Origin of the sequence: Actinokineospora bangkokensis (assembly GCF_001940455.1) — a bacterium.
GTDB classification, from domain to species: domain Bacteria; phylum Actinomycetota; class Actinomycetes; order Mycobacteriales; family Pseudonocardiaceae; genus Actinokineospora; species Actinokineospora bangkokensis.
The window spans coordinates 158,439-273,781 of record NZ_MKQR01000018.1; the positions used below are offsets into that span (position 1 = coordinate 158,439).

The following is a 115,343-nucleotide window of genomic DNA, read 5'->3' on the forward strand; positions in this document are numbered from 1 at the left end:
CTTACCCGGACGCAGCGTCCGGGTAGGCGCGTCTGACTGGCCCTACGGTCTGTTTCAGGGCCGAAACGGCACGCACTCACGAGACTGGCTGACGACGCGACCAAGTCGCTCACTCGTGCGCGTGTCCTCAGGGTTGTGCCGCTTCGTCCTGAAACAGATCTCCTACTTCAGGCGAGGTGACAGCGATGCGCGCCAACGACCCAACACCGAGCTCCGACATCGGAAACGTCGCTTGCAGCCGCGTATTTCACGGCGGATGCACGTTCCGTCTCGCGAAGGGCGACGACTTCGTTGCTGTCTTCCGCGGCACTTGTGTCGAGCAGCGCCGCTTCCTGGTCTTGCGTGATCGCCCTTTCCCCGGACCGGTGAAGGAGGGACCGCAGCGAGCGATCGCCACGATCCGTCGCCCGGGCTGGCTGTGCTGGTCGGACCACAGGGGACTGGCCCAGGTCGCGACGGCGTGGACGCGTCAGCGTGCCAACCCCGTGGGGAGTGGCAGTCAGGGCTAAGCGGGACCAAGTTCCTTTGCCTCTCAGCTGGGCGCCACCCACGCCCCGGTGACCAGCACCCACCTCATCGGCCGCTAGGCCGATACCCACGCCGGCACCTGACCACCTCCCGGCGGGCCAGCCGTCCACACCCGACATTCAACCGCGTTCTACGAGCAGGAAGCACGATTCGCCATGGGCCATGACGAGATCCGCCCCGTGACCTTGCGGGCGGCCATCATCGCCAACCGCCTCAACACCGCACGCAACCACCTCGGCCTGACCACCCGCGCCCTCGCCGAACTGATGAACATGACCGTCGCGATGGCCAACCGGATGATGACCGGCCGCCGCATCCCCACCAGCCTGCAGATCGGCGCCCTCTGCGCCCTGCTGGACATCGACCCCGCCCAACGCCCCCTGCTCTACGACCTGACCCGCACGGCCACCGACACCACCTGGCTACTACCCCACCACAACACCGACAGCCCCCACCTAATAGCCGAAATCGAGGCCACCGCCAACACCGCCGTCCACTACCACCCCCATCACATCCCCCTCCCCGCCCGCACCCCGGAATACCACCACGCCATCACCGGCCACCCCCGACCAGCGACACCACCAGCCACACCCGACCCGCACCGCACCCTCCTGATCCCGGAGACCGCCCTCACCCGCACACCGACACCACCACAAGTGCTGCGCGACCAGCTCGACGCCCTACTCCACGGGCCATGGTCAGTGCGGGTGCTGCCCGCCACCGAACCACCGACCGAAGCCTTCACCCAGCTGCACATCCCCCACTTCCACCCCGTCATCGCACTCGACCTGCTCACCACCCACCTCATCCTCGAACACCCCGACACCACCACCCCCTACCAACAACGAACCCAGGACCTGCTCGACCACAGCCTCACCGACACCGACTCCCTCGACACCCTGCGCGCCCACCGCACCCGCCTGGACACCTGACCCGTGACCCACCCACCCCACGACATCTCCGCCCCGGCATTGGCCGCCCACGCCATCGCACTACGCGCCGGAGTCCTGACCCTCGCCCGCCACCTCGACCTGGCACCCGAAGAAGCCGTCCTCACTATCACCAGCCACGACCGCCACACCCCCACAGGCGCCGCGGCCAACCTCATCCTCGACCACCTCTGCGACCTCTGGGCCATCCCCACCCGCGACCGCACCGCAGCCGGAGACCTTATCGACCACTGGGTCCGCGCCACCCTCACCCACCACCCGCAAGCACCCGATGACCACCACAACACCTGACCCACCCCGCACCCGCCGCTTATCCAGTGTCCCGGCACGGCGGGTGCGGGCATCGCCCCTTACCTCAGATGAGTTTCCGCACGCCTAGCCGGTCGCCATCGCCCCCGCTCGGTGGCGTGCCGCCGACACCCCGTTGTTGGCGCTCGGCGCGGACTTCGTCACCGCCGCGATGTCGGCCCTGCTCACGCGGCTGTCGGTGTTGTCACCGAGCACCGCGATCTGCTCGGCCAGCGGCAGCTTCTGCCACTGCGGCGACACCGGTCCGACGTGCCCGGGAAGGGCCGGCTCGTCCTTCATCACCGCCAGGGTGTCAGCGATCGAGCCGCGCGCCGCGATGGTGCCGTACATGTTGCCCGTCCACTGGCGGACGCCGTAGTACTGGGACCCGATCCACTGCGACAACAGGATGTGGGAGTTGGCCAGCGTCGAGTACGGGTGCACGATCGGCGCGTAGATGTTCTGGGCCTGGGCGTAGGTCACGTGGGTCTTCGGGGCGCTCCACAGACCTGTCGGGTACGGCGCCGTCTGGGTGACCGCGCCGCGACCGCCGTTGAGGAACGACAGCACGACCCGCCCCTCGATGACCTGTGCCGACAACTCGCCGATGGCCTCGTAGCGACTCGGCGCGTTGATGATCGGCGTGATCGGCCCGTACTGGCGCCAGTCCCAGCGACCGGAGCCGTCGACGCCCCAGAAGCGGTACTGGCTGTAGTTCCACATCTTGTCCCACGGCACCCGCATGAGGTGGATGCCGCCGCCGTTCCAGCGGCCCTCGTTGGTCCCGTAGATGTAGACGAAGTTCTCCCCCGGCCACATGATCATGGTGTTGTTCTGGAACAGGCTCATGTCGCCGCTGTTCCAGTAGTCCATGTTCTCCCGGTTGGTCTCCAGGTTCCACGTGGTGGTCCAGTACTCGGCGTTGGTGTCGGTCGACGTCCACAGCCGGGAGTACCAGGTGCGCCAGCTGCCACCGGCGCTCGGGATGCCCCCCTGCTCGGGGATCGCCCAGTCCCGCACGCCGAACGTGGACATCATGTAGCGGCCGTCGGGCAGGTGGATCAGGTCGTTGGGGATCTCGGTGACGACCTGCCCCGGCGTGTTCCTGGCGTAGTTGGGGTCGTTGTGCCGGTACGGGATCAGCTCCTTGGCCCGCGCACCACCGATGGCGTTGTCCCAGCGGATGCCGTTCTGCAGGTCGGTGTTCGACTGGCGCAGCCCAACGGGCGAACGCCACCCGGTGACGTTGACCGGCACCGCCTGGTCGAAGGTGTCACCGAAGATCGAGATGCAGTAGCCGTGGTTGGTCCGCGCCGTGTACCCCAGGTCGGTGCCCAGGAAGCCGAACCGGGCCGTCTCGCTGCCCGTGAGGTCCTTGAGGTACCCGGCACGCGGCGTGACATCCGCGCTGGCCGTCGCGGCACCGAGCCCACCGCTGGCTCCGAGCAGTGCGCCCGCGGCCCCCTTGAGGAACGTCGCACGGGTGATGCCGCGCCCCGTCCCCGCTGTCGGACCGGTGCCGTCGCCGCTGGTGGGGAGGTCGCGTCGCATTCCGCTCCTTCAGGAGTGACCGCTGGTGACCACGACGCTACCCACTGTTCTGAGAATCCGGAATGGCCAGTTGTGGCCATTCCGGTGGCGCTAAAGTCCTCTTGCAGGGCCGTCGAGGCTGCCCGTCGCGTCGTTCATGATCACGCCCGGCGTCGCCTTGGCAGGGCGCCGTTGGCCATGAGCGGTCGCCCGCCGGCCGCTCGGCACGACGTCGGCAAGACCACCGAACGCGACCTCACCACGACCCGGCGCCAACCCCACGCGGGTTGAAGAACCAGGTGAGAACTCGGCCTGTCCCTGGTTGCGCGCCGCCCGCCTGTGGGCCCGGCTCGACGGACCGGAAGTCCGTCAGAGAGACTGGGGGCCAGTGCCCACCCTCTCGACCTGGAGCTTGTGATGCCGCAAGGGACCGTCCGCTGGTTCGACGTCGAACGGGGTTTCGGCTTCCTCGCGCCCGAGGACGGCTCGCCGGACGTGTTCGTGCACGCCTCCGAGATCGTCGAGGACGGCGGCGCGAAGGTGCTCCGCGAGGGTCAGGCCGTCGTGTTCGAGGTCGGCGAGAACGACCGCGGGCCCCAAGCGCTGCGCGTTCGCGTCACCGCCGACGCCGCCACCGGCAGCACCGTGGGCCTGCTCGGCACCGTCAACTGGTACGAACCGGCCAAGGGGTACGGCTTCGCGTCGCCGGACGGCGGCGGCGTCGACATCTTCGTGCACAGCTCCGCCATCGTGACCGGCGGCGTGGTCACCGAGGGGCAGCGGGTGGCCTTCCTGGTCGTCGAAGGCGAGCGCGGCCCGCAGGCCGCGCACGTGATCCCGCTGGAACCAGGCGCAGGCGCACCCGCCCCGGCTGGTGCCGCGGACGGCGCCGACGGCACGGTGGCCTGGTACGACGAGGACAAGGGCTTCGGCTTCATCAACCCCGACTCCGGCGCCGGGGACATCTTCGTCCACGCCCGGTCCCTGGCCGAGGGGCTGACCTGGCTCGCAGAGGGCGACCGCGTCGCCTACGAGGTGGCCAGTGGGGACAAGGGCCCACAAGCCCGCGACGTGCACCTGGTCCGGGGCGCCGAGCCCCAGAAGCCACCACGGCGACCGGCACCTGCCGCCCCCGCGCGGGACGTACCCGCACGAGCCGGCGAGGGCGTCGTCGCACGCTACGACAGCGACCGCGGCTTCGGCTTCATCACCCCGGACGCAGGCGGCGACGACCTCTTCGCCCACGTGTCCGTGATCATGGGCTCGGAGCCGCTGCAGAAGGGCGACCGCGTCCGGTACGCGGTGCGCCAGAGCGACCGGGGCCCCCAGGCCGACCGCGTCGAACGCCTCTGAAGAGGCGGCCCACCGCGTCGATACGGGCCGTGGAAGACCGTCTACACCCGGTTCTGGCGTTGGTCGCGTGATGGCACCCTGGCCACGCTGGCCTCTCGGGTGACGGTGATCGACGAGGCGGTCGACGAACTCGACCAGGAGGTCTCGGTCGATTCCTCCCTCGTGCGCGCCCACCAGCACGCCGCCGGTTCCCCGCCGCGCCCCCGCATCCCACGCGGGGGGCGGGCGGGCCCCGTAGTGGGCAGGGCGAGCCAGGTGATCATGCCATCGGCCGGTCCCGCGGCGGGCCCACCACCAAGATGCATCTGGCGTGTGACGGGCACGGGCGGCCGTTGTCGGTGGTGTTGACCGGCGGCAATGTCAACGACTGCACGATGTTCACCCAGGTGGTGACCGGGATCGAGTTCCGGCCGTGGGGCGGTGGGCGGCGGGCGACCCGGCCGAGCCGGTCCTGGCCGACAAGGACTACTCCTTCCGTGCCATCCGCACCTGGCTACGGGCCCGCCACATCACCGCCACCATCCCCGAACGCCGCGACCAGCAGGCCAACCGGCTGCGCCGCGGCCGGGCCGGTGGCCGCCCGCCGGCCTTCGACACGGTCGCCTATCCGCGCCGCAACGTCGTCAAGCGCTGCTCCAACCGGCTCAGGCAGTTCCGGGCCATCGCTTTTGCTCCTTGCCGCAGTCGCGGTAAGCGGTGCAGGCGTTGCGCTTGACCGGCCATCTGACGTGGAGGCCGGCAACCCTCTCGCCACGCCGCGACAGGGCCTCCCGCCGGGATGGCCCTGTCGCGGTGCGCTGCGGTGCCGATGCTCGCGGTGGGCTCGTTAGTAGGGGTGGGGTGCGTAGATGGTCTGCACGGTCGTGGTGGAGTAGGTGATGTTGTTGTAGGTGGCCTGGTGGGTGCAGGTCACGGTGACCGGCGCCCCGGGCGGGATTCCAGGGGTGCTGTAGGTGACGGTGGTCTTGGTGGCCGTGCCCTCGCCGTCGGATCCGGAGCCGTTGTAGCTGTCGCGGCAGGACACGCTGGTGTTGCGGGCGTCGAGGCCGTCACCATTGGTGCGTTCGAACCGCACATAGCTCTGCATGCGGGCGGACTTGACCGGGCTGCCGCCGGAGTAGGAGTCCCAGCGCAGCCGGGTGGTGTAGGCGTGCACGCGGAAGCCGGTGCCGCAGTCGGGGCTGTAGGAGGTGACCGAGTCCGCGTAAACCTGGGTGCCCTGGTTGGTGCAGGTGCTCGGGGCGGGAGGCGGCGGGGGCGGTGTGCCCGGATCCCCCGGGTCAGGTTCGCCGCAGTCGGGGTCACAGGGAACCGGGTACTCGATGATCGCCTGCGCGGCCGACATCGAGACAGCCGCAGTCGCCCCGCTGCACGCCAGCGTCGCCGCGAGGATCGTGAGCAGTCGTGTACTGAGTGTGTTCACGGAGACCTCGTCGCCACCCACGGACGCCGTGTTACCGGTCACACCCGCGTTCACCGGTACGGCCCAGGGCCCTCTAGCCAGAGCCGCTTGCTCCCACTCTGAGTTCTCGGAAGTGGTAGGGACAAGTGTCGGGCGGTCAAGGCGGGCAGGCGGGCGAAAACGATGCGGGCGCGGCCGAAACGTGGACGCTGAAGGCTCCTTGCCGGTTGCGTGACTGTGACCGCCGGTCCGGGGTTGCAGTGGTCACCGCAGCAGATCTCGACACGACTGAGGGCGGAGTTCCCGGTGGACGAGGACATGCGCGTGTCCCACGAGACGATGTTCGTCCAAGGACGGCAACCACAACGACGTCACCGAGTTGATGCCGCTGGTCGATGCGATCCGCCGATTCGGGGTGTCATCGGCCAGCCATCGACCGTACGGCTCCAGCGATCGGGAGATCGCGCATCCCCGCGCAGTCACCCGATCGGGCTCAGGCCGCGACGCACCCGACGTAGTCGATGACCTCGGTGGGGCCACCGGTCGCGCCGTGGACGTCGATGTCGGCGAACCGGGTCTCCCAACCCTCCCACCACTCCCGCACCTCCTCATCCACCGCACCACGCAGCGGCGCAGCCTCCCACGCCGCCCTCTCGGAAAAGCCACGAAGAGAAATCAGCTAATTGCACATTCGCCAACTCGTAGTTGTACCGGGTCGATTTCGGTTTGTTGTCGAACCGCAGGTGGCGGTCCTAGGAGATCACGAAGCGTGACCACGTCAGGTCGATGAACAGAGGCGGCACGGACTCGCAGGACCTGCGCTCAACCTCAAGGCAGAGAGGGCATCGAGCGCTTTGCTCGGCGTGGGAGTGTCCCCCGAGCGCAAGAAGACGAAGCCTGCGGAGGCTCTTACCTCCCAGACTCCTCTGCGGTCGAGCTCACAGGGTGTGAACCTGCGCCCCCTCGGCGCAGACCGCACCGCCCCTGGCAGGAAATGGGAGAAATCGGTGCGCGAAAGGCTTCGGGGTGCGATGCTCGGGGCAGAGCTGAGAGTGCTTCACCGAGCATGGGGGTCGGCTTGGACATCGAGGTTCGGCACGCCAGGGTCGTCGTCGCCTTGGCCGAGACGGGGAGCATCACGCGGGCTTCGGTGCGGTTGGCACTGCCCCAGCCCAGTGTCAGCGCGCAGCTGCGGCGGATCGAGCGGACCGTGGGCGGGGCGCTGTTCGTGCGCTCGCGGACGGGGATCGAGCCCACCGCCCTGGGGGAGCGGTTGATCCCGATGATGGCGGAGCTGGCGGCGCACGCCGACGCCATCGTCGAGCGCATCGATGACGCCGCGGCGGGTGCGGTGGCGGGCGCCGTCGTGCGGGTGGGAAACGTGGAGTGGACGCCGTTCGGACTGCAGCAGTCGATCGTGGCCGCGCTGCCCGGGGTGGGGGTGCGCACCGAGACCCTGGACTCGCCGTCGGGGGCGATCGCGGCCATCGCCCGCGGTCAGCTCGATGCCGCGCTGGTGTGCGGCGGCCGCGTCGACCTGGGCGCGTGGGGCGAGCGGGTGGACCTGGTGGCGGCGACGGTGATCAGCGAACCGGTGTGGGTGGCGGTGCCGCCCTCGTCGCCAGCGCCGGTGGACGCGGCTGCCCTGCGGGCGATGAGGTGGGTGCGCCGGGTGCGCGACCACGGGTTCCACCCGATCGAGGAGGACTTCTTCAGCGGGCCGCTGGGGTTCGAACCCGAGGTGGTGCACCGGGTGGCGGGCCACGCGGAGGCGATGAGCTGGGTGCGGGAGGCCGGTGTCGCGGCCTTGGCCACGCCCACCGCGGCCAGCCCTGACGTGGAACTCGTGGCCCCGGCGTTGGGACAGGCCCACGAGGACCTGGTGCTGGTCTCGCGGCGGGGCGCGCTGGGGCGGAAGCCACTGACGCGGTTGGTGCGGGCCGTGCGCGACTACTACTGCGAGTACGCCCGGCTGTTCCCGGGGTACTGGGCCTGGCTCACCCACCACCTCGGCCAGGTGCTGCCCGCCGGGTCCTGAGGCAGCCTCACCGGTCAAGGGCGTGATCACCGTCCGTGGTTGACGACTGAGCCGACACCTGTCAGTCTGGTCTTACATGAGTCAGACCGAGACCCGATCAGGTCGGGCGTTGGGGGATGGGGCGATGGGCGAGGAACGGCGGGGACCCGCAGTCCGGGTGGCGCGGTGGAGCGCGCGCAACCCCTGGAAGGCAATCATCGGCTGGTTGGTGCTGGTGGTGGTCTGCGTCGGGGCGGGCGCGGTCGTCGGCACGAACCAGGCGGGCGGGTCCGATTTCTGGGTCGGCGAGGCGGGGCGGGCCGAGGCCATCGCCACCGAGGGCGGCCTGGTGCAGCCGCCGACGGAACGGGTGCTGATCACCCAGCGTGGTGGTGGGCAGGTCGGTGAGTCGGCGGCGCGGGCGGCGGACGACGTGGCGCGGCGGCTCGGGGGGCTGCCCTCGGTCGACCAGGTGCAGGCGCCGCGGACGGCGCAGGACGGGACCGCCGTGCTGGTCACCTTCACCATGGTGGGCACGGCCAAGGACGCGACCGCGGCGCTGCCGGACGTCAACGCGCAGGTCGAGCAGGCACGCGGCGGGTACGGCGACGTCCAGCTCGAGCAGACCGGCACGGTGTCGACGTCCCAGGGCAACAGCGCGCAACTCGGTTCCGACCTGCTGCGCGCCGAGCTGATCACCTTCCCGGTCACCCTGGTGATCCTGCTGCTGGTCTTCGGCGCGCTGCTGGCCGCCGCGGTGCCGCTGCTGCTGGCCATCTCGTCGGTGGGGACCGCGCTCGGGCTCTACGGCCTGGCGTCCTACGCCTTCCCGGACGCCGGTGGGGCGGTGGCGAACGTCGTGCTGCTCATGGGGATGGCCGTCGGCGTCGACTACTCGCTGTTCTACCTCAAGCGGGTGCGCGAGGAGCGGGCCCGCGCGGGTGGGCGGATCGACCACCGGACCGCCGTGGAACTGGCGGCGGTGACCTCCGGGCACGCCATCGTGGTCTCCGGGGTCGCCGTGCTGGTCTCACTCGTCGGGCTGTACCTGGCCGACGACGTCATCTTCTCCTCCATCACCACCGGGTCGATCATCGTCGTGCTGGTCGCCGTGCTCAGCTCGCTGACGGTCCTGCCCGCGCTGCTGGCCAAGCTCGGCGGCCGCGTCGACCGGCGCAGCGTGCGCAAGAACGGCGCGCGGCCGGAGAGCGAGCAGCCCAGCCGCGTCTGGCAAGGCCTGCTGCGCCCCGCGACCCGCCACCCGGTGGTCACCCTGGTCGTCGCGACCGGCGCCATGCTGCTGCTGGCGCTGCCCGCGCTGGGCATCACGCTGCGGGTCGAGGGCAACGACACCTTCCCCAAGACGATCCCGGCCATCGCCACCTACGACCGGATGACCCAGTCCTTCCCCGCGGAAGGCGTCGCGCACTTCGTCGCCGTCCAGGCCGACGCAGGCCAGGCCGACGCCGTCCGGCGGGCGTTGACCTCGCTGGACCAGCGCGCCCAAGCCGACCCCCTGTTCGCCGACACCACCGAGCCGCGCCTGCGCTCCTCGGCGGACGGCCGGATCACCACGCTGGAGCTGCCGGTCCCGACGGGTGCCAACGCCGAGGCCTCGATCCGCTCGCTCGACGTCCTGCGCTCGACGCTCCTGCCTGCGACCGTGGGCGCGGTGCCGGGCGCGCGGTACGCCGTCTCCGGGCAGGTCGCGCGGTCGGTGGACTACGTGGAGCACCAGGGCGAGCGGACGCCGCTGATCGTGGGGTTCGTGCTGCTGGCCACCTTCGTGATGATGAGCACCTCGTTCCGCTCAGTGGTCATCGGCCTGGTCGGCATCGCGCTCAACGTGCTCTCCGCGGCGGCCGCGTTCGGCGCCCTCGTCGCGGTCTTCCAGGGGACGTGGGCGCAGGACCTGCTCGGGTTCGCCTCCGGCGGGTTCGTCAGCTCGCGGATACCGCTGATCCTCTTCGTGATCCTGTTCGGCCTGTCGATGGACTACCAGGTGTTCGTCGTCAGCCGGATCCGCGAGGGCGTGCTGGCGGGCCTGCCAACCCGGCGCGCGGTCGCCGAAGGCGTCACCCGGTCCGCAGGCGTGGTGACCAGCGCGGCCGTGGTCATGGTGTCGGTGTTCGTCAGCTTCCTGTTCGTGGGCCTGCTGGAGCTCAAGCAGATCGGCTTCGGCCTCGCCGTCGCGGTCATCCTCGACGCCGTGGTCATCCGCATCCTGGTGCTGCCCTCGCTGCTGACGCTGCTGGGCCACCGCAGCTGGTGGCCGGGCAAGGTGCCCGTCCCCGCCGCGCCGGGAGTGGCCGCGCGGCGGGCTGAGCACACCCTCCGGTAACCACCGGACGCGCCCGCGGCGGGTTCCCCCACCCCCTGCGGGCGCCCGGCCCGTCCGCCCTTCCCCCGGCGGGCGGGCCGACCCGCGGATACAGGTTTTCCATCGGAGCCACCCCTAGTGTCCGCGCGGTCGGGACGGCCGGACTGGGAGGCGACCATGCGGGTGAGCGCGGGCGGGACGACGGTGGCGGTGCTCGACGGGGACGGGCACACCCCGGACGAGGTGGAGCGCCACCTGGCGGAAACCGGCGCGGTGGTGGTGCGCAGCACCGGTTTCACCGACATCCCCGGATTCCACGAGCGAGTCGAGCGGTTCAGCGCTCCGCTCATCGGCAGCTACCGCGGCGGCAACACGCCCCGCACTCCGGTCGGCGGCGCGGTGTTCACCTCCACCGAGTACCCGGCCCGCTATCCCATCTCGTTGCACAACGAGCTCTCCTATGCAGGCACCTGGCCCGACCGCCTCTACTTCGGCTGCCTCGTCGCGGCGCGGACCGGAGGGGCCACCCCGCTGTGCGACGGCCGCGCGCTTCTCGAGCACCTGCCCGACCCGGTGCGCGAGCGGTTCACCTCCCGCGGCGTCACCTACCACCAGAACCTGCACAGCGGCCACGGCCTGGGCAGGTCCTGGCAGGACACGTTCGAGACGGCCGACCGCGGCGAGGTCGAGGAGTTCCTCGCCGGGGCCGGTGCCGAGCACTCCTGGACGCGGTCGGGCGGGTTGCGGGTGACCCACCGCCGACCCGCCACCCGCGAGCACGCCCGCGGCCACGAGGTGTGGTTCAACCAGGCCGACCAGTGGCACCCGTCGAACCTGCCCGGCGAGGGCGCCGCGGACCTGCTCGACCTCGTCGACGACCCGGCGGACCTGCCGCACTGGGTCACCTACGGCGACGGGGCGCCGATCCCCGGATCCGATCTCGACGCGGTGCGCGCGGCGGCGGACCGCAACCGGGTGGTCGTGCCGTGGCGTCCGGGCGACCTCGTCGTGGTGGACAACATGGCCGTGCTGCACGGCCGCGAGGCCTACACGGGGCCGCGCAGGGTGGTGGTCGCCATGGGCCGAGCGGGCCATAGCACGGCGGTATGAGGCAGTCGCGAAGCTGGTAGTGGTCGCACCCGGCAGCGCTGGGCAGAGTGGGGTCATCTGCCGAACCTGGGGGAGGTACCGCGGTGAACACCCGCTCGGGCTTCGACACCGGGTCTGGCCCAGCCCTGGATCCGCGGGCTGAGGCGGTCCGGTCCACCCGCCACACGGGTCACGGCGCGCCGCCCGTCGCGCAGTACCGGATCCTGGGGCCGGTCGAGGTGCACCGGGGCGGCGGGGAGATCCCCGTCGACGGCGCCAAGCCCAAGACCGTGCTAGCCGCCCTGCTGTTGGCCGGTGAGCGCACGGTGCCCGTGCACCAGCTCACCGACCACCTGTGGGGCGAGTCCCCGCCCGCCACCCACCGCGCCCAGGTGCACACCTACGTCTCCCGGCTGCGCCGGGCGTTCGGCGCGCGCGTCGAGCGCTCCGCGCCGGGGTACCGCCTGATGCTCGACGGCGCGCGGCTCGACCTCGCCGAGTTCGACGCGCTCGCCGCCGCCGGGCGCGCGGCGGCGGACGCCGGGCGGGCCGACGAGGCGTCCACGCTGCTGGGCCGGGCGCTGGCGCAGTGGCGCGGGCCCGCGCTGTCCGGGGTCACCGACCACTTGGCCGCGGTCGCGGGGCCACGGCTGGAGGAGACCAGGCTCGCGGTGCTGGAGCAGCGGATAGCGCTGGACCTCGACTTGGGCAGGCACGCGCTGGCGCTGCCCGAGCTGACCGCGCTGGTGCGCGCGCACCCCCTCCGGGAGGGTTTCCGCGCCCAGCTCATGACCACCCACTACCGGTGCGACCGGCAGGCAGACGCCCTCGCCGCCTACCACGAGGGCAGGCAGCTGCTGGTCGAGGAGCTCGGCGTCGAGCCAGGTGCGGAGCTGCGGCGCGTGCACGAGGCCATCCTCGCCGCCGATCCCGCCCTGCGCACCGGCTCCCGCACGATCCACCCGACTCCCGTCTGAGGGGCACCCCATGACCACTCCCGCCCGATCCCACCGACCAGACCACCACTCGCCGGCAACCGGGACACACGTGTTGGACGCGGCGGATCGCACCGCCGTCGGGGCGATCGCCGAGCGGTTGGCCGCCGACGGCGGGGAGATCTCCTCCGCCGAGTGGCTCGACCGGGTGCGCGACGCCGCGCTGGCGCTGCCCGTCGGGTTGCGCCGCAGCCTGCGCGCGCTGCAGCGGCACTCCGGCGCAGCGGGTTCGCTGCTGGTGCGCGGTCTGCCGATCGGGGACGCCGCCGCGCTGCCGCCAACCCCCGCCGTCGGCGGCAGCGCCCAGCACACGCCCACTCCCCCCTCCGCCGCGCTGATGCTCGCCGTCCTCGCCCTGGGCGAGCCGGTGGCGTTCCGCGCGGAGAAGAAGGGGCTGCTCGTGCACGACGTGGTCCCGGTGCCGGGCAGCGAGGAGATGCAGGGCAACGAGGGGTCGGTGGACCTGGAGTTCCACGTGGAGAACGCCTTCCACCCGCACCGCCCCGACCACGTGCTGCTGCTGTGCCTGCGCTCGGACCACGAGGGGACGGCCGGGCTGCGGCTCGCGTGCGCGCGGCGGGCGCTGCCCCTGCTGGACGACCGGGTGCGTGAGGCGTTGGCGCGCCCGGAGTTCGTGACGGCGCCGCCACCGTCGTTCGGCGGCGTCGGCGACGAGACCCAGCCGCACGCGGTGCTCGGCGGTGACCCGGATGATCCGGACGTGGTCGTCGACTTCGGCGTCACCCGGGCGGTGACCGCCGAGGGCGAGGCGGCGCTACCCGCCCTGCACGGGGCGTTGGCGGCCACTTCGCGGACGCTGGTGCTGCGTCCTGGCGATCTCGCGATCGTGGACAACCGGGTCACGCTGCACGGGCGGACGGCGTTCCGGCCGCGCTACGACGGCCGGGACCGCTGGCTGCAGCGCGCCTTCGCGGTGTCAGACCTGCGGCGCTCGCGCGACCACCGGCCCGCTGACGGCCACGTGCTGGTCCGGTGAGCACCGCGACGCGGGAGGCCGTCGGGGCGGCGCCGCGCCGGTCCACCGAGGGCTGGCACCGGCCGCTGCTCGTGCTGGCGGCGGCGATGGCGGTCGCGGCGGTGCTCACCTTCGCCGGGGTGCTGCTCGACCCGCGCGTGCTGGTGGGGGAACCGGTCTGGGTCAAGCCGTTCAAGTTCGCGCTGTCCATCGGCACGTTCGCGATCACGTGGTCGTGGCTCCGGGCGGTGCTGACCGCCGGGCGCAGGACCGCGGACGTGATCGGCTGGTTCCTCGTGCTGCTGCTGTCGGTGGAGTACCTAGGCTTGGTCGTCCAGGCCTTCCGCGGGCGGCGCAGCCACTTCAACAAGCAGAGCGCGTTCGACACCGTGCTCGGCAACGTCATGGGCATCTCGGCGGCGCTCATCATGGTCAGCTCGCTCGTGCTCGCCGTCCTGTTCCTGTTCGCCAGGTCGAGGGACAGGGCGGCGGTCTGGGCCATCCGCGCGGGCGCCCTCCTGTCCGTGGTCGGCATGGGCTTCGGCCCGCTGATGGGCGCGGAGACCGAGGTCCAGCGCGCCGCCCGGCTGGCGGGGCACGGTGAGGGGATCTTCGGCGGCCACAGCGTCGGCGTACCGGACGGCGGGCCATCGATGCCGCTGACCGGGTGGAGCACAGTGGGCGGTGACCTGCGCATCCCGCACCTGGTTGGCATCCATGCGCTGCAGGTGATCCCGCTCGTGCTGGTGCTGGTCGACCTCCTCGCCCGCCGCTGGGCGGCGCTGAGCCCGCAGGCCGTGCGGATCGGGTTGGTGGCTGTGGTCTCGGTGTCCTACGCTGGACTGCTCGCCACCGTCGCGTGGCAGGCGTTGCGCGGCCAGTCGCTGGTCCACCCGGACACCGCGACGCTGACCGCGCTCGGTGCCGTCGCGGGGTTCGCGCTGATCGGTTCGGCCGCCGTCGTGGGGGTGGGCGCGTTGCGCGGGAAATATAGGAAACCAATAGCCGCGTAGGCGACGGTTCACCCAGGAAGTCCTCTTGCCGCGGCACGGCCGCGCACATCCCGGAACAGAGCTAAGGGGAGAGCCATGTCTTCTGCCGTCACCGACCGCCCCGCCCGGATCAAGGAGATCGTCTGCGACATCCTCGAGATCGAGCCGTCGGAGTTGGGTGGGGCCGACCTGCTCAAGGAGGACCACGACGCGGACTCGATGGGCGCCATCGAGATCCTCGCCGCGCTCGAGCGCACCTTCGGCGTGCACATCGACCAGGCCGAACTGGCCCGCATGGTCAGCCTGGACGCGATCGTCGCCGTGGTCGACGAAGCCTCGGCGCGCTGAGGCCCGCCGTGCGCGACGACAACGGGCGGCCCCGGGTGGTGATCACCGGCCTCGGCGTGGTGACCAGCATCGGTGTGGGCGTCGCGGAGTTCACCGAGGGGTTGCGCGCGGGCCGCAGCGGCGCCAAGCCGATCACCGCGTTCCCCACGGAGGGCTACGACAGCGCCATCGGGACCGAGGTGACCGGGTTCGACCCGGCGCGCTGGCTGCACCGGACCGACCCGGCGGCGCTGGGCAGGGCCGCGCAGTTCTCCGCCGCAGCGGCCAGGATGGCCGCGGCCGACGCGGGACTGTCCGATGACCGGTTGCGCGCGGCGCGGTCGCTGGTGTCCATCGGCACCACCGATGGGGAGTCCCGCGACCTCGACGAGCTGACCGTCCAGCAGCGGGCGGGCGGCCCGGGGCGGCTCGACCGCGCGCTGGCGGGCCGGGTGCAGGCGGGCAAGCTGGCCACCAGCGCGGTGCGCGAGCTGGGGCTGGTGGACGTGGAGGCGGTCACCATCCCCACCGCGTGCGCGGCGGGCAACTACGCCATCGGGCACGGGGTCGACGCGCTGCGCGCGGGGGACGTCGACTTGGTGCTCGCCGGTGGTGTGGACGCCCTGTGCCGCAAGACTTTCGCCGGGTTCTACCGGCTCGGGGCGATGGCAGCGCGGGTGTGCAGCCCGTTCGACGCCGACCGCACCGGCATCCTGACCGGCGAGGGCGCGGGTGTGCTGGTGCTCGAGACAGCCGAGCGCGCGGCCGAGCGCGGGGCCCGGGTGTACGCCGAGGTTCTCGGCTACGGCTTGACCTGCGACGCGCTCAGCCCCGTCGCGCCGGACGAGGCCAGCCTCGCCCGGTGCATGACCCTCGCGCACGAGGACGCGGGCGTGGAACCCGAGGAGGTCGACTTCATCTCCGCGCACGGCACCGGCACCCGGGCGAACGACTCGACCGAGGCGGCCGCCATCCGGCGGGCCTTCAACGGGCCACCGCCGCCCACCGTGTCGATCAAGGGGATGCTCGGGCACACGATGGGCGCGGCCAGCGCGCTGGCCACCGCGGCGTGCGCGCTGTCGATCACCGAGGGGTTCATCCCGCCGACGATCAACCACACCAGGACCGACCCGGAGTGCGGGGTGGACTGCGTGCCCAACGTGGCCCGACCCGCGACGGTGCACGTGGCGCAGAACAACTCGCTCGCCTTCGGCGGCAACAACGCCGTGGTCGTCGTCGGCAGGCACCGGGAGTCGCCGTGACCGGGCGCGTGCGCGTGCTGTACCTGCACGGGCTCGCGTCCTCCCGCTCGATCTGGCGTGCGGCGGTGGCCGTGGCAGGGCCCGCCGTCGAGGCCGAGGCCGTGCAGCTGCCGTGGCACAACCTCGGCACGGGCGACTGGGCGCACACCCGCGACCCGGTGGACCAGCTCGTGGAGGTGCTCGACCGGCACCCCGTCGACGCCGTCGTGGCCCACTCGTTCACCGCCGGGCTGCTGCTGGAGGCAGTGTCGCGGCGGTTGCTGGCGCCGCTGCCCGCGGTGCTGGTCGGTCCGTTCTACCGAGCGGACCCGGCGGAGTTCGACTGGGCGACGCTGGCGCACCACGCAGGCGGGTTCCACCGGATCTTCGCCGAGGCGCTGCACCTGGACCGCCCCGGCGCGGACCCCGGGCGGGTCGCCGCGGCCGCCGAGGTGCTGCGCGACCGGGCAGGTCCCTACGGCTGGTTCCGGTTCTTCGACACCTACCTGCGCACGCCGTTCCTGGACCTGGCGGCGGTGACCGCCCCGCAGCTGGTCCTGGTCGGCGATGAGGACATCGCCACCCGGCCCGCGGAGGCGCGAGCGCTGGCCGCGGCGCTGCCCCTGGCGCGCGCCGAGGTGATCGAGGGTTGTGGGCACTTCCCGATGCTGCAGCGCCCCGCCCGCTTCTCCGCCGAGGTCGACGCCTTCCTCGCCGCCGTGACCACCACCCGACACCCGCACCTGGAGCCGACATGACCGCCACCACTGGACCCGCAGCGGGCGCCGGGGAAGCGCTGGCCGCTGCGACCTCGCCGACCACGCTCACCACGACCCCGCGCTACGAGGGCGCCAACATCTGCACCTGGATCGGCTTCAAGCACGTCAACTACCTGGTGGAGGAGGCCGTGCTCGACCACCTGCGCAAGAACGGCGCGCCCGCGGGCCTGCTCTACGAGCGGCACGGGCTGTGCGTGGACTTGGTCGACGTGGACACCAAGATGTTCACCGCCTTCCACGTCGACGACGTGGTGGTGGCCACCGTGCGCAGGCTCCCGGACGCGGGCGGGCAGCTGCGCCTGTCCGTGCTGCTGACCACCCGGGCCGACCCGGACACCAAGGTCGCCAGGGCCACGGTCGGCGTGGTGCTGCGCGCAGACCCGCGCGGCCTGCCCGCCGAGCCCGCTCCCGCCGCGCTCCTGCCGCACGTGGTCGGCGAGCTGGGCGAGCCCGCCACCGTGCCGCTGACCGGGGACCCCGTCGCGCAGCTCACCAGGGACCGCAACGCCTTCGCGTGGTCGTGGCGGGTGCCCTACCCGTACTGCCACTTCACCGAGCGCGTCCAGCTCAGCGGCTACCTGCGGCTGATGGAGGAGGCGGTCGACCTGTTCCTCGCCGACCGCGGGGTGTCGATCAAGACGCTGCTCGACGAGGACGACCTCATCCCGGTCGTGCCACGCTCGCACGTGCGGATCGTCGGCGAGGCGAAGATGGAGGAGCGGGTGCACACCGCCTTCACCGTGACCGAGGTCTTCAAGGACCTCACCTACACCGCGGCCATGGACTGCTACGTCACCCGCGGCGGCGCGCTGGTCCCGGTGGCGACCGGCACGATCACCCACGGCTACGCGATCATCGACAGCCGCCGCGACTGGAGCGTGGTGCCGTTCCCGGAGCGGCTCGCCGCGGCGCTGGGCGGTGCCCGGTGAGCACCGCAGTGGCGGCGCCGGAGTTGGTCGTCACCGCCTGGTCGGCGCTCTCGCCGTACGGCGTGGGCGCGGAGGCGTTCGGCGCGGGCGTGCTCGCGGGCCGATCGGCGCTGGCGGACCCGGCGGGGGCGGCGGGACCGTACCCGCGGGCCGGGATGGTGCCCGGCTTCACGCCCAAGGACCACCTGGGGCGCAGGGGGACCAGGGCGATGGACAGGTTGACCGGGCTCGCGGTCAGCGCGGTCGGACTGCTGGTGACCGAGGGCGGTCCGGGCCTGACCGACGACCTCGAGCGGGTCGGGCTGGTGTTGGGGACCGGGTCCGGCTCCGCGCAGTCCATCATGGACTTCACCACCGAGTCGCTGGTGGGCGACCGCCCCTACCTGGTGGACCCCGCGCAGTTCCCGAACACGGTGATGAACAAGGCGGCCGGGCAGAGCGCGATCTGGCACGGCCTGCGCGGCCCGAACACCACCATCACCGGTGATTGGCTCACCGGGCTGCTCGCGCTGAGCTACGCCTCCCGGCTGCTGCGCAACCGCCGCTGCGACCGGGTGCTGGTCGGCGCGGTTGAGGAGTGCACGCCGCAGCGCGGCTGGCTCGAGTGGCACGCAGGCGGTGACGGCGAGGCGCGGCCCGCCCTCGGCGAGGGCGGCGCGGCGTTCCTGCTGGAACCCGCGGGCGACACCGGCGGTCGCACCCCGCTCGCGGTGCTGCGCTCCACCCGCTTCCGCGCCGCGGGGGACGACCTGGCGGGGGCGCTGGCCGTGTGCGTCGACTCGGCGCTGGCCGACGCGGGGGTCGGCGCGGACCAGGTCCGGGTCGCCGCGCCGCTGCTGGCCGTGGACGGCGCCGAGCGCGCCGCGCTGCGGGCGGCACTGGGCGACCCGGGGCCGCGCGTGCTGGACACCCGCGCGCTGATCGGCGACACGACAGCCGCGGCGGCGGGCTTCCAGGTCGCCGCCGTGCTCGCGGCCCTGGCCGAGGACGGCGGCACCGGGCTGGTCACCTCGGTGGGCCGCGACCGCATGGTCGGCGCGGCGGTGCTGGAGGCGGTCCGATGAGCACCACCGCCCCACCCGGTCTGGTGGTGCCGCTGACCGCCGACCCGGCCGACCCGGTGTTCACCGGGCACTACCCGGGGTTCCCCATCCTGCCCGGCCTGTTCCTGGTGCAGCACGTGCACCGGGCCGCCACCGCGCACCCGGCGGTGGCCGGGCTGCGGCTGGTCGAGCTGGAGCGGGTCAGGTTCCGGCGGCCGGTGTACCCGGGCGACACCGCCGAGGCGGCGCTGGTCTTCGAGGCCGCGGGCGGTGGCGACCTGGTGTGCACGGCCGAGGTGGCTGTGCGCGGGCAGCGCGTCGCCGGGATCCGGCTGCGCTACGGGAACGGGGGGACGACGTGATCGGCGTCGAGGAGATCAAGCGGGTGATCCCGCACCGGTACCCGATCCTGCTGGTGGACCGGGTGGACGAGGTGGTGCCAGGTCAGCGGCTGGTCGCCCGCAAGGCGGTGACGGCGGCCGAGAGCTGCTACAGCGGCACCGGCGGTGACCAGGACCCGGCGTACCCGTTGAGCCACCTGCTGGAGTCGTGGGCGCAGGCCGCGGTGCTGCTGGCCTGCTGGGAGGCGCCGAACCCGGACGTGCTGGCAGGCAAGGTGGAGCTGGCGACCGGCATCTCCGGCGTGCGCCTGGGCGGTCCGGTGCTGCCGGGCGACGTGCTGGTGCACCGGGTGTCCCTGGTGCGGGCCGTGGACGACGCGGTGGTGCTGGCGGGCACGAGCGAGGTCGACGGCCGCGAGGTGCTGTCGGTGGCGTCGTTCTCCGCCGCGCTGCGCGACTCCTCGGTGCTGACCGAGGGGGTGGCGCGGTGAGCGCCCGCCCGGTCGCCCTGGTCACCGGCGGCTCGCGCGGCATCGGCCGCGCCGTGGTGACCCGGCTCGCCCGCGATGGCCACGACGTCGCGTTCTGCTACCGGGCCGATGACGACGCCGCGGCCGTGGTCGCGGCGGAGGCGGCCGCCGCGGGGGCGGCGGTGCTGGCCCGCCGGGTCGACGTCGCCGACGCCGACCAGGTCACCCGGTTCGTGCGGGCGGCGGAGGACGAGCTCGGCCCGCTCGCCGCCGCGGTCACCAGCGCGGGCATCGTGCGCGACCGGCCGATGGTGCTGCTCGACGAGGGCGACTGGCAGTCGGTGCTGCGCACCAACCTCGACGGCACCTTCCACGCCTGCCGCTCGGCGGTGTTCGGCATGGTCAAGCGCAAGGCGGGGGCGGTCGTGGTCCTGTCGTCCGTCAGCGGCGTGCACGGCAACGCGGGCCAGTCCAACTACTCCGCGTCCAAGGCCGGGGTCATCGGCTTCGCCAAGTCGCTGGCGAAGGAAGTGGGCCGCTACGGGGTCCGGGTCAACGCGGTGGCGCCGGGCTTCATCGAGACGGACATGACCGCGCCACTGGGCGCCGAGGTGGTCAGCGGGCTCGGCGAACGCATAGCGCTGCGGCGCTTCGGCACCGCCGCCGAGGTGGCCGACCTGGTGTCGTTCCTGGTGTCGGACCGCGCGTCCTACATCACCGCCCAGGTGCTCGGGGTCGATGGTGGCCTTGTCGTCTGAGCCGCGGTTCTACTTCTCGCTGCGCAGCCCGTACTCCTGGCTGGCGTTGCACGACCTGGTGACCCGGTTCCCCGACATCGCCCTGACCGCGCGGTGGCGCCCGTTCTGGGAGCCGGACGCGCGGTCGGCCGCGGCCCTGCGTGACCGCGGCGGCGACTTCCCGTACGCGCCGATGTCACGGGCCAAGCACCTCTACGTCCTCCAGGACGTCAAACGGCTGGCCGCCGAGCGCGGGCTGGTGCCCGCCTGGCCGGTGGACCGGGACCCGGTGTGGGAGGTGCCGCACCTGGCGTACCTGGTCGCCGAGCGGGCCGGGGCGAGCCGGGAGTTCGTGGCCGCGGTGACCGCCGCGCGCTGGGAGCGCGGGCTGGACATCTGCGACCCGGCCGTCGTCGGGGCGGCGGCGGCGGAGGTGGGCGTGGACCCGACGGCGGCCGCGGGCGCGGGCGAGGACCCGGACCTGCGCGCTGAGGGGGTCGAGCGGTTGCTGGACGTGTGCTCCGACGGCGTGTTCGGGGTGCCGTACTTCCGCCGGGGGCGGGCGCGGTTCTGGGGCGTCGACCGCCTGCCCGCGTTCGCCGCGCACGTCCGGGCCCGCTCCCCGCAGCCGGGGCCGGACCCCGGGCAACCGCTGGCGGGCGGACTGGTTGACGGGGGGCACGCCGGTGGGTGCGGGTGAACCGATGAGCGCTGGGGAGCAGGAGGATCCGGTGAACGGGTGGCGCACCGCGGTGCGGGAGTTCTGCGAGCGCGAGCTGCGCCCGCACGCCGTCGAGTGGGCGGAGGCGGGCCGGGTGGACCGCGGGCTGTGGCGCCGGGCGGGCGCGGACGGGCTGCTGTGCGCCGACGTCCCGACCGCGTACGGCGGTGGCGGGCGCGGGTTCGCGGCCGAGGTCGCGGTGGTGGAGGAGCAGGCGCGCGTCGGCGACACCGCCTGGGGGTTCACCGCGCACGAGGTCGTGGCCCAGTACGTGCTGGCGGGCGGCACAGAGGCGCAGCGGCGGCGGTGGCTGCCTGGGCTGGCCTCCGGGGAGCTGGTCGGCGCGATCGCGATGAGCGAGCCGGGCGCGGGTTCGGACCTGGGTGCGTTGACCACCAGGGCCGAGCCGGACGGCGACGAGTTCGTGCTGTGGGGCACCAAGGCTTTCGTCACCAACGGCGGCCTGGCCGACCTGGTGGTCGCGCCGGTCATGGTGGCGGGGGCACTGAGCCTGCTCGTCGTCGACACCCGCGCCGCCGAGCCGGGTCGCAGCCCGGTGGTCAAGATCGGCAGGCGCGGGCAGGACACCGTCGACCTGTGCCTGGACGGGCTGCGGGTGCCCGCGGCCGACCTGCTCGGCGGTGAGGTGGGCGGGGCGGCGGCGCTGTCGATGCCGCTGATGAGCAGGGAGCGGCTGCTCATCGCGGTGGCCGCGGTCGCGGCGGCGGAGGCGGTGCTGGCCGAGGCGGTGGCCTGGAGCAGGCGGCACGAGGTCTTCGGCCGCAGGCTCATCCGCCACCAGGGCACCCGGTTCGCGCTGGCCGAGTGCGCGGCGTCGACCGCGGCGGGCCGCGCCTTGGTCGACGACGTGGTGCGCAGGCACGTCGCGGGCGGGGTCTCCCCCGGCGACGCGGCGATGGTGAAGTTCTGGACCACCGAGCGGCTCTTCGACGTCGCGGACCGTTGCCTGCAGCTCTACGGCGGCCTCGGCTACACCGCGGGGCACCCGGTGGCGCGAGCTTGGGCGGACGCCAGGGTCACGCGCGTCTACGGCGGGGCCAACGAGGTCATGCGCGAGATCGTGGCCGCGTCCCTGGCGGGCGGTGCTCACCGGTGAGCGCACCCGGTGACGCCGACGCTGTGACCTGCCTGAACCGGGTGTCCGAAGTGGATGGCGCGGTACACGCGGTCATCGCGCTCGACCACCGCGCCACGCAGCGCCCGCCGGTCGCGGGCGAGCTGAGCGGCTTCCCCCTGCTGGTCAAGGACAACATCGATGTCGCGGGCCTGCCGTGCACGGCGGGTTCGCCGGTGCTGGCGGACCTGGCCCCGCCCGCTGACGCACCGGTCGTGGCCAGGCTACGGGCCGCGGGCGCGACCGTGCTGGGCAAGGCGAACCTGAGCGAGTGGGGGTGGTTCCGGTCGCGGGAACTGCCCGAGGGCTGGTCGGGCGTCGGCGGTCAGACCAGGAACCCGCACGACCCCGCGCGCAGCGCGTGGGGGTCCTCGGCGGGGTCGGCGGTGGCGGTCGCGACGGGCATGGCGCGCGTCGCCCTCGGCACGGAGACCGACGGGTCCGTGGTGGGTCCCGCCGGGGTGGTCGGCGTCGTCGGGCTCAAGCCGGAGACGGGCTTGCTGCCCACCCGCGGGATCGTGCCGCTCGCGCCGAGCACCGACGTGCCGGGGGTGTTCGCCAGGACTCTGGCCGACGCGGCCGCGTGCCTGGACGTCATGGCGGGCAGCGCCCCCGCCGCGGTCGTCCCGACCGAGCTGGCGGGACTTCGGCTGGGCGTGTGGCGGGTCCCCGGCACACCCGCCGAGGCCGACGCCGTGCTCTGCGCGGCGGTCGCGGCGCTCCGCGCCAGGGGAGCGGTGCCGGTGCCCGTCGACGCGGGCATCGCCCCCGAGGTCTCGGCCGCTGCGGCGCGTGCCCGGTTGGCGGAGTTCACCGCCGCGCTCCCCCACTACCTGAGGTCGCGGGGCGCCGCGGTCAGCACCGTCGCCGAGCTGGTCGAGGCCAACCGCGGTGACGGCGCTCCGCAGGAGGTGCTGGAGCACGCTGCGGCGCTCGACGAGGACGAGCTGGCGTTCGTCGCCGACGAGGGCGTGCGCGCCCGCTGGGTGGCCCGCGCCCGGCTGCGCGAGGTGCTTCGCGACAACAGTGTCTTCGCCGTGCTCGCGGCGACGAACCCGCCCGCGTGGCGGCTGGCCGACCGGGACCCGGTGGACCTGCCCGCGGCCTCCACACCCGCCGCGCTGGCAGGCGCCGCCGCGGTGTCGCTGCCCGCCGGGCTGGTCGACGGACTCCCGGTGGGGCTGTCGGTGTTCGGGCCGCGCGCGATGGCCGACCTGCTGCCGCTGGCCTTCGCCGTCGAGGCCGCGCTCGGGCGGGAGGTGCGGCTGTGCCCGTGATCACGGCACCGGAGCAGTTCAACGTCGGCGACCTGTACGTCGACCTGGCCGCGCTGGGCGACGTACCGCTGTTGCTCAAGTGCGAGGGCTTCAACTTCGCCGGGTCCGTCAAGCTCAAGGCCGCCGCCGAGATGGTGTCGGCGGCCGAGCGGGACGGGCGCCTCGGGCCGGGCAGTGAACTGGTGGAGAGCTCCTCGGGCAACCTGGGGGTGGCGCTGAGCCTGGTGGCGCGCAGCCGGGACCTGCGGTTCACCTGCGTCACCGACGCCCGCTGCACCCAGGCGGCCCGCAAGGTCATGACGAGCCTGGGCGCGACCGTGCACGTGGTCACCGAGCCGCACCCGGCCGAAGGCCTCCTCGGCGCTCGCATCCGGTGCGTGCGGGAGCTGTGCGCACGCGACGAGAAGGTGGTCTGGCTCAACCAGTACGCCAACGACGGCAACTGGCTCGCGCACTACCTCAGCACCGGACCGGAGATCTTCTCGGCGGTGCCGGACCTGGACGTGCTGTTCATCGGCGCGGGAACCACCGGCACCTTGATGGGGTGCGCGCGCTACCTGCGCGAGCAGCGGCCCGGGGTCGCGGTCATCGCGGTGGACACCGAGGGGTCGGTGACCTTCGGGGGCCCGCCGGGCACACGGCACATCCCCGGTCTCGGCACCTCGGTGCGCCCCGCCCTGCTCGACGAGTCCCACGTGGACGACGTCGTGGTGGTGCCGGAGGCGGAGGCGGTCGAGAGCTGCAGGCGGCTGGCCGGGCACGGCTTCCTGTTCGGCGGCTCCACCGGGACCGTCGTGGCGGGCGCCCGGCGCTGGCTGGCCACGGCGGGTGGCGCGCCGCGCGCCGTGGCCATCGCCCCGGACCTGGGCGAGCGCTACCTGGACACGATCTACGACGACGAGTGGGTGGCGCGGGCCTACAGCGCCGCACCCTGGAGGCAGTCATGACATCCGGCGTCCTTCCCCTCTCGGCGGGCCAGCGCGACATCTGGTTCGACCGGCTGCGCTCCGGTGGCGGCCGCGCCACCATGGGCGGCTACCTCGACATCACCGGTCCGGTCGACCCCGCGGCGCTGCTGCGAGCGGCACGGCTGCTGTTGGCGGAGGCCGAGTGCACCCGGGCCGTGGTCGTCGACCGCGGCGGCGAGGCGGCGCAACAGGTGGTGGACGCGCCTGCGCCCGTGGTGGTCGACCTGCGCGGGGCGGACGACCCGGCGGCCGCCTCGCTGGCCGTGCTCCGCACCGACCTCGCCGCCGCCTTCCCCGACGGGGCGCCGCCGGTGCGGGTGCGGCTGTGCCTGCTCGCCGACGACCGCGCCCACCTGGGCCTGTTCGTGGACCACCTGCTGTGCGACGGGTACAGCCAGGTCATCCTGTGGCGCAGGCTGGCGGCGCTCTACACCGCGCTGACCACCGGGGAAGACCACACCACCGACGTGCTGCCCCCGCTGGCGGGCCTGCTGGCGGCCGAGACCGCGAACCTGGCCGAGGCGGCGGTCGAGCGCGACCGCGCCTTCTGGGTCGCGCGCGGCGCCGAACCGTTCGAGCCGGTGACGCTCTCCCGCGGTCGCAACGCGCCGACGGCGGAGTTCGCCCGCCATGGCGGCGTCCTGGAGCACTCTGACGCCCTGCGCGCAGCCGCTTGGCGCTACCGCGTCACCTGGCCCACCGTGGTGCTCGCCGCCGCGGCCGCCTACACCGCCCGGCTCACCGGGCGCTCCGACGGGGTGCTGTCGCTGCCGGTGTCGGCCAGGGTCGGGCGCACCATGCTGACGACCCCCGGCATGGTCAACAACTTCGTGCCGCTGCGGGTGCCCGCGCCCGCTGCCGCGACAGTGGCCGACCTGGTCCGCGCCACCGTCGACGAGCGCAAGGCGGTCACCCGCCACCAGCGGCTGCGGGCCAGCGGCATCCGCCGGGCGCTGGGCCTGCGCAGCGACGACCCACGCCCGTTCGGCCCGTTCGTGAACTTCCTGCCGCAGGACGGGGCGCTACGGCTGGGCCCGTGCGCGGCCGAGGTGCGCAGCCTCTCCACCGGACTGGTGGATGACTTCGAGTTCACCGCCGCCGAGGGTGCCGGGTCGGACCTGGAGCTGTACGCGGTCGGGAACCTGGGCCTGCACACCGACGCCGAGGTCGCCGCGCACCGCACCCGCTTCGCCGATTTCCTGCACCGCCTGGCCACCGCCGGTCCCGGCACCCCGCTCGGGCGGATCGGGGTCGCGACCACCGCCGAGGCCGCGCCGCTGGTCGGTCCGCCCGGCGAGCCGCACGTCGGCATCACCGCGCGGGTCGCCGCGCACGCGGCCTCCACGCCGGACGCCACCGCCGTGCAGAGCGATCGCGGCAGCATCACCTACTCCCAGCTGGTGGCCCGCGCGGCGGCGGTGTCCACGCGGGTCCACGGGCCGGTGGCCGCTGTCCTGGCCGCGCGGGGGATCGACTGCGTGACCGCGGTGCTGGGCGTGCTGGGAGGTGGCGCCGCGTACCTGCCGCTGGACGTTCACAGTCCCTACACCCGCCTCGCGGCCCTGCTGGAGGACAGCGGCGCGGCGTCCATCGTCGCCGACCCCGCGCACGAGGGCTTGGCCCGCGACCTCGCGGGTGGGCGGCCGGTGGTCGTCGTGGGCGGCACGGCCGAGCCGCCGCCGGTGCGGCAGCCCGCGGGCGCACCGGCGTACGTGATCTACACGTCCGGTTCGACGGGCAGGCCCAAGGGCGCGGTCGTGCACCACGGCGGCATGGTCAACCACCTTTTGTCCAAAGTGGATGAACTGAGTCTTGGGCCAGCGGACGTGGTGGTGCACAACGCGCCGCTGACCTTCGACATCTCGGTGTGGCAGATGCTCGCGGCCCTTGTCGTCGGCGGCTGCGTGCGGGTCGTGGACCGGCACACGGGGGCCGACCCGGAGCGGTTGTTCGGCCTTCCAGGGGCGACTGTCCTGGAGGTCGTGCCGTCGCTGCTGCGCGCCGCGCTCGACGGCTGGGACGCAGGCGCGCCCACCCCGGCAGCGGTGCCGCGCGTGCTGCTGGCCACCGGGGAAGCGCTGCCTGGCGAGCTGGTGGACCGGTGGCTGGCGCGGTTCCCCGGGACACCCGTGGTGAACGCGTACGGCCCGACCGAGTGCTCCGACGACGTGGCGCACGCCGCCCTGGCGGAGCCGATCGGGGGCGGGCGGGCACCGATCGGGACACCGGTGCGCGGCACCCGGCTGCTGGTGCTGGGCGATGACCTGCGGCCGCTGCCACCCGGCGTGCCGGGAGAGCTGTACGTGGGTGGCCGAGGCGTCGGCCTCGGCTACCGGGGGGACACCCCGCGCACGGCCGCGACGTTCGTCGCGGACCCGTGGGGCGGGCCGGGTGAGCGGATGTACCGGACGGGGGATCGAGTGGTGCTGCGCGCGGACGGGCGGTTGGAGTTCCTGGAGCGGCGGGACGAGCAGGTGAAGGTCCGGGGGCACCGGGTGGAGCCGGGGGAGGTCGAGGCCGTGCTCCGCGGCCTGCCCGAGGTCGCCGACGCGGCGGTGGCCGCGGTGCCCGCCGCCGACGGGCACCGGGTGCTCGTCGGCTGGCTGGTGCCCGCTCCCGGCACGGCGGTGGACACCACCCGGGTGCGCACCAGGCTCGCGGCGGCGCTGCCCGAGCACCTGGTGCCCTCGGTGCTGGTGGCGCTGTCCGCGCTGCCGCTCACGGCGCACGGCAAGGTCGACCGGGCCGCGCTACCCGCCCCCGACCTGGACCGGGCGGAGACCGATTCGGGACAGGAGCAGGCCACCGGGGCGCGGACGGTGCTGGCCTCGGCCATGGCCGAGGTGCTCGGCGTGCGGTCGGTGGACCCGGGCGAGAACTTCTTCACCGCGGGCGGCGACAGCATCGGCGCGATCAACCTGGTCAACCGGGTCCGCTCGGCCGGTCTGGTCATCACCCCGCAGGACGTGTTCGAGCACCCGACCCCAGCGGCGCTGGCCGAGGTGGCGGTGGACGTCGCCCGGCCGGTGGCCGCGGAGGACGGGCTCGGCGCGCTGGTCCTGCCCCCAGCGGTGCAACAGCTGCGCGACGACGTCGGCGGCCGCGCCGACCTGGTCCGGGACTACGCCCAGTACGCCGTGGTGGACCTGCCACCGGAGGCCGACGCCGCAGGCGTGCGCGCCGCGCTGCGGGCGCTGGTTGACCACCACGACGCCCTGCGCATGACGCTGTCCGTGCCGGTCCCCGGCCTGTGGGGCTTGGCGGTGCCCACCGCCGATGGCGCGCCGGTACCGCTCGTTGTGGTCGACGCCGAACCGACCGGCGCGGAGCTGGCCACCCGGCGCGCCGAGGCCGCCGCCGCGCTCTCACCCGAGGACGGCGCCCTCGTGCGCGCGGTGCTGTTCGAGCGCGCGCACGTGCTCCTGCTGGTGGTGCACCACTTCGCGGTGGACGGCGTCTCGTGGCGCGTGCTGCTGGCGGACCTGCGCGCGGCCTGGGAGGGCAGGGCGCTGGAGCCGGTGCCCACCTCGTTCCGGGGCTGGACGCGCGCGATCACCGAGGAAGCGGCCGGGGACCGGCGGCTCGCGGAACTGCCGCTGTGGCGGGCGGCGGAGGCGACCGGACCATCTTCGCTGGACCGCGAGCTGGACACCGGCGAGACGGCGGGCAGCCTGCGCGTCGAGCTGTCTCCGGAGGTCACCGGGGCGCTGCTGCACGGGGTGCCCGCGGCCGCGCACGCCGAGCCGGTCGAGGTGCTCGTCGCCGTGCTCGCCACCGCGCTCGGCGACGGTGGGCCGGTGACCATCGAGGTGGAAGGGCACGGCCGCGAACCGGTCGGGGACGCCGACCTGTCCCGCACCGCGGGGTGGTTCACCTCCGCCTTCCCGCTGCGCGTCGACCCCGGCCGCGGGGTCGGTGAGGCCGTGCACGCGGTCAAGGCCGCGCTGCGCGCGCTGCCCGACCGGGGCGCGGGTTACGGCAGGCTCCGCCACCTCAACCCGCAGGCGGGGCGGGTGCTCACCGGGCGCGCGCCCAGCTTCGGCCACAACCACCTGGGCCGCTTCGACACCACCGGCGGCCCGTGGTCGCTGCGCGCGGACCGGATGGGCCTGCTCGCCAACCCCGCGCTGCCGCTGCGCCACGAGGTCGAGGTCGTCACCGCCGTGGTGGACCGGCCGGGCGGGCCGGTGCTGCTGGCCGAGTTCACCTGGGCGGGCAGGCTGCGCACCGACGCCGAGGCCGCGGTGCTGGCCGACCGGTGGCGCGCCGCGGCCGAGGAGCTGGGCGCGCGGGCCGCCGCGGGCGCCGTGCGCCGCGGGCCGGAGGACTTCCCGCTGGTGCGGGTCACCCAGTCCGAGGTGGATGCCCTGGAGGCGGTGCCGGGCGGATTGGCCGACCTGCTGCCGCTCACCCCGCTGCAGCGGGCGCTCGTGCTGCACGAGCAGGACACCTACACCGTGCAGATGGTCGTGGACCTGGCCGGGCCCCTCGACGCGGATGCCCTGAGCGCCGCGGCACGGGCGCTCGTCGCCCGGCACACCGCCCTGCGCACGACCTTCCACCAGCGCGCCGACGCGGACCCGCTGCAGGTCGTGCACACGGCTCTCGAACCACCTTTCACCCTTCTCCGGGCGCGGGACGCGGAGGAGCTGGCCGCGCTCACCGAGGCCGACCGGACGGCGCCGTTCGGCGACGGCCCACTGGTGCGCTTCACGCTCGTGCGCACCGGCGCCGACCAGGCCCGGCTGCTGTGGACCACGCACCACCTCGTCACCGACGGCTGGTCCAACGCGCTGCTCGCCGAGGAGCTGTTCACCCTCGCGGGCGGCGGGGAGGTGACCAGGCCCGCGGTCGGCCCGCGGGAGCACCTGGCCCACCTCGCCGGGTACGACGCCGCGGCCGCGGCCGCGGCATGGCGCGCTGAGTTCGACGGCGTGGACGGCCCGACCGTCCTGGGCGCGCCCACGCGCGGCGCGGAGCTGCCCAAGAGCGAGGTCGTCGAGCTGGACCAGGGCCGCACCGCGGCCTTCACCGCGGCCGCGCGCTCGCGCGGGCTCACGCCGGGCAGCGCGCTGTCGGTGGCGTACGCGCTCGTGCTCGGTGCCCGCACCGGTCGCAGCGACGTCGTCTTCGGCGTCGTGACCGCGGGCAGGCCCGCTGACCTGCCCGGGGCGGACAGAGCTGTCGGGGCGTTCATGCACACCATGCCGGTGCGGGTGCGGCTCGCCCCGGACATGACCGCCGCGCGGCTGGCCGCCGAGGTGGTCCGCAGTCGGTCCAGGCTGGAGCCGCACCAGCACGGGGGGCTCGCCGGGGTGCAGCACGCCACCGGGCAGGCCCAGCTGTTCAACACCGTGCTCAGCGTGCACAACTACCCGCTGGCCGACTTCCGCGCCGTCGACGGCCTGGTGCCCGGGGTGCGGGTCACCGGCGGAGCAGCCCGGGTCGCGGCCGAGTACCCGCTGGCCGTCGAGGCGGTGCCGGGCGAGCGGTTGCGGCTCTCGGTCCAGTACCGCCCGGACACCGTGACCACCGAGGCCGCGCGGGCAGTGCTCGACGCGCTCGTCGCCGTCGTCGACTGGTTCGCCGAGGACGCCGACCGTCCGCTGCGCGACGCGCCCACGCTCGCCCCCGGCGAGCGGGCACTGGTGCTGGGCGGCGGGGACGCGCCACGGGAGCCCGACACCACCGTCGTCGAGCGGTTCCACGCGGCCGCGCTGGCCGCGCCCGAGGCCCCCGCGGTCCACGACGCCACCGGCGAGACCTCCTACGCCGTCCTCGCCGAGCGGGTCAACCGCACGGCGCGGATGCTGATCAGCCACGGCGTCGGCCCCGGCGACGCCGTGGCCGTCGCCCTGCCCCGCTCCCTCGACCAGGTCGTGGCCCTCCTCGGCGTGCTGACCGCAGGCGCGGCCTACGTCCCGGTGGACGTCGAGCACCTGTCCGACCGGGTCACCGCCGTGCTGGCCGAGGTCGAACCGGCCGCCGTGCTCACCCGCGACGGCCGGCCACCCGCAGACCTCAGCGCCCCCGACGGCACCCCGGTGCTCGGCCTGGGCGGCGCCGCGTTCTCGGGAGCACCGGTCACCGACGCCGACCGCACCGCCCCGCTGACCGCCCGGCACGCCGCCTACCTGGTCCACACCTCCGGTTCCACCGGGACGCCCAAGGGCGTGGTCGTCGAGCACGGAGGTGTGGTCGCGATGGTGGAGAGCCTGGTCGAGCGCTTCGGCCTGACCACCGGCCCGCGGGTGCTCCAGTTCGCCTCGGTCGCCTTCGACGCCCACGCCTGGGAACTGGGCCTGGCCCTGCTCACCGGCGGCACCCTCGTGCTGACCGGCCCGGAGCACAGGCTGCCCGGCGACCCGCTGGCCGACCTGCTGGTGTCCGCCCGCGTCAGCCTGCTCTGCGTGCCGCCCGCCGTGGCGCTGGACCTGCCGCACCGCGACCTGCCCGCCGACACCGTGCTGGTCGTGGCGGGCGAGGCCTGCCCGGACGGCGTGCTCGACCGCTGGGCGCACCGGGTGCGGCTGCACAACGGCTACGGGCCCACCGAGTCCGTGGTCGCCGCCACCGTCGCGGGCCCGCTGACCGGCACCGGCCGCCCGTCCATCGGCAGGCCCACCCGGGCGCACCGGGTGCGGCTGCTCGACGCGTGGCTGCGCCCGGTCCCGCCCGGCGCGCCCGGCGAGCTCTACGTCGCCGCCAACCTGGCCCGCGGGTACCTCGGCCGTCCCGGGCAGACCGCGGCGCGGTTCGTCGCCGACCCGTTCGGCCCGGCGGGGTCGCGGCTGTACCGCACCGGCGACCTGGCCAGGCAGCGCCCGAACGGCGAGCTGGACTTCCTCGGCCGGGTCGACGACCAGGTCCAGGTGCGCGGCTTCCGCGTCGAGCCGGGCGAGGTGGTCGCCGCGCTCACCCGCCACCCGGGCGTCGCCAGGGCGGCCGTCGTGCCGCGCGGCGTGGACGGGCAGCGGCGACTGGTGGCCTACGTGGTGCCCGCAGGGACGTTCGACGCGGCCGAGCTGCGCGCGCACATGGTCACCGCGCTGCCGGAGCACATGGTGCCCGGAGCCTTCGTCGAGGTGGCGGACCTGCCGCTCACCCCGCGGGGCAAGCTCGACGTCGCCGCGCTGCCCGACCCGGTGGCGGTGGTTGACGACCGCGGACGGGCACCCCGCGACGAGGTCGAGCGGATCCTGCTCGACCTGTACCGGGACGTGCTCGACCGGCCGGGGCTGGGCGTCGAGTCGGACTTCTTCGCCGAGGGCGGGCACTCGCTGCTGGTGACCAGGGTGATCGCCCGCGCCCGCGCGGCGCTGGGGGTCGACCTGCCCATCCGCGCCGTGTTCGAGCTGCGCACGGTCGAGGCACTGGCTGCGTGGATGGCCGAGGACGCGCGCGCGGAGAGGCCGGAGCTGGTGCGAGCGGACGTGCCGGACGACGCGGAGCACCCGCTGTCCTCGGCGCAGCGCCGGTCGTGGTTCCAGGCCAGGCTGCAGGACGGCGACCGCGCCACCTACACCGTCCCGGTGGCGGTGCGGCTGTCCGGGCGGGTCGACGAGCCCGCGCTCGACGCTGCCGTCCGCGATGTCGCGCTGCGGCACCCGGTGCTGCGCACCGCCTTCCCGGAGGTCGACGGCGAGCCCAGCCAACGGGTCCTCGCGAGCACCGGGCACGCCGGGGTCGTCACCGTCGACCTGGACCCGGCGCTGCTGCGCCAGACCCTGCTCGCCGAGGCCGCCACCGGCTTCGCCACCACCGAACCCGGCCTGCGCTCGCGGCTCTACCGGCTCGGGCAGGACGACGCCGTGCTGCTGCTGCTGTTCCACCACATCGGCTTCGACGGCGGTTCGCTCGAACCGCTCATGCGCGACCTGGGCACCGCCTACCGCGCCCGCGTCGCCGGGACCGCCCCGCGGTGGAGGCCGCTGCCCGTCCGGTACTCCGACTACGCCCGGTGGCAGCGGGAACTCCTGGGCACCGACGACCGGCCCACCACCACCGCCGCCGATCAGGTGGCGCACTGGCGGGCGGCGCTGGCCGGGCTGCCCGAGGAGCTGCCCCTGCCGACCGACTTCCCCCGTCCCGCCACCGGGTCCGACGCGGGCGGTGAGATCGAGTTCACCGTGGACTGCGGCCTGCTGGCGGGCGTCCGGCGGTTGGCGGCCGAAACCGCCACCACCCCGTTCATGGTGCTGCAGGCGGCGGTGGCGGCCCTGCTGACCCGGCTGGGCGCGGGCACCGACATCCCGCTCGGCACCCCGGTCGCCGGGCGGAGCGAGGCCGCGCTGGACGACCTGATCGGGTTCTTCGTCAACACCGTGGTGCTGCGCGTGGACACCGCGGGCGACCCGACCTTCCGCGAGCTGCTGGCCAGGGTGCGGGCGGTCGACCTCGCCGCGTACGCCAACCAGGACGTGCCGTTCGAGCAGGTCGTCGACGAGCTGAGGCCAGAGCGGTCACTGTCGCGGCACCCGCTGTTCCAGGTGCTGGTCGCCCTGCAGCAGGGTGCTCCAGCCGTCGCGCTGCCGGGGTTGGTGGCGCGCGTCGAGCGGGTGCCCACGGCCGCGGCGAAGTTCGACCTGACCGTCGAGTTCGCCGAGCACGGTGACGGCCTCGGCGGCCTGCTGACCTTCCGCCGCGACCTGTTCACCGAGCGGACCGCGGCCGCGATCACCGACCGGATCGTGCGGGTCCTGCGCGCGGTGACCGCCGCGCCCGACACCCGCGTCAGCGCGGTGGACCTGCTCGGCGCGGAGGAGCGCGAGCAGGTCCTGGTGCGGTGGAACGCCACCCGCCGCGAGGTCCCGCCGATCGGGCTGCCCCGGCTGCTCGCCGAGCAGGCGGCCCGCACGCCGGACCGCCCCGCCGTCGTCGACGGCGAGCGGGTGCTCGACTTCCGCGAGCTGGACGAGGCGTCCGCGCGGTTGGCCGTCGAGCTCGTCGCCAGGGGCGCTGGGCCGGAGCGGGTCATCGCGCTCGCACTGCCGCGCGCGGCGACAGCCGTTGTGTCGGTGCTCGCCGTCCTGCGCACCGGAGCGGCCTACCTGCCTGTGGAGCCGACCCACCCGGTGGCGCGCCTGCGGGGCATGGTCGAGCGCGCCGGCGCCGGGATCCTGCTCACGACCGCGGAGTTCGCGGCAGCCCTGCGCGGGTGCGCCGCTGACATCGCCGACGTCGTCGTGCTCGACGACCCCGCCACCGCCGCCGCGATCTCCGCGCACGACCCGGCGGCGGGCGCCCCGGTCGAGCCGGACCAGGACTCCGCGGCGTACGTGATCTTCACGTCGGGGTCGACCGGGCAGCCCAAGGGCGTGGTGGTCCCGCACCGGGCGGTGCGCAACTACCTGGCCTGGGTGCTGGCCGAGCTGCCCGCCTCGGGCCGGGGGGCGCTGGTCATCTCGCCGCTGTCGTTCGACCTGACCGTCACCGGGCTCTACGCGCCGCTGCTGGCGGGCGGGCCGGTGCACCTGGTCGACCCGACGGGCCCGGTCCCGGCAGACCCGGTGGCCGCCCGCGACGGGGTGGCGTTCCTCAAGGCCACCCCGAGCCACCTGGCGCTGCTCGACGCGCTGCCCGCGCCGCTGGTGCCCACCGCGGAGCTGTGCCTGGGCGGCGAGCCACTGCCCGGTCGCGAGCTGCGCGGCTGGCGCGACCGGCACCCCGGCGGCCGGGTCGTCAACGAGTACGGCCCGACCGAGACCACGGTGGGCTGCACCGTGTTCGCCGTCGAGCCGGGCGAGCGGGTGCCCGACGGCGTGCTGCCGCTGGGCAGGCCGATCTGGAACACCAGGACCTACGTGCTCGACGAGCGGCTGGCGCCCGCACCGGTCGGGGTCGTCGGCGAGCTGTACGTGGCGGGCGAGGGACTGGCGCGCGGCTACGCGGGCAGGCCGGACCTGACCGCCGAGCGGTTCGTCGCCGACCCGTTCGGCCCGCCGGGGTCCCGGATGTACCGCACCGGCGACCTCGCCCGCTGGGACGCCTCGGGCGACTTGGTCTTCGGCGGCCGTCGCGACCACCAGGTGAAGCTGCGCGGGTTCCGCGTCGAGACGGGGGAAGTCGAGGCCGTGCTGGCGGCGCACCCGGACGTGGTGCGCGCCGCCGTCGTGGTCCGCGACGACCGGACGGGCGACCCGGCGCTGGTCGCCTACGTGGTGCCGCGCGGCGGCGTCGCAGTTCAGGCGTTGGTTGACCACGCCCGCTCGCTGCTGCCGGATTACCTGGTGCCGTCGTCCTTCACGCTGCTCGACGAACTGCCCCTGACGGGCAACGGCAAGCTCGACCGCGGTGCCCTACCCGCCCCCGAGGCGGTTCCCACCGCGCCACCGGGCGGTCGCGCACCGCGCACCCGCGAGGAGGAGGTGCTCGTCGGGATCGTCCGCGAGGTGCTGGCCGTCCCCGCGGTTGGCGTCACCGACAACGTCTTCGACGCCGGCCTCGACAGCATCCGCACGATCAAGGTGGTCGCCAGGGCGCGCAAGGCCGGGGTGGCGCTGGAGGTCGCGGACGTCTTCGCCCACCAGTCGGTCGCGGAGATGGCGGCAGTGCTGGCCGAGCGGGCCAGGGTCGAGCGCGCGGCCGCGGCCCCGGTCGCGCCCGCGGCCAGGGTCGCCAGGGTGTTCGACCGGCTCGGGGACCTGGACCCGTTCGCCACGGTGCTGCGGCTGCGTGCGGGCGGCGACCTGCCCCCGGTGTTCTGCCTGCCCAGCGGGGTCGGGTTCAGCCTGCCCTACGTCGGGCTCGCCGAGCACCTCGACCCGGCGCACCCGATCTACGGCATCCAGGCGCCCAGCGTCACCGAGCTGGCACCCCGGCCGGGCACCGTGGAGGCGTTGGCCGACGAGTACGTCGAGCTGATCAGGCGGGTCCGCAGCCGAGGGCCGTACCACCTCGTCGGCTGGTCGTTCGGCGGCGTCCTCGCCCACCGCGCGGCCGTGCGGCTGCGGGAGCTGGGCGAGCAGGTGGGCCTGCTGGCCAACCTCGACGCCTACCCGGGAGTGGCGGACAAGGCCGCGGCGGGCGGGAGCGGGCAGGGCGTGCCGGAGCAGGAGCTGCTGGCCTGGCTGGCCCGCACGACCGGCGGCGCCCGGTTGGCCCCCGGCGCGACACCGGCGGACGTGCTGGCCGAGCTGAAGCGCGCGGGCAGCCCGATGGCCGCCTTGGGCGAGCGGCGGTTGGCCGCGGTGGTCGAGCAGATGCACGCCAACCAGCGCCTCCTCGCCGGCTACCTGCCGCAGCGCTACGACGGTGAGATGCTCCTCGTCACCGCGACCGCGGGCCTGTCGGAGGCGGAGGTCCAGGCGCGCACAGCCCGCTGGGTCCCGCACACCGCGGGCCTCGACGTGCACCGCGTGCCGTGCGCGCACGACGACATGATGGAACCGGCACCGCTGGCGGTGGCGGGCGCGGCGATCGCGGCGCGCCTGGCCGCCTGGCACGGGACCGCGCGGTGACCGCCCACCCCCGCACCGCCGCGGCCGACCCGGGACCCGCGGTCGGCCAGCCCCCGGTCCCCGCGACGTCGGCTCGCCGGACCGTGGTGGAGGCGTTGGTCTTCGCCGGGCGGCGGTTGCGGCACCTGCGGCGCAACCCGGCCAGGGTCCTCGGGGTCGCGCTCAACCCGGTGCTGTTCCTGGTCGTCTTCGGCCACCTGCTCACCGCCGCGATGGTCGTGCCGGGCGCCGGGTCGTACGCGGAGTACCTGTTCGCGGGCGCGGCGGTGCAGGTCGGGCTGGCCTGCGTGGGGTCAGCGGCCGGGGCCGTCGCCACGGACCTGCGCGGCGGGCTCGTCGACCGGTTCCGCTCGCTGCCGGTGGCCAGGCCCGCGGTCCTGCTCGGGCAGGTGCTCGCCGACACCGCGGCCGCCTGCGGTGCGCTGGCTGTGGTCGCGGCGGTCGGGCTGCTGGTCGGGTGGCGCGCCCGCACCGGTCCGGTCGAGGTGCTGGCCGGGTTCGGGGTGGCGCTGCTGTTCGCCTTCGCGATGGCGTGGGTGGGCGTGCTCATCGGGCTCGCGGTGGGTGACCCGGAGTCCGTCGGCGTGCTGACCCCGGTGCTGGTCGTCGTCCTCCCGCTGCTGTCCAACGCCTTCCTGGCACCGCAGGGCCTGCCGGCGTGGCTGCGGCCCGTGGCCGAGTGGAACCCGCTGACGGCGGTGGTCTCCGCGTGCCGGGTGCTGTGGGGCAACGCCCCGCCGACCGCGGGCACCCCGGTCGTGACCGCAGTGGGCGCGCTCGCCGTGGTGGTCGCCTGCGCGGCCGCGCTCTGCCTGCGCCGCTACCAGGCGCCCGCCACCCGATGAGAGGACTGCGATGACCACCTCGTCGACCTACCCCGACCTGGCCGAGCCCAGCACCTTCGTGACCGAGGACCTGCCCGCCCTCTGGCGCAGGCTGCGTGAGCACGACCCGGTGCACTGGAGCGCGCCCACCGGCACCCGACCCGGGTTCTGGTCGCTGACCAGGCACGCCGACGTCGTGGCCGTCTACCGCGACGCCGAGCGGTTCACCTCCGAGGGCGGCAACGTCGCCGCCACACTGCTGGCAGGCGGCGACTCCGCGGCGGGCCGGATGCTCGCCGTCACCGACGGGCCCCGGCACCGGGCCATCCGCGCACTGCTGCTGCGCTCGTTCTCCCCCCGCCTGCTGAGCGCGGTCGTCGACCGCGTCCGGGCGCGCACCCGCGCGCTGGTCGAGGCCACCCTCGACCGCGACACCGATCTGGCCGCGGACCTGGCCGACCACCTGCCCATCAACACCGTCGGCGACCTGATGGACATCCCCGCCGCTGACCGCCCGATGCTCGTCGACTGGAACAACCGCACGCTGAGCCGCTACGGCGCGTGGGACACCGATCTCGACGAGGTGCTGGCCCGAAACGAGATCCTGCTCTACTTCGGCGAGTTGGCCGAGCGGCGCCGCAGCAACCCCGGCGACGACGTGCTCAGCGCCTTGACCACCGGCCTGGTCGACGGTGCGCCGCTGTCGGCGGAGGAGGTCGTGTTCAACTGCTACAGCCTGATCCTGGGCGCGGACGAGTCCAGCCGGATGTCCGCGATCGGCGCGGGACTGGCGCTGGCCGCGCACCCCGACCAGTGGGCGGCGCTGCGCGCGGGCGAGGTCGGCTTGGACACCGCCACCGACGAGGTGCTGCGCTGGGTCACCCCGCCGATGCACTTCGGCCGCCGGGCGCTGGTCGACGTCGAGCTCGGCGGCGGGGTGGTCCGCGCGGGCGACGCCGTGCTGCTGTGGAACAGCGCGGCCAACCGCGACCCGGCGGTCTTTCCCGACCCGGAGCGCTTCGACCTGGGCCGGGCGGGCAACCGGCACGTCGCCTTCGGCTATGGCGCGCACTACTGCTTGGGGGCCTTCCTCGGCCGCGCCCACGTCTCGTCCGTGCTCGAGGCGTGGCGGGAGCAGGCGTCGGCCATCGAGCTCACCGGGGAGCCGCGGCGGCTGCACTCCTCGTTCGTGCACGGCTGGAGCAGCGCCCCGGTGCGCGTCAGCTCGGCGGCCGCCCGGTGACCGGGCCCGCGGTGGACCCTGGCCAGATCCTCGGGGTGAACGACCACGAGACTGAGCACCTGCGCGCCGAGATCTTCGACCGCCGCGCGTACCTGCCCCCGCCGCTCTCCCTACCGCCCGGGGCTGTGGTCGTCGACGTCGGCGCGAACATCGGGGTGTTCTCGCTGTTCGCCCTCGCCGAGAGCCCGGGCGCGACGGTCTACGCGTGCGAACCCGTACCGCAGCTCGTGGACGTGCTGCGGCGCAACCTGGCACCGCACCCGAGCGCCCACGTCCTGCCCATCGGTTTGTCCGATGTGGATGAGGACGTGGAGTTCACCTACCACCCGGGCTTCACCACCATGTCCGCCCAGACCGCGCACGCCGACGTCCGCGCCGACCGCGATCTGGTGGCCCGCACCGCGGGGGTCACCGACCCGGACGAGGCTGCGGTGCTCGCCGAGCTGGTCGCGCACCGCTTCCGAGCGGTGCCGGTGCGGGCGCGCGTGCGGCGGCTGTCCGGCGTGCTCACGGAGCTGGGCGTGAACAGCGTCGACCTGCTCAAGGTCGACGTGCAGCGGGCCGAGGCCGCGGTGCTGCGCGGCCTCGATCCGGCGCACTGGGCGGGCGTCCGCCAAGTCGTGGTCGAGGTGCACGACGCCCCTGGACCGACCGCAGGGCGGCTGGCCGAGGTGGTGGGGCGGTTGCGCGCGCTCGGGTTCGAGGTGCGCGCAGAGCAGGAGCCCGCGCTCGCGGGCAGTGACCGGTACACCGCGTTCGCCCACCGGGCGGTCGCGCGGCGAGGAGGAGGGGAGCGATCGTGACCAATCCGTTCGACGACGAGGACGGCCAGTTCCTGGTGCTCGTCAACGACGAGGACCAGTACAGCCTGTGGCCCGCTTTCGCGGAGGTGCCCGCGGGCTGGACCGTGGCCAAGGCCGCGGGCAGCCGTGCCGACGCAGTGGCCCACGTCGAGGCCGAGTGGACCGACCTGCGCCCGCGCGGGCTGCGCGAGCGCGGGTCCGCCCCGGCGGGTTGAGCCGGTGTCCGCCGCCGACCCGGACCTCGCCGTGGAGGTCACCGGGCTGCGCAAGCGCTTCCGCGGCACCACCGCGCTCGCCGGGGTCGACCTCGAGGTGCGGGCGGGCACCGTGCTCGGCCTGCTGGGGCCCAACGGCGCGGGCAAGACCACCCTCGTGCGGATCCTGGCCACGCTGCTCGTGCCGGACGGTGGCCGGGCAGTCGTGGCCGGGCACGACGTGGAACGCGCGCCGCACGCTGTGCGCTCCAGCATCGCCCTGGCGGGCCAGCACGCGGGCGTGGACGGCGCGCTCACCGGCCGCGAGAACCTGGTGATGCTCGGCAGGCTGCTGCACCTGGGCAGGCGCGGCGCCGCGGCCCGCGCCCGCGACCTGCTGACCCGCTTCGACCTGGTGGCCGCGGCCGACCGCCCGGCGGCCGGGTACTCCGGGGGCATGCGCCGCAGGCTCGACCTGGCGTGCTGCCTGGTCGCCCGGCCTGGCGTGCTGTTCCTCGACGAGCCGACCACCGGGCTGGACCCGGCCTCGCGGGCCGCCCTCTGGGACGCGGTGCGCGGACTGGTGCGCGACGGGGTCACGGTGCTGCTCACCACGCAGTACCTGGAGGAAGCCGACCAGCTCGCCGACCGGGTCGCGGTTGTCGCGGCGGGCCGGGTGCTCGCCGGGGGAACGCCCGCCGAGCTGAAGGCCCAGGCGGGCACCGCGCGCGCCGAGGTGGTGGTCGGTCCGCAGGACCTGGCCACCGCCGTGCGCGCGCTCACCGGCCCTGGGGGGCCGCCCGCGGCGGACACGGGGACGGGGGCGGTCAGCGTGCCGCTCCCCGGCGGCGCGGCGCAGGTCAGCGAGGTGGTCCTCGCGCTGTCCGCGGCCGGGGTGCCGCTCGTCGACCTCTCCGTGCGCCGCCCGACGCTCGACGACGCGTTCCTGCGCCTGGTCTCGCGCCCGCGCGCGCTGGCCGACGGGCGTGGGCGAAGACCGGACACGGGGGAACGCAGTGCTGATGATCCACTTCACCGCAGATGACCTCGCGCGCACACAGCTGCGGCCCACGCTCGGGCCGCTCAGCGAGGCCGTCTTCGCCATCGGGCTGCTCCAGCAGCGCGGTGGCCGCGTGCACCACCACCTGCGCGACCGGCTCGCCCGGTCGCGCCAGGGCGCCCGGCTGGCCGCCGCCTGCCCGCCGGTCGACGACTTGGGGCCCGAGCAGCTGCACCAGGTGGTCACCGGCGCCACGGGGGGTCGGGGAGCGCAAGGGGAACGGGTCGCGCTGGGAGCGCGCACCCTCTGGGGCGCGGCCATCGCGCCGCACTGGCGGCGGATCAGCAACCACCTGACGGCCGAGGCGGACTGGCGTGGCCGCGTCGCCGTGCGGGACGGGGTCGAGCGCCTGCTCTCGGCACTGCACCCGCGGGCGACCTGGGACGGCACCGTGCTCTCGGTCGAGGGCTGCCCGCCCGGCGAGCTGCACCTCGGCGGGCGCGGCGTGATCGTCGCTCCCTCGGTATTCCTGGCCCCGCGCCCGGCGGCGGCGCTGGACCCGGGCGCGGGCACGGGGACGCCCGCTCTGGTGTTCGCCACCCCGCCCGCCGCAGGTGCGCGGCTGCTGGAACCCGTGCGGGCCACCGAACCCGCCGCGCTGGGCGCACTGGTGGGGCAGACGCGCGCGGCCGTGCTGCGCGAGCTGGTCGACCCGTGCTTCAACAACGAGTTGGCTGTCCGACTGGGCATCTCCTCGGCCAGCGCCAGCCAGCACGCCGCGGTCCTGCGGCAGTCCGGGCTGATCAGCACCCGCCGCGTCCGCAACCACGTGCTGCACTCCGTGACGCCGCTGGGCAGGGCGCTGCTCGGGCAGGAGTCCGACGGCGCGGTGGCCCTGCTCGTCTGACAGGACACGGGGGGAGGGCCGGCCCCGCCGGTCCTCCCCCCGTGTCCTGTCAGGACCAGGCGCGGTAGCTGCGCAGCCCGTAGAGGAGCGGGGGGCGGTCCTGGTAGCTGGTGATCGCGGTGACCTGGCCGAAGACCACCGTGTGGTCACCCACTCGTTGCGTCGCCAGCACCGCGCAGTCCGCCGCGGTGTGCCCGTCCAGCGACAGGTGCGGGCCTGCCGCCCCGGCGACCCACGCCACCCGGTCGAAGCGGTCCGCAGCCCCCGACGCGAACAGCTCGGCCGCCCAACGCCCGTCCGCGTGCAGCAGCGTCACCGCGAACCGGCCCACCTCGACCAAGGCGGCCAGCACCGGGCTGGCCGTGCGCAGCCCCACCAGCAGTGTCGGCGGCGATAGGGCCACACTGGACACAGAGGAGCAGGTCAGCCCGCGCGGCGAGCCGTCGGCGCCGGTGCAGGCCACCACCGACACCCCGGTGGGGAAGCGGCTCATCATGCCCCGGAAGTCCCCCGCCGGGACCGCGGCCGCCTGCTCGGCCACCACGGCTCACGCCCCGCGCATGTGGGCGAAGTACTCGTACTGGGTCGGCAGGTCGCGCACGATCGACTGCGCGGTGCTGCGCACCTTCCCGAATGCCCGCCGGGCGGCGTCGGCGTCGCCGAGCGCGACCGCCTGCGACGAGCGCAGCGGGATGCCACCCATGCCGAGCAGGATGCACATGTACGAGTACGGCGGGAGCCCGTGGTAGTAAGGATGGATGCTCTCGGAGTCGGGCAGCTCCGACTGCCACCCCTCGATCCGCGCGGCCAGGCCGTCGGGCACTTCGCGCAGCTTGGCGTCCTTCCAGTAGGGCGTGTCGTTGCGCGCGGCGGCCTGGTAGTGCAGCACCAGGAACTCCCGCACCCCGTCCATCACGTTTCCCACCGCCGCGTTGTACCGCTCGCGGTGCACGGGGTTCCAATCCGGTCCGGGGAAGTGCTTGACCAGTTGTTCGATCGCGTGGTGGATGAAGAAGATGCCGGTCGACTCCAGCGGTTCGACGAAACCGCTGGAGAGCCCGATCGCCACGCAGTTGTTCACCCACGAGTTGCGGCTGCGCCCGATCCGCATCCGGATGTGGTTGGCGGAGGCGTTCGCCGCCGCAGGCCCGACGAACTCGCGCAGCGTGCGCTCGGCCTCCTCCGGCTCCAGGTAGTCCTCGGCGTAGACGTAGCCGGTGCCGATGCGGCCGAACAGCGGGATGGTCCAGATCCAGCCCGCGTCCCGCGCGGTCGCGGTCGTGCACGGCCGGATCCCGCGCTGCTCCATGTCCAGCGGCACCTGCAGCGCCACGGCCCGGTTGTTGGGCAGGGTGTCCTGGTAGGACTCGAACGGCTCCTCCAGCGCGCCGCCGAGCAGCAGCGAGCGGAACCCGGTGCAGTCGACGTACACATCACCGGTGAGCGTGCCGTGCTCCTTGGTCCGCACGCCCGCGATCCACCCCCGCCCGTCGAGCGGCACGTGGGTGACGTGGTCGACCACGTGCCGCACGCCGCGCGACTTGGCGTACTCGGCAAGGTAGTCGGCCAGCAGCGCCGCCTCGAAGTGGTAGGCGTAGGGGAACTGCGTCTTGCCCTGGTGCTCGGACATGGTGAGCCCGTAGGACTCGCCCTTTCGGCGCTTGGCCGCCTCGCGCTCGAACATCGAGCCGTCGAGGTGGCGCGGGCTGCGCTCGTTCTCGCACACCGAGGCCATCACGAAGCAGTCCAGGTCGAACCGGTCCGAGCCGCCGTGACCGCCGAGCCACCAGTCGGCCAGCGGCAAGCCGTTGACCGACGGCATCTGCTCGAACGGGTGGTAGAAGTGGTGGCCCGGCGCGCGCCAGTCCTGGAAGCGCACCGCCAGCTTGTAGGTGGCGTTGCACGCGGGCATCCACTCCTCCTCCTCGAGCCCGAGGAACTCGAAGAAGTGGCGGATGTCGCTGAACGTCGCCTCCCCGACGCCGATGGTGCCGACCACGCCCGACTCGACCAGGGTCACCTCGACCCGGTCGCCGAACGCGGCCTTGAGGTAGGAGGCCGTCATCCAGCCGGCGGTGCCGCCGCCGACTATGGTCACGCTGTTCGACATCGTTTGTCCCCCAGTGGAATGTCGCCGTGCCGGCGATTCTATGGTCGGGGGGACCCCGCCTCCAAGGAGTTCAGCCTGGCGTGAAAGGCGCTGGTGGGGACGTCATCCCGCGGCGTCAAGAGGGGGTGTGCGGAGAACCGCGAGCGCGGGGAGCAACGTTGCCGCGGCGGTGAGGACCGCGCCGCCCGCCAGCACGACCAAGTATATCCACAGTGGACCAGATGGCAGCGGTGAGCCGTCGAGCGCGATGCCGAACGGGGCCAGCGCGGCGAGCGCGACGACGGTTCCCAGCACCAGCCCGGGCACCGCGACCAGCACGGCCTCCACGCCCACCATGCGCAGCACCTGGCCACGCGTGGCGCCGATCAGCCGCTGCAGGGCGAACTCCCGCCTGCGCTCGGCGGTCGCGACGATGAGGGTGTTGACCAGGGAGATCAGCGCATAGCCGATGATCACCGACACCATCAGGTAGTTGACCCACGCGCCGGTGGCGTTCGCCGCGGTCCTGGCCGCCAGCACCGCGTCCCGGTCGGCCACGGCCGCGCCGGGGGTGGCCGCGGCGAACCCGGCCAGCGCGCCCACGTCCCCGGTCACCAGCACCTGCGGCAGCAGACCGGTGGTCGAGTGCGCCAGCGCCAGGTCCGCGGGCACGTACCCCGCCTCGAAGCCAGGGGTGGCGGCCGCGATGCCGACGACCGTGGCGGAGACCTCCCGGCCGTCGCCGAGGCGCAGCCGTACGCCGCTGCCCACGGTCAGCCCCTGTTCCTCGGCCAGCGTGTCCGGCAGCACCACTGAGTCGCCGGTCAGGTCGTCGAAGGAGCCCGCGGTCAGCCGGGCCGCGGTCACCTGCCCGGCCGCCGCCGCGGTCACCCCGCGCAGTTCGAACGCGGCGGTGTCCGGCTCGTCGTCGGGGTCCTCGGGGTCGGGCAGCACCAGGTAACCCTCCCCCGTCACCAGCGCGGACGCGGCGCGCACGCCGGGCAGCGCGGCGACCTCGCGGACCACCTCCGGGTCGAGGCCGCCCGCGGTCGAGGTGACCACGGCGTCCGCGCGGAAGGAGGAGGTGAACTCGCGCTCGGCCACCGCCGTCTGCGACACCTGGATGTAGATCAGCGCGGTGGCCAGCCCGGAGGCCAGCATGACGGGTGTGATCGCCCCCGCCACCCGCACCCGCCGCGCCCGCGAGGTCAGCACGGCCAACCGGCCCGCGGGTCCGGTGAGCGCGCGCACCGGACCGCCGAGCACGCCCAGCAGCACCCGCGCCAATCCCGGCGCCAGCAGCGCCAGCCCGGCCGCCCACAGCATCGCCGACGGCCCGGCCGTGCTGGCCGCCACTCCCCCGGTCATCACCGCGGCGGTGACGACGGCCAGCCCCAGCGCGCCCGCGAGGGCGATCAGCGCGAACACCAGCCTGCCCGGGGTGAGCCAGCTCTTGGGCAGCGCGGACTCGGCCAGCGCCTCCGTGGGCCGGGTCCTGGTCGCCGAGCGTGCGGCGATCGAGGTCGCGCCGACGGCGGCGGCCAGCGTCACCCCGACGGCCACGACGACCGGGATCCACCCCTGGTGGAACACCACCTGCGGCGGCACGACACCGCTGGCGGCCAACCGGTCCAGCAGCCACCCGCCCAGCAGCCTGCCGGGCACCAGGGCCAGCACCGCCGCGATGACGGCGACCACCATCGTCTCGCCCAGCAGCATTCGGAACACCTGCTCCGGAGTCGCGCCGACCGCGCGCAGCAGCGCCACTTCCCGCGCCCGCCCGCGCACGAGCAGGCCGAGGATGCTGCCCACCACGAACACCGCGACCAGGATCGCCACCCCGCCGAACACCGCTGACATGGAGATCAGCCGGGACCCGCTGTCCTGCGCGCCGGGGAACTCGGCCAACCCCCGGTCGTCCCCGGTCAGCGCCACGGCGCGGACCCCACCGAGCACCCCGGTCGCGGCCTCGGCCAGCTCCGCGGGGTCGCGGTCGGACACCAGCGCGACCGCGTCGACCTGGTCGGGGTGCCCGGACAGCGCGGCCGCGGCGCCGTCGGTGACGAACACCGCCGTCTCCGCGACACCGTCCGCGCGGGCGATCCCGGTGACGGTGAACTCCTCGGCCTCACCCCGCACCACCAGCCGCAGCACGTCACCAGGTCCGGCGCCGCGCGCCGACCGCTCGTCGAGCACGACCTGGCCTTCGCCGCGCGGCTCGGTGCCGCTCACCAGCGCATACGGCGCGAGCGCGGCGGAGGCCCAGCCGTGCCCGGTGACGGCGCCGCCCCCGGGGAGCCCGACCGGGAAGGACCGGTCGGCCACCGCGGCCCGCACGCCGGGCAGCACGCCCAACGACGCCACTGCGGAGGAGGGCAGCCGCACCCGCTCCGGCAGCGGTTGCGCCTCACCGGGGTTGTCCTGGTCGCCCGAGACGACGACGGCGGCTTGGGCCAGCCGCTGCGGCGGGACGGCCCGCAGCACCCCGGTTTCCAGCAACCCGGCGCAGGCCAGCACGACCGTCGCGCCGAAGAGCAGGGTGATCAGCGCCGCGGCGAACGAGCCGGGGCTGGTGCGCAGTGCGCGCGCGGAGAGCCAGAACATCAGCGCACCCGCCGCACCGGCGCGGTCGCCTGCTCGGCCCACGCGCCCAGGTGGGTCATCCGGTCCGCGACCGCCTGCGCGGTCGGCTTGTGCAGCTCGCCCGCGATCCGCCCGTCCGCCAGGAACACGACCCGGTCGGCGTGCGAGGCGGCCACCGGGTCGTGGGTGACGACGATGGCGGTGCGGCCGTCGCGGTCGACGGCTTCGCGCAGCAGCGCCAGCACCTCCAGCGCCGTGCGGGTGTCCAGGGCCCCGGTCGGCTCGTCGCCGAAGATCACCGCGGGTCGGGAGACCAGCGCCCGCGCGATCGCCACCCGCTGCTGCTGGCCACCGGACAGCTCGGCGGGCCGGTGCTCGGCCCGCTCGGCCAGCCCGACGCGGCGGATGACCTCCCGCAGCAGCGCCTCGTCCGGCGCCCGGCCCGCCAGCCTCAGCGGCAGCGCGACGTTCTCCAGCACCGTCAACGCGGGCATCAGGTTGAAGGCCTGGAAGACGAACCCGATCCGGTCCCGGCGCAGCTCGGTGCGCGCCTTCTCGTCCAGGTCGGTCAGCTCCACCCCGTCGAGCACGACCCGGCCCGCGGTGGGCCGGTCGAGCCCGGCCGCGCAGTGCAGGAAGGTGCTCTTGCCGGAGCCGGAGGGTCCCATGACGGCGGTGAAGGTCGCCTGGCCGAAGCCGATGCTCAGGTCGTCGAGCGCGACCACTTGGGCCCGGCCATCGCCGTAGGTCTTGCGCACGGAGTCCAGCCGGACCACCTCGGTGTGCACGTGCTTCCCCCAACGTTTCAGGCGGGGTCGTTCACCCCGCGGATCTCTTCGGTGCGGTGCGCGTCCATGTCGTGCGTGGTGGCACCGCGCGTTCTGGCGCCGTATGGGTCGATCGGGAGCGGACCGGGGGCGTCGAGCACGGCCCGCACCGGGGCGAGCGGATCCACACCGGGGCCCAACAACCGGGCAACGGCCCACACGTGCAACCGCGCGATCGCGGTGACAGCGGGCGCGCCGATGAGGACGGCCACGACGACAGCGCCGGCGGCGACGAGCAGCGCCGTGCCCACGTCGCCGATCCACAGGCCCACCCCACCGGCGGCAGGCCCGTCCGGGAACGAGCCGATCATCAGCCCGTGCCCGGTCTCGCCGTTGGGCCAGGTCTGCGGGATGGCCCAGAACCACGCGGGCAGCGTGATCAGCCCCAGGACCGACACCCACAGCACCAGCGCCGCGGTGTCGAGCACCAGCAGCACCGGGAACAGCAGGACGAGCAGCACGAGGTCGCGGTGCGTGGCCGGGTCCGACCACCGCAGGCGGGCCTGCGCGATCACCCCGGACCCGGTCACCGCGGCGTACCCGCCGACGACGACCACGCCGGTGATCCCCCGCGCACGCAACCGCTCGACGTTGGCGCACCCGCGCACCAGCCCGGCGGCACCCACCGCGACCGGCAGCCCCAACCAGGTGATGTTGGCGACCAAGGCCAGCAGCAGCACCGCGACCAGGAACGCGAACAGCGCGGGCCCCACGACCAGGTAGGACACCAGGTACGCGGTCGCGGCCCACGGGGCCGGGGTGAGCAGGAGCCGGAGCGGTGCGCCCCCCAGGCGCGCGGACCGCGCCGAGCTCATCCCACGCTCCGCAGCAGCTGCTCCACCGCCGCGACCCGTCCATCCAGCTCGCGCAACCGCTCCTCCAGCGCCCGCTGGTTGTGCACGGCCTGCTCGGCCAGCTTCCGGTACGAGGCCATCGCCACGGCGTCGGCCCGGTGCCGCTGCAGCCGGAAGTACGACACCAGGCTCGCCGTGATGCCGCCGATGGTGATCAGCACGATCACGACCGCGATGATCCCGCCGGTCATGTGGTGGTCCCCCCACTTCCCTGTGCCCCGGAGTCGGCCGCGGCCCGCTCCTCGTCCTCGCGGAGCACCGCCAGCACGGTCCCCACGTCCACCCGCACCTCGAACGGCGCGAGCTCGATGAACTTCATCGCCTTGCCGTCCGCGGACAACTCCAGGTTGCCCACCACCAGCCCGGCCTTCTCCAGCCGCTCCAGGTGCATGTACAGCAGCGGCCGCGACAACGACAACCGGCGGGCCAGCTCGCTGACGTGCACCCGCCCCTTCGCCAGCTCACCGATGATCCGCAACCGCTGGGTGTGGCCGATGGCGGCCAGCAGGGCCAACAACTCCTCGCTGGTCACGACACCTCCCGCTCACCCGTAAGACAAGACTTACAGATGAAATGCCCGTTGTCAAAACAAGGCAGACCAGTTCACCTTCTGGCGCCCCGACAACGTCCGAGCATCTCGGCCACCACCGCGACTCCGACGAACGCTGCCTGCTCTGCCGCTCGATGCTGGTGTAGGCCAGTGCCTTTTGGGAGGCTTTTGACACGGCGATGTCTAGGGCTGCCCTGCCCAGCCCCAGTCGGGGGCCGACCAGGACGTGGTGCACGAGACCGCCGAACAGATGCGCGTGCCCTTCACCCCCGCGGGCGACGGGAATCCGCGCGAGCACCTCCGCGCCGCCCTCACTGCCCATCTCCGCTATCTCGCGCACCACCGGGGCCTGGCGCGTCGACTGATACTGGGGGGCCGCGGGACCGACCCCGCCGTGCGGGAGGTGTTCGAGGCCGCGAGGTGGGACGCCATCAAGGCGGCCGCGCAGTTCCTCGGGCTGGACGCGGAGAACGCCGCCCTGCGGCTCATGGGGAGGGCCGCGGTCGCGGCGCTCGACGAGGCGACCGCCCAGTGGCTCGATTCCGAGCACGACTTCACGGTCGAGGTGATGGTCGAGGCCCTGATGCAGCTCATCGTGTCAGCGGTGCGCTCGGCTTCGGTCATCGATCCGACCATCGAGGCCGGTGCCGCGCTCGACCTGCTCGCCGACAACACGACCGGTCGTCTCACCGAGCGGGGCCCCTCACCACACCTCGGCCAGGCGGGTGAGTCCTGAAGGGAGCGGGACTTCACGCCCTACCCGACCCGCTGTCGCGTCGCAGGTCCGCGGCAGTGGGGCGTGCTTCAGGACCGTCACACCAGGTCGAGGGCAGCGGCGACCACGGAGTCCGCGTCGATGCCGTGGTACCGGTACACGCTCTCCAGGTCGCCGGACTGGCCGAAGCGGGTCACGCCGAGGTGGGTGGCGCGGACCTGGTTGATGCCCGCGAGGAACGCCAGCGTGTGCGGGTGGCCGTCGAGCAGGGTGACCAGGGGCGCCGCCCGGTGGGCGGGGAAGGCGGCGCCGAGCACCCCGGTGTCGGCTTGGCCGTGGCCCGAGCGGGCCCGCACGGCGTCGAACAGCAGCCCCGGGCTGGTCACGACGACCACATCGACCGCGGTGCCCATCGACTCCAGCCGCTGGGCCGCGGCCAGCGCCTCCGGAACCACTGCGCCCATGGCGGCGATCGTCAGCGCGGGTGTCCCGGAGGTCCGCCGCAGCGCATAGGCACCGGCCACGACCTGCTTGCGCCGCCGCTCCCGGGCGGCCGCGTCCGCGGGCACCGCGGCTGAGGTCTGGTCCACCGGCCGGGTGGACAGCCGCAGGTAGGTGCTGGTCCCGTCCGGGCGGCCCAGCCGCGCGAGCGAGGCCAGCAGGATCCACTCGACCTCGATCGCGAAGGCGGGCTCGTAGGAGGTGCAGCCGGGCTGCTCCAGCCCCACCGAGGCAGTGGTGATCGACTGGTGCGCGCCGCCCTCCGGCGCCAGCGACACGCCCGACGGCGTACCGACCAGGATCGACTGCCCGCCCGCGTAGATCCCGAACGACCACGGCTCCAGCGCGCGCTCGACGAACGGGTCGTAGAGCACCCCGATCGGCAGCAGCGGCTGTCCCCACCGCGACCAGGTGGCACCCAGTTCGCCGAGCGCACCGACCACGTTGCCCTCCGCGATCCCGAACTCCAGGTGCTGTCCGGTCGGGTGCTCCCGCCAGTGCAGGACCGTCTCCGGGTCGTCGTCGAACCAGTCGCGCCGCTCGTCCGGCGACCAGACCCCGACCTTGTTCACCCAGCCGCCGAGATTGGTCGACGAGCTGACGTCCGGGGACAGCGTGACCACCCGGCGCGCGGCCTGCGGGGCCTCGCGGAGCAGGTCCAGCAGCGCGCGGCCGAGGGCGGCCTGCGTGGTCGCGCGCCCGGACGGGGTGCGGCCGATGTCCGTGGGCAGCGGCGGAACGGCGCCCGGTGGCACGGGCGGCCTGCGCAGCCGCTCGGCCGTCGCGGCGCACACACGCCCGGCCGCGGTGTCCGCCTCGAACCGCTGCCACGGCGCCTCGACCGACATCCCGGAACGGGTGGCCAGCTCGGCGAACTGCTCGGCGGTCAGCAGTGCGGAGTGGTTGTGCGGATGTCCTTCACTGGGCAGCCCGAACCCCTTGACGGTGTAGGCGAAGATCACCGTCGGGCGGGTGTCGTCGATGCGGGCGAAAGCGTCACCGACCGCCCGCATGTCGTGCCCGCCGAGGTCGCGGACCGCGGCGCGCAGGGTGTCGTCGTCCACAGCGGCCACCAGGCGGGCCAGCTCCGGCGTGTCCGGCAAGCGGTCCCGCAGCTGCGCGGCCGTGCACCGGAGCAGCCGCTGGTACTCCGGATTGCTCATCTCATCGATTCGCCTCCGCAGCGCGTCCCCGCCCTCTCGGGCGAACAGCTCCTCCAGCAACCGCCCGTACTTCACGGTCAGCACCTGCCACCCCGCGGCGTCGAACATTCCCCGCAGCCTGGTGGCGCCGACATCGGGCACCACGCGGTCCAGGCTTTGCCGGTTCAGTTCGACGATCCAGACGACCTCTCCCAGCTGGGGGTGGGGTGCGGTGGCCTGGTCGCTCAGGCGATCCCGCCGCCCGCGGCCTTGGGCAGGGTGCCGTTGACGCAGTTGGCCATCGACGCCCGGCCGCCCGCGTTCGGGTGGGGATAGCCGGGGAGCAGTGCCCAGTTGGCCCCGAAGGAGATCAGGCGGGTCTGGACGAAGGCGGGGCCGGGGTTCCACAGGGCCGGGCAGACGGCTTGGATGCGGGCCGGGTTGCCGCCGCGCAGCGCCCAGACGATCTGGGCCACCAGGACGCCGGTGCTGATCCAGCCGTTCATCATGTTGGTGGCGCGCAGGACGGCGGGGCCGCACACCGCGGGCATGTTCGGGTCACCGATCCACTTGTAGTACAGGTGCTGGCGCACCTGGGCGCCCGGGTCGGCGCCGATCAGGGCCAGGTGGATGCTGGTGGTGTTGGCCGAGAGCGCCGCGGAGACCGCGGGCCCGTTCCACGCCGCCGGGATCGGGCCGCGCGGGACACCGGGGGTCGGGTTGCCGCGCGGGTTGCCCATCGCCCAGTCGGTGCAGGTGCCCGCGTTGCTGACCGCCCACGCCGGGGCGGCGCCGAACAGGCCGCCGATCGCCCCGCCGAGGTTGCGCGAGACCAGCTGCGTGGCCACCGCGACCCAGTTGGAGTCGTTGGCCCCGGCGGTCACCACGGCCACGTTGGCGTTGCCCTTCCGGCTCGGGTTGGCCGCCAGCACCGCGGTCGCGTCGCCGATCTGCGGGCGCGCCCCCTGCGAGACCACCCCGCACGGGTTGACGTAGGGGGAGGTGAGCAGCACGTCGCCGGTCGAGGCGCCGCTGTGCGCGAAGTTGAAGTACCTGTTCCACGGCACCCCGAGGATCGCCCGCAGGGTGCCCGCCCAGCTCGACCCCGGCGCGGCGGGCCCGGCACCCGGGTCGTCGCAGAAGGTCGTCCACACCGCCCGGCCCGGTCGCGCCTCGTGCCCGGAGGTCACCGAGTCGCCGACGGCCACCAGCAGCGGCGGAGGCGGCGGAGCGGTCGTCGTCGTGGTGGTGGTCGTGGTCGTCGTCGGCGTGGTCGTCGTGGTGGTCGGCGGGCACGAGGTGGTCGTCGTCGCGGCGGCCCCGTTCGGGACCGCGGTCGGCTGCAGTGTCTTCGTCACCGAGGTGGGGGTGGCGGTGGTCGGGGTGACCGTGGTGCGCGTGGTGGTCGGGGTCGCCGTGGTGGTCGGCCCGGTGGTCGTCGGGGTGACCGTGGTGGGGCGCGTGGTGCTGGTAGGGGTGGTCGTGGTCGGCTTGGTCGTCGTGGTGCTGGTCGGGGTGGTGCTCGTCGTCGTGGTGCTTGTCGGTGTGGTGGAGGTCGTTGTGGGGCAGGGGTTCGTGGTGGTGGTCGAGCTCGGGGGCGTGGAGTTGGTGCTCGACGGGGTGCTGGTGGTCGAGGTGCTCGGGGTCGGGCTGGTCGTGGGGGAGCTGCTCGGCGGGCTCGTCGGTGCGGTGGTGGTCGGGCACGGGCCGGTCGTCGTGGTCGGCGGTGGGGTGCTGACCGGTGTGCTGCTCGGGAGCGCCGTGCTCGTCGCGACGGTGCTGGTGGGCAGCGCGGTGGCTGTGGCGGTGGCCGCGGCCTGGCCCTCCTTGCCCGCGAGCGCCCGGGTGACCACTGTCGGCTGCGCGGTCGTGGAGGTGGGGGTGCACGGGTCGGGGCGCGGACCGCCGACGAAGGAGGGGAGCGTGTTGTACGGGTCGGGCACCACCGGCGGGTTCTGCGCGAGCCCGCCTGCCAGGTCGGAGGGCGCGCCCGCCTCGGCCAGCTGCTGCTGCGCCGCCTGGTCGTCGGGGTCGGGAGCCGTTGTGGGCCAGGGGTTCTGGTCGACTTCGCCACCGAGGTCCGGCAGCGATTGCGGCGCCGACTGCCCCGCACCCGCGCCGCGCACCTGCTCCAGCACGTTCCGGCACGTCGCCGGAGCGTCCGCATAGGACACGACCCCGGCGCACTCCCCCGTGCTGAACAGGCCCAGCAGCGCCCCGAGCCCACCCGGGTAGCTGTTCGCGACCGACACCACCCCGGCCAGCACCTCGTCGGCGCTGATGCCCGTGTCGGCCCGGGCGGGCGACCCGCTCGCCTGGCCGAGCACCACCACGCCGGCGACCATCGCGACCCCGACACCGGAGACCCCTGCTACCCGCAACCGCGACCAGGACCGATCCATGAGCCTGCTCCCATCACCGGGGGTGGCACCGCGATCGCGGTGAGTACAGGGTAGGAACGGCCTGCCGCGCTGGAGAAGAGACCGAACAGAGCAATCCACCCACCCGACGCCGACGGTGGTGACCAAGGCCCGACGGGCGGGGTGGCACGCCAGCTCCAGGGCTCCGGCGGCGGCAGCGCGACGCCGGGGAGCGCGAGCGTCGCGTGCTGTCGGCCAGGACGCGCGTGCTCCCGCCGCCTGGCGTGGCGAAGCGCCCGCGCTCGTGCGCGCGGGCTGGTGCGCTGCGGCACCTGCGCCGCGGTGGTGAGCGGCAGGCGGGCCTCGACGCCTCACCTGTCTTGGTCCACAGTGGATCTGCTGGCGCGGCCGGGTCCACCACCCGCACCCGAGTGACTTGGGCTGGGTGCCGCCGGGGTGGCAGTGGGACTGCTCGTCCCGGCGGCGACCCGTCCGGTCAGAGTTCGGTGTCGAAGGCGCCGTTGTCCACCTTGCGGTGAAAGCGCATGCCCGCCACACCGCCGAGGACGGCGCCCACGAGGGCGACCAGGGCGGCGATGACGCCGCCGGTGGTGAGGGTGTCCTGGTTGATCGGCAGCGTCGAAAAGCCCCCAGGGACGGTGATGTTGGCCCCGGAGATGGCCGCCACGAGCGAGCCGACCAGGCCGATGGCGACCGTCCACAGCCACACGGCCAGGCCCTGCCTCGCGCCGGTGAACCGGGTCATGCGGCCCGCCACGTAGCCGCCGCAGTAGAAGGCCAGGAACAGGACCACGGCAGTGGTGGTGGCGCCCGCGAGGCCCGCGCCCTGCGGGGTTCCGGGGTCCTGGGCGGCCCGGGTCTGCCTGGTCGGCGGTCCGCTGGGCGGTCTGGTCGGCGTTGTCGGCCCGAACGAGGCCGAGAACTGCACTGGCGCGGCGCGTCCTCGCGCGAGCCGGGCACGACTCTGCGGTGTCGGGTGGGGCTGGGTTAGCCCGGCAGAACGGTCACCGCGGCCTCAGTCCCGAGATGCTGCTGCGCTGCGCCCAAGTCCTGGAACGCCGCCCCGAGGAACTGCTGCTCGACGCGACCTCGGACACCCCGCGCTCCACCACACGAGACCGAGGAGCACCACGTGCGCGAGGAGCACGGGCCCGTGGAGCCGGATCAGTCGGGGTCCCTGGTCGCGGAGGTGTCGTGGCACGCCGCCCACGCTCGCTGGGCCACTTCGAGGGTGAGGCGTTGCCAGGGGTCGCGCGGGTCGCGGCCGCTGATCTGTCGCGCGCGAGCGATGCGGTAGCGCAACGTCTGGGGGTGGAGGTGCAGCGCGTGGGCGGCTTCGATGGCGTTTCCGGCTGCGAACAGGGCCTCCAGGCCAGCGAGCAGGTGGTCATTGCGCGGTTCGAGCAGTGCCCGCAGAACCGTCGCCGCGGCTCGCCCGGGGTCCGCTGCGGGACGACCGGTGAGCAGGGCGAGGACGTGCGCGTCGCCTTCGGTCAGCAAGGGCTGCTGGACGTAGGCGTGGTCGGGTGCGTAGTCCAGCGCGACGACGGCCAGGGCATAGGCATCGGCGACGGCTGCACCGTCGGCCGCTGGAAGGAGGCATCCACGCCAACCGCCGGGCCGCAGCGATCCGGGGACCTCGAGGTCACCGGGCACGATCAGGACGGCCCGGGATCCGCGGGTGGTCAGCAGGTGCGGGGGTGGCACACCGTCGATGCTGAGGTCCCTGACCAGCTGTGCGGCGTCGGCGGCGGGATCGTCGATCGCCACGACGAGCAGTTGCAGGGCGCCGGTCAGCTCGACCTGCAACTGGCGGCAGCGGGCGGCGAAGGCCGCGGAGGAACTGTGCCTGCCGACGAGGACGTCGTCGATGAGGTTGCGCAGCGCTCGGTCGCGATCTTCGTCGAGTTGGTGGTGTGCCGCGGTGTAGCCGTCGGTGATGGCCTCGGATGCCGCATCCACGGCGATCAGCGTGCTGCGCGCGAGGGCTTGGGCGTCGGCTTGGTCCAGGTGTCCATCCCCCAGCTCGAAGATGACGTCGACGGCGGCGAGGGCACCGGCCCGGTAGGCGCGCAGGACCGCGCCCGGCGCCCGGCCGTCCCGGGCGCGGGCGGCTCCGATACCGCGCAGGCGGGCGCGGTCGGCCTCGGCGAGGCCCTGGTCGGTGCACCAGCATTCGACGAGCCGGTCAAGGGCCCACATCGCGATCGCCTGCACCTCCTGGAGCTGCTCGGGTGCCAGGGCCCGGTAGGCGGGTTCGGCGTCGAGCACGACGTCCAGCACCCCGGCGCGCAACTGCTCCCCCCTGCGGCGCACCAGGGAAGCCACCAGTTCGCGTTGCTCGCGCACACGGCCTCCTTGTCATCCGGTGATGAATGCACCCATCATCCCGCACCGATGCGGTTGCCGACCTCATCAGCCGGTTGCAAGCTGGGCTCCGAAGATCGTGAGGACAGGAGTGCTGGTGGACGCCGATGTGATCGTCGTGGGCGCAGGCCTGGCCGGCTTGGTGGTGGCCGCTGAAGCTGCCGGTGCAGGCAGGCGGGTACTGCTGCTGGACCAGGAGCCCGAAGCCAACCTGGGCGGTCAGGCGTTCTGGTCCTTCGGCGGCTTGTTCTTGGTGGACTCGCCCGAGCAGCGCCGGATGGGCATCAAGGACTCTGCGGAGTTGGCGATGCGGGACTGGTTGTCCAGCGCAGGCTTCGACCGCGGGGTCGAGGACCCCGCCGGGGAGGACTACTGGGGCCTGCGGTGGGCCCAGGCCTACGTGGAGTTCGCCGCTGGGGACAAGCGCCGCTGGCTGCACGACCAGGGTGTGCGGTTCTTCCCGGTCGTCGGGTGGGCCGAGCGCGGCGGGGGCCTGGCCGACGGCCACGGCAACAGCGTGCCCCGCTTCCACGTCACCTGGGGAACCGGACCGGGCGTGGTGGCACCGTTCGAACGACGGGTGCGTGCCGCCGCTGAGGCCGGTCGCATCCGGTTCCGGTTCCGGCACCGGGTCGACGAGGTGGTCGTCACCGACGGCGCGGTGACCGGTGTCCGCGGGGCGGTCCTGGAGCCGAGCGACGCCGCGCGGGGCACCGCGAGCTCCCGCGCCGAGGTCGGTGCCTTCGAGCTGGGCGCGCAGGCCGTGGTCGTCACCTCAGGCGGGATCGGCGCCAACCACGACCTGGTCCGCGCCAACTGGCCCGCCCGCCTCGGCACGGCGCCGAAGTCGATGATCTCCGGGGTCCCCGAGCACGTCGACGGCCGCATGCTGCGCATCAGCGAGCGGGCAGGCGCTCGGCTGGTCAACCGCGACCGGATGTGGCACTACACCGAAGGCCTGCGGAACTGGAACCCCATCTGGGCCCGGCACGGCATCCGCATCCTGCCCGGCCCCTCGGCCATGTGGCTCGACGCGCACGGGCGGCGCTTCACCGCCCCGGACTTCCCCGGTTTCGACACCCTGAGCACGCTGGGGGCGATCGGCCGCAGCGGGTACGACCACTCCTGGTTCCTCACCACCTACAAGGTGGTCGCCAAGGAGTTCGCGCTGTCGGGGTCGGAGCAGAACCCCGACCTCACGGGCAAGGACATCCGGCTGACCCTGTCCCGCGTCCGCCCAGGCGCAGCTCCTCCGATGCAGGCCTTCCTGGACAAGGGTGAGGACTTCGTCGTCGCCGACACGCTGCCCGAGCTCGTGGCAGGCATGAACCGCCTCGTGCCCGACCCCGGCGTCGACTTCGCGCTGATCGAGTCCCAGGTACGCGCCCGCGACAGCCAGGTGGACAACCCGTTCACCAAGGACGCTCAGATCATGGCCATCCACAACGCGCGCAAGTCGCGGGGCGACCGCCTTGTCCGCACCGCCGCACCTCACCGCATCCTCGACCCGGCAGCCGGTCCGCTGGTCGCCGTCCGGCTCAACATCGTCACCCGCAAGACCCTCGGCGGTCTGCAGACCGATCTGGCCGGCCGGGTGCTCGCCGCCGACGGCTCGGCCATCCCGGGCCTGTACGCCGCAGGCGAGGTCGCCGGGTTCGGCGGTGGCGGGGTCCACGGCTACCGCTCCCTGGAAGGCACCTTCCTGGGCGGCTGCCTGTTCTCCGGCCGCCAAGCCGGTCGCGCCGTCGCCAAGGCCACCGCGTGACCCGGCAGGCCCCGCGCTTCCACGTCATCCCCACCCTGGTGCGGGAGTTGTGCACAGACAGCCTGCGCCCGTGGTTGCACCTGCTCGAACCCTCGGCCGCAGCCAGCCTCGGGCAGGTGCGGGCGACCTTCCTGGGCGTGTCCACCGTGCTGCTCGACGACGGGCACACCGCCGTCCTGACCGACGGCTTCTTCAGCCGCCCCGGCATCGTGCGGACCCTGGCCCGGCGGATCGCACCCGACCGGGCACGCATCGCCGCCGCGCTGCGACTGGCCGGTGTCACCGACCTGGCCGCGGTCTTCGTCTGCCACTCCCACTACGACCACGCCCTGGACTCCGCCGTCGTCGCCGCCGCCACCGGCGCCCAGCTGCTGGGCTCAACCTCCACCGCGCGCACCGCCGGGATCCTCGCCGACCACCGCGTCACCGTCGTGCAGCCCGGGCAGCCCATGCGGTTCGGCGAGTTCACCCTGACCGCGCTGCCCGCCCAGCACAGCCCCGGTGACCGCGTCCCCGGCACCATCGACCACCCCCTGGACCCACCGGCCCGGATGCGGGACTGGCGGACCGGGGACTGCTACTCCCTGCACGTCACCCACCGCGACCGCGCCCTGCTGGTGCACGCCAGCGCCAACTTCCTGCCCGGCGCGCTCGCCGACCAGCAGGCCGACACCGTGTACCTGGGCGTGGGCACCCTCGGCAAGCAGGACGACCGGTTCCGGGCCGACTACTGGGCCGAGACCGTTACCGCCGTCGGCGCCCGCCGGGTCCTGCCCATCCACTGGGACAACTTCACCCGTCCCCTACACCGGCCGCTGCGCCCGCTGCCGCGCGTGTTCGACGACTTCAACACCACGATGCGGTTCCTCACCCAGGCAGGCAGCCGCGACGGCGTGTCCGTCCAGATGCCCCTCGTCGGCAGCCCCGCTGATCCCTGGCCCGACCACACCAGGAGAACGCCGTGACCAGCCACCTCCCCGCCGGAGCCCAGGAGCCTCCCCGCCCCGAGACCTTCCGCGAGGAGCTGGCCGAGGCCCTCGCCCCGCGCACGCTGCTGCTCACCGTCGGCGTCGGCCTGCTGTGCATCGGCTTCGCGCTGTCCTAACTCGGAGCCCTGCACAACCCTCGGCCCCACGACATCCCCCTTGCCGTCGTCGCCCCCGCGCAGGCCGCCGACCAGGTCGTCACCGCCTACAACGGCATCAAGGGAACACCGGTCGCCGCCACCGCAGCAGGATGGGGGGCCGACGCAGCGGCCACCACGGCGGTGGCTAGGTTGATGTTCGCCGGTCGCCCCGGTGTACGGCCACCATGGCCATCTCGCGTGCTGCCTTAACAGTAGCCGTCGTCATCTACTTCTTCGTCGCTGCGATGTGCACGGCCTCTTGGTCGTGCCCGCGAGGCACGTCGAAGTGGACGTCCAGTTGTGTTTGCTCCAACGCAGGCTCGGCGTGCGTAATGCCCTCATGGCGCCTGTTCCGCATCTCCTGCGGCGCTTTGACCATCGGGTTCTCCGGTGACCGGTCCGTATCCGGGGCGGCGGCTAAGAGCATCTGCTCGGGCACGCTTCTGCGCGTCCGTCGTGTCGGTGATCAACCGCAAGGTGGGTTTGTCGACGGGTTGCCCAAGCAGCAGGCGTAGGCGGGGGGCTCGCCAGTGCAGTTCGCGTGCGAGGTCAGCGAAGGTGAGCAGGCCGTGATGGTGGGCGAGGTCAAAGGCTTTACTGAGCAGGCTGGCAGTCTCACCGGGGTAGTTGGCGGCGGGTTCGGGCGCGAACAGACCGACTCCGGTGAGGCTGTTGAGTCGCTGGTAGGCGCGGCGGGCGCTGGCGTCGGAGATGACGCCAAGCTCGCGGGCCCGGTAGATCAGCGACTTGATCGACACGCCCCAGACGCGGCTGAGTTCAGCAAGGGTGTGGAAGTCGACCCTGCTGGGGAGCAGGTCGGCGATGGTGGCCGCGGGGGTGAGGAACTCGGCGGCGAAAACATTGGCCTCGTGTTCGTGGCTGGGGTCGCCCGCGGAGCTGTTGCGATGTAGCAGCAGGTGGCCGAGTTCGTGGGCGGCGGTGAAGCGCTGCCGGAAGACATCGTCTGCGCGGTCGGGGGTGAGCACGACCAGGGGTCGGGGCAGGTGTGAGGTGGAGAACGCGTCGATCCTGGAGGTTTCGTCCCCGGCGAAGGGCACGGTGGTCACCACAATGCCTTTGGTCTCCATCGTGCGGACCAGGTGCGCGATGGGTCTGTTGCTGAGGTTCCAGCGTTCGCGCAGAAGCCGGGCGGCGGTGGCCGGGTCGGCGGGGACGTCCTCGGCAATTATGTGGGTGTCGAAGCCGGGCAGGTCGACGGCGGGCAACTGGATGCGCTGCTCGAGTGCGTGGGCCAGCTCCCAGACCTGCTCGACGAACGCCACGGCCTTCGCGCGCTGGGACGCGCGGGTCGAACGCAGACTGCGGAAGTGCGCGGTGGCGGCATCGAGCCGGGCGTGCGGTCGCCCCAAGGCGAAGAAGCCGATCGGCATGTCGAGGATCTCGGAGAGCTTGAGCAGGTGATCGGGCCGGGGCGGAGTGGTGCGCGCCTCCCACTGGCTCACCGCAGCGGGGGTGACTCCCACCGCGGCGGCCAGCGCGGCCTTGGTGAGCCCAGCCAGGCACCTCGCCTGGGTCAGGCGGGCGGGGTCGAACACCCGCGCCACCTCGGCCAACCCGAGCGCGTCACCGTCATTGTCTTCACCGGGGAGGTGCAAGTGCAGCTGGTCAGTCATCGCTTCCTGTTCCCGGCTGGGGTGCGTTCGGGTCGGTGTCGGGTGAGGTCAATGGCGGTCGCACACCCAGTACCGGCTCCTCTAGTGGCGCGTCGTCGAACCGAGGGCCCGAGCCGGGACCGGTGGAGGGAGGAACCGGACGCACGGGGGACGGTGCGGGACCCCAGCCGCGGCCGAACCCACCCTCTTCGGTGGTGATCGGCAACTGCTCGCGAACAGACCACTTCAGCAGGCCCGACTCGTCGGTCTGGGTTGCCTCGCCCCAGTAGATGCGTAGAAGCCCGGACTGGGGGTTAGAGGCGTAGGCGATCAACACCATCCTGCCTGCGGTCGCCATGTCAGCGACGATCTGCTCGGCCTCCTCGGCCTCGGTGCGCAACTGCTCCTCGGACTTGTCGGCCTCCTCCAGGCTGAGTTGCGCATCCGGGGTCGTCGGGGTCAGGTCGAGCAGGTTGCGCCGCACCTCCGACATGCGCATCTTGGCCTGATCGACGCTCTTACGCAGGTCATCGCCGTAACGCCACGGGTAGAGGATCACGTTGTTCTCCCCCACCACGAGCAGGTCGTAACGGGCGCCCCGGGGTCGAATCGTTCGGACCCCATCCAGTCCACCGATGTGACGGACCAACTCCTCGTGCTGGGTCTGCCACAAGTGCCCGTACACATCCTTGGAGGTTAGGCCCATCGCCTCGTGCCCGGCCAACGCGCGGCGCTCGGCCTCCCGCAGCGCGAGCGGGACCGCCCGACCGACAGACTCGGCAAGCTCACCGAACAACGACAACGACCACGGCGTGGAAGACCAGGCGCTGCTCACTGCGACCTCCGTGAGGCGACATCCCGGGATCTGCTTACGTTCCCGGCGCTGTACAAGTAATACCACTAATGTTCTCGACGTCAAGTGCGCACATGGCGCTAGGGTGTGCGAGCGATGCCGCCGAGGACCGGCGACCTACTGCACCTGAGGCAGTCCACCTGCGGGCGCTTCTCCGCTGGGCCTGAACGACACCGCTTCGGCGGGATCGTCAACCGCGGCGGTACGTCCCGGACGAGTCTGTGTAGGGAAGTTCTGGTCCCCGGCGGGTTAGGTACAAGGTGCTGCTACCAGCCCCGGTGCTCGTGCACGCACGGCATCCGGGGAAGTCGAAATCCCGAAGAGGCGGTAGGAGGCAACCGAACGGGTTCGGAGGTCACATCGTTCGCAGCCCCCGCAACTCTGCGAGGCCTGCAAAGAATGACCTCACGTCTCGCTTGACCTGCTGCTATGAAGTCGGATGTTCGCAGTCGTCACAAGTATGCGAACACTGCGTGCCAGCGAGGTGCCATGGCAAGCGGGGAATGGGCCGCCGGGCCGCAGGCTGAGCAGCTACCTGCGCTCGACGACTTAGATCGGCACGAAGACTAGCCCCGGGACCATGAGGATCGCCATGATGGCGAACAGCAACCAGGACTCGCCGCGTCCGTCGCGCCCGCAGGGCGGTGTTCGGGCCTGCGGGTCTCGCCGCGGTGGGCGGCAGCGACGAACGAGTCAGTGACACTCTCGATCACCGGGCCGGTGTACAGCACGTTCCTGGCCAGTGCGGGGCCCCTGACGCTGTTTCATACCCTGGATCGGCCCTCCTCCCCGACCGTCGGCCAACCCCAGGCGGGTGTGGTCGCCGGTGACGACCGTGCCGAACTCGCCCTCTAGGGAGTCGATGACGCCGATACCCACACGCACCTTTCAAAATCGGCCGCGTACGGGGGCACTCACCTGGAGACGGACCACCGGCTGGTGGGTGTGCTGCTGGAGGAGGTCGCGGCCCCAGCGCACCCAGGACTCCCTGCTCCAGCACGGCGTGCTCCGCCAGTGTGGCCTTCACCGAGGGCATGGCCGTGTTGCTCTATCTGCTCATCACCGCAGTGGCTGCACTGGCCGGAGCCGGAGCCGGAGCCGGAGCCGGGGCCGTCGCGACGGCGGTCGAGCAGGAGCACGGCCAGCGCGGCGGCGAACTTCAGCAGCTGCTCCCCGAGATGGGCGTGGGCCCGGATCAAGTCGCTGCCCGCGATGTTGCGCTTCAAGTCCTCGCCACTTGACGCCGGCGACCACGGCCAGCGGAACGAGCACGACCACGGCGTGCACGACGAGCGGGTGCAGCGGCAACCCGAAGACCTGCACATCTCAAACCCTCCAAGGACTGGTGTGCCCGTAATCCTGGGATCCGGATCTGGGAAGCTCTCGGGAGCGGAGATCGACCCGCGGGGGGCGATACTGGTGGTGTGGAGCCACCTGCTGTCCTGGTCGTCGAGGACGACCGCGTCTTCGAGAGCATGCTCGAACGGCTGCTGGTCGAGGAGGACTATGCCGTGGACTTGACCCACGACAGCCACCGTGGACTGCGCCTGGGCTGACCCGCCAGTACGCGGTGCTGGTACTAGGCCGGGGACTGCCCGCCGTGGACGGACTGGACCTGCTGGTCAGGCTGCGCTCGCGCGGGATCGCCACCGGTTCTGGCGCTCTCGGCGCCGAGCAAACCCCGCCGACCGCGTGGCGGGCTTGGACTCAGGTGCCGAGGGACTACCTGGGCAAACCGTTCAACATCGACGAGCTGCTGTGGGCGCAGGCGCCACACCGAGCTCGCGCAGGTCCAAGCGGTGCCGGGTGGACACCTGGACCTCGACAACAGGTCGGTCGCGCCGGGCCGAGTACTGCAGCGGCTCTCCGAGCGCGAGCGCACCCTACTGATCCGCACTCGCCGCGCGCCCGACGACGGTGTTCACCAGAGCCGCGGCCGAGAGCACCGCCATGGCCAACTCCTACGCCGCCCGCCATGCCAGCAACCGAGTGGTAATTTCTGTCAGTTGAAACCGCGATCACATCGAGTTGACCGCCACCGACGACGGCACGGGGATACCCGATTGGTCATGCCCCACGTTTTCGTCCCCTTCTCCAGCACCGGCGGCCCGGCAGAGCGACAGCGGCGCTACGGCCTCAGGTTGGCCATCGTCGCCGACATCGCCGCACACCACGGCGGGTCGGCGCGCGCATCCAGTTCGATTTCGACGTCCAATTCACCCTGCGCCTGCCGACAGGTCCACCTCCGTCGTTCCGGGCCGCGGCCGGGGCGGCCACCGCCGGGTATCCGTCCCGGCCGCCATGCGGGCTACCTTCCGAGCCACCATCGAATGATGACGACCCATCGTCGCGGCGATTGCACGACATGACCTCCCCGCGACGGGTTCACGGGAGATCATCTCCCTTTCCTCGGAAGCAAAAGCATACGGGATACCGACCCCACACCACCTCCGGTCGCTAGTCCAGACAATTTCTCACGACTAGCGCATCGACCATCTGACAAGAAGCCGATCCATCGGAACGAACGACTAGCCCGCCAATTTCCGGGCAAAGACTTCCCGGTCCTCGGGTTCCGAAACGTTTCTGCGCGCCAAATTACAGTCTCCGATCACCAGTCGGGCAAGGTAACCCCTTACCCCACACATCGACCGGTTGAAGCTAAGAATCGGTTCCTTCGCCGACAGCGCAATCCGCCCCAAGCTCCAGCCCTCCTCTCTTCGAAAACTACCCGGCGAGTATCTGCGGACCACGATCCACCTCCCACACGACGTGGATCGACCAGCCTGGACCGCACCTCATCAGCCCGATTTCCGGGTTAAACTTTCTAGATTGCAACACTAGACCAGAAACCGACACTGGGATGGACGCGTTGGCGCTGGTCGCAGATGACGGCGACCTCACAGCTAGTCAAATGTTGATCTCGGTGACCATACCGAAACCCACCGTTTTATCGTCTTGTCGGACCGTGAAACGGTCGCCAACTGCCATAGCTACCGACGACACCAATCGAACGCCGACGCGCGAGGAAGATTTAGCGTCATCGGTGGGTAAGAATCGAATCAAGCCGGAGATTTCAACGCCATGAAAGTAGAAGTCAGCCCGTTTTGGGCGGTTGCCCGAAAGAAAGCAAACACAGCTATAGAAGTCGATGTGAGCGGCCACCGAACCTGATAGGGCGACAATTTGCGCACCCGCTACGTCCCTACGACGTACGTCGCGGAAAAGCAGGGCGACGTTCTCGCCCGGGCCCGCCCTATTCATCAGTTTCCGATATTTGTCGACGCTTTCCACGACCGTAGGTACTGGTCGTTCACGCGTACCTACCAGTTCGACTGCCATGCCAGGATAGACACGGCCCTGCTGGATTTGCCCGGTGATCAAGACCCCTGAGTCGCTGGCTGGGATGCGGTTTTCGATCATGAGGCGAAACGGGAGGTTGGCCTCCCAATTCGGGTCCGGCACATGCTGTTCGAGCGTGGTTACCAGATCGCGCATGGATTGGACCCACCTTCGCTCGCCTTTCAGCGCACCCTCGGCGGATACACGCACCACGGGCGTCGCATGCCTGGAATAACCGTTGGCGTCCAGCAGATCACGGATCATTAGCTCGACCAACTCGGTGAGTTCCTGGTCGATGGCGGTGTCGGCGAAGGTCAACGCGACCACGACGGACGGAACCCCAGCCTGCCGAGCGAGTTGGAGCTGGACAAAAGTCTCTGGGAGCGGTCCGTCCAAGGCGGAGACGGCAAGGATTACGGCATCCGGCCGGACCACGCCGGTAACCACATTCTTGACGTAGTCGGCATGGCTGCGAAAGACGACGTGGTCAAACCGGGTCCGGTCGGTCTCGTACCCGACGTGCGCGAGGCTGATCGAGAGACCGCGGTGGACGTCGTGCTGGTAGCCCGCACTGATCTCGTCGCGCGTGTCCTCGTCGTGCAGGACCTTGGTGATCGCCACGGTCAGCGTCGTCTTGCCGTGACCAGTCTGTCCCAGCACTGCAATGGTCATGAAGGGCCTGCGTCCGGTCGACGCGGTCGCGGGGAGAGCCAGCAACGCGGGCTCCGCCGATGTTGACTTTGGCGGGACAAATGCGGCGTTGCGGGCCAACGCCAACCGCAGGACGTTGTCGGTGCCGTACTGCTTCGGAGTAGGCCAGCCCTCCTCGCGCATACGACGGGCCAGGCGTTGGTAGATGAACTCCAGGTTGAGCTCCGGCGGCCCCTCGGGCACGCCCTCGCGGAGTAGCGCCAACAACTCACCAGAGAACGCAGTGTGTTCGGCGCCGGGCGGTGCGAGCGCGACCATGTTCGCCGGGGTCGCTGCTAGCGTGTATGTGCCTCGCACACCGAACTGGCCCTGCATTAATGCGTCTTGATCGGCGAGGAACCCGTCGACCGCGAGCCCGGAGAAGCAACAGTCGAGGATGAGGACCTTGGTGGTGGCGACGCTGTCCAGCAACTCGTCCCGAATCCACGCGAACGGCAGCGCGGAGTACTGCGGGCGGGCCGGGTCGGTGGCAGACAGCCCCAGAAACAGCTCCTGCCGACGGGTGCCGATCAGCCCATGGCCGCTGTAGTAGATGAGCAGGACATCCTCGGCGCTCGCGGCCACGTCGGCCAGCTGCCGCGCCACACCGGCCTGGTCGACCTGGTTCTCGATTACCAAGCATCGGTCCGGCGCGAACGCCCCACGCTCTGGCTCGGTCAGTGCCGCCCGCAGCGCCGTGAGGTTGTTGGCAACCGACGGCAGATCCGGAAGCGCCATACTGTCGTAGCTGCTCGCACCGATGAGGACGGCGTGCGAGCGGGACTTGTCGGGCAGCATCGGTCAGTCCTGGTCGTGGAGACTGGTTTCCAGGAGCTCGGTGAGTTCGCCGACGGACCTCAGGTGGTCACCGGTGATCTCGACGCGAGTGCCATCCGGCCGCTCGACAGCCACAGTCACCGACCGCCGCGGCCTGGCGAGCCACACAGACAGCGATTTCGCCAAGACTGTCAGCACCCCGCCCGCTCCAGCGGCGACGATCAAGATGTCGATGGCACCACCCATCTCACCGGTAGCGGGCACCCTCGGAACCACCCGGACGCGGCCACGCAGTTCGTCAGCCCGACGCAGCCACTCGTTGAGCGACGCCAGCGTGGCAGCCGAATCAGCACCATCAAAGATCAGACGAGTTTCCACGCGCGCATCCTCCACAGCCTGTTCCATCGCTTGGAGGTCGGCAGACGGTGCACCAGTGTTACCCGAGTGAGAGCGCGGTCAACGCGCCGTAACCGTTGGCGAGCCAAGCGCCATGGGCGGTGTCAAAGTCAGCACCGAACGTCGAGCCTAAGCCCACCAGGCTATCCTGTCGCTGGCCTGCTCAATCATCTGCCTCCGCAAACTCATTCTGAACTGACCTCTTTGTCACCGCGCACGGGTCCTCCGCAGCTGCGGCGATATCGATGCCGGTGAAAGGCGATTCCCGCTCGTCCGCCAATTCGCGGTGCGTTTCACAGATGTGTTCGTCGAGCCGGGGCACCCTCGGACAAGCCAGTGGTAGAAGTTCGCCAACTGGACCACGCCCGGCTCGTAGTGCAGCGGGTGGACTTGGGCCTATTGTTGCTGCGCAGCGACCTGTCCCATGCAATCACGTAGCGTGACCACGTCGGGTCGACGGGCAGGGGCGGCTCGGGCTCGTAGGACATGTGCTCAACCTCAAGGTCAAGGTGGCACTGAGCGCTGCACTCGGTGTGGGAGCACGCATCAAGATCAAAAAAGTGGAGCCTCCGCAGGCTCTCACCTGCGAAGACTCCACTCAGCGTCGGGCTGACAGGATTTGAACCTGCGACCCCTTGACCCCCAGTCAAGTGCGCTACCAAACTGCGCCACAGCCCGCTGGTCAGAACTCACCGCGCAGTTGCTCTCGCGACTGCTCACACAGACTAGCGCACCCCTCACAGGGGCTCACAACCGGCCCCCGGGAGTGGGGCGCGTGCCCGGAGGCGGGGGGGCATAGCCTTGGTGACCATGGAGACGGTGCAGGTCGGGGGTCGGGGGTTGACCTACGTGCGGCGGGGGCGGGGGGAGCCGTTGGTGCTGGTGCAGGGGATGGCGGGGCACCACGGGTTGTGGGGGGAGCGGTTCTTGGGGTTGTTGGCGGAGCGGTTCGACGTGGTGGCGTTCAACCACCGGGGGGTTGCTGGTGGGGGGCGGGTTGAGGAGCAGTTCTCCACCGCGGACCTGGCTCGGGACGCGGTGGGGGTGATGGACGCTCTGGGGGTGGGGAGCGCGCACGTGTTGGGGATCTCGCTGGGCGGGATGGTGGCCCAGGAGATGGCGATCCGGTTCCCGGAGCGGGTGCGGGCGTTGGTGTTGGGGTGCACCTACGCGGGGCCGGAGGGGGGTTCGCTGGACGCGCCGGGGCCGGGGCGGATGGCTCAGGCTGCGGCTGCTCGGGACGCGGTGGCGGCGATGCGGGTGGCGTTCGAGGTGAACCTGTCGCCGGGGTTTCGGGGGCGGGAGGGGGCGTTCCGGGAGTTCGTGGAGGTGGTGTTGGCGCAGAAGGTGCCCGCGGCGGTGATCGGGATGCAGATGCGGGCCGCGTTGGGGCACGACGCCGTGGGGCGGTTGGGGCGGGTGGTGGCGCCGACGTTGGTGGTGCACGGGACCGAGGACGAGATGATCCGGGTGGACAACGGGCGGCACGTGGCGTCGTTGGTGCCCGGGGCTCGGTTGGAGGTGGTGGAGGGGGTCGGTCACCTGTTCTGGTGGGAGCAGCCCGAGGCGACCGCGCGGTTGGTCACTTCGTTCGTGGCTTCTTCCACTTGATCAGCGCCGGGGCGCCCGGTGACCGAAGCCCCGGTGGAGCAGCGCGAGCCCGCCTCCGGGGAGCCTGGCTGACCGCCCGGTCGATCACTTCTTCCGCTGCTTCTTCTCCCTGACCCGGACCGAGATGCGGACCGGGGAGCCCTGGAAGCCGAAGCGCTCGCGGAGCTTGCGCTCGATGAAGCGGCGGTAGCCCGCCTCCAGGAAGCCGGAGGTGAACAGGACGAACGTCGGCGGGCGGGTCTGGGCCTGGGTGGCGAAGAGGACCTTGGGCTGCTTGCCGCCGCGGACCGGGGGTGGGGTGGCGGCGATGAGGTCGGTGAGCCAGGAGTTGAGCTGGCCGGTGGGCACCCGGGTGTCCCAGGAGTCCAGGGCGCGGCGCAGGGCGGGGGCGAGCTTGCGCACGGCGCGGCCGGTGAGCGCGGAGACGTTGACGCGCTCGGCCCAGGGGACGCGGACCAGGCCGCGGTCGAGCTCCTTCTCCAGCTGGGTGCGGCGGTCCTCGTCGACCAGGTCCCACTTGTTGAAGGCCAGGACCAGGGCGCGGCCGGACTCCACGACCATGGTGAGCACGCGCAGGTCCTGCTCGGCGATGGGCTCGGCGGCGTCGATGAGCACGATGGCGACCTCGGCGGACTCGATGGCGGCCTTGGTGCGCAGGGAGGCGTAGTACTCCATGCCGCTGGCGAAGTTGACCCGCTTGCGCAGGCCCGCGGTGTCGACGAAGCGCCAGACCTGGTCGTCGAGCTCGACCAGGGAGTCGACCGGGTCGACGGTGGTGCCCGCGACCGAGTCGACCACCGAGCGGTCCTCGCCGGTGAGGCGGTTGAGCAGGCTGGACTTGCCCACGTTGGGCTTGCCGACCAGGGCGACCCGGCGGGGGCCGCCGCGGGCGCCGAAGACCTCGCGGGGGGTCTCGGGCAGGGCGGCGAGGATGGCGTCGAGCAGGTCGCCGGAGTTGCGCCCGTGCAGGGCGCTGACCGGGAAGGGCTCGCCCAGGCCCAGCGACCACAGCGCGGCGACGTCGGCGAGCAGGCGCTCGTCGTCGACCTTGTTCGCGACCAGCAGCACCGGGGTCTTCGAGCGGCGCAGCACCCGCGCGACGGCCTCGTCGGTGGCCGTGGCGCCGACGGTGGCGTCCACCACGACCAGCACCGCGTCGGCGTGCTGCATGGCGTACTCGGCCTGCGCGGCGATGGCGGCGGGCAGGCCCTCCAGGCCCGGCTCCCAGCCGCCGGTGTCCATCACGGTGAACCGGCGCCCGTTCCACAGCGCGTCGTAGGTGACCCGGTCGCGGGTCACCCCCGGCACGTCCTGCACGACCGCCTCCCGGCGGCCCAGGATGCGGTTGACCAGCGTCGACTTGCCCACGTTGGGCCTGCCGACGATGGCCAGCACCGGGACCTCGACGGCCTCGGGGGCGTCCTGGTCGCCGACGGCGAAGCCCTCCAGGGCCGCCCAGTCGGACTCGTCGCTCCAGGTGCCGTCGTAGGGCTCGGTGTCGCCGGTCGTGGTCTCGCTCATCGTCTCGCCTCGTCCTGCCGGGACGAGCGCTGCCCGTCCAGTTCGCGCACCAGGTCCGCGAGGCGGACCCGGATGGTCTCGGTGGCCGTGGTCAGGCCGGTGCGCCCCTTGCCGACCGCCAGGTCGAACGGGTCGCCGACCAGCAGGTCGACGACGGGGCGCAGGCGCCTGCGGGCGCCGGGGGGTCGGTGGGTGCCGCGGGTGGCCACCGGCAGCACCACCGCGCCGGTGGTGCGCACCAGCCAGGCGGCGCCCTGCTCGGCGGCGTCGACGTCGCCTGCGCCGCGGGTGCCCTCGGGGAAGACCCCGACGAGCCCGCCGCCGCGCAGCACCCGCACCGCCGCCATCAGCGGCGCCCGGTCCGGGGTGCCCCGGCGGACCGGGATCTGGCCCAGCCCGCGCAGCGCCCACCCGAGCGGGCCGGTGAACAGCTCGCTCTTGACCAGGAACACCGCGCGCCGCGGCAGCATTCCGAAGATGAGCTGCGGCTCCACCAGGGAGCTGTGGTTGGCGACCAGCACCACCGGCCCGGTGCGCGGCACCCGCTCCAGGTGGTGCCAGCGCACCCGGAAGGCGGGCCGGTGCACCAGCCGCCCGGCCACCCTGCCCAGCTCGTGCAGCCAGGGCTTGGCGCCGACCGGCAGGTCGAGCACCTGCTCGCGGCTCACGCCCCCGCCGCCCCGGGCACCGCCGCGCCCAGGCCGCGCTCGCGCACGACCGCCAGCAGCCGCTCCAGCACGGCCTCGACGCCCAGGTCGGTGGTGTCGACCTCGATGGCGTCGACGGCCGGGCGCAGCGGGGACACCGCGCGGGTGGAGTCGAAGGTGTCCCGGCGCTCCACGTCCGCCCTGGTGGCGTCCACAGTGGAGGTGCGACCCTCGCGGGCGTCCTGGGCCGAGCGGCGCGCGGCGCGGGCGTCGGCCGAGGCGGTGAGGTAGACCTTGAGCGGGGCGTCCGGGGCGACCACGGTGCCGATGTCGCGGCCCTCGACGACGATGCCGCCGGAGCGGGCCCTGGTCTCGCTGATGACCAGGCGCTGGCGGGCCACGAGCAGGTCGCGCACGCCCGCCACCGCCGAGACCGCCGACACCGCGGCGGTGACCTGCGGGCCGCGGATCTCGGCGCTGACGTCCTCGCCGCCGAGGGTGACCGCCCGGTCCGCCGGGTCGGTGCCGATGCCCAGGTCGACGCCCTCGGCCACGCGCAGCACCGCCGCGCCGTCGGCGGGGTCGGTCCCGGCGCGCAGCACGGCCAGGGTCACCGCCCGGTACATCGCGCCGGTGTCGAGGTAGCCCGCGCCGAGCGCCGACGCCAGGCCCCTGGCCACGGTGGACTTGCCCGTTCCCGACGGTCCGTCCATCGCCACGACCCCGCGCAGCTCGCCCTGTGCCACCGCTGCCCTCCTCCACTGCCGGTGCACGCGGGGGCCCATTCTGCCTGGCCCCCTCGGGCGGGGAACTGCGCGCCCCCGCCGGACGACCTGTGGGGGGACGTGAGCACCCGGACGCGGAGCGGAGTTCCCCATGAGACGACGTGCATTCCTGCGGGGCGCCGCGGCGGCCGCGGCGGTGGGGCCGGCGGCGGCCACCCCGGCCGCGGCGCAGGCGGTGGCCCGGCCGCTGCGGGTGCAGGTGGTGCTGTTCGACGGGGTCGAGGAGCAGGACTTCATCGGCCCGTACGAGGTGTTCTCCGCCGCGGGCATGCACGCCCCTGGCGGGCTGACCGTGACGTACGCGCGGTTGGCGGGCCCGGGGGTGGTGACGGCGGCCTGGGGCACGAAGGTGCAGGTCGACGCGGGGTGGGCGCCCCGGGAGGCGGACGTCCTCGTCGTCCCCGGCGGCGGGTACGGCAGGCCGGACGGGCCCGGGATCTGGGCGGAGATCAAGGACGGCGCCCTGCCCAGGGCCCTGGCGGCGGCCCGCAGGCGCGGGCTGACGATGGCGTCGCTGTGCACGGGGGCGCTGCTGCTGTCCGCGGCGGGCATCACCCGGGGCAGGCCGTGCACGACCCACCACGGCGCGGTGGCCGACCTGCGCGCCCAGGGCGGTGTGGTCAAGGACGCCCGCGTCGTCGACGACGGCGACCTGGTGACGGCCGGGGGCATCACCAGCGGGTTGGACCTCGGGCTGCACCTGGTCAAGCGGGAACTGGGCGCGGACGCGGCCGTGCACGTGGAGACGATGCTGGAGTACCAGGCGCGGGGGACGGTGTGGACGCGGTAGGCGCGGAAATCGACTGATCGGCATCGTTTCGCCTGGTAGAACGGGTTCATGCAGCCGCTGACCTACACCGCGTTCACCACCGACCCCGCGGGCGGCAACCCCGCCGGTGTCGTCCTCGACGCCGCGGGCGCGCCCGAGGCGGACCTGCAGCGGGTGGCGGCGGCCGTCGGGTTCTCCGAGACCGCGTTCGTGGTCGGCGGGCAAGGCCGTGACCTGCGGATCCGGTACTTCTCGCCGTTGGCGGAGGTGCCGTTCTGCGGGCACGCCACCATCGCCACCGCGGTCGCCCACGCGCACGAGCACGGTGTGGGCGAGCTGCGCTTGCAGACGGCCGCGGGGCCGGTGGTGGTGACCTCCAGCGAGCGCGACGGGGTGGTGTCGGCCACGTTGGTGAGCGTGGAGCCCCGGTTGGCGCCGCTGGACGACGTGGAGCCGCTGCTGACCGCGTTGGGGTGGTCGGCCGCCGACCTGGACCCGGGGCTGCCGGTGCGGGTCGCCTACGCGGGGGCGTGGCACCCCGTGGTGGCCGCGCGCACCCGGGAGCGGTTGGCCGACCTGGAGTACGACTTCGACGCGCTGAGCGCGCTGATGGCCGAGCGCGGGTGGACGACGGTGGCCCTGGTGCACCGGGAATCCGCTGGGGTGTTCCACGCGCGCAACCCGTTCCCGCCGGGTGGTGTGGTGGAGGACCCGGCCACGGGCGCCGCCGCGGCCGCGCTCGGGGGGTACCTGCGGGAGTTGGGGTTGGTGGAGGTGCCCGCGCGGTTCGTGCTGCACCAGGGGCAGGACATGGGGCGGGCCGCGCTGATCGAGGTGTCCGTGGGGCCGGTGGGCGGCATCGCGGTGACCGGTGCCGCCGTGCCGCTGTGAGGCGACCCGCCCGACCCGCCCGACCCGCCCGACCCGCCCGACCAGCCGCGGCACCGGGCCGCGGTGGCGCTCAGCCGACGGCCAGGCCCAGCACGAAACCCATCAGGGTCAACAGGAAGCCCGAACGGACCAGCAGCGAGAACGTGGTGAACACCTGCATGGGGTGACTCCTCTGTCGGGCGGCCCGTCGCCGGTGCCGCTTGGGGGTGGTCCCAGTCTGGGCGGGCGTTGCCGCGGCCCGGAAGGGGTTTCCGGTGGGCTGTGGTTGCACGCCACGGGCAACGCGCGCGGAACTGTCCGGCTTTTGTCGGGCGCAGCGGGCCGTCGCATGGGGCATGGTGGGTGGGATGGCGCTGGGAGGGAGTCCGATGGGTGAGCGCGGGCCGGTGCAGGCGGCGGACGCGGTCGGCGACGACCCGGCCGTGGCCGTGCTGCGCAACGGTGTGCGCGACGGGCAGGTAGTCGTGCTGGCGAGGACGGCGGAGGGGATCGCCCTCGTCGAGCGGTGCGCGGACACCTTCCCGGGGCGTCTGGTGTGGACGACGCTGGTGGGCGGTGGCGAGCGGGGCGTCCGGGCGCGGATGGCGGCCGAGGTCGACCGGGCGGCGCGGGAGCTGCTGGGCGTCGACACCGGCGCGCTGCGGCCCGAGCAGGCGCGCGCGGTGCTGGCGGAGGGTTTGTCGGCGGCGGGAGAACCGGTGCTGTGGGTGGTGGACGGCGTCGAGGGGGCGTCGCCCGAGCTCGTCCTGCCCTCCCCCGCGGTGCAGACGATCCTGATCGGACAGTGCGCGGAGCCGCCGTGGCCGGTGGCGCCGATCGCCGCGCCGCCCGGTGCGGCGAAGGACTGGGGGCAGGTGCGCGGTCACGCGCGGCTGGTGCTGGCCTTCGCGGCGCTGCTGGGCGCGGCGCCGTTCAGCGAGGACCTGGTCGTGGAGGGCTTGGCGGAGGTGCTGGGCGAGGCGGCGGGGGTGCTGGTCGCGCCCGCGCTGGGGGAACTGGCCCGCGCGGGCCTGGTGCGCGGTGGTCCCGCCGGGTGGCGCTTGGACGTCGAGGTCGGGCGCGCTGTTCGGCACGGGGCGGAGAAACCGCTGCTCGCCGCCCTGGCCGCGCGGGCTGCGTGGTTGGTCGAGCGCGCGCTGGGCCTCGACGATTCCCCGCGCTGGCAGGTGCACGCGCACGCGTTGGCGGACAACCCGATGACCGCCCGCTCGCTGCGGTTGGCGCTGCTGCGGACGTTGGCGCGCGGGTACGGTTCGCGGGGTGCCCTGCTCGCCGCGCAGGCCGCGCGCGAGCAGGCCGTGGGGATCGGGGACGAGCTGGAGGACGCGCTGGCCGCCGCGCGGTTGGCCGTGGCGACGGGCGACACCGGCGGCGCGCTGCGGCACACGGCGCGCATCGTGGGCCGGGCGCGGGCCGACGCGGACGAGGTGTCGGAGTACCGGGCGCGGTTCCTGGCGGCCCAGGCCCACGACCTGCGCGGCGCGCTGCCGCTGGCCGACCACGTCTTCCACGACCACCCGATCGTGGCCGCGCACGGACCGCACCCGTCGTGGGCGTCGGCGGCCGAGCGCGCGGCGTTCGACCTGGGACGGGCCCGCGCGGCGCGGCTGCGGGGGCGGTTCGCGGACGGGCTGGCGCTGGTGCGGTCCGCCGAGGGGGTGGAGGCCGAGGTGGAGCGGGCGCGGTTGCAGCTGCTGACCGGCGACCCCGCGGCCCGGGAGACCGCGCAGCGCGTCGTGGCGCGGCTGGAACCCCGGCACCACTCGGCGGTCGCGGCCGCGACGGTGGTCGCGCTGTCGGGAACGGTGTCCGTGGACGGGGTGCAGCGGCTGTCGGCCCGGGTCGCGCGGTGGTACGGCGATTCCGACGAGCTGACCGCGGAGCTGCGGGTCGGCCTGGGGATGGCGCTGCTGGGGCGGGACCGGCCGGTGGCCGCGCTGGACGTGCTGGTGGACGTGGCCAGGCGGGCGGGCGCGGGGTTGGGCGAGGAGCACCCGCTGGTGCTGCGGGCCCGGGTCGGGGCCGCGGCGGCGCTGGGCGCGGCCGGGGACTGGGCGGGCGCGGTGGAGCGGCTGACGGCGCTGCTGCCGCGGGTGGGGGCGGTGCTGGGGCGGGAGCACCCGGTGTCGCGGATCGCGGGAGTGGTGCTCGGGTACGGGTTGACACGTACCGGGCGGGGCGCTGTGGGGCGGCGGATGTTGTGGCGGGGGTGGCGGCAGCTGCGCGCGTGCCCGGTGGAGTCGCGGCGGTGGCGGGGCATGGTGCTGCGCGGGTGGGCCCCCCGGTCCGGCTGACCCGCGGTCAGACGACGCCGAGGTACCAGACCTCGGGGGGCGTGGTCGCGGCGAAGGGGCGGAAGGAGTGCGCGGGGACGCAGAGCGCCACCAGGACTTGCCCGGGGGCCAGCTGGACGCTGCGGTGGAAGGAGGCTTCGTCCTTGAAGCTCTGGACGACGAAGCGGAGGTCGTGCGTGCCCGGGGGCAGGTCGCGCCAGCGGGAGGCCGGGGTCATGGGGTCGGAGCCGCACAGGGTGCTCCGGCCGTCGAACACCGTGACGACGCGGTAGTACCGCGACAGGGTGTTCCTGGGCGGCACCCGGAACTTTGCGAAGTACAGGATGCCCGTGGCGCCCGCGCGCTGCTTGGCCCGGAGCTTGCGCCGCAGCAGGAACGGCAGCCGCGTGCCGCTGAGGGGTCGGACCTCGTGTCGCAGGGGCACCGGGTCAGTCGGCGTACTGCCAGAGCAGGCCGTAGGAGCGGTAGGGCTCCAGGTCCTCGAAGGTGTGGCTCGCCTCGCCGGAGGGGTCCAGGGCGAGGGTGGGGCGGGCCAGGGTGGGGTCGGCGGCCTCGATGGCCAGGTCGCCCTCGACGACCTGGATGGTGGTGGGCAGCCTGGCGGGGTCGAACGTGATCTTCACGGTGAAGCGGTCGCAGGGGTAGGTGGGGGTGCACATGTAGAGCGGGGAGATGCGCTCCACTCGGACGCGGAACTGGAACTCGTGCTCGTCGCCCTCGGCGAGGGGGTGCGGGGGGCGCAGTGTGAAGGCGGCGCGGCTGGCGCTCAGCAGGTGCGGGTTGAGCACCTCGCCGCCTGCGACGGCGTCGATGCCCATGGTTTCGAGGGACAGCGGGCCGGGCGGCGTGCCGGGGGGCGGCACGACGGTCATCGAGTGCTCGATCTCGGCCAGGTCCGGGCGGTGGCTGACGATGGTGCGGGTCTCGGTGACCTCCACGCCATCGCCCTGGAGGATCAGGTCGGTGTTCAGCCTGGCGGTGTGCCAGGGCGGGCCGGGGCGGTGCCCGCGGCTCGCCGGGGCGGGCTCGGCGGCGCACTGGGCCAGCAGGTAGAGCGCGTTGTTGCTGCGGCGCTGGATGGTGCGGGTGTCGCGGTCGAACTTGCGCTCCAGCGGGCCCAGCCGGTCGGTGTAGCGCAGGCCGGGCTCGCTGTCGAAGCCCAGGGCCACCCTGGCGATCTCGCGGTGCGGCTCCGGCAGGCGGTCGGTGAGGCCGGACAGCGCGCGCAGCACCCGCTCGCGGGCGGTCCACGACGTGTCGCCCGGCTGCACGCCGCACACCTCGCGCAATCTGTCACCCAGATGGGCTACCACGTCGGTGTCATTGACCCCGAGGCCGCGGCGCAGCGCCCGCAGTTCCGCCTGGATCTCGCCCACCCTGCCCTCGTCCACGCCCTGCGCAGTCACGCACCCACCCCTCACCCGGCGTCAGGTCCCGGGAGTCTACCCCCCGCCGGTAGGGCGCACGGGCCTGTCCCACCCCGGTCACCGGTGTCGCGCGGAGCGGGAAACCAGCAGCTCAGCGGTGTTTCCCGGGGTGGAAACCCGCAGCAACGCGAAACGCCTTCCACAACCCCGGGGGCGGCAGCAGCATTGGTGTCACCAACCGGTTGGTCCACCGAAGCGGACTCCCCCGGCGCCCCTCGCGAAGGCGCCGGGGACCGCACCACCCAAGGAGGACCTCATGCACACGCACACCGCCATCGACCTGCTGAACCTGCTCATCGCCCTGCGGGTCGGCTGATCCGGCGGCACCCGCGGCGGGGAGAGCGCCGCGGGTGCCACCACCGGGGCTCCACCGTGGACGTTCCACACAGGACGCCACAGTGGGGCCCCGGCCCCTTTCCGGCACCTGGCACACCCACTGTCTGTAGAGGATTTCACCATCGTGTGAAATGCGCGTCGGCGGGCTAACCCCCGGTGAGCGGGCCGCGATGGTCCGGGCGTGGCGAAGCGCTCGTCACGGCCGCGGCAGCGCCGCCGCCCCGGGTGGGCCCGACAGGAGATCCGCAGCATGCAGTCGTCGACGAAGAAGCGAGTCGTGGTGGTCGGTGCGATCACCGCGGTGGTGGCGCTGGGCGGGGGCCTGGCCTACGCGTACTGGTCCTCGACCGGCACCGGCACCGGGTCGGCCACGACCGGCACCAGCACCGCGTTCCAGGTGACCAGCACCGCCGCCACCGGCGGGCCGCTGAGCCCCGGCGGTCCCAGCCAGACGGTCGCCTTCACCGTCACCAACCCCGGTACGGGGTCGCAGAACCTCAGCAGCGTGGTCGTCACCGTCGCCAACTCCGACGGCACGCCGTGGACGGCGGTGACCGGCTGCTCGGCCGCCGACTACACCGTGGGCACGCCCGCCATCACCTACGGGCAGATCGCGCCCGGCGGCTCGGCCAGCGGCACGGTGTCGATCACCATGAACAACCTCAGCACGAACCAGGACGGCTGCAAGAACGCCACCGTGCCGCTGCGCTTCGTCGCGAGCTAGGGCCTGTCCTGGGGGTGCGCGGCCGCGGGTGGTGGGCACCCGCGGCCGCGCGCCCGCGCACGAGGGTTGTCGGAAGGGATCGCATGGGGCGGCACCACCTGGGGCGCACCGCGCCGCGGCGGCGCGTCCCCGGCCGGGTCAGCCGGGTGCCCGCGCTGGTCGGGGTGCTCGTCGGGCTGCTGCTGGCCGGGGTGGTCGCCACCCCGGCGATCGCCTTCTGGCGGGCCACCGGCACCGGGTCGGGCACCGGGAGCACCACGACGCTCAACCCGCCCACGGGGGTCACCGCGCCCGCGTCGAGCCCCACCACCGTCCCCGTGTCGTGGACGGCCTCCACCGGCATCCCCGCGCCCTCCGGCTACTACGTGCTGCGCACCTCCTCGGGGGGCACCTCCGCCGCCTGCGGGTCCAGCGCCACCTCGCTCATCACCGGCACCTCGTGCAGCGACACCGGTGTCGCGGCAGGCACCTACACCTACCGGGTCGTCGCGGTGTACCGCTCCTGGACGGCCACGAGCGCGGCCAGCGGGTCGGTCACCGTCACGGCGGCGACGAAGCTGGCCTTCACGGTCCAGCCCACGAGCGCGGTCGCGACCCAGGCCATCTCCCCCTCGCCGCAGGTGACCGTGCAGGACTCGGCGGGCAACGCGGTGGCCGGTGCCGGGCGCACGATCACCGTCGCCCTCGGCACCAACCCCGCGGCGGGCACGCTCTCCGGCACGGCCACGGCGACCACGAACGCGGCGGGCGTGGCCACCTTCGCCGGGCTGTCCATCGACAAGGCGGGCACCGGGTACACCTTGACCGCCGCCAGCACCGGGCTCACCTCCGCGACCAGCTCGGCGTTCGCCATCACGGTGGGCGTCGCCAGCAAGCTCGCCTTCACCACGTCGCCGGACACGTCGTTCACGGGGCGGGCCTTCTACACCCAGCCCGTCGTGACCGTGCAGGACGCGGGCGGCAACACCGTCACCTCCTCGACGGCGACGATCACCCTCGCGCTCTCCCCCGCCACGGCCACCCTGGGCTGCACCACGAAGGCGGCGGTCGCGGGGGTCGCGGCCTTCACCGGGTGCTCGGTGAGCGCGGTCGGCACCTACTCCCTCACCGCCACCTCCGGCGCGCTGACGGCGGCGACGAGCGGGTCGTTCCAGGTGGTCGCGGCGCCCACGGCGCTGCTGTGGAGCGGCTACTCGGCCACGGTGTGCTCGGGCCCGACCGGCACCGCCGCGTCGCTCACCTACACCTTCTGCCTCAACGTCCTAGGCAACGGCACCTTCACCTCGCGGGTGCAGCTCAGCGACTCGGCGGGCAACGCGGTGGTCAACGTCGGTCCGGACATCACCGTCACCCTCACGACGGCGAACGGCACCGCGACCCCCACGACCTTGACCATCCCGCACGGCGCCTCGGTCACCTCCGCGACGACCTCGTTCACCCCCGTCTACCTGCTCAACACGTCCTCCACGGTGACGGCCGGGTCCACCGGCCTGGCGTCCGCGGTGGCCGCGCTGCGGTCACTGACCTGAGGGGCTGCCGATGACCTGCGACGGAACTCCCCCGCTGGCCGCCACCGGCGCACCGGTGGTGGCACTGCTGGCGCTGGGCCTGCTGGCCGTCGTCGCGGGGTGGGTCCTGGTGCGCACGGCCCGCGGGCGGGTGGCGGCGGCCCTGGTGCCGGTGCTGCTGCTGGGGGCGCTCGTGCTGCCGCGGCAACCGGCCTCGGCGGACCCGCGGTGCGCGCTGCGGGTGGACCAGACCTCGGTGAACGTGGACCTGCGGCCCGGCGCGGCCCCGCAGCCGATCACCGGCCGGGTCACCAACGACGCCGTGGAGGCCACCCGGGTGGCGGCGGTGACCGTTGCCGTGGTGGAGGTCGTCAAGGCGCCGGGGGCGGCGCCGGGGCCGTGCGACGCCTCGGACTACCTGCTGCTGGACCCGCGGATGCCGGTCGACCGCGAGCTGGCGCCGGGCGGGTCGGTGGAGTTCTCCGGCGCGCTGATCGGCTTCGCGGACAAGGACACCGACCAGGACGGCTGCCAGGGCGCGCGGGTCGTCCTGCGGTACACGACCTCCTGAGCGGCGCCCACGGCGGTCAGCCGCCGAGGGGGTCGAGCACCTGCGCGAACCTTGCAATCAGCCGCAGTTCGGGCAGGAAAGGGGGTTGGGTGAACCGCTGCGGTGACACGTGCGTACCGGAGAAAAAGGACAGCTGACAGGAGACCAGACACCATGCACCGCCGCCTGCTCCCGGTCGCCCTCGCCGTGGCCGCGTCCCTCACCCTGACCGCCCTGCCCGCGTCGGCGCGCCCGGTGGTGCTGCCGACCGTGCTGGGCCTGCCGGACGGCTTCCAGCCCGAGGGCATCGCCATCGCGGGGACCACCGCCTACTTCGGCTCGCGCGCCACCGGCGACATCCGCGCCGTCGACCTGGTGACCGGGCGCGGCCGGGCGCTGGCCGCAGGCCCCGGCACCCCGTCGCTGGGGTTGAAGGTCGACGGCGCGGGCGGGCTGTGGGTGGCCGGTGGCACCGGCGGCGACGCCAGGGTGATCAGCACGCGGACCGGCGCGACCCTCGCGTCCTACCGGTTCGCCGAGTCCGACACGTTCGTCAACGACGTCGTGCTGACCCGCGGCGGTGCGTGGTTCACCGACTCCCGCAAGGCGGTGCTGTACCGGGTGGACGGCGGTCGCGCGAGCACGCTGGCGCTGACCGGCGTCCCCATCGTGGCGGGCGGCACCAACCTCAACGGCATCGTGGAGAGCCCGGACGGCCGGTCGCTGCTGGCGGTGAACAGCGCGAACGGCACGCTCTACCGCATCGACCCCGCGACCGGCGCCGCCACCGCCGTCGACCTCGGCGGCGAGGTGCTGACCAACGGCGACGGGCTGTGGCGGGAGGGGCGCACGCTCTACGTCGCGCAGAACCGGCTCAACACCGTGGCCGAGTTCACCCTGTCCCGGGACGGCCGCGCGGGCGTGCTCCAGGGCAAGGTGACCTCGCCTGCCTTCGACGTGCCCACCACCATCGCGGCCTTCGGCAACCGCCTGTACCTGCCGAACGCGCGGTTCACCACGCCGCCGACCCCGCAGACCACCTACACCGCCAGCGCCATCCGCAAGCCCTGACGCCGGGCGCGGGTCGGCTCACCGCGGTGGGCCGACCCGCGCGGAACCCGCTGTCAGGCCAGGGTTTCCCGGGTGATCTCGGCGGTGGAGGCGACCCCGGACAGGCCCATGGTGAGGTCGAACTCCGCCAGGACGTTGCCCACCACGTCCGCCACGCCCGCGCTGCCGCCGATCGCGAGGCCGTAGATGTGCGGGCGCCCCAGGGTGACCGCGTCCGCGCCCAGGGCGAGGGCCTTGAACACGTCCGCCCCGGTGCGCACGCCGCTGTCGAGCAGCAGCGGGTACTCGGGGCCGACGGCCTCGCGCACGTCGACGAGGGCGTCCAGCGACGCCACCGACCCGTCCACCTGGCGCCCGCCGTGGTTGGACACCATGACCGCGTCGACGCCGAGGTCGACGGCGCGGCGGGCGTCGTCGGGGTGCAGGACCCCCTTGAGCACCACCGGCAACCGGGTGCGCTCGCGCAGGGTCGCGATGTGGTCCCAGGTCAGCGCGGGGTTGGAGTAGACGTCCAGGAACGCCTCCACCGCCGCGCGCGGCACCGGGGAGCGCAGGTTGTCCAGCAGGCCGCCGGGGTGCTCGCGGCTGATCGACAGCAGCGTGCGCACCGCCGCCGGGGTGATCCGCACGTCGCGGGCCGGGCCGCCCGCGCGGGCGCGGGCCAGCTCCAGGAAGCGCGGGTCGGAGGTGTACTGGGCGATGCCGATGCCCTGGGAGAACGGCAGGCTGCCCAGGTTGAGGTCCTGCGGGCGCCAGCCGAGCATCGTGGTGTCGAGGGTGACCACCACCGCGCCCGCGCCGATCGCGGCCGCGCGGGCGAGGAAGCTGTCGACCAGGTCCTCGTCGCGGCTCCAGTAGAGCTGGAACCAGCGGGCGGCGTCGCCCATCGCCGCCGCGGTGCGCTCCATGGGGCTGCTGCCCTGGCAGGAAAGGATGTAGGGCACCCCGGCCGCGGCGGCGCCGCGGCCGATGAGGACGTCGGCGTCGCGGGCGACCAGGCCCGCCGCGCCCACCGGGGCGAGCAGCAGCGGCGTGGGCAGGGTCCGGCCGAGCAGGGTCACCGACATGTCCCGCTCGGTGACGTCGCGCAGCATCCTCGGCACGATCCGGTGGCGCTCGAACGCGGCCCGGTTGGCCGACATCGTCGCGCCCTCCCCGGCGCCGCCCTCGACGTACGCCCACGCCTTGCGCGACATCCGGCGGTGGGCGGCGGCGCGCAGGGCGGCGGCATCGGTGGGCACCCGCGGGCGGGCGCCGGAGACCCCGGCCCGGTAGATCGCCTCTTGCCGCAACCGGCCCAGTCCGGACATGCGCACTCCTGTCGTGTCGGCCCGCCGTCGCACCCGGCGGGAGCGTAACCCCGGTCGGGCCCTCAGACCGCCGCCGCGGCGCCGCGGCCCGCGGCGCGCCCGGAGAACAGGCAGCCGCCGAGGAAGGTGCCCTCCAGCGACCGGTGGCCGTGCACCCCGCCGCCGCCGAAGCCCGCGACCTCGCCCGCGGCGAACAGCCCGGGGAGGGGGCCGTCGGCGCCCAGGACGCGGCCGTCGAGGTCGGTCTGGAGGCCGCCGAGGGTCTTGCGGGTGAGGATGGTGAGCCGCACCGCGATGAGCGGGCCCGCGGCCGGGTCGAGGATGCGGTGCGGGGCGGCCACCCTGGCCAGCTTGTCGCTGAGCGCGCGGCGGGCGTTGTGGATCGCCATCACCTGCAGGTCCTTGGTGTAGGGGTTGTCCACCTCCCGGTCGCGCGCCTCGATCTGCCTGCGCAGGTCGTCGAGGTCGATCAGCGGCTCGGCGGTGAGCTTGTTCATGCCCGCCACCAGTTCGGTGAGGGTGTCGGCGACGACGAAGTCCTCCCCGTTGCGCTTGAACGCCTCCACCGGGGCCGGGGCGCCGGGGCGCACCCGCGACAGCATGAGCTTGATGTCCTTGCCGGTCAGGTCGGGGTTCTGCTCGGAGCCGGAGAGCGCGAACTCCTTCTCGATGATCTTCTGGGTGAGCACCAGCCAGGAGTGGTCGTACCCGGAGCGGCCGATAGCGGCGAGGGTGGACAGCGTGTCGAAGCCGGGGAAGTCGGGCGCGCCGAAGCGCTTGCCCCGCGCGTCGAACCACAGCGACGAGGGGCCGGGCAGGATGCGGATGCCGTGCCGGGCCCAGATCGGGTCCCAGTTGCGGATGCCCTCGGTGTAGTGCCACATGCGGTCGCGGTTGACGACCCGGCCGCCCGCGTCCTCGGTGATCGCCAGCATGCGGCCGTCGACGTGCTCGGGCACCCCGGAGATGAGGGTGCGCGGCGCCGGGCCCAGCGCGGCGGGCCAGTTGCGCCGGACGGCGTCGTGGTCGGCGCCGATGCCCCCGGAGGTCACCAGGACGGCGCCCGCGGTCAGCTCGAAGGAGCCCGTCTCGACCCGGGAGCTGCGCTCGCCGCGGCGGGCCCCGCTGGGCTCCAGCACCGCGCCGCGCACGCCGGTGACCGCTCCCCCGGTCTTGACCAGGCCGTCGACCCGGTGGCGGAACCGCAGGTCGACCTTGCCCTCGGCGGCGGCGGCGCGCACCTGGGCGACGAACGGGGCGAGCAGGCCGGGACCGGTGCCCCAGGTGATGTGGAAGCGGGGCACGGAGTTGCCGTGGCCGTCGGCGAGCCCGCCGCCGCGCTCGGCCCAGCCGACCAGCGGCACCCAGCGCACCCCCAGGCCGTGCAGCCAGGCCCGCTTCTCCCCCGCGGCGAAGTCGACGTAGGCGCGCGCCCAGCGCAGGCCCCAGTGGTCCTGGCCCGCCGGGTCGTCGGGGTCGCGGTCGAAGCCCGCCGAGCCCAGCCAGTCCTGCCAGGCCAGCTCGCGGGAGTCGCGGATGCGCATGCGCCGCTGCTCGGGGGAGTCGACGAGGAACAGCCCGCCGAAGGACCAGTGCGCCTGGCCGCCGAGGCCGCTCTCGGGCTCCTGGTCGACGACCACGACCCGCTTGCCCGCCCGCACCAGCTCGGCGGTCGCCACCAGCCCGGCGAGCCCGGCCCCCACCACGATCACATCGGCGTCCATCCCCCCAGCCTGCCGGCCGGGGCGTGATCCGCCCGTTTCCCCGGGCGCGGCGCCCGGCCCGGAGGAGCTCACACCAGCACGAGCGCGCTGGTGCTGTCGATCGTCGTCAGCGCCACGTCATCTCCCGGGGCGGTGCGGGGGTCACCGGGTGAGGCGGTCCAGGAGTCCCAGCGCGGTGACGACGGTGGCGCGTTCGTCGGGGGTGAACCGGTCCTGCAGGGCGCGCGCCAGCCACTCCTCGCGCTCGGCGCGGCTGCCCAGGACGAACTCGTGCGCCGCGGCGCTGAGCCGCACCACCTGCCTGCGCCCGTCGTCGGGGTCCGGGGAGCGGGTCACCAGCCCCGCGGACTCCAGGCCCGCGAGCAGGGTCGCCATGGACTGCGGGCGGACCCGCTCGGCGGCGGCCAGCGCGCTGGCGCTGGAGGGGCCGTCCATGAGCCTGCTGAGCACCGAGGTCTGCGACGGGGTCAGCTCGTGGCCCGCCGCGACCTCCTTGAGCCTGCGGCGCAGCCTGCTGACCAGGGCGCGCAGCTCCCGGGCCGCCCGGACGGCCTCGGGGGATATCTCCTGTCCCACGCCGACCACCCTAGGGCCGTCAGCCTGGACTGTCCAGTCTTGGCTGTCGAGTTCTCCGGCGCGCGAACCCCGGGGTCCGGGTCCTGCGTGGAGCGCTCAGCCGATGCCGTAGGAGCCGCGGTGGAACACCAGCGGCGCCTTGGTGGGGTCGGCGGCCAGGTCGAGCACGTGGCCGACGGCGATGGTGTGGTCGCCGCCGTCATACTCGTTCCACAGCTCGCAGTCCAGCCAGGCGCAGGTGCCTTCGAGCAGCGGGGCGCCGCCAGGGCCGGGGCGCCAGGCGACGCCGGCGAACTTGTCGGTGCCGCTGCGCGCGAACGCCGCCGAGACGTCGCGCTGGTCCTCGGCCAGGACGTTGACGCCGAGCTTGCCGATGCCCCGGATGACCGGCCAGGTGGTCGAGGTGCGCGCCGGGGAGAAGCTCACCAGCGGCGGGTCCAGCGACAGCGAGGCGAAGGACTGGCAGGTGAAGCCGACCGGGCCCGCCGGGGTGGTGGCGGTGATCACCACGATCCCGGACGCGAAGTGCCCCAGCACCTCGCGCATGCGGATCGACGCCACCGGGACCGGTGCCTGCACCTGGAGCCTCCTCACGCTCGCGACCAGCGGGCCGCGCACCGTCCACAGTGCACCGGACAGCCGTCGGCCCGCCGTCCAGCATGCCCCCGGGCACGCGGTTTGTCCACGCTCCCGGATGGTGGGCGCCCGGTCCCACGTCAAGCTCTACCGCAGAGTGGGAAGGGGTCCGGACCTGCGCCGATCGGGGTTAGCGTCCGTCCGGTCCACACCCAGAACCCCCTCCCCAGGAGTGAGCGCCGTGCGCCAACGCAGCTCCCCCGCCCTGCTCGCAGCCACCGCTGCCGCCTCCGCACTGCTGCTGTCGGCGTGCGGCTCGGCGGGCACCGCGGCCACCGCCGACGCGGGTCCGCCGCGCCCCGGCGGCACCCTGCGGCTGGGCATCTCCTCCAACCCCGACTGCCTCGACCCGCAGCAGGTCGGCACCAACGCCGCGCTCAACGTCGGCAGGCAGGTCGTCGACTCGCTCACCGACCAGGACCCCACCAGCGGGGAGATCAAGCCCTGGCTGGCGGAGAAGTGGGAGGTGTCCCCGGACGCGAAGGCGTTCACCTTCCACCTGCGCCAGGGCGTCACCTTCTCCGACGGCAGCCCGCTGGACGCCGCCGCGGTCAAGGCCAGCTTCGACGGGATCAAGGCCCTCGGCGCCAAGGCGCTGCTCGGGGCCGGCTACCTGGCCGCCTACCAGGGCGCCGCGGTGGTCGACCCGCGCACGGTGACGATCACCTTCAGCGCCCCGAGCGCGCAGTTCCTCCAGGCCAGCTCCACCATGAGCCTGGGCGTGCTGGCCCCCTCGGCGTTCACCCGCTCGGCCGAGCAGCGCTGCCGGGGCGAGGGCCTGATCGGCTCCGGGCCGTTCACCGTGGCGAGCTTCACCCCGAACCGGGAGGTCGTGCTCGCCAAGCGGGCGGGCTACGCCTGGGGCTCGGGCCTGTGGGGCCACCAGGGCGAGGCCTACCTGGACAAGGTGTCGTTCCAGGTCGTGCCCGAGCCGGGCGTGCGCACCGGCAGCCTGGCCTCCGGGCAGCTCGACGCGATCACCGACGTCCAGCCGGTCGACGAGCCGCAGTTCACCAGCGGCGGGTTCACCGAGCCCACCCGGCCCAACCCCGGCATCGTGTTCAACCTGACCGCCAACACCACCCGCGGCGTGCTGACCGACGTCGCCGTGCGCCAGGCGGTGTCCAAGGGCATCGACCGCGCCGAGGTCACCTCCACGGTGCTGACCGCCAACTACAAGGCGGCCACCAGCGTGCTGGGCTCGGCCACGCCCTTCCACACCGACCTGTCCAAGGAGCTGGCCTACGACCCCGACGGCGCGCGCAAGGCGCTCGACGCCGCGGGCTGGGTGCCCGGCGCGGACGGCATCCGCGCCAAGGGCGGGCAGCGGTTGGCCGCGGGCGTGGTGTTCTCCCCGGTGTTCAACCAGAACCAGAGCGTGCTGGAGCTGATCCAGCAGCAGCTGCGCCGCATCGGCTTCGACCTCAGGATCGACCTGCGCACGACCGCGGAGTCGTTGCAGGTCCAGCAGTCCGGGCAGTACGACTTCCTCTGGTACAACACCACCCGCGCCGACCCGGACATCCTGCGCCAGCTGTTCTCCACCAAGGCGGGCAACCGCGCCAAGATCGCCCCGGGTGAGCTCGACACCGCGCTCGACGCCCAGGCCGCCACCGTCGACGCCGCCCAGCGCGGGCCCGCGGCGGAGCGGGCCCAGCGCCTCATCGTCGAGCAGGCGTACGCGATCCCGGTGTTCGAGCTGACCCAGGTGCTCGGCGTCGGGCCGAAGGCGCACGGCATCGAGTTCGAGGCGTCGTCGCGGCTGCGGCTGTTCGACGCCTGGGTGTCGCCGTGAGCCACGCCCTCCCGGCGGGGCGGGTGCTGCGCAGGCTCGGGCAGGCGGTGGTGGTGCTGTGGGCGGCGTTCACGCTGTCGTTCGCGGTGCTCTACCTGCTGCCCGGCGACGCGGTGCTCACCAAGCTCGGCGCGGGCGACGCGGGGGTCACCGCGTCGCCCGCGGAGCTGGCCGCCGTCCGCGCCGAGTACGGGTTGGACGACCCGGTGCTGGTGCAGTACGGCAAGCGCTTGCTGGCCGCGCTGCGCGGGGACTTCGGCACGTCGGTGACCACCGGCGACGACGCCACGCACATGGTGCTCGCCGCGCTGCCGCCGACCCTGGCGGTGACCGGGCTGGCGCTGGTGCTGGCGGTGCTGCTCGGCGGCGGCGTCGCGGTCGCGGGCACCTACACCCGGCGCCGGTGGCTGGCCGACCTGCTGCTCTCGCTGCCCCCGCTGGGCACGGCGCTGCCGACGTTCTGGGTGGGCCTGGTGCTGATCCAGGTGTTCTCCTTCCAGCTGCGGCTGCTGCCCGCGCTGGGCTCCGACGGGTTCGACGCGCTGCTGCTGCCCGCGGTGACCCTGGCCCTGCCCACCGGGGCGGTGGTGGCGCAGGTGCTGGCCAAGAGCCTGCGCACCCAACTGGCCGAACCGCACGTCGACGTGGTGCTGGCCAAGGGCGCCAGCCGGGCGCGAGTCCACTTCGGACACGCGCTGCGCGGCGCCGCGCTGCCCGCGCTGACCCTGGTCGGGGTGGTGGCGGGCAACCTGCTCGCCGGGTCGGTGGTCACCGAGGTGGTGTTCTCCCGCGACGGGGTCGGTCGGGTCACCGCGACCGCCGTCGCCGCGCAGGACACCCCGGTGGTGCAGGCCGTCGTGGTGCTGGCGGCGTTCTTCTTCGTGGTGGTGAACCTGGCCGTGGACCTGCTCTACCCGGTGCTGGACCCGCGGCTGGTCGAGCGGCGGGAGGTGGCCCGTGGTTGACGTGCGCGCGCGGTCGGTGGTGCGGCGCCCCGGGTTGGCGCTGTCGGTGGCCGTGCTGGTGCTGGTGCTCCTCGCCGCGGTGCTGCCGGGGCTGTTCACCGACCAGGACCCGCTGGCCGGGGTGCCCGCCGAGCGGCTGCGGGGCCCGTCGTGGGAGCACTGGTTCGGCACCGACGAGACCGGCCGCGACCTGTTCACCCGGGTCGTGCACGGCACCGGCCTGTCGCTGCGGGCGACCGCGCTGGCGGTGGCGGTGGCCCTGCTGGCCGGGTCCGCGCTCGGGCTGCTCGCCGGGTTCCGCGGCGGGTGGCTGGACTCGGTGCTGATGCGGGTGGTCGACGTGCTCCAGGCGATCCCGGCGATCCTGCTGTCGCTGGCCCTGGTCACCGCGCTGGGCTTCGGCACGACGAACGTGGCCGTCGCGGTCGGGGTGTCCAACCTCGCCGCGTTCGCCCGGCTGATGCGGGCCGAGGTGCTGCGGGTGAGGTCCGGGGTGTTCGTCGAGGCGGCGCGGGCGGGCGGCGTGCGGTGGGGCGGGGTGCTGGGCAGGCACGTGCTGCCGCACGCGCTCGGGCCGGTGCTGGTGCTGGCCGCGCTCACCTTCGGCACCGCGGTGCTGGAGGTCTCGGCGCTGAGCTTCCTGGGCTTCGGGGCCACCCCGCCGACGCCAGAGTGGGGCGCGCTGGTGGCGGGCGGGCGCAGCTTCCTGGCCTCGGCGTGGTGGCTGACCACCTTCCCCGGGCTGGTGGTGGCCGTGGTGGTGCTGGCGGCGAACCGGGTGGGCCGGGCGCTGGACGACGAGCGGAGGACGGCGTGAGCGAGCTGCTGCGGATCGAGGACCTGCACGTGTCCTACCACCGCGACCTCCCCGCGGTGCGCGGGGTCGACCTGGCCGTGCGGCCGGGGCAGGTGGTCGCCGTGGTGGGCGAGTCCGGCTCGGGCAAGTCCACCACCGCGCACGCGGCCATCGGGCTGCTGCCGCGCGGCGGGCGGGTCGACGCCGGGCGGATCACCTTCGCGGGCCGCGACATCACCCACCTCGGGGAGAAGCAGTGGCGGGGCGTGCGCGGCACCGGCATCGCGCTGGTCCCGCAGGACCCCACCGTGTCGCTCGACCCGCTCAAGCGGGTGGGCGAGCAGGTGGCCGAGGTGCTGCGCATCCACCGCCTCGCCCCGCGCGAGCGGCTGCGCGCGGCCACCGCCGAGCTGCTGGAGCGGGCCGGGGTGGACGAGCCGCTGCGGCGGGCCCGGCAGTACCCGCACGAGCTCTCCGGCGGCCTGCGCCAGCGGGTGCTCATCGCGGTGGCGCTGGCGGGCGCCCCCCGGCTGATCATCGCCGACGAGCCCACCAGCGCGCTGGACGTCACCGTGCAGCGCGGCATCCTCGACCACCTGCGCGGCCTGGCCGACGCGGGCACCGCGCTGCTGCTCATCACCCACGACCTCGGCATCGCCGCCGACCGGGCCGACCACGTCGTCGTGATGTCCGACGGGCGGGTCGTCGAGCAGGGGCCCACCCGCGGGGTGCTCGGCGCGCCCGCCCACGACTACACCCGGGCGCTGCTGGCGGCCGCGCCGAGCCTGTCCGGCGAGCCGCTGCGCCCGCGCCGGGCCCCCGGGCCGGAGGTGCTGCTGGAGGTCAGCGGGCTGGGCAAGTCCTTCGGCGGGCGGGCCGCGGTCACCGACGTGTCGTTCACCCTCACCCGCGGCCGCACGCTGGCGCTGGTCGGGGAGTCCGGCTCGGGCAAGACCACCACCGCGCGCATCGCCGTGGGCCTGGAGACCCCCGACACCGGCACGGTCACCTTCGACGGCACCGACGTCACCGCCGCCCCGGCCCGGCGGCTGCGCGAGCTGCGCAGGCGGTTCCAGCTCGTCTACCAGAACCCCTACGCCTCGCTCGACCCGAAGTTCACCATCGCGGAGGTCATCACCGAGCCGCTGCGCGCGTTCGGGGTGGGCGACCGGGCGGGCAGGCGGGCGCGGGCGGCGGAGCTGCTCGACGAGGTGGCGCTGCCGGCGACCGCGCTCGACCGCAAGCCCGCCGAGCTCTCCGGCGGGCAGCGCCAGCGGGTCGCCATCGCCAGGGCGCTGGCGCTGCGGCCGGACCTGGTGGTGCTCGACGAGCCGGTGTCGGCGCTGGACGTGTCCGTGCAGGCGCAGATCCTCGACCTGCTGGTGCGGTTGCAGGACGAGCACGGGCTGACCTACCTGTTCATCACCCACGACCTCGCCGTGGTGCGGCAGGTCGCCGACGAGGTCGCGGTGCTGCGGCGCGGGCGGCTGGTCGAGCACGGGCCCGCCGACGACGTGCTCACCGCCCCGACCGCGGACTACACCCGCGAGCTGCTGGCCGCCATCCCCGGCACGGCCGTCACCACGGCGCCGTGACCCCGGCGCCCCTGACCCCTACAACCCTCACCCCTACAACCCTCACCCCGACAGCCCTGGCACCAGAACCCTGACCGGCGCCCGGACCACCAGGCCCTGCCGCGGGCGAGCCGCTTTATTCCCGCCCGGCGCCCCCGTCCCAGTCCCTGGCTGACCGGGCGGGTGGTTCGCCGATCGGCGCACAATCGGGGGTGACCCCCGGAAGGAGATCCCGCCATGACCCGAGGACAAGGGCCACACCTCGCCGTCGCGCTGGACGGCGCGGGGTGGCACCCCGCCGCGTGGCGGGAGCCGGACGCCCGGCCCGCCGAGCTGTTCACCGCCCGGTACTGGACCGACCTGGTGCTGGAGGCGCAGGCCGCGCTGCTCGACTTCGTCACCATCGAGGACACCCTGGCCCTGCAGCAGGGCGGGTCCCCCGAGGCCACCGACCGGGTGCGCGGGCGGCTGGACGCGGTGCTCATCGCCGCCAGGGTCGCCCCGGTCACCTCCGGCATCGGCCTGGTGCCCACCATCGTCACCACGCACACCGAGCCGTTCCACATCTCCAAGGCGATCGCGACCCTGGACTACGTCAGCACCGGGCGCGCGGGCGTGCGGGTGCGGGTGGGCCGCCCGCACGAGTACCCCCACTTCGGCCGCCGCGACCCCGAGCAGGACCGCACGGACCTGTTCGCCGAGGCCGCCGACTACGTCGAGGTCGTGCGCAGGCTGTGGGACAGCTGGGAGGACGACGCGGAGATCCGCGACGTGGCCACCGGCCGGTTCGTCGACCGGGACAAGCTGCACTACATCGACTTCGAGGGCGAGCACTTCTCGGTCAAGGGCCCGTCGATCACCCCGCGCCCGCCGCAGGGGCAGCCGCTGGTGACGGCCCTGGCCCACCAGGAGGTCCCGTTCCGGTTCGCGGAGCAGGCCGCCGACCTCGCCTACGTCACCCCGACCGACCGCGGCGACGCCGAGCGGATCGTGCAGCGGCTCTCCGCCCTGCCGCACGTGTTCGCCGACCTGGTGGTGTTCCTCGACCAGGAGCCCGGTGCCGCCGCCGACCGGCTGGCCCGGCTGGACGAGGCGGTCGGCAAGCCCTACGCCTCCGACGCGCACGTGTTCACCGGCACCCCGGCCGAGCTGGCCGACCTGCTGCTGGACTGGCACGCCGCGGGCGTCACCGGGTTCCGGCTGCGGCCGGGCGCGGTCCCGCACGACCTGGTGGCCATCACCCGGGGCCTGGTGCCGGAGCTGCGCGGGCGCGGGGCGTTCCGCACCGCCTACTCCGCCCCCACCCTGCGCGGGCTGCTCGGCCTGCCCCGCCCCGCCAACCGCTACGCGACGGTCTGAGGAGGACCCGGTGAGCAAGCCGTTGAAGCAGATCCACCTGGCCGCCCACTTCCCCGGGGTGAACAACACGACCGTGTGGTCGGACCCGGAGGCGGGCAGCCACATCGACTTCAGCTCGTTCGTGCGGCTGGCCCAGACCGCCGAGCGGGCCAAGTTCGACCTGTTCTTCCTGGCCGAGGGCCTGCGGCTGCGCGAGCAGGGCGGGCAGATCTACGACCTCGACGTCGTCGGCCGCCCCGACACCTTCACCGTGCTCGCCGCGCTGGCCGCGGTCACCGAGCGGCTGGGGCTGGCGGGCACGATCAACTCCACGTTCAACGAGCCGTTCGAGGTGGCCCGCCAGTTCGCCTCGCTGGACCACCTGTCCGCGGGCCGGGCGGCGTGGAACGTGGTCACCTCCTGGGACGCCTTCACCGGGGAGAACTTCCGCCGCGGCGGCTTCCTGCCCAAGGAGCAGCGCTACGAGCGCGCGGAGACCTTCATGCGCACCACCTGGGAGCTGTTCGACTCCTGGAAGGGCGACGAGGTGGTGGCCGACAAGGAGTCCGGGGTCTTCCTGTCCGACCCGGGCGCGGGCACCTTCGCCCACCACGACCACCACTTCGACATCTCCGGCCGCTTCACCGTCCCGCGCAGCCCGCAGGGCCGCCCGGTGATCCTGCAGGCGGGCGACTCCGACGAGGGCCGCGAGTTCGCCGCCGCCACCGCCGACGCCATCTTCTCCCGGCACGGCACCCTGGAGGCGGGCCAGGCGTTCTACCGCGACGTCAAGGGCAGGCTGGCCAAGCACGGTCGCCAGGAGCACCAGCTCAAGATCCTGCCCGCGGCCACCTTCGTGCTCGCCGACACCGACGCCGAGGCCGTGGACAAGGCCGCCGAGGTGCGCAAGCAGCAGGTGAGCCCGGCGACGGCGATCAAGTTCCTGGAGCAGCTGTGGAACACCGACCTGTCCGCGCACGACCCGGACGGGCCGCTGCCCGCGTTCGACCCGGTGGTCAGCGATGACCTGATCTCCAAGGGCCGGGCCAGCGTCCGGATGTACCGCGACCCGGTGGCGACGGCGAACGAGTGGCGCGAGCTGGCCGCGGCCAAGGGGTTGAGCAGCCGCGAGGTCGTCATCGAGCAGACCGGGCGGCAGAACTTCATCGGGTCCGCGGCCACCGTGGCCGACCAGATCAACGCGCTGGTGCAGGCGGACGCCGCGGACGGGTTCATCCTGGTGCCGCACGTGACCCCCGGCGGGCTGGACCGCTTCGCCGACGAGGTCGTGCCGCTGTTGCAGGAGAAGGGCGTGTTCCGCACCGAGTACACCGGCAGCACGCTGCGGGAGCACTTGGCGCTGGATTGAGCCCGGGTCGTGGCCCGGGGTGAGGGGGCGGTGGCGGGGGCGGTGGCGTCGCGCCACCGCCCCCTCGCCGTCTTGCCGGGGCCGCGACCGACCGGCTTGGAGCCGGGCCACCCCGCGTCGTATCGTGCGGCCGAGGAGGTGGGTCGGGTGATCCGGGTCGACGGCAGGACGTTGCGGTGCGCGGACGTGGTGCGCGCGGCGGGGTCCGAGGGGCCACTGTGGATCGACGTCTCCACCGCGGCGGTGCGCGCCGCCGAGCAGGCCTGGAAGCTGGCCGGTGAGCTGTCCACCCGGCGGGTGATCTACGGGCGCACCACCGGGGTCGGGGCGAACAAGGACGACGCGGTCGACGACTCCGCCGAGCACGGCTCGCGGATCCTGCGCAGCCACGCGGGCGGCGCCGGGGAGCTGATGCCCGCCGGTCAGGTGCGCGGGATGCTGCTCATCCGGCTCAACCAGCTCCTCGCCGCGCGGTCGGGGGTGGCGCCGGACCTCATCTCGGCGCTGGCGCAGGCGGTGGGCACCGGGTCGCTGCCGGTGGTGCACTCGGTGGGGGCCATCGGCACCGGCGACCTCACCGCCCTGGCGGAGACGGCGCTGGCGCTGACCGGGGAGCGGCCGTGGCAGCGCGGCGGGGTGCCGCCGGTGGCGATCCAGGCCGGGGACGCGCTGGGGTTCCTCAGCAGCAACGCGGCCACGCTGGCGGAGGCGACGCTGGCGGCGATGGAGTTCGACACGCTGTGCCGGGCGGCGAACGCGGTGGCGGCGCTGAGCTACGTGGCCCTCGACGGCAACCCGGAGGCCTACGCGGCACCGGTGCACGAGGCGCGCCCGCACGCCGGGCAGGTCGCGTGCGCGGCGCAGGTGCGGCGGCTGCTGGGGCTGCACTCGGCGCCCAAGCCGGGGCGGCGGATCCAGGACCCGTTCGGGCTGCGGGCGTTCCCGCAGGTGCAGGGGCCCGCGGTGGACGCGGTGCACTACCTGCGCGACGTGCTGGCCATCGAGATCAACGCGGGCACGGAGAACCCGCTGATCTCCACCGTCCACTCCGACGCCTACCACCACGCCCACTTCCACACCGCCTACGTCTCCACCGCGCTCGACCAGGCCAGGGCGACGCTGCACCAGTCGGCCGAGCTGTCGGTGGCGCGCCTGGGCGACCTGCTGGAACCGGACTTCACCGGCCTGCGCGCGTTCCTGGCGGCGGGCCCGCCGGGCAGCAGCGGGCTGATGATCCTGGAGTACGTGGCCCACGACGCGCTGGCCGGGCTGCGGGCGGCGGCGCTGCCCTCGACCCTGGGGTCGGCGGTGATCTCGCGGGGCATGGAGGACCACGCCAGCTTCTCCACCCAGTCGGCGCGGGCGGCGACCGCGGCCGCGGCGGGCTACCGGCAGGTGCTCGCCTGCGAGCTGCTGGCCGCCGTGCGCGCGCTGCGGCTGCGGCAGGCGGACCTGGTGGACCTGCCCGTGCGCGCGGCGTTCGAGCTGGCGGACGAGGCGCTGGACCCCGGCCTCGACGACCGGCCGCTCACCGCCGACATCGCCAGGGCCGCCGCCCTGCTGGACGCGCTCGCGGCGGTGTAGCCGCGACCCGGGTGCCGGGCAGCCTGGGTGCACGGCACCCTGGTTGGCCGTGGCGGTCCGCAGAACACTCGGTGGCGACGGGAACCGAGGAGGAGGACCCCATGTCCGGCAAGGTAGTCCTGATCACCGGCGCGAGCAGCGGCATCGGCGCGGCCACCGCCGAGCGGCTCGTGGCCGACGGCCACCGGGTGCACGCCGCCGCCCGCCGGGTGCAGCGGATCCCGGCGGGCACCGCCCACCGGCTCGACGTGCGCGACCGCGAGGCGTTCGCCGCGGTGGTCGAGGAGGTGGTCTCCCAGGAGGGGCGCATCGACGTGCTCGTCAACAACGCGGGCGTGATGCCGCTGTCGCGCCTGGAGGCGGGCCTGGTCGACGAGTGGGAGCGGATGGTCGACGTCAACGTCAAGGGCGTGCTGTGGGGCATCGCGGCCGTGCTGCCGCGGATGCGCGCCCAGGGCGGCGGCCACATCGTCAACGTCGCCTCGATCGGGGCGCACCAGGTCGTGCCCACGGGGGCGGTGTACTGCGCCACGAAGTACGCGGTGCGGGCCCTGTCCGACGGCTTGCGCCAAGAGGTCGACGACGTGCGGGTGACGACGATCTCGCCGGGGGTGGTGGAGTCGGAGCTGGCGGACAGCATCACCGACCCGGAGGCGAAGGCGGGCATGGGGACCTACCGCGCGACGGCGCTGCCCGCGTCCGCCATCGCGGCCGCGATCTCCTACGCGGTGGGCCAGCCCGAGGAGGTGGACGTCAACGAGATCGTCGTGCGCCCCACCGCTTCGGCGCACTGACGGCGGGGGCGTGCTCCTCGCCGGGTATCGGCGCACACTGCGGAAGCCAGGCGTCCGGGCCACCCCGCGGCGGGGTGGCCCGGACGGGATCAGTGCTGGGTGTGGTTGCGGCGGATCTGGTCGTAGGAGGCGGGCTTGGCCGCGGCGCGCAGGGTGGTGGTGCCGTTCGGGCCGACCGCGGGCTTGCCCTTGGTGTAGAGCCAGGTTTGGAACAGCCCGTCCAACTGCTTGCCGGAAACCTTCTCCGCCAAGGCGATGAACTGCGCGATGCGCCCGGTGCTCCCCGCCCGCTGCTTCTGCCACTGCTGGAGGGTCGCGAAGAACGCGTCGTCCCCGACGGCCTTGCGCAGCGCGTGCAGGGTCAGGGCGCCGCGGTCGTAGACGGCGCCGTCGAACTGGTTGTCCGCGCCGGGGTCGGCGGGCAGCACCTGCCAGAACGGGTCGTCGGCGGGGATGGAGTCATAGGTGTACTGGGCCAGCTCGTCCGCGGTGCCCTCACCGATGTGCTCCGACCACAGGTACTCGGCGTAGCTGGCGAAGCCCTCGTTGAGCCAGATGTCGCTCCAGCGGCCCAGCGACACGTTGTCGCCGAACCACTGGTGGGCGTTCTCGTGCGCGATCAGCGTGGTGTTGGCGCCCGCGGCGAAGTTCACCGCGCCGTAGACCGGGCGGGTCTGGTTCTCCAGGGAGAAGCGGATGCCGGTGGTGACGACCCCGCCCTGGGCCTCGAACGGGTACGGGCCGAACTTGGTGGCCAGGAACGCGTTGATCTCCGGGGTGCGCTCGACGCTGGCCTTGGCCGCGCCCAGCGAGTCACCGAGGTCCGCGCCGTAGGCGGTGATGAACGGCTTGCCGTCGGGGGTGGTCGAGCGCAGCAGCTCGAACCTGCCCACCTCCAGGGAGGTCAGGTACGTCGCCTGCGGCTTGGTGCTGCGCCACGACCAGCGCGTCCAGCCGGGCCGGTTCTTGGTGGTGCGCACCAGGGTCCCGTTCGACAGCGCGGCCACGTCGTCGGGCACCTCGACCGACACGTCGTAGGTGGCCTTGTCGGTGGGGTGGTCGTTGCCCGGGAACCACCACGCCGAGGACTGCGGCTCGTCGACGGCCAGGGCGCCGTCGGGGGTCTTCTTCCACGCGGTGAGGCCGTCGATGACCGCCGTGGACGGGGTGTCGGCGTAGCGCACGACGATGGTGGTCTGCGCGCCCTTGGCCAGCGGCTTCGCCGGGGTGACCACGAGTTCGCCGTGCCCGCCCCGGTTCGGGGTGAACGCGGCGGGGGCGTTGTCGACGAGCACCTGCGAGGGGCGCAGGCCGAAGTCGAGGTCGAACCGCGACAGGTCCTGGGTCGCCGTCGCGGTGATCGTCGTGGTGCCCGAGAGCAGGTCGGTCGCGGGCTGGTAGCTCAGCCGGATGTCGTAGTGCGCCACGTCGTAGCCGCCGTTGCCCGCGTACGGGTAGTACGGGTCCCCGACTCCCGACGCGCCCGGCGCCGGTGCCGCCTGGGCCACCGAGCCGGTCGTCACCAGCGCCGCGACCGCCGCCGCCACCGCTGCCGTTCTCCCGCTCACCCGCATCTGGTTCCCCTCCCGTGGTTCGTCGACGACGGCGAACGTATCCGGAAAAGTCCCACCGGCGTACTGGCGAAAGTGGGTTCTCACGGACCGGGAACCGGACAGGGAAAGGGAAAACGCCCGGGGGGTGCGCAACTCCCCGGGCGTCCTCGGCGGCTGGGCTCAGCCCGCGTGGTCGTAGATGCGCACCTGCGGGCCCGCGGCCCGGAAGCCGTACGCCCACAGGTCGTCCACCTCGGCGACCTCGGCGGAGTTGGGGTAGGCGTTGGTGCACGAGGTGCCGGGGCCGCCACCGGACATCAGCTCCGAGCACGGGCCGGAGTAGTGGTCGGGCAGGCCGAGCGCGTGGCCGGTCTCGTGCGCGGTGATGCGCACGGTGTTGTACTGCTCGGCCTGGGTGTAGTCGATGAAGATGGTCCCGCTGCCGTGCCCGTCGGTCTGGGCGTAGGAGCCGGAGGGGTCGTTGCCCTCGGTGTAGGTCAGGGTGGCCCGCGAGGAGTCCTCCACCAGCTGCACGTTGGACACCGAGCTGTTCCAGTTCTGCGCGCCCTGGCGGATCTGCGAGGCGAACGAGGGCGCCCCGGAGGCGTCGTAGTACACGGTGGTGACGGCCTCGGCGGCGGGCGGGGCGACGGGGGCGGCGGCGGCCTGGCCCGCGCCGAGCGGGGCCAGGACGAGGGCGAGGCCGACGGCACCGGAGACGAGCGACTTCCTGGACATGGTGGGACTCCTTGCCAAGGGGGAGGAACCGGCCCACCCAACGTAAGGAGCCCGCCGCGGCGCTCGTAACCGACTTTCGTACTGTCCGACAGCTGGTAAATTCCCAACCATCGCTCGCCCTTGACCGGCCTCGCCCGACCCCGCTCAGCCCGGCTGCTCGTCGAGGTACCGCTGGTAGGCGGCGGCGTCGAGCAGCGCGTCCACGTCACGCGCCGCGGTGGGCCGGACCTGGGCGATCCAGGCGTCGTAGGGGTCCTCGTTGATCAGCTCCGGCATGCCCTCCAACTCCGGGTTGACGGCCACCACCGTGCCCGCGAACGGCATGAACAGGTCGCTGACGGACTTCACCGACTCGACGTTGCCCAGGGCCTCCTCGGCGTCGAGCGCCTTGCCGACAGTGGGCACGTCGACGAACACGATGTCGCCCAGGTTCCGCTGGGCGTAGTCGGTGACGCCGACGAGGGCGAGGCCGTCCTCGACCCGCACCCACTCGTGCTCCTTGGTGTACTTCAGGTCCTCCGGCACGCGCGCCACGGCGCTCCCTCCAGTGAGCTGGTCCGAACACCGTCGATCCTGCGGCACCCCCCGGTGCCCGCGCGATGGGCTTCACCCGAAGGTGCACGCCGCCCGATCGGCGGATTTCCCTGGTGGCACAGCGTGTCCGGGGCTGCGCCAACGGGGTGAAGGCGGCGCGGCGGGCGAGCGCCGCCGGCTAGCCTGGGGCCATGGCTGCCACCGCCGCGGGCTGGGTGAGCGCGTTCGCGCTGGTCGTCGTGGGACCGCTGCTGCTGCACGCCTACGACCACTCCCGGGCGCGGGCGCTGGGGTTGCGCGTCGCCCTGGGCGACGAGTGGAGCCCGTTCTCGGCCGGGCTGCTCACCGGCGGGCCCCGGCGCGCGGTCGACGCGGTGATCACCGGGTTGGTGGAGCGCGGAGTCCTCGCCGCTCGCGCGGGGGTGCTCACCCGCGTCACCGCCGGGCGTTCGCTGTGGGGGCTCGAACGCGCGGTGGTGGAGTCGGTGGGGCGCGGCGCGCGGTTGTCGGACCTGCGGCTGTCCGCGGTGCTGGCGGACAAGCGGCCGTTCCTCGTCGTCTACGGCACGTTCCAGGAGCGCGGGCTGGTGGTGGCGGGCGGGTGGCGCCGCTTCGCGGGCACCGCGGTGTGGTCGGTGCTGCTGTGCGGCGGCGCCGTGGCGCTGCTGGTCGTCCTGTCCGGTGTGGACACCATCGGCGGAGTCGGCCCGGCGGCGGGGTTGTTGGCGTTGCTGGTCGTCCCGGTGGTGCTGCTCGCGCTGCGGCCGGGCAGGTTGGGCGACGACCCGCGCACCGCCCTGGGGCACGCGGTGTCGCGCAACCTCGTCGAGCGCGCCACCACCTCGCTGGCCGACACCGTCGGCGTCGGCGGCCTGGCCGCCCTCCCGGACGCGGACCTGGTCCTGGCGATCCTCGACGTCGAGCCCGACGGCACCTGGGGCCCGTCGACCCGCGGCACCGCCAACGACCTCACCGAGCTGAACTGGCTGGGCACCGAGCTGATCCACAGCCGCACCTGACCCGCGAGCGCCTGCCCCGCGAGCACCTGCCCCGAAACGGGTCCGGCCCCGGTGCTGGGTGCACCGGGGCCGGACCGCGTCACGCTGGGCCGTGCGCTACTTCAGGGTCACCTCGACGGGGACCACCAGGTCGGGCGCGCCCGGGGTGGTCATGCGGATCGAGAGGGTCTCCTGCCCCTTCGGGGTCGCCTTCGTCTGCCAGGGGTGGACGAAGGAGTTGGTGAGCACGTCGAACTTCGGCGTCACCGGGCCGAAGGGCTGCACGCCGGTGCCCGAGACCTTGACCCGGCCGGTGGCCAGGTACAGGGCCGAGGCCAGCACCGAGGCGGGCTTGCCCGCCGCGTCGAGCAGCTGGAACCGCACCGGCACCACCTGGCCCGCGGTGACCGAGGCGCCCGGGGAGAGCACCTTGACCGCGTACCGCACCACCTGGGTCAGGCTCGCGCTGCTGGGCACCGACCCCTGGTAGGCCGCGACCACCTGGTGCGCGCCGAGGGTCAGCGTCACCGGTGCCGACTGCGCCGAGCCACCGCTGAGCGGCACGGGGGCGCCCAGCGGCTTGCCGTCCACGGTGAACTGCACCGACCCGGTGGTCGCGCCGGTCACCGCGGCGGTGAAGCGGACGGGGCCGCCGATGACCGACGGGTTCGCCGAGGAGGTCAGCTGCACCGACGTGGTGGCCTGGGCCACGACGATGGTGTAGCCGCGGCTGGTGCTCGACACCGCGTTCGACGCCGTCACCGTGAAGGCGAACGACCCCGCGGTGGTCGGGGTGCCGGTGACCACGCCCCCGGTCGTCATCGACAGGCCCGGGGGCAGGCTGCCCGCCGAGACGGTCAGCGCCACCGGCTCGCCGCCGGTGTGCGCGACGGTGGCGCTGTAGGCCACGCCCGTGGTGCCGCCCGGCAGGGTGCCGGACAGGCCGACGGGGTCGATGCCGGTGTAGGACGCCGTGCCCGTGCCGCCCACCAGGTTCGCGTCACCGCTGTAGGTGGCGGTCACCTGGTGCGCGCCCTGGGCGCCCACCACGGTCAGCGCGGCCGTGCCGCCGGTGCCGACCGTCGCGGTGCCCAGGGTCGTCGCGCCCTCGGTGAAGGTCACCGAGCCGGTCGGGGTGACCGGGCCGGTGACCGTGGCGGTCAGGGTGACCCCGCCGCCGGTGGCCACCTGGCCGGGGGACGCGACGACCGAGACCGCCGAGGAGCCCTTGTCCACGTGCACCGACGTGGCGTACTCGGTGCTGCCGAACTGGTTGGTGGCCACGACGGTGAAGGGGAAGTCCCCCGCCGCCGTCGGGACGCCCACCAGCACACCGGAGGAGTTGAGCTGCACGCCCGGGGGCAGGGTGCCCACGGCGGTCAGCTGCGCGGGGCGGCTGGTGGTGAAGGCGAAGCTGTACGCCGCGCCCACCGTCCCCGCGCTCGGCGTGCCCGACACGGTCGCGGGCGCGCCCAGGTCCAGCCCGACCAGGACCGGGTCGTGGTCGCTGGTGCGGAACCGGTCGGCCGCGTAGAGCGACTGCACCTGGCCGGGGGTCTTGAAGTTGGTGTTGTAGTCGAGCACCGAGGGCTCGTCGGCGTTGTGGTGCGCCTCGCCCGCCCCGGTCACCTGCGACACCAGCGACGCCGAGGCGAGGGTGTGGTCGAGGTAGCCCCACTGGCCGTCGAACACGTAGGAGTAGGTGTCGTTGCCCTGGTACTTCTTGGCCAGGTTGGTGTACCCGGCCGACTCCAGCGCGGCGATGGGGTCCTCACCGGCGTAGGAGTTCAGGTCGCCGACGATCAGCACGTCCGGGTCACCGGCGCCGGGGACGACGGTGGCGCCGATCCAGGAGGCGAGCTCCTGGGCCTGCTGGGTGCGCCGGGCGTTCCAGCAGCTCTGCCCGTCGCCTTGGTCGGTGTCCGGGCCCGAGGTCGGGCAGGAGCCCTTGGACTTGAAGTGGTTGGCCACCACGGTGAACCGCGCGCCCTGCGGCGTGGTGAACGCCTGGGCGACCGGGCGCCGCTCGAACACCGCGTTGCGGTCGACGAACGTGCCGCCCGCCACCGGGGTCACCCTGGCGGGCCGGTACAGCACGCCCGCCTTGATCGCGTCGGTGCCCGCCACGTCGACCACGCCGGTGGCGGCGTCGACGTCGATGAACGCCCAGGCCCCCGGGCCGTCGACGGCGTTGAGGGCGTTCACCAGGGCCTGGATGGCGCTGGCGCTGCCGTAGCCGTCGTTCTCGATCTCCATGATGCCGGTGACGTCGGCGTCGAGGAACCGCAGCGACGCGACCTCCTTGGCCAGCTGGCGCTGGTACTCGGTGTCGTTCTCCGCGCCGCGGCAGTCGGTGGTGGCGCCCTGGGTGCCGAGCTTGCAGCCGGTGTAGGTGTTGAAGAAGTTCAGCAGGTTCGCCCCCGCCACCTTCACCCCGCCGGTGCCCACGTCGGGGATCGACGTCGGGCGCTGGTTCACCGGGTCGAACACCGCCGAGCCGCCCAGCGCGCCGATCGGGCGCAGCCGGTAGGCGTTGGGGGAGGCCGCGTTGCCGCCCCAGGTGTAGGTCAGCACGCCGGTGGCGCCGGTGACGGTGTCGCCGCCGCGCAGGGTGTTGGCCGCCGACAGCGGCTGCCCGCCCCGGCCGAAGACGATCGGGTCGGGGTTCTGCGCCTGGTCGGCGTCGTCGATGACGAGCTTGCTGAGGTTGTTGGCGCTCTGCTTGGCCGCCACCGCGGCCTGGTCGGTGGCGCGGATGACCGAGGTGGGCTGCATGAGCTTGCCCCCGGCGGAGACCACGACCTGCCCGAACCGGCCGAGCTGGAAGTGCTCGGTGACGGTCAGGGTCTGGGCGAAGCGGACCAGCATGCCCTCGTAGCGCTCCAGGGTGGTGGCGTCGGCGACCGGCAGGGCCACCTCCACCGGGGTGACCGCGCCCTGGGTGCCGCAGCCGGCCACGCCCGAGGCGGACGCGGTGATCTGGGTCTGGCCCTGGTACTCGCTGACCGGGCCGGTGACCTCGACGACCTGGCCGTTGGCGACGAGGTTGGCGCCGTTGTCGAAGACGAACACGCCGTCGGAGGTGGCGGCGTCGCCGTCCCCGGCGTCCTGCAGGTAGAAGCCGCGCAGCGCGGGCTGCGCGCCCTCGTAGTCGGCCACGACGGTGCCGCGCACGGTCACGGTCTGCCCCGACTTCGGGCTGGTGTCCGTGGTGCCCTGCACCGAGCCGATGCTGCTCACCGCGCCGGAGCACGCGGGCGGGGCGCCCACGGTCACCGGTGCGCTGATGCTCTTGCGCTGGGCCGTCGGCAGCTCCTTGGCGATGGTGCCGTCGCCGTAGAAGACGGTGTCGCCGGAGTCGGCCAGCACCTGCACCGACGAGGCGTCGGTCAGCTGGTCGGGCAGCGCCACGATGGCCTCGGGCTTGCCGGTGGCGGCGATGGCGTCCAGGGAGCCCGCGCGCACCACGGGGGCGTGCGCGGCGTCGCCGTCCCAGCTGTAGAGCTTGAACTCGCCCGCGGCACCGGTGCCCGCGTCGGACGGGCCCGCGATGACCAGGTACTGGTTCGCGGCGTTCTTGCGGATCTCCCGCACGCCCCGGCCGCCGAGGTCCCAGCGCAGCGCGGTGCCGAAGGTGGCGGTGACGCCGGTGGTGGGGTTGGCCGCCACGAGCGCCGCCGGGTTGGTCAGCGGCACGACGACGGCCTTGCCGTCGGCGGTCAGCGGGCCGCGCAGGGCCAGCAGCAGGCTGCCGTCCGGGGCGAACTCCGCGCCCTCCAGGTTGAACCCGGTGGGGGTGCCCGCGGTGCCGTCGCCCTCGGGGGCGCGGGCCGCGGCGGCGGCCAGGCCCAGGGCGGCGCCGTTGGCGTCGTCCCAGGCGATGAGGTCGTCGCGCAGGTTCTGGTAGCTGCCGCCCAGCGCCAGGGTCGCGGTGGTGCCGCTGCCGGTGACGGTGGTGGTGAACAGCTCCTGGCGGTTCAGGCGGGTCTTGGCCGAGGAGTTCTGGCCCTGCGAGCCCAGCCAGTAGACCGTGGCGCCCTGGCGGGCGGCGGCCTCGATGTCGATCTCGCGGGTGAGGTCGGTGTCGCGCAGCGCCAGGCCCGCGGCGCGCAGGTCGAGCTGCTGCGCCGGGTAGCGGGAGTGGTCGCGGTCGTAGACGCGCAGCACGTTGGTCTCGTCGTCGGCGACGACCATCGCGCCGCCGCCGAGGTCGACGGCGGTGGAGGCGTCGCTGGCGCCGTAGTGGTTGTGCGTGCCCGCGGGCAGCGCCGCCGACACCGAGACGGTGATGTCCGTGCTGGCGGTCGCGCTGCCGTCGGACACCGTGATGGTCAGCGTGGCGCGGCCGACGCCGACGGCGGTGGGCACGACGGTGCGGGTGGCGCCCTCACCGGTGGTGGTGCCGGTGGCCACGGCCGGGTTCGAGCTGGTGACCGTGGTGGTCAGGCCTGCGTCGGAGGTCTGGTCGTCGTGCACCTGCACCGTGCGGGCGGCGGGCGGGTTGTCCGGGTCGCCCGCGGTCAGGGCGATCTCGGGCACCGGGACCGGGCCGATGGTGGGCGGGGTGTTCGGCGCCGCGGAGACGGTGACGGCCGCGGTGCGGCTGTCGGCGCTGCCCGCGGAGTTGGTCACGCGCACCCAGTAGGAGGTGCTCGCGGTCAGCGCCGGGCTGGTGAAGGAGGCGCTGTCGGCACCGGCGACCGGGGTGGCGGTGTCGCCCGCGGTGCCCTGGTACCACTGGTAGGTCAGCGGCGCGGTGCCGGTGGCGGTGACCGACAGGGTGGCGGTGCCGCCCGAGGCGATGGTCACGTCCTGCGGCTGCCCGGTGATCTCCGGGGCGACCACCGGCGGGGTGCTCGCCGCGGGGGCGAACGCCACACCGCGCAGGGCGGTGTTGGTGGCGCCGGTGACCAGGTTGGTGCCGGTCGCGGCGATCGGGGCGTTGAACGCGGCGGTGTCGTCGACCTTGACCAGCGTGCCCGCGCCCGCGGTGGTGACCGCGAACAGGGTCACGCCGGTCGGGGTCACCTGGCCGGTCAGCCCGCGCGCGGCGCTGCCGTTGGGGCGGAAGGAGCCCCGCGCCGTCCACGACGTGCCGTCGGAGGAGAACTTCAGCACGCCGCCGGAGGCCGAGGTGTCGTCGGCGACGTAGAGGGTGTCCACACCGGGCACGGTCGCGTCGCGGTCGAGCGCGACGACCCCGTACGGGCTCGCGCTCGGGGCGACCAGCACCGGGGTCTGGCCGGAGGTGGTGGCCTGCGGCACCGAGTAGACACCGGTCGTGCCCGAGCCGGTGGAGAAGAACAGCTGGCCCCCCGCGGCGGTGACCGCGCGGATGTTGGTGGGCGTCGCGGCGAGCTGGGTGGAGGCGCCGCCGCCCGCGGGGACGTACCGCAGGCCGCTGGTGCCGCCCACGGCCCAGTACCCGGAGCCGTCGGCCGAGGTGGCGCCGCGGACGTTGTTGCCGCTGAACGCGTCGGTGACCGCGGTGGAGGTGTCCAGGGCGCCGTCACCGCCCACCTTGGCCAGCACGCGGTTGACCGCCGCGCTGGTGGAGGTCGCGACCGACGCGGTGCCCGCGGCGGCGTCGTAGCCCGCCAGGGTGAGGTAGCGCCCGTCCTGCGACAGCGACAGCGACCCCTCGGAGGTCGCGCTGCCGCTGACCAGCAGCCTGCGGTTGGCGCCGCTGCCCTCGGTCGGCAGCGGGACGGACCGCACGAGGGTGCCCGCGGCGGTGTACTCGTCGAGGAACGCGGCGGTGGCGGCGTTGCTCAGCGCGGCCCCGCCGGTGCCGACGCGCAGCACGACCACGTCACCGGGGGTGAACGGGTCGGCGGCCGCGGGGGAGGCGGCCAGCGCGGTGGTCGTGGGCAGGACCGCGGCGGCGACCACCGCGGCCACCAGCGGCCTCGGCGGTCCGGACCGGCGGGCCCGGGTTCGGTGCAGTCGCAAGGGGGCTCCAAGCGCAGGGTTGCTGGTGCCACCCGGACGGGTGTCACCGCATGGTGCGATCGCACCCCCTCCGGGGCGCGTTACCGCCCCGGGCCCACTTACACCCGGTTGTCACCAGGAGTTTCGCTCATCCTTGCTGTCCGGGGTGGGGCGGTTGCTGCGGGTGGTGGGACGGCTGCTGCGGGTACCCGTGCGGACCGGTCGGCGGGCCGGGGTTCCAGGGCGCCTGCGGCGGCTGCGCGGCACCGGTGCCCGGGGCCGCGGCGGAGCGGGGCGCGAACGCGGCGGCGGCCACCATCCAGCCCACCCCGGCGATCGCGGTGATCTGGGCGAAGGTCGAGGCCACCGGGAAGTCGTCGAGGTTCGGCGAGTCCTCGGCCGCCACCACCGCGCGCAGGTTGGCCGTGGAGGTCGACGGCGCCGGGGCGTCGCCGCCGATGTTGAGGGTGCCGAACACCAACCAGGCCATCGAGGCCAGGAAGCAGAACGCCCCGAGCAGGAAGCAGGTGATGCGCATGGCGGCCACCCTGGCACACCACGCCCCGGCTCACGGGGAGAACGCCACCACCGCCACCAGCAGCGCCAGGACGACCAGGGCGGTCACCGGCCAGAGCCAGGCCCGCGCCCGCGGCGGGGCGGGCGCGGCGGCGGGCGGGGTCTCGGGCGGCTCCTCGACCGGCGCCGCGGGCGGGTCGACCGGCGGCGGCGCGGGGCGCGCGGGCCGGACCGGGTCGGTGGCCTGGCGCGGCAGCGGGACCTCGACGAACCCCTCCCGGTCGGAGAAGGGCGCCAGCCGGTAGGCGACCTCGGCGGCCGTGGGCCGCGCGCCGGGGTCCTTGCCCAGGCAGGACGCCACCACCGACCACACCGGGTCGGGGAGGCCGCCCGGCCGCGCCGGGGCCCGGTGCAGGTGGGCGTGGAACAGCTCCGAGGTCGTGCCGGTGAACGGCGGCGCACCGGTGAACGCCTCGTAGGCCAGCACGCCCAGGGAGTACACGTCGGCGGGCGGCCCGGCGGGCGCGCCCGCGATGACCTCCGGGGCCACGTGCGATGGCGTGCACACCAGCTCGGCCGCCGGGGCGACCCGGCGGGCGATGCCCAGGTCGGCCAGCAGCGGCGCGCCCGCCCGGGTGAGCAGGACGTTCTCCGGCTTGACGTCGCGGTGCACCACCCCGGCGCCGTGCACCGCGGCCAGCGCCCCCGCGAGCTGGGCCAGCAGCGTGGCCGCCGCGCGCAGCGGCAGCGGCCGCCCGCGCAGCAATCGCCGCAGCGTGCCGCCGTCGACGCGGTCCATGACGACGCCGAGCTGCCCCGGTTCGCCCGGGACGTCGTGGAACCGCACCAGGTTCGGGTGCTCCACGCCGATGAGGACACCCGCGTCGCGGCGCAGCCGCTCGGTGGCGGCCGCGCCGAGGTCGGGCCGGAACAGCTTCACCGCGACCCGCGCCCCGTCGCCGCGCTTGCCCGCCAGGACCACCCCGGTGGTGCCGCGGCCGATCACCTCGCCGAGCCGGTAGCCGCCGCCGAAGGCGCGCGGGGCGTCCACACCGGACAACCCGGCCACCACCGCGGTGGTGAGCGCGCGGACGCTGGGCGGCCGGTCGGCGGGGTCGGCGGCGAGCCCGGCGCGCAGCGCCGCCACCGCCGTGCGCGGGATGTCCGCGCGCGGGAACACCGCGGTCGGCGGGCCGCCGGTGAGCAGCCACCACAGCCGCGACGCGCACGCGTGGACCTGGGCGGCCTCGCCCCACGGGCCGCCCTCCGGCGGGGCGTGCGCCTCGTCGCCGGGCAGGGCGGGCAGCGGGGTGCCCAGCGCCAGGTCGTCCACCCGGGACCCGAACAGCGGCGGCACCGGGCACCGCACCCCGCGCTCGACCAGCAGCGACACCCCGGCGCCCAGCGCGTTCGCGGCGGCAGCGGCCACCTCGCGGGTCACCGGCCCGTCCGCCCCCAGCGGCGCGCCCCGGCGGGGCACGGCGAAGCAGACGCGGCCGTCGACGACCTCGGCGCCCAGCAGCGGCGCCACCACGCGGCCGTCGACGCCGGTCAGCCCCGCGGCGATGGAGTTGGCGCTGCGCAGCAGCGCGCCCGCCTCGACCTCGGCGGTGACCACGACGGCGGTGACGGGCTCGCCCGCGAGGGCGCCCGCGACCTCGACGACCGGGCCACCCCGCCCGACCGCGCCCACGCGCAAGTTGCCCATCGCACCCCCCACCGACCGCGGCTGAGCGTACCCGAGCGGCTGCGCCCGGTGATCCCCTTCGCCCGGGGTGGTCGTGCGCGGGCTCTAGTCCTCCGCGATTCGGGAGTTCTCCGCAGTCTGGGAGTTCTCCACGGTGCGGGCGAGGATGCCCAGGGTCGCGCGCAGGCCCGCCTCCGGGATGATCGGGAAGTTGACCCGCCCCCGGTAGCGCTCGTCGATCTCGCTCCAGTCGTAGTAGGAGGTCACCGCCGTGGCCCCCGGGGTGGTCTCCGAGGGGGCCAGGCGGTAGCCGTAGAGGTGGCGGATCGGCGGCTTGATGGTGCCCTCGATCGTCCACTCGACCTCGGCGTCGCGGGTGAAGCGGGTGATGACGACGGTGACGTCGTACTTGCCCATGGGCAGGTCGTTGAGCGACTCGCGGTCCATGTGGACGACGAACCGCGAGCCGACGCCGGTGACGCGGTCGCCCTCGGCGGACTGGAGCATCCCGGAGCTGTCGATCGCGACGTGGCCGTTCGGGTCGGTGAGGACGGCGAAGACCTCCGCCGGGGTGGCGGCGATGTCGCGGGAGACCTCGAAGCGCTCAGCTGTCATGCCGGCAGCCTAGGCGTGCTCGTCGAGAGGGGCGGGCGTCAGCCGGAGCCGGTGCGGCGGGCGGGGGTGCCCTGCTGGAGGTCGTCGCGGGCCCTGGCCACCCGGGAGCGGACGGTCCCGATCGGGCAGTCGCAGATCGCGGCGGCCTCGGCGTAGGAGAAGCCGAGCAGCTGGGTGAGCACGAGGGCCTCGCGGCGCTCGGGGGCCAGCGCGTCGAGCAGCACCTGCACCTCCACGACGTCCTCGAAGCCGGAGGTGCTGTCGTGGGTGCGCGCCTGGCGCTGCTCCACGGTGCTGACCCAGTCGTCGGTGCTGGCCCGGCGGGGGCGGGACATGGCGGTGCGCACGTTGTCGACCACGACGCGGCGGGCGATGGACAGCAGCCAGGTGCGGGCGGTGGCGCGCGCGGCGAAGCGCGGCAGGCTGGGCAGCGCGCGCAGGTAGGTCTCCTGCGTCAGGTCGTCGGCGAGGTCCACCGCGGCGAGGTGCGCGGTGAACTGCCACACGTCGCGCTGGGTGGCGCGCACGAACTTCTCCAGCGCGCGGCGGTCACCCTTGCCCGCGGCCAGCGCCCAGGCGGTGATGTCCTCGTCGAGTGGTCGCACAAGTGTGCAGGGTAACCGAACGGGCAAGGGGAACTTTGCGGGCCGGTTGGGCGACAATACCGATATGGAGTGCCTGACCTGCCGCGAAGCACTGTCGGCGCGGCTCGACGGGGAGGACGAGCCGGTCCCCGCCGAGCGCACCGACGAGCACCTCGCCGGGTGCCCGGCGTGCCGCGACTGGCAGGCCAGGGCGGTCGCCGGGGCGCGCCTGCTGCGGGTGCGCCCGGCCGCGCGGGTGCCCGACCTCACCGACCGCGTCCTGGCCGAGGCCGCCGTGCCGCCGCGCACCCGCGACCTGCTGCCGCGCGGCCTGCTCGGGGTGGTGGCGGTGGCGCAGCTGGGGCTGGCGCTGAGCCAGGTGTTCGGGTCCTCCGGGCACGGCGCGCACCCCGAGGCCACCCACCTGTTCAACGAGAGCACCGCGTGGAACCTGGCCCTGGGCATCGGCTTCTACTGGACCGCCTGGCGCCCGCGCACCGCGGGCAGCGCGCTGCCCATCCTCACCGGGTTCGTGCTGGTGCTGCTGGCCTACTCCGCCCACGACCTGCTCACCGGCGCCGCCCCGGTCGGCCGGGTGCTGGGGCACGGGCTGGTGGTGGCGGGCCTGGTGCTGATGTTCGTGCTGCACCGGTCGCAGCGCGGGCCCACCCCGGGGACCACGGCCACCGAGGACGACGAGCGGCCGATCGGCGCGGACCTCACCGGTGACCCGGAGGCCGCGGCGGGCACCACCGCCCGCACCGGCAGGCACCTGCGCCCCGCCGGGCGCCACCGGGCCGCCTGAGCCGCCTGAGCCAATCCGGCACGACGAGCTGACGCCGTCCCCCTCGGGGAGCACGACCTAGCCTGGCGGGCATGGACGACCCGCTCGACCGCGCCCGCCGCGTCGCCGACGAGGTGCTGTTCCCCGACGCCGACGCCGTCGACCGGACCGGGGTGGTGCCCGAGCGGCACTGGGCGGCGCTGGCCCGGGCGGGCCTCTACGGCCTGGCGGTCCGCGAGGACGTCCCGCCACCGGTGTTCCACGAGGTCGTCGAGCTGCTGGTCGGCGGGTGCCTGTCGACCGGGTTCACCTGGTTGCAGCACCACTCCGCGCTCCGGGCGCTCGACGCGACCGCCAACGCCGGGCTGCGCTCGCGCTACCTCGACGACGCGGCCGCGGGCCGGGTGCGCGGCGGCGTGGTGCTGGCGGGGGCGCTCGCGGACCCGCCGCGGCTGCGCGCCGAGCGGGTCGACGGCGGGTGGTCGTTCACCGGCGACGGTCCGTTCGTCAGCGGGTGGGGGATCGTCGACGTGCTCCGCGTGTCCGGCATCGCCAGTGGGTCCGGCGCAGACAGCGGGTCCGGCGCAGAAAGTGGGTCCGGCGCAGACGGTGGGTCCGCGGTGCACGTGCTCGTCGGGGCCCGCGAGGCGGCCGGGTTGGCGGCCACCCCGCTGGACCTGGTGGCGGCGCGGGCCACCAGGACGGTCCGGCTGGTCTTCGACGGGTTCCGCGTGGGCGACGAGGCCGTGCTGTCGGTGGGCGGCGCGGCGGGGTTCCGCGGCGGGCAGGCGCCCGGCGCCCGGGTCAACGGTGCGATCGCCCTGGGCGTCGCGCGCCGGTGCGCCCGGCAGCTCGACGAGCTGGGCGAACCCGGGGCGGCGGCGGGGATCCGCGCCCAGGTCGACCGGGTGCGCGCCGACCTGGACGCCGCCGCCGACGACTACCCGGGGGTGCTGGCCGTGCGGGCGCGGGGGGCGGCGCTCGCGCACCGCGCGGCGGGGGCCGTGGTGGTGGCCGAGGGCGGGCGCGGGATCACCGCGGGCGGGCACGGGGCCCGGCTGCTGCGCGAGGCGGCGTTCGCGATGGTCGCCGCGGGCAGGCCCGCCCTGCGCTCGGCGCTGCTGGCGGACCTGTCCGGGGCGGGCGCTCAGGCCGCGGCGCCGAACGCCTCGACGACCTGCGCCGAGGTCAGCGGCAGGGAGAACATCGGGTAGTCGTGCGCGATCGCGTTGTCGTGCTCGGCCTGGGAGGTGGCGGCCACGCAGTCGGTGAGGGTGATGACCCGGTAGCCGTTCTCGTAGCCGGTGCGCATGGTCGACTCCACGCAGCAGTTGGTGAGGAAACCGCCGAGCACGATCGTGCCGATCCCCTTGCCGCGCAGGATGAAGTCCAGGTTGGTGCTGGCGAAGGTGTCCAGGCCGCGCTTGCCCTCCACCACGATGTCGCCCTCGCGCGGGGCCAGCTCGTCGACGATCGCCGCGCCCCACCCGCCCTTGACGAAGGCACCGCCGTCGACCACGCCCTTGAGGATCCCGTACGGGTGGCGCGACAGCTCGCCGTAGCCCTCGGCGAAGGCGATCGGGGCGTGCATCACCACCGCCCCGGCCGCGCGCGCGGCCTCCACCACCGCCTTGGTGTTGGCCAGCATCCCGGTCGAGCCCATCACCCCGGCCACGGCGTCGTGCAGCACGCCGCCCGGGGAGGTGAAGTCGTTCTGGTACTCGATCAGCACGACCGCCGTCGTCGCCGGGTCCAGCTCCACCGCGCCCATCGCAGACCTCCCGTGTCCGGCGCGGGCGCCCTGCCCGCCCGCCGCCATCCTGCCCGCGCGGGCGACCGCTGACGATCACCCGACCGAGGCAGCCCCGGACGCGGGCCGGCCCCGCCCACGGGTGGGCGGGGCCGGTCGCGGGGGTCGGGTCAGCAGGCCGCGACGAGCTCGTTGGCCGCGGCGTTGATCCGGTTCTGGTCGCCGGACTGGGCCGCGGCGATGAAGGTGCGCGCCGCGGCGCGGCACTTGGCCGCGGCCGAGGCGTCGGACTCGGCCTTCTCCTTGGCGTCGGTGGCGGTCTTGAGCTCGCCCTCGGCCTTCTCCTTGTCCTGCACCGCCGCGTCGCGGGCGCTGTTGGCCTTGGACACGTCCTGGCTGGCGGTGTCGTACTTGGCGCTGAGGTCGTCGCGCTCGCCCTTGGCGCCGAGCCAGAGGAAGGCGAACACCGCGGCCGCGGCGAGGAGCACCACGGCGGCGGCGGACAGGCCGACCAGCAGGCCCTTGCCGCCCTTGGTCGCCGGGGCGCCGCCCTGCGGGCCGCCGACCGCGGGCTGGGCGCCGGTCTGCGGGTACTGCCCGGTCGGCTGCGCGCCGGTCTGCGGGTACTGGGCCGTCGGCTGCGGGCCGGTGGCCGGGTGCTGGCCCGCGGGCTGCTGGCCCGCCTGGCCACCGGATCCCTGGTCCCAGGCGGGGAAGCCACCGGACCCGGGGTTGGGGTTGTAGGCGCCCCCGGGGTTCTGGCCGTACGGCGTCGTCATGGTGTGGAGTCCCTCCCGGAATCGCGCACAGGTCCACCCGAAGCATGGGCGGGGGGCACCGGTGCGTGAGCGTCGAACCCCGGCGACCACCCGATCGGACCAATCAGGACAAGTGTGCCGTGCGGGCGGCTGTCAACCGCACCCGGGTGGGCGCGGCGGGCCGCGCAACACCGCGGCAATGGGGCGGCCACCGCCCGGGGAATGCCGAGCAGGGCAGCACCCCGGGAAAGCGCCCCGGCGCGTTCGGGAATACCGGGAAAAAGACACAGCGACCCGGGCCCGGCGCGCGCGCATTCCCACCCGTTGCCATATCCGCAGCGTGTTCTCGCAGGTCCAGGGCTTCTCCCCCGGTCGGCCGATGCCCCCGGGGGCACCGTTGCGCCTAACCTCCTACGGGTGTGGCGAACCCTGCACCGCCACGCACTCCCTGCGAAAGAACGGAAACCACGCATGCGCAAGTCCAGCTGGTTCGCCGGGTTCGGGGCCGCCGCGCTCGCCGTCGGCCTCGCCGCCACCCCCGCCCAGGCCGCCGAGGGCTCGGTCCTGGGCGCCGACCTGGCCACCGCGGTGCCGGGCAGCTACATCGTCACGCTCAAGGACACCCGCGCCGCCACCGCCACCAGCGCCTCGGCGCTGAGCGCGAAGTTCGGCGGCAAGGTCGACCGCGTCTTCTCCAGCGCGCTGACCGGCTACTCCGCGAAGATGACCGAGAAGCAGGCCAAGCGGCTGGCCGCGGACCCGTCGGTCGCCTCGGTCGAGGCCGACCAGGTGGTGCACATCGACGCCACCCAGACCAACCCCACCTGGGGCCTGGACCGCATCGACCAGCGCAACCTGCCGCTGGACGCGCAGTACACCTACAGCAGCACCGGCACCGGGGTGCGCGCCTACGTCATCGACACCGGCATCCGCATCTCGCACTCGCAGTTCGCCGGGCACGCGGTCAACGGCTACGACTTCGTCAGCAACGACTCGGTGGCCCAGGACGGCAACGGGCACGGCACGCACGTGGCGGGCACCATCGGCAGCCAGCTCTACGGCGTGGCCAAGAACGTCACCCTGGTCGGCGTGCGGGTGCTGGACAACAACGGCTCCGGCACCACCGCCGGGGTCATCGCGGGCGTGGACTGGGTGACCGCCAACGCGGTCAAGCCCGCCGTGGCGAACATGAGCCTGGGCGGCGGGGTGTCCTCCACCCTGGACGCCGCGGTGCGCCGGTCGATCACCTCGGGCGTGACCTACGGCGTGGCCGCGGGCAACAGCAACACCAACGCCTCGACCTCCTCGCCCGCCCGGGTCTCCGAGGCCATCACCGTCGGCGCCACGACCAGCACCGACGCCCGCGCCTCGTACTCCAACTACGGCTCGCTGATCGACGTCTTCGCGCCGGGCAGCAGCATCACCTCGACGTGGAACACCAGCGACACCGCGACCAACACCATCAGCGGCACCTCGATGGCGACCCCGCACGTGGTCGGCTGCGCGGCCCGCTACCTGTCGGCGAACCCGTCGGCGACCCCCGCCCAGGTGCAGAGCTACCTGGTGAACCAGGCGACCACCGGCAAGGTGACCAGCCCCGGCTCCGGCTCGGCGAACCGCCTGCTCTACTGCGCCCCGACCCTCTGACGCGGCGCACCCGCTGACCGGCGGGAGCTGAAGACGGCAACGGACCCCGGCGCTTCCCCGGCGCCGGGGTCCGTCGTCTCTGGGGGGCGGGTAACCCCAGTGGGGTTGGTCCAGGCTCTGCCGGACCGGGTCGACTAGACCGGGGGCAGTGCCCCGGGCAGCCCACCGTCCTCGGGCTGTGGGCGCGCGCTCGCGGGGGCGGCGGGCAATGGGTTGCCGACGAAGAGCACCGCGGCGGCGGCGACCATGCCGGTGAAGACGACCAGCGGCGCGGAGGCCAGCAGCCCGACGACCGAGGCGACCAGCGCGACCCCGGCGAGCGCGACGCGGGCGGGCCCGGGCAGCGCGCCCACGACCGGCTCCTCGGCGAACGCCGCGGCCATGTCCGGGTCCTCGCTGCGGAAGCGCTGCTCGATCTCCGCGAGCGCCCGCTGCTCATGCCAGGTCAGTCGTCTGGGGTCCACCGCCACACCACCTCCGTGCCATGCCGTCCGGTATCCACATGCCCAACCCAGAACGGGATGAAACACGGTCCCTCCCGAAGACATCACACCGGCGGACACCCGCGGGCCCCGGCCGGTGGGCACCGGTGCCGTGACGGGACGTTACCCCTTCATCACGCGAATCTGAACAGCCTTCGAGAATCCCGTTACGCGAGTCCCGCTGACCCGCGCGGGTTACCCACCGTTCGGCCTAACCCCCACGCGCGCGGGCTCGCCCTACCTGCGCCGACGGGTCACCGAGCCGCTGGGTGCACGGGCTCGTGCACGTGCTTGCGCAGGCCGGGGGTGCATGCGGCGACCGCCAAGACCGCCGCCACGCACAGCGCGCCGCCGCTGACCAACGCCGTCGTCCCCGAGGTGGCGCTCGCCACCAGACCGGCCCGCATGTTCCCGACCTCCGGCCCCGCGAACCCCACCGCCAACTCCGCGGCCCCCACCCGGCCCATCAGCTCGTCGGGGGTGTTCAGCTGCACGATGGCGTTGCGCGACACCACCGACGCGGTGTCCGCCGCACCCGCGACCACGAGCAGCGCCAACCCCGCCCACGGGTTCGCCACCAGCCCGAACAGCAGCAGCGCCACACCCCACGACAGCGACCCGACCAGCATCACGACGCCCTGCCGGGGCAGCGACGTGAACGTCCCCGACAGCGCGGACGCCACCACCCCGCCCACGGCGACCGCGGACAGGAACAGCCCCAGCGTGCGCGGGTCGTCGCCGAACCGCTCGGCGTTGACCAGCGGGAACAGGCTCACCGGCATCGACAGCACGGTGGCGGCGAGGTCGGTGACCAGCGCGCCGCGCACCGTCGCGTGGCCCACCAGGAACCGCAGCCCGTCGAGCACCCCGCCGAGCCCGGCCCTGGCGGGCTCACCCCCGGGCAGCATCGCGGGCAGCCCGAACGCGCCGAGGAACGCCGCGCTGAACGACGCCGCGTCCAGGGCGTAGCAGCCGACGACCCCGGTGAAGCCGATGAGCACCCCGCCGACCGCCGGACCCGCGAGCATGGCCACCTGCCCGGTGATCCGCTGCAACGCCAACCCCGCGGCCAGCTGCTCGGGCGGCAGCAGCCGGGGCAGGAACGTGCGCGCCGCGGGCCCGCCACCGGCGATGAAGCACGCCTGCACGGCCACGATCACCAACACCACGCCGATCGGCGCGCCCAGCACCGCCTGCACCACGAGCAGCACCGCGCACGCCGCCTGCCCGACGAGCGTCCACAAGTAGAAGCGCCTGCGGTCGACCCGGTCCACCAGCGCGCCCGCGAACGGGCCGAGGAACACCATCGGCAACCCCTGCGCCAGGCCGACCGCGCCCGTCCACACCGTCGACCCGGTGTCCCGCCAGACCTGGTACATCACCGCGACCAGGGTCAGCTGCGAGCCGAACGCGGAGAACGACCGCCCCACCCACAGCGCGCGGAACGCCCGCGAGGCGCGCAGCGGCCGCAGGTCGACCATCACCCCCATTCCGGGTCCTCGGCCAACCGCGCGGAGATCCGCTCGTGGAAGCCGCGCCGGGCCAGCGCGGCCCGCAGGTCGTCCACCACCCGCGACAGCGGGTAGGGCACCTCGGCCTCCAGCTCGGCGAGGGCGGCCTCGGTGGCGCGCCACTCGGCGGCCAGCGCCCCGACCACCCCGCGCGCCTTCGCGGTGAGGGTGACGCGCTTGCTGCGCGCGTCGGGCCCGGGGACGGTGCGCACGAGCCCGGCCTCGCGCATGGCCTTGACCTTCTGGCTCAGCGCGGAGTGCGTGCGCTGCACGGACGCGGCCAGCTCGGTGATCGTCATGGGGCCCTGCGCGTGCAGCCGGATCAGCTCCATGACGAAGCTCGGCTTGAGCCCGGGCAGCCCCCGGTCGGCGTAGAGGCGCGCGATGTCGGCGTCCATGTCCTGCTGGAGCAGCCGCAGCGAGCGCCAGCGGCTCTGCCCGGTGGGGTCCTCGGGCACGGGGTCCTGACCTGCGTCTTCGGGCACAGGGGGAATCGTAACAGCACTTGCATAAGTGCTGTTACGACGTGGCCGGGTCGCCCCAGGGCACACTCACCGTTGCCACTGCACCGGGTGTCACCGGTGCGTGCGGGTGGCCAACGGACCGGTTGTCCGCGCGGGAAGGCACTGGATACGCCGGTTCACTCGATGGTGTGGCGGGCTGGCGTAGGCCAAGTGGGTGACCCATGCTGTGCGCCATGAAGGTGCGTGCGGTGGGCGTGTTCGCCCGGGTGTTGCTCGCCGTGGGGGCGCTGGCCGTGGTGGCGGCCCTGGCCCTGGGCTGGGTGCTGACGTCGGCGTTCACCGGTGGCCTGGCCACCCTGCCCGGCGGTTCGCTCGACGGGCTGGCCAACCGCCCGGCCGAGGAGCCGGGCGACCCGCTGACGGTCCTGCTCATCGGCACCGACAGCCGCGCCGACGAACCCGAGGACGGCGGGGTCACCGGCCAGCGCGCCGACGCGATGATGGTGCTGCGGGTGGCCCCGGACTCCTCCCGCGCCGACCTGATCTCGCTGCCCCGCGACTCCTGGGTGGACCTGCCCGGCCACGGCCAGGCCAAGGCCAACGCCGCCCTGGCCCTGGGCGGGGTCCCGCTGACCACGCAGCTGGTGGAGACCCTGACCGGCTGGCGGGTCGACCACGTGGCCGTCGTCGACTTCACCGCCGTCCGCGAGATCACCACCCAGCTCGGCGGCGTGGAGGTCGACAACTACACCAACGCCCCCGACCCCCGCACCGGTCGCGGCTTCCCCGC

At 73.8% G+C, this 115,343-nt stretch carries 97 protein-coding genes, 1 tRNA gene and 1 pseudogene (1 of these 99 only partly in view); 57 read left to right on the forward strand and 42 right to left on the reverse strand.

The window, feature by feature from the left end:
• Positions 1-683 precede the first annotated feature (683 nt).
• A complete protein-coding gene (locus BJP25_RS36285) occupies positions 684-1,460 on the forward strand; it encodes a helix-turn-helix domain-containing protein (RefSeq protein ID WP_075976321.1) in 777 nt (258 codons plus the stop codon).
• A gap of 3 nt (positions 1,461-1,463) precedes the next feature.
• A complete protein-coding gene (locus BJP25_RS18995) occupies positions 1,464-1,769 on the forward strand; it encodes a hypothetical protein (RefSeq protein ID WP_075976322.1) in 306 nt (101 codons plus the stop codon).
• A gap of 84 nt (positions 1,770-1,853) precedes the next feature.
• On the opposite strand, the gene BJP25_RS19000 is transcribed toward BJP25_RS18995, so the two are convergent.
• The gene (locus BJP25_RS19000; protein WP_075976323.1) at positions 1,854-3,317 is read right to left on the reverse strand and encodes a DUF4185 domain-containing protein; all 1,464 of its coding nucleotides are present in this window, start codon (positions 3,315-3,317) and stop codon (positions 1,854-1,856) included.
• 396 nt (positions 3,318-3,713) lie between these two features.
• Between BJP25_RS19000 and BJP25_RS36570 the strand changes: the two genes are divergently transcribed.
• The 3 genes and pseudogenes from BJP25_RS36570 (at position 3,714) to BJP25_RS34245 (ending at position 5,364) form a co-directional block, all read left to right on the forward strand.
• Positions 3,714-4,649 carry a cold-shock protein gene (locus BJP25_RS36570; protein WP_075976324.1) on the forward strand — a complete coding sequence of 312 codons (936 nt, stop codon included), beginning with the start codon at positions 3,714-3,716 and terminating at the stop codon, positions 4,647-4,649.
• Between the two features lie 299 nt (positions 4,650-4,948).
• Positions 4,949-5,005: pseudogene (locus BJP25_RS36575) on the forward strand (hypothetical protein); the annotation flags it as partial.
• A 56-nt stretch (positions 5,006-5,061) separates the two neighbouring features.
• Entirely contained in the window at positions 5,062-5,364 is a 303-nt protein-coding gene (locus BJP25_RS34245; RefSeq protein ID WP_075976325.1) for a transposase, read from the forward strand.
• Between the two features lie 111 nt (positions 5,365-5,475).
• Here BJP25_RS34245 and BJP25_RS19025 read toward each other — a convergent pair whose 3' ends face one another.
• Both BJP25_RS19025 and BJP25_RS36295 read right to left on the reverse strand, forming a co-directional pair.
• Entirely contained in the window at positions 5,476-6,072 is a 597-nt protein-coding gene (locus tag BJP25_RS19025; RefSeq protein WP_143219183.1) for a hypothetical protein, read from the reverse strand.
• Positions 6,073-6,544: 472 nt separating this feature from the next.
• On the reverse strand, positions 6,545-6,667 hold the full coding sequence (locus BJP25_RS36295) for a hypothetical protein (RefSeq protein ID WP_269844557.1): 123 nt from the start codon (positions 6,665-6,667) through the stop codon (positions 6,545-6,547).
• Between the two features lie 462 nt (positions 6,668-7,129).
• Between BJP25_RS36295 and BJP25_RS19030 the strand changes: the two genes are divergently transcribed.
• The 25 genes from BJP25_RS19030 to BJP25_RS19150 all read left to right on the forward strand — a co-directional run bounded on the left by BJP25_RS19030 (position 7,130) and on the right by BJP25_RS19150 (position 40,838).
• On the forward strand, positions 7,130-8,089 hold the full coding sequence (locus tag BJP25_RS19030) for a LysR family transcriptional regulator (protein WP_075976433.1): 960 nt from the start codon (positions 7,130-7,132) through the stop codon (positions 8,087-8,089).
• A 124-nt stretch (positions 8,090-8,213) separates the two neighbouring features.
• The gene (locus BJP25_RS19035; protein ID WP_198943552.1) at positions 8,214-10,409 is read left to right on the forward strand and encodes an MMPL family transporter; all 2,196 of its coding nucleotides are present in this window, start codon (positions 8,214-8,216) and stop codon (positions 10,407-10,409) included.
• Positions 10,410-10,565: 156 nt separating this feature from the next.
• Positions 10,566-11,498 carry a TauD/TfdA family dioxygenase gene (locus BJP25_RS19040; protein WP_143219185.1) on the forward strand — a complete coding sequence of 311 codons (933 nt, stop codon included), beginning with the start codon at positions 10,566-10,568 and terminating at the stop codon, positions 11,496-11,498.
• Positions 11,499-11,581: 83 nt separating this feature from the next.
• Complete coding sequence (locus tag BJP25_RS19045) at positions 11,582-12,454, forward strand: AfsR/SARP family transcriptional regulator (RefSeq protein ID WP_233158151.1); 873 nt, start codon at positions 11,582-11,584, stop codon at positions 12,452-12,454.
• A gap of 70 nt (positions 12,455-12,524) precedes the next feature.
• Entirely contained in the window at positions 12,525-13,469 is a 945-nt protein-coding gene (locus BJP25_RS19050; protein WP_233158152.1) for a TauD/TfdA family dioxygenase, read from the forward strand.
• Positions 13,466-14,461: a hypothetical protein gene (locus BJP25_RS19055; protein WP_075976330.1), complete on the forward strand. Its 996-nt coding sequence runs from the start codon at positions 13,466-13,468 to the stop codon at positions 14,459-14,461. The genes BJP25_RS19050 and BJP25_RS19055 overlap by 4 nt, the downstream gene beginning before the upstream one ends.
• Positions 14,462-14,536: 75 nt before the next feature.
• Positions 14,537-14,788 carry an acyl carrier protein gene (locus tag BJP25_RS19060; protein WP_075976331.1) on the forward strand — a complete coding sequence of 84 codons (252 nt, stop codon included), beginning with the start codon at positions 14,537-14,539 and terminating at the stop codon, positions 14,786-14,788.
• Positions 14,789-14,796: 8 nt separating this feature from the next.
• A complete protein-coding gene (locus tag BJP25_RS19065) occupies positions 14,797-16,029 on the forward strand; it encodes a beta-ketoacyl-[acyl-carrier-protein] synthase family protein (RefSeq protein WP_075976332.1) in 1,233 nt (410 codons plus the stop codon).
• Positions 16,026-16,766 carry an alpha/beta fold hydrolase gene (locus tag BJP25_RS19070; protein ID WP_075976333.1) on the forward strand — a complete coding sequence of 247 codons (741 nt, stop codon included), beginning with the start codon at positions 16,026-16,028 and terminating at the stop codon, positions 16,764-16,766. Before BJP25_RS19065 ends, BJP25_RS19070 begins: the two co-directional genes overlap by 4 nt.
• Positions 16,763-17,716: an acyl-CoA thioesterase gene (locus BJP25_RS19075; RefSeq protein WP_233158153.1), complete on the forward strand. Its 954-nt coding sequence runs from the start codon at positions 16,763-16,765 to the stop codon at positions 17,714-17,716. Before BJP25_RS19070 ends, BJP25_RS19075 begins: the two co-directional genes overlap by 4 nt.
• Complete coding sequence (locus tag BJP25_RS19080; RefSeq protein WP_075976334.1) at positions 17,713-18,780, forward strand: beta-ketoacyl synthase N-terminal-like domain-containing protein; 1,068 nt, start codon at positions 17,713-17,715, stop codon at positions 18,778-18,780. Before BJP25_RS19075 ends, BJP25_RS19080 begins: the two co-directional genes overlap by 4 nt.
• The gene (locus BJP25_RS19085) at positions 18,777-19,121 is read left to right on the forward strand and encodes a hotdog family protein (RefSeq protein WP_075976335.1); all 345 of its coding nucleotides are present in this window, start codon (positions 18,777-18,779) and stop codon (positions 19,119-19,121) included. Before BJP25_RS19080 ends, BJP25_RS19085 begins: the two co-directional genes overlap by 4 nt.
• Entirely contained in the window at positions 19,118-19,591 is a 474-nt protein-coding gene (locus BJP25_RS19090; protein WP_075976336.1) for a 3-hydroxyacyl-ACP dehydratase FabZ family protein, read from the forward strand. The genes BJP25_RS19085 and BJP25_RS19090 overlap by 4 nt, the downstream gene beginning before the upstream one ends.
• On the forward strand, positions 19,588-20,328 hold the full coding sequence (gene fabG, locus BJP25_RS19095) for a 3-oxoacyl-ACP reductase FabG (protein WP_075976337.1): 741 nt from the start codon (positions 19,588-19,590) through the stop codon (positions 20,326-20,328). The genes BJP25_RS19090 and fabG overlap by 4 nt, the downstream gene beginning before the upstream one ends.
• A complete protein-coding gene (locus tag BJP25_RS19100) occupies positions 20,309-21,007 on the forward strand; it encodes a 2-hydroxychromene-2-carboxylate isomerase (protein WP_075976338.1) in 699 nt (232 codons plus the stop codon). The genes fabG and BJP25_RS19100 overlap by 20 nt, the downstream gene beginning before the upstream one ends.
• Positions 21,008-21,011: 4 nt before the next feature.
• Positions 21,012-22,145, forward strand: a complete 1,134-nt coding sequence (locus tag BJP25_RS19105; protein ID WP_075976339.1) for an acyl-CoA dehydrogenase family protein — start codon at positions 21,012-21,014, stop codon at positions 22,143-22,145.
• A 50-nt stretch (positions 22,146-22,195) separates the two neighbouring features.
• Complete coding sequence (locus tag BJP25_RS19110; protein ID WP_158075682.1) at positions 22,196-23,440, forward strand: amidase family protein; 1,245 nt, start codon at positions 22,196-22,198, stop codon at positions 23,438-23,440.
• Entirely contained in the window at positions 23,431-24,387 is a 957-nt protein-coding gene (gene sbnA / locus BJP25_RS19115; protein WP_075976341.1) for a 2,3-diaminopropionate biosynthesis protein SbnA, read from the forward strand. Before BJP25_RS19110 ends, sbnA begins: the two co-directional genes overlap by 10 nt.
• Entirely contained in the window at positions 24,384-35,867 is an 11,484-nt protein-coding gene (locus tag BJP25_RS19120; protein WP_075976342.1) for an amino acid adenylation domain-containing protein, read from the forward strand. The genes sbnA and BJP25_RS19120 overlap by 4 nt, the downstream gene beginning before the upstream one ends.
• Positions 35,864-36,712 (forward strand): ABC transporter permease, encoded by an 849-nt coding sequence (locus tag BJP25_RS19125; RefSeq protein ID WP_158075683.1) that lies wholly within the window; start codon positions 35,864-35,866, stop codon positions 36,710-36,712. Before BJP25_RS19120 ends, BJP25_RS19125 begins: the two co-directional genes overlap by 4 nt.
• Positions 36,713-36,722: 10 nt before the next feature.
• Positions 36,723-37,934, forward strand: a complete 1,212-nt coding sequence (locus BJP25_RS19130; RefSeq protein ID WP_075976343.1) for a cytochrome P450 — start codon at positions 36,723-36,725, stop codon at positions 37,932-37,934.
• Between the two features lie 35 nt (positions 37,935-37,969).
• A complete protein-coding gene (locus BJP25_RS19135) occupies positions 37,970-38,737 on the forward strand; it encodes an FkbM family methyltransferase (RefSeq protein WP_158075684.1) in 768 nt (255 codons plus the stop codon).
• On the forward strand, positions 38,734-38,952 hold the full coding sequence (locus BJP25_RS19140; protein ID WP_075976345.1) for an MbtH family protein: 219 nt from the start codon (positions 38,734-38,736) through the stop codon (positions 38,950-38,952). The genes BJP25_RS19135 and BJP25_RS19140 overlap by 4 nt, the downstream gene beginning before the upstream one ends.
• A 4-nt stretch (positions 38,953-38,956) precedes the next feature.
• On the forward strand, positions 38,957-39,976 hold the full coding sequence (locus tag BJP25_RS19145) for an ATP-binding cassette domain-containing protein (RefSeq protein WP_075976346.1): 1,020 nt from the start codon (positions 38,957-38,959) through the stop codon (positions 39,974-39,976).
• Positions 39,954-40,838 (forward strand): helix-turn-helix domain-containing protein, encoded by an 885-nt coding sequence (locus tag BJP25_RS19150; RefSeq protein ID WP_075976347.1) that lies wholly within the window; start codon positions 39,954-39,956, stop codon positions 40,836-40,838. Before BJP25_RS19145 ends, BJP25_RS19150 begins: the two co-directional genes overlap by 23 nt.
• A gap of 49 nt (positions 40,839-40,887) precedes the next feature.
• On the opposite strand, the gene BJP25_RS19155 is transcribed toward BJP25_RS19150, so the two are convergent.
• From BJP25_RS19155 to BJP25_RS19185, 7 genes are all read right to left on the reverse strand, one after another.
• Entirely contained in the window at positions 40,888-41,379 is a 492-nt protein-coding gene (locus BJP25_RS19155; RefSeq protein WP_233158154.1) for a flavin reductase family protein, read from the reverse strand.
• A 6-nt stretch (positions 41,380-41,385) separates the two neighbouring features.
• On the reverse strand, positions 41,386-42,948 hold the full coding sequence (locus BJP25_RS19160; RefSeq protein ID WP_075976348.1) for a tryptophan halogenase family protein: 1,563 nt from the start codon (positions 42,946-42,948) through the stop codon (positions 41,386-41,388).
• Between the two features lie 102 nt (positions 42,949-43,050).
• Positions 43,051-45,531, reverse strand: coding sequence for an ABC transporter permease (locus tag BJP25_RS19165; protein WP_075976439.1), 2,481 nt, complete (start codon positions 45,529-45,531; stop codon positions 43,051-43,053).
• Entirely contained in the window at positions 45,531-46,298 is a 768-nt protein-coding gene (locus BJP25_RS19170) for an ABC transporter ATP-binding protein (protein ID WP_084794191.1), read from the reverse strand. Before BJP25_RS19170 ends, BJP25_RS19165 begins: the two co-directional genes overlap by 1 nt.
• A 17-nt stretch (positions 46,299-46,315) precedes the next feature.
• On the reverse strand, positions 46,316-47,152 hold the full coding sequence (locus tag BJP25_RS19175; protein WP_075976349.1) for a sensor domain-containing protein: 837 nt from the start codon (positions 47,150-47,152) through the stop codon (positions 46,316-46,318).
• Complete coding sequence (locus tag BJP25_RS19180) at positions 47,149-47,382, reverse strand: hypothetical protein (RefSeq protein ID WP_075976350.1); 234 nt, start codon at positions 47,380-47,382, stop codon at positions 47,149-47,151. Before BJP25_RS19180 ends, BJP25_RS19175 begins: the two co-directional genes overlap by 4 nt.
• The gene (locus BJP25_RS19185; protein ID WP_075976351.1) at positions 47,379-47,723 is read right to left on the reverse strand and encodes an ArsR/SmtB family transcription factor; all 345 of its coding nucleotides are present in this window, start codon (positions 47,721-47,723) and stop codon (positions 47,379-47,381) included. The genes BJP25_RS19180 and BJP25_RS19185 overlap by 4 nt, the downstream gene beginning before the upstream one ends.
• A gap of 247 nt (positions 47,724-47,970) precedes the next feature.
• On the opposite strand from BJP25_RS19185, the gene BJP25_RS19195 reads away from it, so the two are divergent.
• The gene (locus tag BJP25_RS19195) at positions 47,971-48,477 is read left to right on the forward strand and encodes a hypothetical protein (RefSeq protein WP_158075685.1); all 507 of its coding nucleotides are present in this window, start codon (positions 47,971-47,973) and stop codon (positions 48,475-48,477) included.
• Between the two features lie 77 nt (positions 48,478-48,554).
• Here the strand turns inward: BJP25_RS19195 and BJP25_RS19200 are convergent, their stop codons facing one another.
• The 4 genes from BJP25_RS19200 to BJP25_RS19220 form a co-directional block, all read right to left on the reverse strand.
• Positions 48,555-50,264, reverse strand: a complete 1,710-nt coding sequence (locus BJP25_RS19200; RefSeq protein WP_233158155.1) for a transketolase-like TK C-terminal-containing protein — start codon at positions 50,262-50,264, stop codon at positions 48,555-48,557.
• 80 nt (positions 50,265-50,344) lie between these two features.
• A complete protein-coding gene (locus BJP25_RS36475) occupies positions 50,345-52,501 on the reverse strand; it encodes an SGNH/GDSL hydrolase family protein (RefSeq protein ID WP_332888640.1) in 2,157 nt (718 codons plus the stop codon).
• A 454-nt stretch (positions 52,502-52,955) separates the two neighbouring features.
• Positions 52,956-53,408: a hypothetical protein gene (locus BJP25_RS19215; RefSeq protein WP_075976356.1), complete on the reverse strand. Its 453-nt coding sequence runs from the start codon at positions 53,406-53,408 to the stop codon at positions 52,956-52,958.
• A 236-nt stretch (positions 53,409-53,644) separates the two neighbouring features.
• Positions 53,645-54,829 carry a PucR family transcriptional regulator gene (locus BJP25_RS19220; RefSeq protein WP_075976357.1) on the reverse strand — a complete coding sequence of 395 codons (1,185 nt, stop codon included), beginning with the start codon at positions 54,827-54,829 and terminating at the stop codon, positions 53,645-53,647.
• A 109-nt stretch (positions 54,830-54,938) separates the two neighbouring features.
• Between BJP25_RS19220 and BJP25_RS19225 the strand changes: the two genes are divergently transcribed.
• Genes BJP25_RS19225 through BJP25_RS34250 form a run of 3 tightly spaced genes read left to right on the forward strand, consistent with a single transcriptional unit; the run spans position 54,939 to position 57,717 of the window.
• Positions 54,939-56,612 carry an FAD-binding dehydrogenase gene (locus BJP25_RS19225; protein WP_233158163.1) on the forward strand — a complete coding sequence of 558 codons (1,674 nt, stop codon included), beginning with the start codon at positions 54,939-54,941 and terminating at the stop codon, positions 56,610-56,612.
• A complete protein-coding gene (locus BJP25_RS19230; RefSeq protein ID WP_198943555.1) occupies positions 56,609-57,577 on the forward strand; it encodes an MBL fold metallo-hydrolase in 969 nt (322 codons plus the stop codon). Before BJP25_RS19225 ends, BJP25_RS19230 begins: the two co-directional genes overlap by 4 nt.
• Positions 57,574-57,717: a hypothetical protein gene (locus tag BJP25_RS34250; RefSeq protein WP_158075686.1), complete on the forward strand. Its 144-nt coding sequence runs from the start codon at positions 57,574-57,576 to the stop codon at positions 57,715-57,717. Before BJP25_RS19230 ends, BJP25_RS34250 begins: the two co-directional genes overlap by 4 nt.
• A 359-nt stretch (positions 57,718-58,076) precedes the next feature.
• Here the strand turns inward: BJP25_RS34250 and BJP25_RS19235 are convergent, their stop codons facing one another.
• Positions 58,077-59,372 carry an XRE family transcriptional regulator gene (locus BJP25_RS19235; protein WP_075976358.1) on the reverse strand — a complete coding sequence of 432 codons (1,296 nt, stop codon included), beginning with the start codon at positions 59,370-59,372 and terminating at the stop codon, positions 58,077-58,079.
• A complete protein-coding gene (locus BJP25_RS19240; RefSeq protein WP_075976359.1) occupies positions 59,365-60,186 on the reverse strand; it encodes a hypothetical protein in 822 nt (273 codons plus the stop codon). Before BJP25_RS19240 ends, BJP25_RS19235 begins: the two co-directional genes overlap by 8 nt.
• A gap of 1,034 nt (positions 60,187-61,220) precedes the next feature.
• On the opposite strand from BJP25_RS19240, the gene BJP25_RS19245 reads away from it, so the two are divergent.
• Together BJP25_RS19245 and BJP25_RS35070 are read left to right on the forward strand one after the other, a co-directional pair.
• Positions 61,221-61,445, forward strand: a complete 225-nt coding sequence (locus BJP25_RS19245) for a hypothetical protein (protein WP_075976360.1) — start codon at positions 61,221-61,223, stop codon at positions 61,443-61,445.
• Between the two features lie 183 nt (positions 61,446-61,628).
• Positions 61,629-61,760 (forward strand): response regulator transcription factor, encoded by a 132-nt coding sequence (locus BJP25_RS35070; RefSeq protein ID WP_143219191.1) that lies wholly within the window; start codon positions 61,629-61,631, stop codon positions 61,758-61,760.
• A gap of 660 nt (positions 61,761-62,420) precedes the next feature.
• On the opposite strand, the gene BJP25_RS36580 is transcribed toward BJP25_RS35070, so the two are convergent.
• The 4 genes from BJP25_RS36580 to BJP25_RS19265 form a co-directional block, all read right to left on the reverse strand.
• A complete protein-coding gene (locus BJP25_RS36580; protein WP_075976361.1) occupies positions 62,421-62,603 on the reverse strand; it encodes a helix-turn-helix domain-containing protein in 183 nt (60 codons plus the stop codon).
• Between the two features lie 508 nt (positions 62,604-63,111).
• Complete coding sequence (locus BJP25_RS19255) at positions 63,112-65,031, reverse strand: caspase, EACC1-associated type (protein ID WP_075976362.1); 1,920 nt, start codon at positions 65,029-65,031, stop codon at positions 63,112-63,114.
• Positions 65,032-65,034: 3 nt separating this feature from the next.
• Positions 65,035-65,415, reverse strand: a complete 381-nt coding sequence (locus tag BJP25_RS19260; RefSeq protein ID WP_075976363.1) for an effector-associated constant component EACC1 — start codon at positions 65,413-65,415, stop codon at positions 65,035-65,037.
• A gap of 595 nt (positions 65,416-66,010) precedes the next feature.
• Positions 66,011-66,084: transfer RNA gene (locus BJP25_RS19265), tRNA-Pro, on the reverse strand.
• A gap of 132 nt (positions 66,085-66,216) precedes the next feature.
• Here BJP25_RS19265 and BJP25_RS19270 point away from each other — a divergent pair.
• A complete protein-coding gene (locus BJP25_RS19270; RefSeq protein WP_075976442.1) occupies positions 66,217-67,017 on the forward strand; it encodes an alpha/beta fold hydrolase in 801 nt (266 codons plus the stop codon).
• 84 nt (positions 67,018-67,101) lie between these two features.
• Here BJP25_RS19270 and der read toward each other — a convergent pair whose 3' ends face one another.
• From der to cmk, 3 genes are read right to left on the reverse strand one after another with little or no spacing between them, the layout of a single operon-like run.
• The gene (gene der / locus BJP25_RS19275; RefSeq protein ID WP_075976364.1) at positions 67,102-68,538 is read right to left on the reverse strand and encodes a ribosome biogenesis GTPase Der; all 1,437 of its coding nucleotides are present in this window, start codon (positions 68,536-68,538) and stop codon (positions 67,102-67,104) included.
• Positions 68,535-69,206, reverse strand: coding sequence for a lysophospholipid acyltransferase family protein (locus BJP25_RS19280; protein WP_075976365.1), 672 nt, complete (start codon positions 69,204-69,206; stop codon positions 68,535-68,537). Before BJP25_RS19280 ends, der begins: the two co-directional genes overlap by 4 nt.
• A complete protein-coding gene (gene cmk, locus BJP25_RS19285; RefSeq protein WP_233158156.1) occupies positions 69,203-69,931 on the reverse strand; it encodes a (d)CMP kinase in 729 nt (242 codons plus the stop codon). Before cmk ends, BJP25_RS19280 begins: the two co-directional genes overlap by 4 nt.
• Positions 69,932-70,061: 130 nt before the next feature.
• On the opposite strand from cmk, the gene BJP25_RS19290 reads away from it, so the two are divergent.
• The 3 genes from BJP25_RS19290 (at position 70,062) to BJP25_RS36300 (ending at position 73,924) form a co-directional block, all read left to right on the forward strand.
• Entirely contained in the window at positions 70,062-70,760 is a 699-nt protein-coding gene (locus BJP25_RS19290) for a DJ-1/PfpI family protein (RefSeq protein ID WP_075976367.1), read from the forward strand.
• A gap of 48 nt (positions 70,761-70,808) precedes the next feature.
• Positions 70,809-71,630 (forward strand): PhzF family phenazine biosynthesis protein, encoded by an 822-nt coding sequence (locus BJP25_RS19295; RefSeq protein WP_075976368.1) that lies wholly within the window; start codon positions 70,809-70,811, stop codon positions 71,628-71,630.
• A 368-nt stretch (positions 71,631-71,998) separates the two neighbouring features.
• The gene (locus BJP25_RS36300) at positions 71,999-73,924 is read left to right on the forward strand and encodes a hypothetical protein (RefSeq protein WP_075976369.1); all 1,926 of its coding nucleotides are present in this window, start codon (positions 71,999-72,001) and stop codon (positions 73,922-73,924) included.
• Positions 73,925-73,931: 7 nt separating this feature from the next.
• On the opposite strand, the gene BJP25_RS19305 is transcribed toward BJP25_RS36300, so the two are convergent.
• Both BJP25_RS19305 and BJP25_RS19310 read right to left on the reverse strand, forming a co-directional pair.
• Positions 73,932-74,348 (reverse strand): hypothetical protein, encoded by a 417-nt coding sequence (locus tag BJP25_RS19305; RefSeq protein WP_075976370.1) that lies wholly within the window; start codon positions 74,346-74,348, stop codon positions 73,932-73,934.
• A gap of 4 nt (positions 74,349-74,352) precedes the next feature.
• Positions 74,353-75,330, reverse strand: coding sequence for a hypothetical protein (locus BJP25_RS19310; RefSeq protein ID WP_143219192.1), 978 nt, complete (start codon positions 75,328-75,330; stop codon positions 74,353-74,355).
• A 607-nt stretch (positions 75,331-75,937) separates the two neighbouring features.
• Between BJP25_RS19310 and BJP25_RS34255 the strand changes: the two genes are divergently transcribed.
• The 4 genes from BJP25_RS34255 (at position 75,938) to BJP25_RS19330 (ending at position 79,540) form a co-directional block, all read left to right on the forward strand.
• Complete coding sequence (locus tag BJP25_RS34255) at positions 75,938-76,411, forward strand: hypothetical protein (protein ID WP_075976372.1); 474 nt, start codon at positions 75,938-75,940, stop codon at positions 76,409-76,411.
• Between the two features lie 83 nt (positions 76,412-76,494).
• Complete coding sequence (locus BJP25_RS19320) at positions 76,495-77,940, forward strand: fibronectin type III domain-containing protein (RefSeq protein ID WP_075976373.1); 1,446 nt, start codon at positions 76,495-76,497, stop codon at positions 77,938-77,940.
• Between the two features lie 10 nt (positions 77,941-77,950).
• The gene (locus BJP25_RS19325; RefSeq protein WP_075976374.1) at positions 77,951-78,490 is read left to right on the forward strand and encodes a hypothetical protein; all 540 of its coding nucleotides are present in this window, start codon (positions 77,951-77,953) and stop codon (positions 78,488-78,490) included.
• 153 nt (positions 78,491-78,643) lie between these two features.
• Positions 78,644-79,540, forward strand: coding sequence for an SMP-30/gluconolactonase/LRE family protein (locus tag BJP25_RS19330; protein WP_075976375.1), 897 nt, complete (start codon positions 78,644-78,646; stop codon positions 79,538-79,540).
• A 53-nt stretch (positions 79,541-79,593) separates the two neighbouring features.
• Here BJP25_RS19330 and BJP25_RS19335 read toward each other — a convergent pair whose 3' ends face one another.
• From BJP25_RS19335 to BJP25_RS19350, 4 genes are all read right to left on the reverse strand, one after another.
• Positions 79,594-80,850: an alpha-hydroxy-acid oxidizing protein gene (locus BJP25_RS19335; protein WP_075976376.1), complete on the reverse strand. Its 1,257-nt coding sequence runs from the start codon at positions 80,848-80,850 to the stop codon at positions 79,594-79,596.
• 62 nt (positions 80,851-80,912) lie between these two features.
• Positions 80,913-82,574 (reverse strand): FAD-binding dehydrogenase, encoded by a 1,662-nt coding sequence (locus BJP25_RS19340; protein ID WP_075976377.1) that lies wholly within the window; start codon positions 82,572-82,574, stop codon positions 80,913-80,915.
• A gap of 141 nt (positions 82,575-82,715) precedes the next feature.
• Positions 82,716-83,150 carry a MarR family winged helix-turn-helix transcriptional regulator gene (locus BJP25_RS19345; RefSeq protein WP_075976443.1) on the reverse strand — a complete coding sequence of 145 codons (435 nt, stop codon included), beginning with the start codon at positions 83,148-83,150 and terminating at the stop codon, positions 82,716-82,718.
• A 96-nt stretch (positions 83,151-83,246) separates the two neighbouring features.
• Complete coding sequence (locus tag BJP25_RS19350) at positions 83,247-83,729, reverse strand: flavin reductase family protein (RefSeq protein ID WP_233158157.1); 483 nt, start codon at positions 83,727-83,729, stop codon at positions 83,247-83,249.
• 238 nt (positions 83,730-83,967) lie between these two features.
• Here BJP25_RS19350 and BJP25_RS19355 point away from each other — a divergent pair, with 238 nt between their 5' ends.
• The 8 genes from BJP25_RS19355 (at position 83,968) to BJP25_RS19390 (ending at position 94,001) form a co-directional block, all read left to right on the forward strand.
• Positions 83,968-85,581, forward strand: a complete 1,614-nt coding sequence (locus BJP25_RS19355; RefSeq protein WP_233158158.1) for an ABC transporter substrate-binding protein — start codon at positions 83,968-83,970, stop codon at positions 85,579-85,581.
• Positions 85,578-86,546, forward strand: coding sequence for an ABC transporter permease (locus BJP25_RS19360; RefSeq protein WP_233158159.1), 969 nt, complete (start codon positions 85,578-85,580; stop codon positions 86,544-86,546). Before BJP25_RS19355 ends, BJP25_RS19360 begins: the two co-directional genes overlap by 4 nt.
• Positions 86,539-87,363, forward strand: coding sequence for an ABC transporter permease (locus BJP25_RS19365; protein WP_075976378.1), 825 nt, complete (start codon positions 86,539-86,541; stop codon positions 87,361-87,363). The genes BJP25_RS19360 and BJP25_RS19365 overlap by 8 nt, the downstream gene beginning before the upstream one ends.
• Positions 87,360-88,937: a dipeptide ABC transporter ATP-binding protein gene (locus BJP25_RS19370; RefSeq protein ID WP_075976379.1), complete on the forward strand. Its 1,578-nt coding sequence runs from the start codon at positions 87,360-87,362 to the stop codon at positions 88,935-88,937. Before BJP25_RS19365 ends, BJP25_RS19370 begins: the two co-directional genes overlap by 4 nt.
• A gap of 216 nt (positions 88,938-89,153) precedes the next feature.
• Positions 89,154-90,275 (forward strand): LLM class flavin-dependent oxidoreductase, encoded by a 1,122-nt coding sequence (locus BJP25_RS19375; RefSeq protein WP_075976380.1) that lies wholly within the window; start codon positions 89,154-89,156, stop codon positions 90,273-90,275.
• Between the two features lie 10 nt (positions 90,276-90,285).
• Positions 90,286-91,623, forward strand: a complete 1,338-nt coding sequence (locus BJP25_RS19380; protein WP_075976381.1) for an NtaA/DmoA family FMN-dependent monooxygenase — start codon at positions 90,286-90,288, stop codon at positions 91,621-91,623.
• A gap of 147 nt (positions 91,624-91,770) precedes the next feature.
• Complete coding sequence (locus BJP25_RS19385; RefSeq protein ID WP_075976382.1) at positions 91,771-93,207, forward strand: aromatic amino acid ammonia-lyase; 1,437 nt, start codon at positions 91,771-91,773, stop codon at positions 93,205-93,207.
• A 101-nt stretch (positions 93,208-93,308) separates the two neighbouring features.
• Complete coding sequence (locus BJP25_RS19390) at positions 93,309-94,001, forward strand: SDR family oxidoreductase (RefSeq protein ID WP_075976383.1); 693 nt, start codon at positions 93,309-93,311, stop codon at positions 93,999-94,001.
• Between the two features lie 89 nt (positions 94,002-94,090).
• Here the strand turns inward: BJP25_RS19390 and BJP25_RS19395 are convergent, their stop codons facing one another.
• From BJP25_RS19395 to gcvH, 3 genes are all read right to left on the reverse strand, one after another.
• Positions 94,091-95,575 (reverse strand): M1 family metallopeptidase, encoded by a 1,485-nt coding sequence (locus tag BJP25_RS19395; RefSeq protein ID WP_075976384.1) that lies wholly within the window; start codon positions 95,573-95,575, stop codon positions 94,091-94,093.
• A gap of 159 nt (positions 95,576-95,734) precedes the next feature.
• Positions 95,735-96,292: a snapalysin family zinc-dependent metalloprotease gene (locus BJP25_RS19400; RefSeq protein WP_075976385.1), complete on the reverse strand. Its 558-nt coding sequence runs from the start codon at positions 96,290-96,292 to the stop codon at positions 95,735-95,737.
• A gap of 144 nt (positions 96,293-96,436) precedes the next feature.
• Entirely contained in the window at positions 96,437-96,826 is a 390-nt protein-coding gene (gcvH, locus tag BJP25_RS19405; RefSeq protein ID WP_075976386.1) for a glycine cleavage system protein GcvH, read from the reverse strand.
• A 191-nt stretch (positions 96,827-97,017) separates the two neighbouring features.
• Between gcvH and BJP25_RS19410 the strand changes: the two genes are divergently transcribed.
• Positions 97,018-97,845 (forward strand): TIGR04222 domain-containing membrane protein, encoded by an 828-nt coding sequence (locus BJP25_RS19410; protein ID WP_075976387.1) that lies wholly within the window; start codon positions 97,018-97,020, stop codon positions 97,843-97,845.
• A gap of 96 nt (positions 97,846-97,941) precedes the next feature.
• Here the strand turns inward: BJP25_RS19410 and BJP25_RS19415 are convergent, their stop codons facing one another.
• The 5 genes from BJP25_RS19415 to BJP25_RS19435 form a co-directional block, all read right to left on the reverse strand.
• Positions 97,942-103,776 carry an ExeM/NucH family extracellular endonuclease gene (locus tag BJP25_RS19415; protein WP_233158160.1) on the reverse strand — a complete coding sequence of 1,945 codons (5,835 nt, stop codon included), beginning with the start codon at positions 103,774-103,776 and terminating at the stop codon, positions 97,942-97,944.
• A 127-nt stretch (positions 103,777-103,903) separates the two neighbouring features.
• Positions 103,904-104,293: a hypothetical protein gene (locus BJP25_RS19420; RefSeq protein ID WP_143219193.1), complete on the reverse strand. Its 390-nt coding sequence runs from the start codon at positions 104,291-104,293 to the stop codon at positions 103,904-103,906.
• Positions 104,294-104,323: 30 nt separating this feature from the next.
• Positions 104,324-105,979, reverse strand: a complete 1,656-nt coding sequence (locus BJP25_RS19425; protein WP_075976389.1) for a serine/threonine-protein kinase — start codon at positions 105,977-105,979, stop codon at positions 104,324-104,326.
• An 84-nt stretch (positions 105,980-106,063) separates the two neighbouring features.
• Positions 106,064-106,573, reverse strand: coding sequence for an SRPBCC family protein (locus BJP25_RS19430; RefSeq protein WP_075976390.1), 510 nt, complete (start codon positions 106,571-106,573; stop codon positions 106,064-106,066).
• A gap of 38 nt (positions 106,574-106,611) precedes the next feature.
• The gene (locus tag BJP25_RS19435) at positions 106,612-107,178 is read right to left on the reverse strand and encodes a sigma-70 family RNA polymerase sigma factor (protein WP_075976391.1); all 567 of its coding nucleotides are present in this window, start codon (positions 107,176-107,178) and stop codon (positions 106,612-106,614) included.
• Positions 107,179-107,242: 64 nt separating this feature from the next.
• Here BJP25_RS19435 and BJP25_RS19440 point away from each other — a divergent pair, with 64 nt between their 5' ends.
• Positions 107,243-107,962 carry a zf-HC2 domain-containing protein gene (locus BJP25_RS19440; RefSeq protein ID WP_075976392.1) on the forward strand — a complete coding sequence of 240 codons (720 nt, stop codon included), beginning with the start codon at positions 107,243-107,245 and terminating at the stop codon, positions 107,960-107,962.
• A 71-nt stretch (positions 107,963-108,033) separates the two neighbouring features.
• On the forward strand, positions 108,034-109,155 hold the full coding sequence (locus BJP25_RS19445) for an acyl-CoA dehydrogenase family protein (RefSeq protein WP_075976393.1): 1,122 nt from the start codon (positions 108,034-108,036) through the stop codon (positions 109,153-109,155).
• Here the strand turns inward: BJP25_RS19445 and BJP25_RS19450 are convergent.
• A complete protein-coding gene (locus BJP25_RS19450; protein ID WP_075976394.1) occupies positions 109,089-109,712 on the reverse strand; it encodes an isochorismatase family cysteine hydrolase in 624 nt (207 codons plus the stop codon). The genes BJP25_RS19445 and BJP25_RS19450 overlap by 67 nt on opposite strands.
• Positions 109,713-109,861: 149 nt before the next feature.
• A complete protein-coding gene (locus BJP25_RS19455; RefSeq protein WP_075976395.1) occupies positions 109,862-110,470 on the reverse strand; it encodes a hypothetical protein in 609 nt (202 codons plus the stop codon).
• A 450-nt stretch (positions 110,471-110,920) separates the two neighbouring features.
• On the opposite strand from BJP25_RS19455, the gene BJP25_RS19460 reads away from it, so the two are divergent.
• Positions 110,921-112,096, forward strand: coding sequence for a S8 family peptidase (locus BJP25_RS19460; RefSeq protein WP_075976396.1), 1,176 nt, complete (start codon positions 110,921-110,923; stop codon positions 112,094-112,096).
• Positions 112,097-112,230: 134 nt separating this feature from the next.
• Here the strand turns inward: BJP25_RS19460 and BJP25_RS19465 are convergent, their stop codons facing one another.
• The 3 genes from BJP25_RS19465 to BJP25_RS19475 form a co-directional block, all read right to left on the reverse strand.
• Positions 112,231-112,560, reverse strand: coding sequence for a DUF3040 domain-containing protein (locus tag BJP25_RS19465; protein ID WP_158075687.1), 330 nt, complete (start codon positions 112,558-112,560; stop codon positions 112,231-112,233).
• Between the two features lie 272 nt (positions 112,561-112,832).
• The gene (locus tag BJP25_RS19470; protein WP_075976398.1) at positions 112,833-114,068 is read right to left on the reverse strand and encodes an MFS transporter; all 1,236 of its coding nucleotides are present in this window, start codon (positions 114,066-114,068) and stop codon (positions 112,833-112,835) included.
• Positions 114,059-114,574 carry a MarR family winged helix-turn-helix transcriptional regulator gene (locus BJP25_RS19475; protein WP_075976399.1) on the reverse strand — a complete coding sequence of 172 codons (516 nt, stop codon included), beginning with the start codon at positions 114,572-114,574 and terminating at the stop codon, positions 114,059-114,061. Before BJP25_RS19475 ends, BJP25_RS19470 begins: the two co-directional genes overlap by 10 nt.
• A gap of 212 nt (positions 114,575-114,786) precedes the next feature.
• Between BJP25_RS19475 and BJP25_RS19480 the strand changes: the two genes are divergently transcribed.
• Positions 114,787-115,343 carry the 5' portion of an LCP family protein gene (locus tag BJP25_RS19480; RefSeq protein WP_158075688.1) on the forward strand. The gene runs 424 nt beyond the window's last position, so only the first 557 of its 981 coding nucleotides appear in the window; its start codon is at positions 114,787-114,789; its stop codon lies off the right edge, out of view.

Bases quoted from the DNA above. Each gene is read 5' to 3' on its own strand.
- BJP25_RS36580 (WP_075976361.1), bottom strand. From the start codon at position 62,603: ATGATCTCCCGTGAACCCGTCGCGGGGAGGTCATGTCGTGCAATCGCC.
- BJP25_RS34255 (WP_075976372.1), top strand. From the start codon at position 75,938: ATGCAGTCGTCGACGAAGAAGCGAGTCGTGGTGGTCGGTGCGATCACC.
- BJP25_RS36300 (WP_075976369.1), top strand. From the start codon at position 71,999: ATGGGTGAGCGCGGGCCGGTGCAGGCGGCGGACGCGGTCGGCGACGAC.
- BJP25_RS36475 (WP_332888640.1), bottom strand. From the start codon at position 52,501: ATGGATCGGTCCTGGTCGCGGTTGCGGGTAGCAGGGGTCTCCGGTGTC.
- BJP25_RS19445 (WP_075976393.1), top strand. From the start codon at position 108,034: ATGGACGACCCGCTCGACCGCGCCCGCCGCGTCGCCGACGAGGTGCTG.
- BJP25_RS19075 (WP_233158153.1), top strand. From the start codon at position 16,763: ATGACCGCCACCACTGGACCCGCAGCGGGCGCCGGGGAAGCGCTGGCC.
- BJP25_RS19400 (WP_075976385.1), bottom strand. From the start codon at position 96,292: ATGTCCAGGAAGTCGCTCGTCTCCGGTGCCGTCGGCCTCGCCCTCGTC.
- BJP25_RS19430 (WP_075976390.1), bottom strand. From the start codon at position 106,573: ATGACAGCTGAGCGCTTCGAGGTCTCCCGCGACATCGCCGCCACCCCG.
- BJP25_RS19180 (WP_075976350.1), bottom strand. From the start codon at position 47,382: ATGACCGGCGGGATCATCGCGGTCGTGATCGTGCTGATCACCATCGGC.
- BJP25_RS19425 (WP_075976389.1), bottom strand. From the start codon at position 105,979: ATGGGCAACTTGCGCGTGGGCGCGGTCGGGCGGGGTGGCCCGGTCGTC.
- BJP25_RS19060 (WP_075976331.1), top strand. From the start codon at position 14,537: ATGTCTTCTGCCGTCACCGACCGCCCCGCCCGGATCAAGGAGATCGTC.
- BJP25_RS19270 (WP_075976442.1), top strand. From the start codon at position 66,217: ATGGAGACGGTGCAGGTCGGGGGTCGGGGGTTGACCTACGTGCGGCGG.
- BJP25_RS19410 (WP_075976387.1), top strand. From the start codon at position 97,018: ATGGCTGCCACCGCCGCGGGCTGGGTGAGCGCGTTCGCGCTGGTCGTC.
- BJP25_RS19000 (WP_075976323.1), bottom strand. From the start codon at position 3,317: ATGCGACGCGACCTCCCCACCAGCGGCGACGGCACCGGTCCGACAGCG.
- BJP25_RS19035 (WP_198943552.1), top strand. From the start codon at position 8,214: ATGGGCGAGGAACGGCGGGGACCCGCAGTCCGGGTGGCGCGGTGGAGC.
- BJP25_RS19335 (WP_075976376.1), bottom strand. From the start codon at position 80,850: ATGTCCGGACTGGGCCGGTTGCGGCAAGAGGCGATCTACCGGGCCGGG.
- BJP25_RS19295 (WP_075976368.1), top strand. From the start codon at position 70,809: ATGCAGCCGCTGACCTACACCGCGTTCACCACCGACCCCGCGGGCGGC.
- BJP25_RS19235 (WP_075976358.1), bottom strand. From the start codon at position 59,372: ATGACTGACCAGCTGCACTTGCACCTCCCCGGTGAAGACAATGACGGT.
- BJP25_RS19255 (WP_075976362.1), bottom strand. From the start codon at position 65,031: ATGCTGCCCGACAAGTCCCGCTCGCACGCCGTCCTCATCGGTGCGAGC.
- BJP25_RS19100 (WP_075976338.1), top strand. From the start codon at position 20,309: ATGGTGGCCTTGTCGTCTGAGCCGCGGTTCTACTTCTCGCTGCGCAGC.
- BJP25_RS19175 (WP_075976349.1), bottom strand. From the start codon at position 47,152: ATGAGCTCGGCGCGGTCCGCGCGCCTGGGGGGCGCACCGCTCCGGCTC.
- BJP25_RS19420 (WP_143219193.1), bottom strand. From the start codon at position 104,293: ATGCGCATCACCTGCTTCCTGCTCGGGGCGTTCTGCTTCCTGGCCTCG.
- BJP25_RS19290 (WP_075976367.1), top strand. From the start codon at position 70,062: ATGAGACGACGTGCATTCCTGCGGGGCGCCGCGGCGGCCGCGGCGGTG.
- BJP25_RS19440 (WP_075976392.1), top strand. From the start codon at position 107,243: ATGGAGTGCCTGACCTGCCGCGAAGCACTGTCGGCGCGGCTCGACGGG.
- BJP25_RS36570 (WP_075976324.1), top strand. From the start codon at position 3,714: ATGCCGCAAGGGACCGTCCGCTGGTTCGACGTCGAACGGGGTTTCGGC.
- BJP25_RS19470 (WP_075976398.1), bottom strand. From the start codon at position 114,068: ATGGGGGTGATGGTCGACCTGCGGCCGCTGCGCGCCTCGCGGGCGTTC.
- BJP25_RS19130 (WP_075976343.1), top strand. From the start codon at position 36,723: ATGACCACCTCGTCGACCTACCCCGACCTGGCCGAGCCCAGCACCTTC.
- BJP25_RS19165 (WP_075976439.1), bottom strand. From the start codon at position 45,531: ATGTTCTGGCTCTCCGCGCGCGCACTGCGCACCAGCCCCGGCTCGTTC.
- der (WP_075976364.1), bottom strand. From the start codon at position 68,538: ATGAGCGAGACCACGACCGGCGACACCGAGCCCTACGACGGCACCTGG.
- BJP25_RS19340 (WP_075976377.1), bottom strand. From the start codon at position 82,574: ATGGACGCCGATGTGATCGTGGTGGGGGCCGGGCTCGCCGGGCTGGTG.
- BJP25_RS19040 (WP_143219185.1), top strand. From the start codon at position 10,566: ATGCGGGTGAGCGCGGGCGGGACGACGGTGGCGGTGCTCGACGGGGAC.
- BJP25_RS19375 (WP_075976380.1), top strand. From the start codon at position 89,154: ATGACCCGAGGACAAGGGCCACACCTCGCCGTCGCGCTGGACGGCGCG.
- BJP25_RS19085 (WP_075976335.1), top strand. From the start codon at position 18,777: ATGAGCACCACCGCCCCACCCGGTCTGGTGGTGCCGCTGACCGCCGAC.
- BJP25_RS19105 (WP_075976339.1), top strand. From the start codon at position 21,012: ATGAGCGCTGGGGAGCAGGAGGATCCGGTGAACGGGTGGCGCACCGCG.
- BJP25_RS19330 (WP_075976375.1), top strand. From the start codon at position 78,644: ATGCACCGCCGCCTGCTCCCGGTCGCCCTCGCCGTGGCCGCGTCCCTC.
- BJP25_RS19395 (WP_075976384.1), bottom strand. From the start codon at position 95,575: ATGCGGGTGAGCGGGAGAACGGCAGCGGTGGCGGCGGCGGTCGCGGCG.
- BJP25_RS19325 (WP_075976374.1), top strand. From the start codon at position 77,951: ATGACCTGCGACGGAACTCCCCCGCTGGCCGCCACCGGCGCACCGGTG.
- BJP25_RS19320 (WP_075976373.1), top strand. From the start codon at position 76,495: ATGGGGCGGCACCACCTGGGGCGCACCGCGCCGCGGCGGCGCGTCCCC.
- BJP25_RS19150 (WP_075976347.1), top strand. From the start codon at position 39,954: ATGATCCACTTCACCGCAGATGACCTCGCGCGCACACAGCTGCGGCCC.
- BJP25_RS19120 (WP_075976342.1), top strand. From the start codon at position 24,384: ATGACATCCGGCGTCCTTCCCCTCTCGGCGGGCCAGCGCGACATCTGG.
- BJP25_RS19390 (WP_075976383.1), top strand. From the start codon at position 93,309: ATGTCCGGCAAGGTAGTCCTGATCACCGGCGCGAGCAGCGGCATCGGC.
- BJP25_RS19260 (WP_075976363.1), bottom strand. From the start codon at position 65,415: ATGGAACAGGCTGTGGAGGATGCGCGCGTGGAAACTCGTCTGATCTTT.
- BJP25_RS19460 (WP_075976396.1), top strand. From the start codon at position 110,921: ATGCGCAAGTCCAGCTGGTTCGCCGGGTTCGGGGCCGCCGCGCTCGCC.
- BJP25_RS19450 (WP_075976394.1), bottom strand. From the start codon at position 109,712: ATGGGCGCGGTGGAGCTGGACCCGGCGACGACGGCGGTCGTGCTGATC.
- BJP25_RS19455 (WP_075976395.1), bottom strand. From the start codon at position 110,470: ATGACGACGCCGTACGGCCAGAACCCCGGGGGCGCCTACAACCCCAAC.
- BJP25_RS36285 (WP_075976321.1), top strand. From the start codon at position 684: ATGGGCCATGACGAGATCCGCCCCGTGACCTTGCGGGCGGCCATCATC.
- BJP25_RS19160 (WP_075976348.1), bottom strand. From the start codon at position 42,948: ATGTCGAACAGCGTGACCATAGTCGGCGGCGGCACCGCCGGCTGGATG.